Below are 112,323 nucleotides of genomic sequence, written 5' to 3'. Positions count from 1 at the left end.
ATGGAAATAAATCTGGCGAAAAGTACTACAATAATGGCCAGTAAGCCTGGAATCATAAAATGCTTCAGGTCTTTAATCATCAAAAGCTCAAATCCGATGAACAGGAACAGTACGGCATTCAGAATTTCGTCAATCAGTTCCCAGAATTTAATCAGATAATCCTGAGTAATGGATTTCATTTTAAATCTCACATTAAAATTCCCCATAAACAGCCCTGCAGCTACCATAGTCAAAGGTCCTGAAATATGCATCTGTCTTGCAATAAGATAGCCTCCCATCACTACAGAAAGGGTTACCAGTACGGAAATAATATAATCATCCACTTCACGCATCAATCTGGAAGTCACCCATCCCAGCAATCCTCCCAGCAGGATTCCTCCTCCTGCTTCTCTCATGAGGAGCAAACCTATATTTTCAACTCCCAGATCTACTTCTTTTCCAATGGCAAGCTGCAGCACAACGGTGAAAACCACTACTGCCATACCATCATTGAAAAGAGATTCTCCGGCAACTTTTGTCTCCAGTGATTTGGAGACATTGGCCTGCTTCAGAACACTCAGAACCGCAACGGGATCTGTAGGTGAAATAAGGGCTCCAAAAACAAGACAGTAGATAAAAGGAAGATTAATCCCTACATACGGCAGTAAATAAAACATCCCAAAACCTACTACAAAAGTGGAAATAACAACCCCTACCGTAGAAAATATCAATACCGGCCGGAACTGCTCCTTCAGATCGTTAATATTAATGTGAATTCCTCCTGCAAAAAGAAGAAAATTAAGCATAGCTCCCATCAAAACCTCTGTAAAGTCGATGCCGTTCATCAGGTTATGAAGGTGTCCGAAAGTTCTGGGAAGCACTGTTTCTCCGAACATTACCAGAAAAATAGATACAACAATGGCAATCACCATAATTCCAATGGTACTCGGAAGTTTCAGAAACCTGTAGTTAAGATATGCAAATATTGATGCTAATACGATTAATGCTGAAAATGAATAATATAATTCCACTAAGTGTTTTTTATTTTTAGATTAATTGGTTAGTTCCAGATAAAGTATTTTGATATAAATCTGATTCCCTTCTTTTTCCCAAATATCAAACATCCCATCCTTAGCAGGTTTTGAATGCCTAATGTAATCCTGTCCGATATTCAGAATATTCAGAAGGATATATTCATCTCCTACTGAATTGACGGTATAAGCTGTTTTTTCGGCTTTTCCGTCTCCCGAACTTTTTATTCCTTCAGTAAGTGCACGGAACTGATTCAGATGATGTATAAAGTTGTTTCCATCTTTTACAGAATCATATGCTCTCAGCAGGATCAAAAGAACATCCAGATTCGTAGGATCTTTGTCATACAAAGCTTTTCCCTGTTTGATACAGTCTGCAAAATTATTCTGTTTGAAGGCATCAGCAAGATTTTTAAAAAGTTCATCTGATGTACTTATTTTATCATTTCTGAAATTTCGTCCATAATACAGGTACTGTGATTCTATGCTGTCCAAAGATTTTGGATACCCCTTATATTTAAAAATAAGCTTCTCATAATTGTAGGGAGAGTCAGAATTTTTGAGACTTTTTTCAATTGCTTTTAAATCAATTTTTGACTTCTGGCTGAAACCAAAAACCGAAAACAGGATGAATAAAAGGAAAAAGTGATATTTCATTAATTGTTGTTTTCTTCTTCCTCATTATCGAAATATTCGAAAAGGAAATCGTTGTACGGAAATCTGGAAATATGAATTTTCATGACCTCATCATAGATCATTTTCTTCATTTCCGGGAAGTTTTCCTTCGTCAAGGCAGAAATGAACACCGTCGGATATTTTGATTTTGCCATCCATGTCTTTTTCCATTCCTCCAGAGAAATATTTTTACGGGTTGAAGGCGTCAGATCATCTTCATCTTTTTTCTCATAACTGAAATCATCAATTTTATTGAAAACCATAATCATTGGCTTTTGATGTGCATTGATTTCCATCAGGATATGATTTACAGATTCAATATGATCTTCAAAACTTTCATGAGAAATATCTACCACATGAATCAGAAGATCAGCTTCACGAACCTCATCCAAAGTAGATTTAAAGGATTCAACCAGCTGGGTCGGTAATTTTCTGATGAACCCTACCGTATCTGTCAGCAGAAACGGCAGATTTCCAATCACAACCTTTCTTACCGTGGTATCGAGCGTTGCGAATAGTTTATTTTCTGCAAAAACCTCAGATTTTGAAATGGAATTCATCAGCGTAGATTTTCCTACGTTGGTATATCCTACCAAAGCTGCACGAACCACTTTTCCACGGTTGTTACGCTGAGTCGCCATCTGCTTGTCAATGGTCTTCAGTTTATCTTTCAGCAATGTAATCCTGTCACGGATAATACGACGGTCGGTCTCAATTTCCGTTTCACCGGGACCTCTCATCCCAATCCCTCCTTTCTGACGCTCAAGGTGAGTCCACATCCTTGTCAATCGTGGTAAAAGATATTGATATTGGGCTAATTCCACCTGGGTTCTCGCATAAGAAGTCTGTGCTCTCTGGGCAAAAATATCAAGAATAAGGTTGGTACGGTCCAGGATTTTAACTTCCATTTCTCTTTCCAGATTTTTAAGCTGTGAAGGAGAGAGCTCATCATCGAAAATTACGGTTCCGATCTCATTTTCTTTTACATATTCTTTTATCTCAATAGCTTTTCCGCTTCCTATAAACGTTTTGGAATCGGGCTGAGTCAATTTTTGGGTAAATCGCTTTTGTACGGTTGCTCCTGCTGTGAAAGCTAAAAACTCAAGTTCATCTAAATACTCTGTCAGTTTTTCTTCGTCCTGATTCTGAGTAATAACACCCACCAGGACCGCTTTCTCATAGTTATGTTCTTTCTTTTCTAACATTAAGTTCTGTCTATGTTTATGATTTTTACAAGTTAATATTTTTCAGAAAAAAAACAAAATCAATTTTTATTTAATAACATATTTTAATATAAATTTAAGTTTGCTGATGAAAGATGTATAAAAAATCAATAACTTTATCTAATAAATTTCTGATTTTTAATTATTTAAATCAAAAACTAATCTCCGGAATATCATGATTACCCGTATCAGATGTATGATTATTGATGATGATGAACTGGACAGGCTGGTTCTTCAGCATTATATCAAACAGTATCAAAATATTGAAATTGTTGCTTCTTTTGACTCTGCAGAAAAAGCCGTTCCTTATCTTGACCTTCCTGCTGATCTTTTAATTACCGAAACCAATTTACAGGGAATGAGTGGCATTGATTTCCGTAAGCTTGCCCAAAAGATACCCGCCTGTATTTTTGTAAGCTCGCATCCTGAGCTGGCTGCCGGAGCTTTTGAGATCAACACTTTGGATTTCATTACCAAGCCCCTTACCGCAGAACGATTTCATTATTCCATGGAAAAGCTTTTTGATTTTTTTGAAACAAAAGAAAAATGCGAATGCTATGATGCCATGATAGGTGAAAACTGCCTGAAAATAAAAGAAGGAGGACATATTTTTCAGATTAAAATGAAAGATATTCTGTACCTGGAAGCTCTGAAAGATTATACCAGAATTATCACTCTCGAAAAAAATCACTGTATTTTAAATTCTCTGGGAAACCTTCTGCAAAAAAACTTTTTTGATTCTTTTGTCAGAATCCACAGAAGCTATGCCGTTCCTCGACATCTTATCCGTGGAAAAAGCTGCCATGAGATAGAGCTTGCCCATCACATCAAACTTCCTATTGGCAGGACTTACAAAGAAAATCTTTCTTTTTTCAATCCATAAAAATCTAACAATAATTCACAAATAGCCATTGGTCGATTATTTCTGCCGTTGGTCTATTTTCCTGTCAATGGGTTGAAATAGGTGCTAATTTAGTCTTCCCAATTTCCCCTCAGAAAAACACACCTATTAATCACCAAAACTGTTATCCATGGAAAGAATATCTATTTACTGTATTATTCTGTCTGTCTTTTCCATCCCCATACTGCACGCACAATCTGCAGTTTTGGCAACCGGACTGGATGCTTCAGCAGCTAATGGTTTTGTTTCTTACAGCGTAGGCCAGATGACCTATCTGGAAAAAGGAACAGGGCAGATTCTGGAAGGCGTTCAACAGCCTTATGAAATCACCACACTTGCCACTCTTGAAAATTCATCTGAACAGGCCGGCATCTTACTATATCCCAATCCTTTCAGAGATTATTTATACTTAGACTTTACCTCAAATAATTTTAAAGGATCAGAATATCAGTTATTTGATTCCCAGGGCAGGCTGGTAAAAAAAGATAAGATTTCACAATCAAAATCTGAGCTTAATTTCTCCTCACTTCCCTCCGCAATGTACATCATCAGGATTACCCAAAATGGAGAAAATATTAAAACTTTCAAAATCATAAAAAAATAAAACGCCATGAAAAAAATATTATCACTGTTTTGGATCCTGATTGGTTTCTTTATGGGACTTTCTCAGGCTCCGGAAAAAATGAGCTACCAGGCTGTCATGAGAAATGGTTCCGGACAACTTTTAGCCAATCAAGGAATTGCCATAAAGGTAAGTATATTGCAGGGATCTCCTGCCGGAGCCACGGTCTACTCTGAAAGACTCACCGGGAATACCAATGCCAACGGACTTGTCAGTCTTGAAATAGGAACAGGGACCATACTCACCGGAACTTTTGCCACTATCGACTGGTCTTCTGGAAGCTATTATTTAAAAACAGAAACGGATCCTGCAGGAGGAACAAACTATACCATAGCGGGAACAAGCCAGCTGTTAAGTGTTCCTTATGCCATGTATGCAAAAACAGCAGGTGGCGGCGGCGGAAGTTTTGCAATCCCCTATACAAATACAGTCAATAATGCTTCCACCTTATTTTCATTAACGAATGATGGTGATGGAACATCTTTGGAAGGCAACAACAGTACTACAACTTCAAACATTGCGGCAGTAAGAGGTATTGTCACCAATACTGCACCTGGAGGATTCTCCTCAGCCGTTCGTGGGATCAATAATGGTACCGGCGGATTGGGTATTGGTGTATACGGAAGCCAGGCCGGAAGCGGATGGGGCGTATATGGAGTTACCCCCAATGGATTAGGAGTATATGGTAACGCAAGTGCTAATGGTACCGGAGTTTATGCCAACAGCAATACAGGTACGGGGCTTACAGCTACCAGTAATAACGGAATTCCTGCAAGTATTTCAATCTTCAATAACGCCAATAACAATGTTGCTCTCAGTGCATCCAGTGTAGGGAATGGTACAGTTGTAAATGTTACCACTTCAGGAAACGGAGCCGGAGTAAGAAGCTCCACAGCAGCAGGATTTGGACTGCACGGAATAACTTCCGCACAGACTTCTGCCGGTGTTGTAGGCGATAACAACGGAGGCGGCGAAGCAGTAGTAGGCAGAACGACCAGTGATATTGCTGGGGCCGTGGTAGGCCGAAATGACGGAGGCGGATATGGAGTGAGAGGTTTTGTAGCCACCAATACATCCGGAACCGGTATCGGTGTTTACGGACAGGTTGGTATAAACAACAGTACCGGACGTGCTGGAAGATTTGAAAATTTCAACAATACAAATACTGATGCTAATACTTTTGAAGTGACATCTAACGGAAATGGAAACATTCCTGATAATACCAAAGGTAATGCAGCTTCTTTTTTACTCAATAATACCAATAGTGTGGGAGCCGCTGTAAGGGGTGAAGTCAATACTATTTTCGGGAATTTCGGCGCGGCCGCTATTTTCGGGGTTTCTTCCGGTACAGGGGGACGTGCAGGCTTATTTTATGCATCAAATCCTGCCGGAAACGGAGCTTCATTAATTGCCCTTACAGACGGTAACGGAAATGCAATCACCGCCAATGCCGGTAAAGACGGAAACGGTGTTGAAACGAATATTGATGGAGCCGGAAACGCGCTCTATGCATGGGTCCCTTCTTTTTCCACCGGACGTGCAGGAAGGTTTAATATTTTCAATGAGTCCAATACCAGCGATGTTATAACCGTAACTACCGTGGGAAATGGTATTGCAGGAAATTTTAAAGTAGATAAAGTTACCGGAACCTCCCCCGCTGTGAGAGGAGAAGTCAATTCACAGTTTGCCAACTTCGGTACGGCAGGGATTTATGGAGTATCTTCCGGTACAGGAGGATATGCCGGGTTATTTTACGCCAGTAATCCGGCTGGGAATGGCCCTGCACTGATTGCCATTGCAGAAGGAAACGGTAATGGGATCACAGCTAATGCATCCAACACAGGAGATGGGGTAGAAACCACTGCTGATGGAACCGGAAACGCTATCTATGCCTGGGTTCCTAATTTTGGACAAGGACGTGCCGCAAGATTTGTAAACTACAATACGGGCAATACCAATCCGCCCCTTACAGTAGAAACCCATAGCAACGGATCTATCGCCGTGTTTAAGTCTGGAAACCCAGGCACAGTGAATGTGGCGAGGATCAACTCTGCCGGACAAGGATTTTTTAACGGCGGTACCCAAAACAGTGGTGCTGACGTTGCGGAAGCTTTTGATGTCAATGGAAAAATTTCTGAATATGAGCCCGGTGATATTCTTGTCATCTCAACCAAAGCTGACAGAACTGTTGAAAAATCTTCAACTCCCTATTCTAATCTTGTTGCAGGAGTATATGCCACAAAACCCGGCGTACTCCTTACAGAAGAGCATATTGATACTGATATTTCCAATAAAGCTCCCATGGGAGTCATTGGGGTAATTCCTACCAAAGTCTGCCTTGAGAATGGAAAAATAAAAAGAGGAGATCTATTGGTAACTTCATCTAAGGCAGGTGTTGCTATGAAAGCCAATATCAAAAAGGTAAAAATAGGACAGGTCATTGGAAAAGCACTTCAGGACTATGATCAAAAAGAGACTGGAAAAATTCAAGTATTAGTCAACATAAAATAACCCGTCATGAAAATAGCATATATTATCCCGTTATTATTTTTAAGCACTATTAACTATGCTCAGGAAAATAAAAAGGCTGCTCCTATAGAAGAAGATCAAACACTGGCTGTAAAACAGGCACAGGAACAACAGGCAAAACTAATGCAGGAAGCAAAGGAAAGAGAAGGAAAGACAACCGTAAATTCTGGTCTTGTTTCTGATCATAGTCTGGAAGTTAAAAAACAGGATTCCAAACCTAAAGCTGCGGCAGACAATTCAGAAAATCTTCTTCCCAATACGGCAAGTCTTGAAGACATTAAAAAAACCATTCCCAACAGACAGGCACATCAAAATATAAATTCTAGGAACACAAAAATGACAGTTACCGGGCTACCTAACACAGCAACTCTGGAAGAAATAAAAAAAACGATTCCCAAAAACTGATAACTCTCAAAGCTAATAACCACAAAAAAAGCTGATAACCAAACTAGATTTTTCAAACAAAGAAGTCCGCCAAAGAGCGGACTTTTATATTAATGCCTGGGCTATTAATCCCAGTCAGCAGCTACAAATCTCATTGTATGGCCATGATCATCAGACAGGGTAAGAAAATGTCCCTCGACAGAATATCTGATCATGGCTTCAATTTTCTTCTGAAAAGAGGTTTCAAGATTCATATCCTGACAGGCTTTCGTTGTACTGATCCCTTTTGAAATCTTTACTTTTCCTCCTTTTTTAAACTTAGCTATAAAAGACATTTGGTTGCATCCCATATAGACATTCCCCTTAATTTTCCCATCAATCATAGCACCTGTCAGATTCATTTCTGCTTTATTCGCAATTAGCTGATCTTTTGAAAATCCATCAAATGAAACCAGCATCCACTGTCTTTGGAGAGAAGGATTTTTATCTGGTACTGAAGAGCAATTTAAAGCAACACCTAAAAATAAAACTGCAAAAAGTGGTAAGAGTATCTTTTTCATGCGGAGCATCCTCCCATTTTCATACCAATCCAAGACAGAATCTCGTAAAAATTAGTAAATTAGCGACACAAAAATTATTTTATAAAATGAAAAGACTATTTCTACTATTCACTTTCTTACTGGGCTTTGCTCAGATGAGGGCGGATGAGGGGATGTGGCTGCTAATGCTCATCAAAAGACTTAACGGTGTTGATATGCAAAAAGAAGGCCTGCATCTTACGCCTGAAGAAATTTATTCTGTGAACAATTCAAGCTTAAAGGATGCTATCGTAAGTTTCGGTGGGTTCTGTACAGGTGAGATTGTTTCTGATAAAGGACTTATATTCACCAACCACCACTGTGGTTACGGTGCTGTAGCTGCTGCTTCTACACCGGAAAAAGATTATTTGAAGAACGGATTCTGGGCAATGAAGCAAAAAGACGAATTCAATGCAAAGGATCTTTATGTAAGATTTTTAGTGAGAATGGATGATGCTACGCAGAGAATCAATTCTAAACTAAACAACAATATGACTGGGGCAGAGAGAAAAGCTGTGATTGATGCTGAAACTAAAGCTATCCAGACAGAAAACTCTGAAAATGGAAAATATACAGTAGTGGTAAAAGATTTCTTCAATGGAAATGAATTCTACTATTTCGTTTATCAGGATTACAAAGACATCAGATTAGTAGGTGCCCCACCTTCATCTTTAGGAAAATTCGGCGGAGATACTGATAACTGGGAATGGCCAAGACATACTGCAGACTTCACGGTTTTCAGAGTATATGCTGATGCTGCAGGAAACCCTGCAGAATATTCTCCGGCTAACGTTCCTTTGAAACCTAAGCATTTCCTTCCTGTTTCCCTTAAAGGGATTAAACCTGGTGATTTCTCAATGATCTTAGGGTATCCTGGAAGAACAAACCGTTACCTGACTTCTTACGGAATTCAGCAAATGGTCACTAAAGATTACCCGGCATGGGTTGAAGCTTCTAAAACAGCCATGGATGTTATGAAAAAATACATGGACAAAGATAAAGCGACTCAACTTAATTATGCGTCTCAATATGCCTCAGTAGCCAACTACTGGAAAAACAGACAGGGCACAATTGACGCAGTAGAGAAAAACGGGACTATTTCTGACAAGCAAAAGATTGAAGAAACTTACAAAAAATGGGCTTCAATGCCAGGAAACGAACAATATAATGGTGTTTTAGAAGATATAGGTGCATATTACAAACAAGTATCTGACAGAAATGTTGAAAGAAACTATGCTTCACAGTTTTCAAGAAATGCAAAATATATTACCCTTGCATTACAGGTAGGATCTGTTCTTAAAGCTTATGCGGCTCAGGATATGCAGGGAAGGCTTGCAATGAAAGCTAAAACTGAAGCGGCTATCAAAGCAGCGTATGAAAACTTTAATCCGTCTTTAGAAGGAGAAATGCTTGCGGCTATGGCCAGCCTTTATCAGGCCAGAGTGAAAAATCCAGAAGTTGCTTCTTCTACTATCTTAGGTTTAGATGCTAAAACAGTTTCCAATTTAGCTTATTCTTCAATCTTTGCCAATAAAACTTCTGCAACCAACTTTTTATTAAATCCAGATGCATTGAAGCTTGACGCTGACCCACTTTGGAAAGCAGCTAATGGCATTATGGCAGATCAAAAGATCAGCACTGAAAGATTTGTTAAAATAGATGACTTTTTTGCAAAAAACAATCGTCTTTTCTTAGCAGGTCTGATGAAGGCAATGCCTGAGAAAAAATTCTACCCGGATGCCAACTCTACCATGAGATTAACTTACGGTACTGTAGATAAATTACCAATCAGAAATGACAGAAATTATTTCGGAATTACGGATAATTATTATACAGACATGACCGGTCTTGTTGGAAAATACAAGAAAGGTGATGAAGAGTTTGATCTTCCTCAAAGAGTGATCGACCTTTACAACCTTAAAGATTTCGGACAATATGCTGATGCAAAAGGTTATATGCCTGTAAATTTCCTTTCCAATAATGATATCACAGGTGGTAACTCTGGTTCCCCGGTAATTGATGGTGACGGAAACCTAATCGGTATTGCATTTGACGGAAACAGCGAAGCATTAAGTGGTGATATTGTATTCGAGCCTGAATGGCAAAAAACAATCAACGTAGATGTTCGTTTTGTTCTTTGGACAATTGATAAGTTTGCAGGTGCAAGAAGATTAGTAGATGAGTTGAAGCTTGTGAGAGATGAAAATACTCCTGCTGATACAAAGACTAAAAACTCCGGCACAACAACAATGCCTAAGAAAACAAAGAAAAAATAATATTAACTGATATATTATTGTAGAACCGTGAAAGTAATTTTCACGGTTTTTTTATTTTTGAATATTAAAAATATATTGATCATGAATTCCCAACCTATATTATTCAAGGCAATGATTCAGCAAAACGGAGAAATGAATGCTGCGTTTGTAGAATTTCCTTTTTCAACAGAAGAGCTATTCAGCAAAAAAGGGCAGATAAAAATTAAAGCAGTTTTTGATGAGAAAGTTGAATACCGTGGAAGCCTCACCAAGATGAAATCGGATTGTCATATTTTGGGTCTTACACAGGAGGTCAGAAAGCAGCTTGGTAAAACTTTCGGAGATGAGATCTCTGTGTCACTTATAGAAGACAAAGAAGAAAGAATGGTTAAAATTGCCGATGACATTGCCTCTGTTTTTGATGAAAATCCTGAAGCAAAGACTTTATTTGACAAGATGAGTTACACCCATAAAAAAGAATATATCCGCTGGATAGAAGAAGCCAAGAAGCCGGAAACAAGAGAAAACAGAAAGACTAAAATGATTCTGATGATTCTGGATGGGAAAAAGGGGATATAATCCTTTCTGCTTTCTCTCTTGAAAGCTGTACATTAAAAAAATTGAATAAAGAAAATATTTTTTGTCAGGATCTCAAAAAGTAACCGACTATAGTTACAGATATCATTTATAACTATAAAAATTTACTTTTATGAACAAGTTTATTTTCAGAACATCAGTTTTAGCGGCAGCTACTCTAGCTGCATTTACTCTTTCTTCATGCAGTGATTCGGATAATGACATGATGACGGATATGTCTTTTCAGAGAACTATCACTTTTGAAAATGTGGTAACTCCTAAAGATTTTGTAGAAAGCGGAAGTTTTCAGGGAACTGGAACACCAGCTATTATTTTACCAGGGCAATCTGTTTCTGTGAAGTTTAGTGCAGGAAAAACACAGGCCTTAATGTTCGCCACAATGTATGGAGCTTCAAAAGATTGGTTTTTTGCTTCCCAACAGCCTGGTATCAAACTATTTGATGCGAATGGAAATGCCATTACCGGAGATGTTTCTTCAAGTGTACGACTGTGGGATAATGGAACCAAAGAGGACATAACCGGACAAGCAGAAAGCAAACCTATCATGCAGGTTCCTAACGTCAATGCTTCACAGCTTATGAAGCTCAATCTGGCTTATAATGATGTAACCTCAGAATTTACACTCACCATTACCAATACATCTGGCGGAACAGCCAATGAAACTCCCTTTTCTCCAGGAGTATGGGCTGTATCCAATTACAATGGCTCCCAGCTGCTGAACAGCGCTCCGTTTTTTACTCCTAATGCTTTATCAAACCCGGAAATCACAGATATTGCTCAGATGGGGAATATCAGTAAAATGATAACGAAACTGAATGCTAACACAGGAGTTATGACCGGCCTTTCTCCTGCTTTGGTCGTTGTTTACCGTGGTGACAAAAATCCTGTTTATGAATTAGGGCAAACAGACAGCGGAATGGGACTGAAAGATATTGCACAGTTTGGAAATGTAACCAAGCTTCAAAACAGTCTGAAATCTCTCCCTGCTGTAAGAGGGGTATATGTTGCCGGGACCACTCCTGTAGCACCGGGAAGTAAGGTAACAACAAACTTTAATGCTGAGCCGGGAGATAAAATCGCTTATGTAACCATGTTTGGATTTTCCAATGACTGGTTCTATGCCAATGAACAGAGCATTGATGCCAATAGCAGAGGAGATATTAGTACAAAAACTTCATTATTTGACTCAGGAACAGGCATAGACCAATATCCGGGAGCCGGCAATCATCAGGCATTATTCGGCGGTACTCCGCAGAGTGAAAATAAGGTTATTTCAAAAGTAGGAAGCCAATATCCCATTCCTGCTGTTCAGAACGTGATTAAAGTAACCGTGAATTAATTTTCAGATTTAAAAGATCTTACAATTAAAAATTCCAGGCAGGTGTGCCTGGAATTTTAATATCAGTAATATTATTCAACCGGAACCCCGAGATATTTCAAATACGAGTCCAGCATTTTCTTATCAAATACAGGTTCCTCTATACCGGAGCCTTCCAAAAACTGAATAACATTGGAACAATCCCATATATAAGTATTCTGATAAAGCTCTACTGTTGATAAGCCTTCATGCATATTATCCCTGAAAAGGCTTGTCAGTGGATATAAACGATTTTTACTGTCATCTTCCCATTGTTTTCGCCATTCTTTGTATGGAATATCCTTCAGCGTAAACGGATAATACTTTTTCATCAATCCGAAAAAATCTTCCAGCGTAAGATTCGTTTCCGGACGGGCTATTAGATTGAACTTCTTCCCTATTGCTTCTTTATTTTTTGTGATATGAGCTATTGCTCTTGTCATATAGTCTACCGTGATAAGCCCTTCTCTAAGCTCTGTTAAGACAGGATAAGATTTGAATTCTATGCAGTTTTTCACTAATCCCGACCACCATTGATAGGAAGCACTTGCTCCTGTTTCGCTATGGCACATGGCATATCCCAAACGGTAAGTGATTAATGGCAGTCCTTCTTTAGCAGCTAAATCCGCTACTGCTTCCATTACCCATTTGCTTCTAACATACCCTATATCTTTACTCACAGACATTAAGTTCTGTTCAATATCATCAGATTCAAGCATCACGGTTTTTCCTGTAAATACATGTCCCCAGCTATATACTGATATAGTGGACAACAAAGCGAGACACGTTGTTCTCTCTGCCCCTGCCAGCTTTATGATTTCTCTTAATCCTTCTACATTCGGAGCCTTCATATAAGAATAAGGTTCAATGAAGTTTACTGAGCTCCCTGAATGGTAAATCACATCGACTTGCTTTGCCAGCTCTGTGAATACTTCTTTGGATAAACCCAATGACGGTAATGCCAGATCTCCGATGACAGGAATAATTCTTGATCTTTGCTCTTTTTTCTGAGGAATGCGGTATTGTTTAGAATATCTGTCAACCTTTTCCATTGCAGCATACTCATCCTGAGCTCTCACAAGGCAATAAATATCTGCATCTGTAGTATCCAGAAGTTCCTGCAAAAGATGAATTCCTACAAATCCTGTAACTCCCGTTAAAAATATTGTTCCGGGATTTTCTACCTGTCTGGGATCAAACCCTCCCGCAAAAACAGTTCCCGGAGCCAGGTAAACATCTTTCTGTAACTCAACATAAGGTTCCACATCTTCTGCCGGAATAGCGTCTCTCATTTCTCTGGACCGGGTAATAAGAATCTCCGAAAGCTGCTGCAATACCGGATACTGATAGATATCTCTCAGATAAACCTTTACATCAAGCTTTCTTTGTAATGTAACAGCAACAGTTGCCACCAGCAGGGAGTTTCCTCCGATGTCAAAAAAGTTATCGGTAATATTAATAACAGGACGTTCCAACGCAGAAGACCAGACGTCTACAATGATCCTTTCGGTATCATTGGTTGGCGGCTCAAATGAAATCAATTCTTTTGCTTCCTTGTCAGCAAGGTCCTTTAATGTCTGCGTATCTGTTTTTCCATTTGCCGTCAACGGAATGGTATCTATAAAAATAATCTGAGCAGGAATCATATAGCCAGGAAGTTCTTCCTTTAATGCGTTTCGCACTATTGAAACATCCTTTGCTGCTTCAGTCTTTAATACCACAAAAGCAATAAGATATCCTGTACTTCCATCTGTTTCTTTTCCAATAACTACTGCTTCTTTTATTGTTTCCTGTTGCATCAATGAGCGCTCTATTTCTCCCAATTCAACTCTGAATCCACGAATTTTCACTTGATTATCAATTCTTCCCAGGAACTCAATCTCACCTTCCTGGCTCCATCTGGCCAGATCTCCCGTACGGTATATTTTTTCTGTCTCCCGGAAAGGATTGGTCATAAATTTAGAATCAGTAAGTTCTTTATTATTAAGGTATCCTTCTGCTAAAAGATTTCCCCCAATGTATAATTCTCCTACCGCACCTACGGGCAGCAATTCCATATTTTCACCCAAAATATATGCTTTTGCATTGGCAATCGGCCTGCCTATGGATGAAACATATTTTCCGTTAACCTCTTTCACTTTTTTAAAGGTGGCAAATACAGTGCATTCTGTCGGACCGTAATAATCTATTAGCTCATAGCTTAGCTCTGCAGTCAATACAGGTTTCAGCTTTTCACCTGCAGTAAAGAGATATTTTAATTTCAGGTTGCTATAACTCCGGGTATGCTCTACCACAGAAGGTGCCAGAACCGTAGGGACAAAGCCATGTGTAATATGATTTTTTCTATAGTAATCTACCAATGCCTGAGCATCTGTCCGCTCTTCATTATTTGCAATAAAAACAGTTGCTCCTGAGGTAAGAGCCGACCAGGTTTCCCATACAGAGATATCAAATGCCAATCCAGCAACAAGGGTCAGTCTTGAACTGTGGTCCACATGAAAATGATGATTATGCCATGTTACCAGATGCTGTATGGCCTGATGGCTTACCATTACTCCTTTTGGCTTTCCGGTAGAGCCTGAAGTATAAATTGTATAGGCAAGACTGCTCTGATGAGTTTTAATTTTCGGATACTCTGATGGTAAATGATTAAGATTTTCCATCTTACCGAGATCAAATACTTTAGCCTGTTCTGTTTCTGATAAAAGATCTTTAAGGCTTTGATTGGTAATAATAACATCAGAAGAAGTATCTGCGAGAATGTACTCCACTCTTTTCGCAGGATAAGCAGGATCTATGGGAACATATGCTGCTCCCGTTTTAATAACTCCAAGAACTGCAACAATCCATTCTAAGGAACGATCGAGCCAGATAGGAACATAATGCCCTTCCTTGATACCGCGGCTTAATAAAAAGTTGGCTACCTGGTTACTTCTCTGATCCATTTCTCTGTAAGTAATTTCTTCATCCTGATAAACAGCGGATGTCTTATCCGGATGAAGGATCGCCTGTTTTCGGAAAAGAGATTCCAATGTCTCTTCCTGACGATAATCCCAGCCAGTCTTATTAAATCCGGTTAAAAGTTTTTCTCTGTCTTCTGATGACAGCAATACTGCCGAACCTATTGATAAGGTTTCTAATGAGGGAATTGTGTTTGACATAATAATAATTTGATTTGGTTTAAAAATTTGCAATTAATAGCTTTAATTCTACATCAAATTGATTTTAGGCCTCTATGAAATAAGAAAATAAAGGCATAAGGCATAACCACAGCTTATTTACTAAATGTGTTTTCATAAAAGGTTTAAAAACTGAATGATGCAGCGTATTAAGCGATCCGCTCAATGAGCAGAACGGTAAACAGCGTTTAAACGTTATTTATTTCAGTCGGAAAGGATAAAGAATATATCCAGATATTCTTTGGGAATCAGATGTAAATCTTTATTCAGAATTTAAAAATTTGATTTTCATAATGTAATAATTTTAATAATTTGGTAATCAAACTTAACATAATATTTTAAGGTATGCGTTACATAATTACTATCCTCTACCACATTCAGGAATTGATATTCTGGAAGAAAATAAAAAGCTGAATTACAATTTATTGCATACCAAAAAAACAAAATTCTTTTTTATACACCTTTTAGAGGATCAATGTATGGGAATAATCTCTAAATTTGTGAAAAACAAAACACAATTCATTTTAATATGAATCAAAAACTGAAGAGCGACCATGGATTCATACATATTCCATGCAATGAACTTGATATTTTTATACTTTCTGACGGATATTTTGGTATTGGATATCACCAGCCCATCTTAGCACCCGATATTCCTCAAAATCTTGTAAAAACCGAACTCCGCAATCTTTATTTATCGGAATCTTATTATGAGGCACCCATTAATGTGATGCTTATCAAGAAGGGCGACCGCAACATTTTAGTGGATACGGGAGAAGGGTTTTATGATGATGAAAATGCAGGGAAATTATTATACAGTCTTACGGCAGCGGGCTTTGCGCCAGAGTCTGTCACTGATATTCTGATTACACATGCTCACCGAGACCATATCGGAGGAATTCTTTCTAAAGACGGTGATTTTGTATTTCCTAATGCCCATTACTATATTTCCAGCCAGGAATTTGAATTTTGGACCAGCGACGACCCGGATTTTAAAAAAAGTAAAAACCCGGAAGGAGGAAAGCCAAGCATCCCCTTAGTTAGAAAAGTACTTTCTGCCATAGACAGCCGGCTTACAAAATTTGAAATGGGAGATCAGCTATTCTCATGTATTCAGACAGAGGCAGCTCCCGGACATACTCCTGGTCATATTATATATACATTGAATGATGGGGATTTATCAATGACCAATGTAGTAGATCTTTTTCATTCTCCACTGCTTATTGCAAAACCTGATTGGGGTACACAGTGGGATATCGACTTTGAAACAGGTGTTGAAACCCGTAAGCAAGTTCTTGAAAACTGCTATCAAAACAGAACACTTATCTGCTCTGCCCACCTTCCATGGCCAGGAATAGGATACATTAATAAAGTAAACGGTCAGTTTCAATGGATTCCCAAAGTATACAACAACCCTTTTTCGATCAATCTTAAAATTGATCTGGAAGCAGGTACAGTATAATTTTTTTAACAAAAAAAGAGGTCCGGACCGTTTATCCATTCCAGAATTCACGGTCCAGACTTCTGTATTGTATGGCTTCGGAAATATGATGAGACAGAATATTCTCGGATTCTTCAAGGTCGGCAATTGTTCTTGCGACTTTCAGGATTCTGTCATACGCTCTTGCCGAAAGATTTAGTTTTTCCATTGCTAATTTGATAAGGCTGAACGAGGCTTCATCCAGCTCACAGAATGCTTCAATTTCCTTTGGTCCTATCTGGGCATTACTGCTGATACTAAGATTCTGATACCGTTTATTCTGAATCTCCCGGGCTTTCAGTACACGTTCCCTGATGTCTTTGCTTTTCTCACCTTTTCTTTTTTCAGAAAGCTGCTCAAATTCTACTTTCTGAACTTCAATATGAATATCGATTCTATCCAGAAGCGGACCTGAAAGCTTATTCATGTAGCGCTGCATTTCATAAACGGATGAGGTATTATTAGGATCGTCAGGAAAGAACCCGCTTGGGCTGGGATTCATAGACGCTACCAACATAAAACTTGCAGGATAATTTACTGTAAACCGGGCTCTTGAAATGGTTACTTCACGGTCTTCCAGAGGCTGTCTCATCACTTCCAGCACCGTTCTCTTAAATTCGGGCATTTCATCCAGAAATAATACCCCGTTATGAGCAAGGGAGATTTCACCAGGCTGAGGATAACTTCCCCCTCCTACAAGAGCAACATCAGAAATAGTATGGTGTGGAGATCTGAAAGGACGAACAGTCATTAGCGACGCTTCTGTTCCTATCTTTCCGGCTACAGAATGAATTTTTGTTGTTTCCAGAGCTTCTTTCAATGTCAAAGGAGGTAAAATACTGGGAACTCTTTTGGCCAGCATTGTTTTCCCACTTCCGGGAGGACCGATCAGAATGATATTGTGTCCGCCCGCTGCGGCAACTTCCATCGCTCTTTTGGCTGTTTCCTGTCCTTTAACCTCAGAGAAATCGAAAGGAAAGTCGTTGATCTTCTCGTGAAATTCCTTTCTGGTATCCAAAGTCATTTTTTCAAGGGGCCTGCCCTCATTAAAAAAATCAATGACTTCTCGTATGTTTTCGACTCCATAAACTTCCAGATCATTGACAATAGCTGCCTCTCTGGCATTTTGCTTGGGAAGAATAATCCCTTTAAACCCTTCTTCCCTGGCTTGAATTGCAATAGGTAAAACTCCTTTAATCGGCTGCAGACCTCCATCCAGAGAAAGTTCTCCCATAATAACATAGTCTTTAACGTCCTCTGCCAGTATCTGATCTGAAGCCGTTAAGATACCAACAGCAATACTGAGATCATAAGCAGAGCCTTCTTTTCTGAGGTCTGCAGGAGCCATATTAATGGTGATTTTCTTCCCCGGAATTTTATATCCTACATTTTTTAGTGCAGCTGAGATTCTGTAGCTGCTTTCTTTGATCGCATTATCGGGAAGTCCCACCAGGTGATATCCCACTCCTCCGGTATCTACATTCACTTCAATCGTAATAGTCTGAGCAGCCACTCCATGAATGGCACTTCCATAAATTTTGATCAGCATGGTGTGTTTTTGAGGTAAAAATAAACAATATATTATTTTGATAATCCGACACTTAAATGAATAATATCCTGACCAAATTGAGATATTTAAAAAGATTTTAAGAAAAATTCAGAATAAAAAAATCGGTACAAATTTCTTTGTACCGACCCAACCATTATTAAAACTAACGAAAAAGATTATTTCGTCTGAGTTGCAGAAAAATTAAGCGTGAGTCAGGAAGCCGATGCCAGAAAGAGAGAATTCCTTTTGGGGTAATTATGACGTCATTAGATTAACAAGGATGAAATTTTATCTATTGAGCGTAAAGTATTAAAATAAATTACTCTAGTTCTTCTTCAATACAAGGAACATCTCTACTCTGACATCCATTCTTCCTTCCCACAATCAATATTTTGGCATATTCAGATTACATAATCCTATTTTTTTATAAATCTATTTTTATATTCGCTTCCATCCGTACTTTTAGATACGATGATGTAATTTCCCGGCACCAGCTGGCTCACATCAATGGGCTGATTATACCTGTGATCTGTTTTCTTCAGAACCAGCTTTCCGGACATGTCTATAATGGTAACTTCTTTATAGACCTTATCTGATTCTTTCCCAATATAAAGATGCTGTGCAGTAGGGTTGGGATAAATTTTCAGATTGTTATCCTTAACTTTTGTCTCTCCTGTTGCCAAATTGCTGCAGAATTCCCAGTTTCCGAAATTCACTTCCACAAACGCAAACGGATCCAACATCTGGCATTGATCCGGACAATATTCCGTGCAGGCATAAAATCCATATTTACCGGAAGTTGTTGCCACATAGGTAGCCCCTATGACGCCAGGAATGATACAAGGGTCTCCTGCCAACGGAGGATTACTGCTTGGTACACATCTGAACCAGGTATGTTTACCATACACCAATGGGAATATATTATCAAACTGTACAGAAGCACCGTTGCATACTTTTACTGTTCCCATATCTTCTTCATACGTTCCGGGAGTATATGTTGTCATCATTGCCGGAAGACCATATACAAAACCGTCGGCAAATACTGTCGGGCTCTCTGCTGTACAATCTCCATCGGTAACAACTACTTTGAAATAGTTCAGCTGATCGTTACCACTAATGGTTAATTGCTGTGATGTAGCTCCCGGAATCGCTACCCATGGATTGTTATTGGGAGTCTGCCAGGTCCATTCCTGCTTATACCACTGGTATGTGGTATACGTCTGTGTGGTAGAAAGTACTTCATCTTCCGTATCACAGAACAGGACGGTTCCGGGATATTTCTGCCCAAGCCTTGGGCTGGTAATTGTAGGAGTACACTGTGCTTTTATATTCAAAATACTGAATAATAAAAACACCAAAAAAATTAGTTTTGTTTTCATATATGATAATTAAGTTTGGTTTTATTTTAAATCCCCAACATTAATCCAACAGCACTCTTACACCGAATTTCATATTAAAATGAAGCGGTTTTTCTTTATAAATTGTATTGGGAGCATCTTCCTGTTTAAAATGATATCCTATTCCCGGCTCTGCATACACCCCGACTTTATCAATGATCTTCAGCTGAAAACCTGCCGCTGCGTTGACGGAGAACTGTAAAGGCTTGGGCTCCAGGCGTTCTTTCGACGATTCTTTTATTTCATCGTTCACCACATAGGTTGTTGTTATATTTCCTGCTATAGGCTTTTCCACAAGCGCCCCACCTGTAACATACCCCGTGAATCTTCCTTTCTGAATGACGTTATAATTGACCTGCACTGGAATTCCTATATAATGAACCGTCTGATCTCCCTTAATATAGTTGTTGTCACTTCCGGAATGCAGTTCAGAAGAAAGTTTGGTATAATTCAGCCCCGTTCCTATACCCCATCTTTTTCCAAGATTATAGTAAACAGAAAGTCCGAATGTAACGGGTACCTTATGTCTGATTCTCGCTTCTACCGGCTGGCTTTGATTCGCCAGTAATATGGCAGTCAGAGGATCATCATGATACTCGGAAGTAGTCCATACCTGTTCAACATTCATGGCTTTTCCTGTGATTGAAGCATAGCCGGGAAACTGCTGTTCGGCAGAGCTGGAAGCCATATTTCCTGTAAGCATACCCAGCATCCAGGACTTTTTATTTCTGGATTTCGCAGTAGTATGTTTTGTGTTTTCAGCATATACTTCCTTCAGCTTTTCCTGTTTAAAAAGAACCTCATCAGTTTCTTCTTTAGCCGGCTCTCTCACAGTATCGTCAACGGGAGATACTTTATGGGCGATTTTACTCTCCTGCGGAAAAGATTCTGAATCTGTAGGAAGTTTGATCATATCCTGAATATTTCCCAGCTTATTTTTTACTCTGTTATCAGAATCTCTCTGTACCCATGTTTTCTCTGAAGCACCTGTCCTCAATATTTTTTCAGTTAAAGAGGTATTTGTTACTGATGGTATTCCACTGTTTAAAACATACCCGGTTTCATCAATCTTTAAAGAACCTTTTTTCTTTTCTTTTTTCCCATCTTCCGGTTTCTGAGATAAGGTTTTTCCAGGATCATGATGAGGCAGTATTTTTGTCAGCAAAAACAATAATGCAATAGCAGCAGCAATACCTCCGACACGATAGAATAAAGATTTCCGTCCTGTACCTGCAATTCTTTCCTTCTTTTCCACTTCACTCTCATGAATTTCAGGAATAAATCCCGGAATGCTGTTGTCTTCTGTTCCCGAGAATAATTCATCTTTGATGTCATCCCACAACCCTTCCGGAACGTCCTCTTGATGGTCATCCATTCTGCTTCGCAGGTTATTTAGCCATTCATTATTCATATTGTGCTTTTTTTGACATTTTAAATTCTTTTATTTTCTGAACAAGCAATGCTTTTGCACGGTGAAACTGAGAGGCAGAAGAGTTTTCTGCAATTCCCAACAGCCCTGCAATCTCTTTATGGCTTTTTGTCTCAAATACAAACAGGTTAAAAACAGTTCTGTACCCTTCAGGAAGAGACCTGATCATCTTCATAATATCATCACGGGGAATCTCTTCAAAATCAGGTTCTTCTTCGCTAGGAATATCCGGAAGATCATCTACTTCAATGGCTGATCTGAAATCTCCTTTCTGTTTTATATGTTTCAGAGATTCATTAACTGTGATACGGGTCATCCAGGCTTTTAAAGAACCAATGCCTCTGTACTCAAAAGATTCTATCGAACGGAACATTTTGATAAAACTGTTTTGAAGCACATCATGAACATCTTCTTTTTCTGTCACATAACGGGAACATACATAGCTCAGATTTCCGGAATAAGCTCCAAAAAGCTCTTTCCAGGCAGCCTCCTCCTTCTTCAGAAGGTGCTTTACCAAAATCTGTTCTTTACTTTCTTCCATATATGCCAATGCTGCCGTACCCGTTAGGATGTTATAAACTGTCAAGCAAAAATAGATTGCATCTTATTAAAGTGCAATCCATTTATGATAATATCTATTAATTAATTTTTTATACAGAAAGGAAAATTATAATCAATAACCTCATAAGGAGCAACCAATGTACCATCTACAGTAATTTTCTCTGCTGTTACGGAGTATCTAAGCGTCTGATCCAGTCCTACATAATATCCTTTTTGCTTTGCAGTAAATTCCACAACGGTTTTTTTATTAACGCCGTCTACAGGAATCTGAAGTTCCATACTCTTAGGAGCAAAAGTAAGTTCTATCACATTGTTTGATGTATTGATCACTGCTGCATATTTAAGGTCATACTTTACTTTTCCAAGTGCTTTTATGGCTGTTTCTGCTTTTGCTGGGTCTTTTACTACTGTTTTTACAATTTCGGTTATTGGAAATTCGGCAAATGAGATCGTATCTTTCTTTACTTTGAATTCTTTTATTCCTTCTCTTTTACTATTTCCCTGTACAATAATCAGCTTACCTTTATAGTTTCCTTTTAAGTCTTCCATTTTAACAGGAGGTATATCCGGACCGTCATTATCATTACATGAGAATAGGATAAAACCTGTTAAAACCATTAAAACTGTTATAAAAAATCGGGGTACTGTCAATTTTTTCATTGCATTACTTTTTCGTTGAACATTAATTATTTTCGAGTACTCATCTATATAAATCCAGCTTTTCAAAAATCTTGCATATTTTTTTAAAAAAAAGACAAAAATATCTATAACTAATTGATTTAGTGATTATAAAATTTCGACAGCTTTCATATATGTTTATAAAATTCATATTCAAAATCAGGATTTCTACTTAGAAAATGGTTATAACCTGTCTTCTACCTAATTTCTGGTAGAAAAAAAACATGGTTTTTATGTATTGCCGGTACCCTAAGTCTCAGACTACATTTGTTCCAACAATAAAAGGCAAAATATTAACTGTTATGAAAAGACCAAAGACAAAAAAAATTATTTCGACTTTTTTAATGATCGCAATGGCAGGCGCTGTTTTTTCGGCATGCAGCAAGGATGATGATCCTGTTGATGCAAAAGCGAACATGAAATTTACCATTACGGTAAACGGGGCTGATTCTAACGATCAGATTGACTTTCTCGTAAGTGCCGGAAATCATGATGCCAGCCAGTATGGAAGTCCTGTCTGGAAAAAGAACGGAACTTCTGAAGGTAATTCCAATACAAGTTCATTGGGGGTAAATGATTTTACCGGAAATACAAAAACATATGTGTTTGAAACCGTAAAGCCGTTTAATTTTTCAAGCCTGCACGTTGCAGTATCCAACTTTGACGGTGCCCCTATTTCTGTAAGTTACAAAGCTGAAGTGGGCGGAACTATCGAGACCGATGAAAACAAAACCTATGCAGCCGGACAGACTTTCATTAAAGATTACTCATACGTAGCAAAATAAATTTTTATTATATCAAATATTGTTTTGATTGTGGGAATAAATAGCCGGAATGGCTATTTATTTTTTTAAAAACAACAAATTATTTTTGGACAAAAAAGGAAGCCATCTGTATAGCTTCCTTTTGTTATTGCCTGTTTATATGATTATTCCACTCCACCTCCAAGTGCTCTGTACAGATCCACCTCAGCATTTAATCTTTCCAGCGTAACATTGATCGCTTCCAGATCATTCTGCAGTTTATTATTTTGTGCCGTGATCACTTCCAGATAGGTCGCCATGCCACTTTTATACAGTTTCAGAGCATCATTGATTCCTTTGTCCAGAATAGCTGTTCTCTGCTCCAAAAGCTCCAGTCTTTCTGAAGACCCTTTGGATTTAGCCATGGCATCAGATACTTCCCCAACCGCAGTCATGACAGACTGTTTAAAATTAATGGCTGCTTTCTCCTGCTCAATCAATGCTGTTTCATAAGCCGTTTTCAGTTGCTTTTTCTGAAAAACCGGAGCTGCCAGATTAGCAGCAATCGCTTTGGTAATAGATCCCGGAATATCAAACCATGAGTTGAATTTATTCGAATTCAATCCTATCTGTGGGCTAAGGCTGATACTTGGATACATTGCGGCTTTTGCCAGTCCTGTTTTAGAATTTAAACTGATGACATTGAATTCTGCCATTTTCAAATCCGGCCTGCGGCTCAGCAGTTGTGCAGGTAATCCTTCGGACAGTTTATTTTCAGGAATCATTGTTTTAAGATTTCCTTCTCTTTCTATCTTGGCTGGATATTCCCCACAAAGGATACTCAATGCATTTTCCTGAACAGCAATATTCTGCTTTGCCAAAGGGATCAGCAGTTCAGCTGTTTTCTTTTGTGCCTCTGACTGCTGTACAGCCAGCGAATTGATCTGCCCAGCTTTAAACTGAAGGTTCATCATTTTAAGGGTATTGTCACTCAGTTCGATATTCTGTTCAGCTATTTTCAGTTGTTCATCAAGGCTTATGAGATTGTAATAAGCCTGAGCTACCTGCACAACAATCCTGCTTTTGATGGCATTTAAGTTTTCTTTCTGTCCAAAATACTCTGCTGCTGCGGATTCTTTCTGCATTTTGGCTTTTCCCCAAATATCTATTTCCCATGAAAGGCGCAAGGCAGCACTGAAATCATCCATGTATTTTGTTCCTACAAACTGTTCATTCAAAGAACCGTTAAGGGTATTGGTAGAAGCCCAGCTCCTGTTAGCTCCGGCAGTAAGATCCAGTGTCGGCATGAGACTCAGCTTGGCCTGTTTATAAGCAAGATCCAGCTGTTCTATATTTTTCAGGGCAACGTTTACTTCATTGTTTCTTGAAAGGGCCTTATCTATCAAACCGATCAATTTCGGATCTTTAAAGAAAGTCTTCCATGGTAACACTACAGTATCGCCTGTTACCTGTACAGATTCTTTGTACGTTTCAGGAATCTGAAGGTCTGTTCTTGTATATTTTTTCCCTACGGCACAAGACACTAGAAGAGATGCCATTGTGCCTGAAATAAGGAAATTCTTTATATTAAATACTCTCATTTGTCAATTGATTTTCTATCGTATTGTACTTCTTTTTGGCAGAAAACTTCTCATCCAGATACTGAAAGAACATGTAGAGTACAGGAATTACAAAAACTCCTAAAACGACTCCACTCAGCATTCCCATTGCTGCACTGGTACTGATTGATTTGTTTCCTGAAGCCATACCTCCTGTAGAGATCATCAGCGGAACCATTCCGACAATAAAGGCCAGTGATGTCATGATAATCGGGCGTAATCTCGCCTTGGCTCCTTCCAGTGCAGAATCCAGAATCGAAAGACCTGATTTTCTTCTTTGTATGGCAAATTCCACAATAAGGATCGCATTTTTGGCCAGGAGACCGATAAGCATAATCAGTCCTACCTGTACATAAATATTGTTATCCAATCCAATCGCTTTTATACCTAAGAATGCCCCTACAATTCCCGTTGGGATAGAAAGCATAACTGCCAGAGGAAGAATATAACTTTCATATTGAGCCGCCAGCAGCAGGTATACAAAAAGCAAACACAGTCCAAAGATGGCAATCGTCTGATTTCCTGCCGATTTTTCTTCCAAACTCAGCCCTGTCCATTCGTAACTGTAATCAGATGGCAGTTTGCTTAAGGTTTGTTCCAGCTTACCCATCAATTCTCCGTTACTTACTCCGGGTTTTGGAGACACGTTGATGTTTAATGAATTATAAAGGTTATAACGCTGAACGGATTCCGGACCATAAACTTTTTTCAAAGTGATCAGTGTGTTTACCGGTACCATATCTCCTTTTTCATTCTTTACGAAAATATCATTGAAGGCTTGTTCATCCATCCTGAAAACGCCGTCTGCCTTAATATTCACTCTGTAAAATTTCCCGAATCTTGAGAAATTCTGAGACTGGTCTCCGGAGAAATACGTCTGAACGGTCCCCAACAGATTTGAAATGCTTACTCCCAACTGTTTTGCTTTATCTTCATTCACTTCAAGCTCCATTTGGGGATAATCTGCCCTGAACATGGTGTAGGCAAATGCCACTTCCGGGACCTGCATCAGCTGACCTATCAGTTCATCTGCCTTAGCTTTAAGAACCTGAGGGTCTCTTCCCATACGGTCCTGAAGAACAATCTCCGCATCATTGGTCATCCCATAACCTTCTACCGGAGGCATTCTGAACGTCATTACACTCCCTTCTTTGATCACTCCTAATTTGGCAGTAGCCATATCTACAACAGCCTGAATATCCTGAACTTCTCCTCTTTCTTTTTTAGGTTTCAGCTTAACAAATCCCATTGCGTAGGCCGGACCCGCACTGTTGCTGAGAAGATTGTAACCTGTAATGGAAGTATTTTCCTGTACTGCTTCTACCCCTTTTAAGATATTGTTGATCCTGTTGGAAACTTCTGTTGTTTTCGTCAATGCCGTTCCCGGAGGCATGCTTAACGTGTACATAAAGAATCCGTCATCTTCCATCGGTACAAAACTTTTAGGCGTGCTTGACATCAGCCATCCTGCAACACCGATAACGGCTACTATTAATCCTCCTGCAATCCATTTTCTTCCTATTAAAAAACGGACTCCTTTTGCGTAACGGTTGGTCATATTATTAAATCCTGCATTGAATGCTACTGCAAATCTTTGCCCGAATCCTTTTGGTTTTTCACCTTCTCCTGCGTGGTTATTTTTCAAAAACACAGCACATAAAGCTGGAGTTAAAGTCAATGCGTTAACCGCTGAAATGATAATGGCTATCGCCAATGTATAGGCAAACTGCTTATAAAACAATCCTGCTGAACCGGACATAAACCCGATTGGAATAAATACTGCAGACATCACCAGCGTAATGGAAATAACCGCTCCCGTGATCTCACTCATCGCTTTATGGGTTGCCTCTCTTCCCGAAAGGTCTGTTCCTTCCATATTACTGTGAACGGCTTCTACTACTACGATAGCATCATCTACTACAATACCAATGGCCAGTACAAGGGCGAAAAGAGTCAGAACATTAATGGTAAATCCTAAGACCAGAAGGAAGAAAAATGTACCAATAATCGCTACCGGAACTGCCACTGCCGGAATAATCGTAGATCTGAAATCCTGTAAGAAGATAAATACAACAATAAATACAAGGATAAATGCTTCTATAAGTGTTGATTTCACCTGTCCTGTTGCCTCATCCAGTCTTTCTTTGGTGCTCATTACCTTCGTATATTTAATACCCGGAGGAAATGATTTTGATAACTGATCAAGGGCTTTGTTGACGCCTATTTCAATCTGGTTGGCATTAGATCCTGTAGTCTGCATGATCGCTACAGTAACCGCATTTTTCCCATTAGACAGGTTATCTCCCGTATTTGAAATAGCTCCGAATTCCACACGGGCAACATCTTTAAGTCTGATAACCTGGCTTCCTGTGTTTTTAACAATGATATTTTCATATTGCTCCGGCTTGTTCTTCTTTCCTTTATATCTGATCACATACTCTAAAGCAGCATCTGATTCTTCCCCAAGTTTACCCGGAGCTGATTCTAAACTGTGATCAGCAATAGCTCTGGAAACATCAGCCGGTTCAAGTCCGTAGGATGACATTTTCTGAGGATTAAGCCATATTCTCATGGAATAATCTTTAATCCCGAATACCATAGCCTGTCCTACTCCTTTTACTCTTTTGACCTGTGGAATAAGGTTGATATTCGCATAATTCTGAAGGAAGGTTTCATCATATTGCTTATTGTCTTCCGTATAAATATTGAAGATCAATACCATACTGTTCTGCTGCTTGGAGGTGGTCAATCCCATTCTCACTACCTCCTGTGGAAGAATTGGTGTAGCCTGCTGTACTCTGTTTTGTACATTCACCGCAGCCTGATCCGCATTGACTCCCTGCTTGAATATAATGGAAATGGAGAATGTTCCGTCATTACTTGCTGTGGATTTCATATATTCCATATCCTCTACCCCATTGATCTGTTCTTCCAGTGGAGTTACCACGGAACGGATCACAGTCTCACTGTTTCCTCCGGGATATGACCCTGAAACGGTAATTGTAGGTGGGGAGATATCCGGAAATCTGGTCACCGCCAACTGGTTTAATCCTATGATCCCTAAAATGACAATGATAAGGGATATTACCGTCGCCAGTACCGGACGGTCTATTATCTTTTTTAACATTTTTGAATTTTCTAAGAATGGTTATACAACTATTTCGAAAGAACAGTTTGGGCAACTACCTGTGCTCCGTCTGTAAGGGCATCAATTCTGTTGATGGCGATCTTATCTCCCGCATTCACTCCTTCTTTGATAAAATAATCCTGAGATGTACTTCCTGAAACAGTAATCTGAGTCATTTTAACTTTGTCTTTACCATTCAGTTTATAGACAAAAAATCTGTCCTGTATATCTTTCACTGATGTTTTCGGAAGCTTAACCACTCCATTCAGCGCATTGTGAATCATTACTCTGGCCGTTCCTCCGGCTCTTAATAATTTATCCGGATTTTGAAAAACAGCTTTCATCTGAATACTCCCCGTATTTCTGTCGAAGTTTCCGCTGGCATTTTCAAGTCTTCCTTTGAGAGAATAGGTAGAGCCGTCTGCGAGGATAAGTTCTACATCTTCCACAGTATTCCCTGATGCTGCTGCTCTGCTGTGTGCAATGAAATCAGCCTCGTTCATGGAAAAGTACACATTCACACTGTTTATACTTGAAAGAGTCGTCAACGGAGAAGCATCCGAGGGGCTGATAAGATTTCCAACCCGATTCGGAATTCTTCCTATGTATCCGCTCACAGGAGCTTTGATATAAGTAAAATTGGCATTGATCTTTGATGAACCTAAAGAAGACCGTGCCTGGGCAACCTGGGCCGAGGCTGCCTTATAACTCGCCTGAGCTGTTTTCAGCTGCATATCTGAAACTACTTTTCCTTCTACAAGAGGTTTTAGTTTTTCTACTTCCAATCTTGCGGTTTCCTGTGCTGCAAGAGCAGATTTCAAAGCGGCTTCATTGGTATTAACCTGCTCATTGTATACCGATGGATTTATCCTGAAAAGGGTCTGACCTTTACTGACATACTGTCCTTCTTTGACATATACCGCTTCCAGATAGCCTGTCACCTGTGCTTTAATATCCACATTATCCTGTCCTTCTATGCTTCCCGGGTATCCTGTAGACACATCTGCATCTCCGGATTTCACCTGGATAAAATCTGTAGGCAATGCCTGCTGCATATGCTGAGCACTTTCCTGACCATTCCCGGAACCGCACGAATACAGTATTACTGCTGCCATAAGTGAAAGTGCCAGATATCCTTTTCTGTAATTCATAACATGAGTTTTTAAATTTTACAGGAGCAAAATAACTTCATCTTATAGTGATATTCATTCAGAAGTTGGGTGAAGTGTCATTAATTGCACATGAAACGTATGATAGGAAAAATGAAAGGAAAACAGTTGTTTTTCTTATAAATATGACAAAAAAGAAAGCTTATCGGGTCAAAACAAGAGTGAAATCATCTGGAAAAAATTAATAGATTCACAAATGAAATGAAAAAAATTGCTTTATGTAAAAGCAATCTCGGTTATGTTTTTATAAAGTTAATAATCCATCCAGGATTTAAAAATAGAAGCCTTTTCACGGCTTACGATCACCTCCATTTCAGGATGCTTTCTCAGTTCCAGCTTTAGTTTTCCATTAAAATGATTAAAAATATGTTTTACAGAATCAATGTGAATGATAAACTGCCTGTTGGCCCGGAAAAAGAATTTCGGATCCAATTGCTTTTCAAGTTCTTCCAGAGTTTGTGGTACATTTTCGACAACTCCTGTGTTCAACATCGCTTTACTGATTCCCAATTCAGTATAAAAGTATAGAATATCTTCCGCCAGAACGGTTTTATATCCGTCTCTGTGGGTGATAAGAAAACGTTTTCTGTAGTCTTTCGGCTGGATATAATTCAGTAGGCCTTCAATGGCAGTTCCTACCACTGGAACGGCTTCCATAAAGGTTTCGTAGCGTTTTAAAGCAGCATCCAGCTCTTCTTCCTCGATAGGTTTCAGAAGGTAATCTATGCTGTTGTATTTGAATGCCTGTACTGCATATTCGTCATAGGCTGTGGTGAATATAACCGCACTTTTAATTTCATGCTTATTAAATATTTCAAAGCTGAGCCCATCAGCAAGACGGACATCCATCATAATGACATCAGGAACAACATTATTTTCCAGCCAGTGTACTGTTGAAGTTATCGAATCTTCCACAGACAGGATTTCGATATGAGGTCTTAACTTCAGCAACAGTCTTTTCAATCTGTCAGCATTGGGCCTTTCGTCTTCAACTATTAAAATCTTATTAATCTTCATATCAATGGAAGTTTTACAGTAAATTTATCTTCGGTCTTTTCAATCACAGGCTTTGGGTATCCTAATATTTCATACCGGGCAATGATGTTGGTAAGCCCCACTCCTGAGGAGTCCGGCTTGTTGATCAAAGGCAGAAATGTATTTGAAACCACCAATTCTCCCTCGGCACTGGTATAAACATGAATCTCCAGAGGGTTTATTTTAGAGGTCTGATTATGTTTAATGGCATTTTCAACCAGCAGCTGTAAAGACAGTGGAAGCGTGTACATAGACCTGTATTCCTCTTTAATATCTATTTTAAATATAACACCTTCCCCAATCCTCTTTTCAATCAGAAAAATGTAGGATTCTAAAAATTTCAGTTCCTCTTCTACTGCGATGATATCTTTTTTGGAGTTAACCAACAGATACCGGTAGACTCTTGCAAATTTCTCTGAATATTCATAGCCTAACTGCTGATCTTCCAGGATGAGTTCTGACAGTACACTTAAGTTATTGAAAATAAAATGAGGATCTATCTGCAGCTTCAGTGCCTGAAGTTCCGCCGCCATGGCAGCCTGCTTATGTTTTGATGCCCGGAGTTTATGCTGGGCAGCTTCTACAGCCGTTTTCTTCCAGTTTTCCAATAAATAATCCACAGTATTAAAAGCACTGATAATCAAAGATATTACAATATTGGTTGCGATCCATTGTCCCAGGAGCGTATATTCTTTACGGGAATCCATTTCAGGCAATGTTACTGAGGTGCAGTCTACGATTGCATTAATGATAATCACAATCATGACACTTCCCACGATCTGCAGCAGACACTGAATAAACAACCGCTTTACGGTTCTGTTTCTCCAGGGAAGCAGCCTATTGAGCGTTCTGTCAATAAATATACTGACCTCTGAAATAATGATAGAAAAAAAGATGATCCATGAGGCGTCTTCCAGGATCATTTGCAGCGGGGTATTCAGATATCCTTTCCAAACAGGATCAAAAGGATCTATCAGATAGGAGAAAACACAGAAAGTAACCACTGCTAGAGCCCAGATCACGAGCCTTCTTTTCATAGTGGAAAGAATCTTTTTATTTCGTACTATATTTTTCCTGATGGCAGAAATCCTATTCATATCCGGAACTTTGTGAATGTAAATATAGAAATAGATTTTATATGAGTCTTTCCTGTTTCACACGAGACCGCCAAAACGGGAGCTGAAACGTAAAATAACAGTGTTCAAATGAAGATGACGGTTCATCACCTAAAAAAGACATTTCATCAGGATTTTATGTAAGATCACCCTATTTTTATCATAAGCTAATGACTGGCTGTCATAGTTTTGCTGTATTAAATCCAGTACAATGAAAACAATAATTGTCTGCACAGATTTTTCTGAGGAAGCTGAAAATGCTGTTCATTATGCGGCCTCTATGGCTAAAGAAAATACCTATAAGATTATACTGTTTAATCTTCAAACCATTTCCATTCATGCTTTGAATGCACAGGCTTCGGCAGATTTTTTCTATACCCAGACGGTTAAAAATCAAAAAAAACTGGAGGATAAAGCAATGGAGCTTAAAAGATTGTACAGTATTGAAGTCGGATACCATCTGGCATCCGGCAATTTTATTGAAGAACTTGAAAACTGTATACAGGTAAAAGGCTGTGGTTTCCTGGTCATGGGAATGGCAGAGAAAACTTTGGAACAAAAGCTTTTGGGCAATCATGTCACAAGGGCAATTCACAGAATAAAAAAGCCGATATTAATTGTTCCTTCCCATATAGAATATACAGGAATCAGGAAAATACTTTTTGCTTATGACACGCACAGGAGTATGACCTGGTCTGCAATGAACGATATTTATTATTTTATTAATGAGTTTAATGCTGAGATTGAAGTCTTTAACGTAAGCGAAAGTCTGGAAGATTTTACTCAGGTTATTCATGATGTTGGCCTGAATTCCGGATATGATCTGGATGATATTAAATACAGCTTTAAAATGATTCAATCCATCGAAGTCATTAAGGCTATAGAAGAGGAAATAAAACTTACCAGCCCTGATCTTCTGACTATGGTTCCTTACAAATACAACCTTATAGAATCTCTTTTCCACCGCAGTAAAACAGCTATTATGGTTTACAGGAATAAAGTACCATTACTGTCAATTCCCTTAAACATAGATTAAGATCAATAAAAATCTGTTCACATTTGAATTATCCTTTTTGCCTTTAAAGGCTAAATTTTACACTTAATCTTGTTTAACAGGCCCGGGAAAATTTCCCGGGCCTGTTTTTATTTTTAGAGATTTACAATCACTTTTCCTGTAACGCGGTTGGTTTCAACCTCCAGATGTGCCATAGCTATGTCTTCCAGCGGAAATGTTTTATAAACAAAGGGTTTCAGCACTTCTTCCTTCAATAAACCAGCAATTGCCTCCGTGGTTTCTTTTTTAGACGCTACCATCATAAACTCAATATTCACATTTCTCTGCGTGGCTTTGCCTGCAATATCCTCAGGAATCTCAGGGGACGGAAGTGTTACGATCACCCCGTTCTCTTTTACAATATCTACTGAATCAGATAAAGTTTTTCCCTGAAGGGTATCAATGACTATATCTGCTTCCTGTACTTTTTCATGAAAGTTTTCCGTTGTATAATCAATATGTTCATCAGCCCCAAGCGATAGAACAAAATCCCTGTTTTTACCGGATGACACCCCGATAACATACGCTCCGAAATGCTTCGCCATCTGAACAGCAAAATGACCAACACCGCCTGACGCCGCATGGACCAGAACCCTGCTTCCTTTTTTAACTCTAGCAAAGTCTACCAACGCCTGATAAGCCGTCGAAGCTGCCATTGATGCTGCAGCCGCCTGCTGATGAGTAATATTCCGGGGCTTTAATGCCAGATGAGCTGCTGGAGCTGCAACATATTCTGCATAAGCGTTTCCTTTTCCAAAAAAGTTAACCATTCCAAAGACTTCATCTCCTGTTTTAAAATCAGTTACGTTTTTCCCTGTTTCCACTACCTCTCCCGAGATATCCCATCCCAAAACAACAGGTCTTTTTTCTTCAAAAATCCAGTTCAGAACTCCTTCATAGGCTCTGGACTTTACATCTACAGGATTAATACTTACCGATACCACTTTTACCAACACCTCATCATTTCCTATTACAGGTTTGTCTATTTCTGTCAATTGAAGATTTCCGACACTTCCTGCTTCGTTTAAAATAACAGCTTTCATCTTTTTTAATTTTAATTGTTGGACAAATGTAGTCTCATCATATCTTTGCAGCAAGTATGCACTTTTTTGTATTCTACATACCTAAAATATACTAATACTGATTATCAAATATTTGAAAAAATGTTAAAAATAAAAAAAGTCACCAATGAGCCATCCTGTCCTGTGGATTATGCCTTTAAAAGGATTGGAGGAAAGTATAAAGGCCGTATTTTATGGTATCTTCATCTGAAAACGGTCATGCGTTATGGTGAACTTCGCAAAGCCCTTTCTGATATTACTCCTAAAATGCTTACCCAAACTGTGCGGGAGCTGGAAGATGACGGACTTATCCATAGAGAAGTCTATCATGAAGTACCTCCAAAGGTAGAATATTCTTTAACGGAAACCGGCGCCGAACTCATTCCTTTCATTGATTATCTGAGACTCTGGGGTGAAAATCAGATTGAAAAAGAGAGAATAAAAAGCTAAAACAATGACCTGATTTAGCCAGATAACAGGTACTGTTGTTTTTATGCGTTATTCGTCTTACTGCAACATGATATTGCCGTATTAAGGATTTGCTGTTTTAATTTCCATCAAAACCATGAATGTTCATCATGGTTTTTATTCTATGTAGAGTCCTGCCATTAAATATTTTTAACTAAAAAAATAAACACCGAATTCATATCCATCTGAATATCAAAAAGTCGTAAATTTAATAAAGGATAAAAACAGTGTTTTCCCCCTTTTCTATAGTTGTGCCGTTCGCTAATTTTGTTCCATAAAATTAAAAACCATAAAAAATGAAAACTTCCTTTTTTACTAAGATTTTAAGTCCGCTCTGCACAGCATTTATTTTTATTTTCTGTTTGCTAAGCTGCAATGAACCCCCTAAAGAACCCGTAAGTAACAGTTACAAAAAGAAACTGATCAGTTACCGTGAAGGCAGGGTCCTTTTTGATGAATACACCAGAACCAATCATGAAATTCTCACCAAATACCGAAACGGAGAACCCGATTCCCGATGGTACTGGTTTTCACTGGAAGACATGGAAGGATATATTCAATACGTAAAAGAAAACGCAAAAAAACAAAAATTAAAAAATGTAGGAATCAGGATTTATATGGGAAAATATCCCTTAAATCATCCTAAAAACAGAATGGCAAAACCTGAATATGCAGGCTACCAAACCATATTTTTAGTTCCTACTTCACAAAAAAGAAAAAAAGACAATGCAATGTCCAGAGGCGAGGCAACTGATGAAAATACAGATGTGCCATCTATAGAATCCATGAATATGACCAACCTTGCCCCTCCTCCAAAAACCTTATCCGGAACAATGCCTTAAAAAAACAGAAATTATGAACTGGAATATTGAAACAGGGAAACAGATATCTATGATCTTATCCATTGCAGTGATGATTTTAATGATCATAAAATACAGAAAAACCGGAAAAGAAAATTTCTTTTTTATCATCGGATACCTGCTGTCTTCCCTGATCGATATTTTCTGTTATTTCTATTACGACCTGACGAAACTGCCCACAGATATATTTTATGTAATCGGGTTTTTAATGGTTGTATTCTTTCTGTATTTGTTTTATTATTATCAGTTATTGTATGTCCCATTGCTCAAAAAAATACAGGTTGGCATTCTTGTACTTTTTGTTCTCAATATCTTTGTAATGTTTTATACCGAAGATCATCTGCTTCATCATTTTTCTTTCAATATGCTTTATGCAGATATTCTTCTGTTGCTATTTTCAATTATCTTGTTTCTGTACCAAACCTTTAATTCTGATAAGATCTTAGAAATCAAAAATTATTTACCGTTCTGGATTTCAGTGTCTTTACTGATCTTTTTTATTGGAAGTATCCCGATACTTTTTTTCAGAAATACCGTTTCGGAGAGTATTTATTTCTTTATATTATTTATGCTGAATCTGATCAGTAACAGCATACTTATATTGGGATTAATTTGGAATAAACAGGAAAAAAACAGATAAAAACCCTCAAAATGGAAGAGAATAATCTGGTCATCATCTTTACGATTACTTTATTCATCATTGTTCTGACAATGATCTTCATTTATGCGGTTTTCATCAAGAAAAAAACAACAATGCTGATAGAGCAAAAGGAAAAAGACCTGCGGTTTGAAAAGGAGCTGGCCACTTCACAGGTAGAAATGAAGGAGCAGACACTCAATTATATAGGGCAGGAATTACATGATGATCTGGGACAGAAACTTTCCGTTGTCCGCCTGCGACAAAACCAGCTGATTACCAAATTGAAAGATTCTGAGAAAGAAGACCTGATCGAGCTCAATGAATTATTGGGAGAATGTATACAGGATATAAGAAACCTTTCTAAAACATTAATCACTGAGCAAATCATTCATTTCGGGCTGGCAGAATCCATAGAAAGAGAAGTCCAAAGGATCAGAAAACTCAAATTATTAAAAATAGAATTCATCACTCAAAAACAGGACATTGATATCACTCCAAAACATGGTCTTATTCTTTTCAGAATTATCCAGGAAAGTATCAATAATATTCTGAAACATTCCAAAGCCAAAAACGTTTCCATACAGCTGGAAGATGACTGTGAAAAATTACACATCAGTATTTCTGATAACGGAAAAGGCTTTGATACAAACATTATTCAGGATGGCTCAGGATTAAAAAACATGGAGCTGAGAGCCAGGCTGATCCATGCAGAATTCACAATACAATCACAACTGAATAAAGGAACACAAACTTTGATAACCTATCACAAAAATTTATTATGAAAACTATTCCCATAGCGATCGTTGATGATCATACTCTGATTTCCAAAGCCTTGGAGAATATGATCACAGAGAATACTCAGTACAGGGTCATTATGAATTATCCCAACGGAGAAGAATTTATTGCAGGAGTGGAAAAAGCTTCTGAATTACCCGCTGTAGTACTGATGGATGTCAATATGCCTTATAAAAACGGTATAGAAACTACAGAATGGCTTACAGAACATTATCCTGATATCAAAGTGATCGCCCTGACCATGGATGACGATGAAAGAATATTGATTAAAATGCTGAAAGCAGGAGCTAAAGGCTATCTGCTGAAAGATATGCAGCCCTCCATCCTTTTTCAGGCTATTGAAACCGTATTTGAAAAAGGAAGCTTTTATACTGATTTTGTAGCACAGAAGTTATTGAAAGTAAAAACAGAAGAAGCTAAAAATGCCTCTTTGCTTTCGGAGCTTAAAGACCGGGAAAAAGAGTTTATTAAATGGGCCTGCAGCGAACTTACCTACAAAGAAATTGCTGACAAAATGTGCCTCAGCCCCAAAACAATTGATGGCTACAGAGATTCTGTTTTTGTAAAACTGGATATAAAAAACAGAGCCGGGCTCGTACTTTTTGCCTTAAAACATGATCTCTGCTAAATTAATTCGTAGTTTTTAACCAACATCTTCACATTCTGATATCACTTCGGCGGCTTTTCAAGCCGCCGAAGTGATATTTCGTAACTCATTCATAAACAGACAAAAAGGTGTTTTTCCTTTTTCAAAACACGGTTTTCTCCTCTGTTTTCGTCCTGCAGAATGACGGAATTTTGTCATAGAAAAAACACAGAAAGGCAGCCCCCGAAAAGCCGGAACAGAGTAGGGAATATTTTTTAAAACTAATACAATGAAAAAAGCACTTATCGTAGGTATTAATGATTACGCACCTATCGGATACGGAGGTCCGGACCTTAATGGCTGTGTAAATGATGCAAGGGATATGGCCAACACATTGGTCATCTGCGGTTTTAGTCCGGCAAAGATTAAAATCCTGACCAATCAAAATGCTACAAGAGCGAATATCCTGAATTATCTGAAATCCATGATCAGCACAAGTGTAAAAGGTGATTCTCTTGTTTTTTATTATTCAGGGCACGGAACCAGAGTAGCTAATATTGGGTCAGATCTTGAGCTTGATGGTTTGGATGAAGCCATCTGTCCGCACGATTATGCCAATGCCGGTGTCATTCGTGATGACGACTTTAAAGCGGTTCTTGACAAACTGAAAGCAGGAGTCAATATGGAAGTGATCTTTGACTGCTGTTATTCCGGAACAGGAACCAGAAAAATGGATCTGGGCCTGGAAGCTGACCTTCTCAACGAAACGGCCCGTTATATTCCCCCCATGCTTGAGGACGAATTCTATCTGACCTATGCCAGTGAAATCGGGGCTGCTAAAAATGTAAAAAAATCAACTGTTCTTACGAAAGCTCTCGTCCCCGTTTCCGGAATGAACCATACGCTATGGGCTGCAGCAAAAGATAATCAGGTTTCAATGGAAGGTAATATCAGCGGACAGATACGGGGCTATTTCACCTATCACTTCTGTAAAATCCTGCGGGCGACCAATGGGAATATCGTCCGAAAAACACTTGATAAACAGGTAGCTGTTGCACTGGCCGCTATGGGAGCTGCCCAGATCAACCAGACTGAAAGCATGACCACAGAATTTTCTCAGAAAATATTTACTTAACTGATAATCATGACCGGCGGAATCCGAAAAGCCATTAAAAGAGTAGGAATATACCAGATTAAAAATAATAATCATGTCAAAAATCGAAAACAACAACCCAATGACCGCTGAAGAAGTGTTAAGACTCAGAACGGTTAAAGCAAAATCGGCTGAAAAACCGGAAACAATTGAAAAGCTATTTAAACAGGCTCCTGCCATGGAAACTATTAACGGAAGAACTTTCCCTAAGGGAATGAAAACCATAGGAATGCCTATGGACGAGAAAACAGCAGAAAACCGGACTCTGGAAACCGATCATTTTTACCCTACCCATGCTGATTTTGAATACAGTCCAAAACTGGAACCGAAAAGAGACCGTAAACCAAAATTCATTGACAGAGACTCTTTCCTGACTCCGGAAAATGCAAGAACCATTTTTGGAGCCGATCAGAGAAAGGTATACAATTCTACAGCCTATCCATGGAGATGTGTCGGCAGAGTGGAAAGTTCTTTAGGTTCAGGAAGCGGTGTGATGATCGGGCCAAGACACCTTCTTACCTGCTCCCATATTGTAGACTGGCAGCCTAATAATACTACAGGATGGCTGAAATTCACTCCTATGTATTACAACGGAAGCGCACCTTACGGAACTGCCTGGGGCACCTTAACCTATTACAAGTATAAAGTGGCTGGCCCTACTATTGATTCAACAGAAATACAATATGATTATGTAGTAATTGTATTGGACAGGCCTATCGGAAACAGCACAGGCTGGTTAGGCTCAAAATCCTATTCTGATTCCTGGGATGGAGGAGCTTACTGGACCCATGCAGGATATCCGGGAGACCTTACAGGAACCCAAAGACCTACCTACCAAACCGGCATTGCCCTGGATGGAGATTTCTGGAGTGCTGATGACAACGAAAGCATGAGCCATAAAGCAGATATATGGCCTGGACAAAGCGGAGGTCCTTTTTGGGGATATTGGGACGGCTCTCCGTATGCTGTGGCGACTCAAAGCGCGCATAATCCAAGCGATAATTTTGCAAGTGGCGGCTCAGATTTAGTCAATCTGGTCATCAGAGCGAGAAATGAGCATCCTTAATTTATTTTTTTTGTTTAAATCTTTAGCCTGCCTTTCGGGGTGGGCTTTTTGATATAAACTAAAATATATGACCAATTGAGTCAGTATTCTCAATATTTTAATACATTTGTTAATAAACATATTTCAGATGAATTTCGAGCAGATCAACTTACACCTTGAGGCTTATAAGGAACATAACCAGATTCTGGATGCAGCAAAATACCTGATCCATTCTTTTAATCTGGAACATGAAAACTTTGCAGGATTTGGTTTCAGGGAAGAGCTTTCTCCTACCTCTATGCTTCTTACAGCAGAGGGTGATCTGGGAGGGCCACAAACCGTAATGATCCCAAGAAATTTATTTGATTTTGATCTGAACCTTGTCTTAAATATGGTTGCCCACGAAATGCTCCACGTAAGACAGAAAGCTCCCGGGCAGGTCATTGAAGACAAAAATGAAAGAGAATTTCAGGCGTATTATGAAATGCTTTTTCACAAAGTTTTCCCTCAGATTCCCGAGGTTTCGGATTTTCATAAAAAATTCTTCGGAGGAAAAGCCCTGGAATATTACAGGAGAATGGGCGAAGGTTCGGTACTACAGCAAAAATATGCAGAACAGAAAACAGAAGTTGAACATTTAATTAACGAATTGCCATGACAGTAAAACCAGATATCACCTGGGCAGATTTTGAAAAAATAGACATCAGATGCGGAACCATCATTTCAGTGAATGATTTTGAAAAAGCAAGAAACCCATCCTACCAGCTGGAAATAGATTTCGGAGATCTTGGAATCAGAAAATCATCTGCACAGATTACTTCTCTTTATACAAAAGATGAACTGATAGGAAAACAGATTTTAGCAGTGGTGAATTTTCCTAAAAAACAGATTGCCAATTTCTTCAGCGAATGTCTTGTATTGGGATTATATGGTGAAGACAAAAAAGATGTTACCCTTTTAACCCCTTCATTACCTACAAAAAACGGAATGCAGGTAGGATAAATACAGCACAGCACATATGATACAGACCATACCCTTAGAAAGAGTTTTATTCCTTGATATTGAGACCGTTCCACAGGCCGGGTCGTGGGATGACTTATCCGAAACCGATCAGTATCTCTGGGATAAAAAAACAAAATTCCAGAGAAAAGAAGATGTCACGGCAGAAGAATTTTATGAAAGGGCCGGTATTATGGCCGAATTTGGAAAGATCATCTGCATCAGTATCGGAATGCTGGAAAAAAATGAAACATTAAAAATAAAAAGCTTTTCAGGACACGATGAAAAGAAAATACTCCAGGAATTTGGAGAAATTTTCAACAGTACAAGGCTTTACAACGTCATTCTCTGTGCCCATAACGGAAAAGAGTTTGATTTTCCATGGATCGCCCGAAGATACCTCATCAATGGAATGCAGCCCCCGGCTCCCTTTCAGATGTTTGGAAAAAAGCCCTGGGAAATTCCTCATATAGATACGATGGAACTTTGGAAATTCGGGGATTACAAGAGCTTTGTATCGCTTGAATTACTGGCCCATGTCTTTGGAATTCCTACCCCTAAAGATGATATAGACGGCTCAATGGTTTCATCAATTTACTACATAGAAAAAGACTTGCAGAGAATTGTTGACTATTGTGAAAAAGATGTCTTAACTTTGGCAAATATTTTCCGGCGCATGCGTCAGGAAGATTTGTTGAAAAGGAATATCAATCTAGATTAAAAAATGAAATTTACAGACGATCAAATTGCTGACATTGGTGAGGAAATCATTGGTGTGCTGAAAACCGTATATGACCCCGAAATTCCGGTAGATATTTACGAATTAGGACTGATTTATGATGTCCAGATCTCCGATGATGCTGATGTAAAAATTATCATGACACTTACTACTCCTAACTGTCCTGTTGCGGAAACACTTCCACAGGAGGTAAAAGACAAAGTATCTGAGGTAGAGCATGTAAAAAGTGTAGATTTAGAGCTTACTTTCGAACCGAGCTGGAATAAGGATATGATGAGTGAAGAGGCGAAGTTTGAATTAGGAATGCTTTAATGATTCACTTAACAATATAAAACCCCGAAAAGTAATTTATTTCTTCGGGGTTTTTATTTTTAAATATCTTTTGCAATTTCTTTGCCTTCTCTCCTGCTCCATTCACTCCATGAGCCTACATACAGATCCGGAACCGGAAATCCTGCATAGTCCAGAGCTAAAATCGTATGACAGGCGGTAACTCCTGACCCACAGTGAATGATCAGATGCCCAGGTTTATTTTTTAATAATCTGCTATATTTTTCTTTTAAAGCTTCCGGACTCAGAAAGTTTCCGTTTTCATCAAGATTTTCAGAAAAAGGAATATTAACAGCCCCCGGAATGTGCCCGGCAACCAGATCTATCGGTTCAGATTCTCCTTTATAGCGATAAGCATCTCTTACATCAACAACTGTAGAAGAATCGTTTTCCAATTCATTTTCAACAATTTCCAGACTTGAAACCGGAAGAAGCCATTGCTCTTTTTGAATTAAAGACGCTTTATCAAATTTCTCTTCTCCTGAAGAGAATTCTATGCCCGCTTTTTCCGCCGCCTGCATTCCACCATCCATGACCTGAACTTTTTCAAATCCGAAAGACCTTAACATCCACCATGCTCTCGCAGCTGCATTTGAAGCGTTTTTATCATCATATACAACAAGATGAGCTTCTTCTGATATTCCCAGATCTGAAAGTGTTTCTGCAAACTTTTCTACAGAAGGAAGAGGATGTCTGCCTCCAAAAGCTGCATTTTCTCCAATCTCTGCCAGATCTTTGTCCAGATCTATGAATCGGGCTCCTTTAATATGTTTATCAAGATAATTCTGCTTTACATCTTTTCCGGTTCTTGCATCAAGAATAATAAGATTTTCTGCTGGAATATTTTTGAGTTCGGATGGTGAAATTATTGGTGCCATTTTGGAGATTTTGATTTAATTAATATGTTTTGGCTAAAGCCTATTGTATTTTTAATATAGTAAAGCGGGCTAAAGCCCGCTCTTATTAATATTTTTTTTCTCGCATATTTTGAAATATAAACAGATTTCTTTTTCTGTGAGATGTACTATTCTTAAAAATGAAAAATATCCTTTGCTTTGTTATATGAGCTTTCAAAGTTCAGCAGATTCAGCTTATGTTCTGCTTTTTCCACGCTCATAAAGTTGATCACCTGTTCTGTAGGCATATTTCCTACAAGATCATCTTTCGCCATAGGACATCCTCCGATACCTTTGATGGCGCTGTCAAATCTTCTGCAGCCTTGGTCGTAAGCTGCTTTTAATTTCGAATAGGAATCTTCATAACGGTTATGAAAATGGCCTCCGAAATTAATTTCAGGGTATTTTACAGGTATCTTTTCAAATAAAAGCGCAATGGTTTCCGGCGTTGCCACGCCTGTTGTATCCGACAGTAAAATATCTTTCACCCCAATGTCTGAAAATCGCTGAGCCCATTGGTCAACGTCTTCCCATTTCCACATTTCACCGTATGGATTTCCAAAAGCCATCGAAAAATAAATATTAAGCTGTTTCCCTTCACTCTTCACCAGATCAAGCATTTTAATGATTTCATCAAAAGCTTCTTCCTGACTTTTATTGGTATTTCTATGCTGAAAAGTTTCAGAAATAGAAAACGGAAAACCCAGAATATCTACCGACTGGTGTTTTAATGCTTTTTCGGCACCTCTGTAATTACCAATGATTGCAGAAACTTTCGTTTTGGAACGTGATTTATCAATATTCTCCGCCACCTCATTAGAATCCGCCATCTGCGGAATCGCTTTCGGGGAAACAAAGCTCAGACAATCCAATACATCAAATCCAACATCCATCAAGGAGTTGATATAATCGATTTTTTTATTGGTAGGGATAAATTCTCCCCATCCCTGCATAGCATCTCTAGGACATTCGGTAAGAAACATTGTTACTTTTTGATTTTCTCAAATATAATAAAACTAAACTATTTAGTATACTGCACATACAAAGCTAACACTATTTTGATTTTCAAACTTTTATATCTGATTTATAATTTCGATAACTGATATTAAATCGCAAATAACGTATTCTCAGCATCAAATTTGCTAACTTTGTTAAAATTTATGATATCTGATGAGTACAATAGAATTCAACCCATTGTGGAAAGAAAAATTACTGAACCGTTTTCTTAGCTATGTAAAAATATATTCAACCAGCGACGCAGAAAGTGAAACAACACCTTCTACTGAACGCCAGTGGGATATTGCCAACTACATTACTGAAGAACTGAAGACTATTGGTCTTGAAAACGTTTCTATAGACAGTAACGGTTATATCATGGGCTATGTTCCTTCTAATCTGGAAAATGATGACAGGCCTACCATCGGATTTATTTCACATTATGATACTTCACCGGACTTCAGCGGAGAAAATGTAAGACCTCAGGTTTGGGAAAATTATGACGGGAACGATCTTCTGCTGAATCAGACGACAGGATTCACCTTATCTCCTTCAAGATTTGAAAGTTTAAAAAAATATGTCGGTCAGACTTTAATTACTACTGACGGAAATACACTTCTTGGTGCTGATGATAAAGCTGGCTGCGCAGAAATTGTAACAGCTGCTGAATATCTTATTGCCCACCCTGAAATTAAACATGGAAGAATCGCTATAGGATTTACCCCGGATGAGGAGATTGGAAGAGGTGCACATAAATTTAATGTTGCTAAATTTGGTGCAGAATGGGCTTATACTATGGATGGTGGAGAAGTTGGAGAATTGGAATATGAGAACTTTAATGCTGCCGGAGCGGTGGTAAAAATCCATGGATTAAGTGTTCACCCGGGTTATGCTTACGGAAAAATGATTAATGCCGCTCTTTTAGCTGCAGAGTTTGCCCAGATGCTTCCTGCTAATGAAACTCCTGCAACCACAAAAGGTTTTGACGGATTCTATCATTTGATGGATATTACAGCTGATATCTCTGAAGCTAAACTTCAATACATCATCCGTGATCACGATGCAGATAAATTTGAAGCCAGAAAGAAATTCATGGAAGAAAAAGTAGCTGAATTCAATCAAAAGCATGGTGAAGGAACTGCTGAAGTGGAGATCAAAGAACAGTACAGAAACATGAAGCAGCAGTTTGAAGGCAAAATGCATATTGTAGATCTTGCAGCAAAGGCAATGACCGAAGCGGGTATTGAGCCTAAGATCAAGGCGATCAGAGGAGGTACAGACGGAGCACAGCTTTCTTATATGGGACTTCCATGCCCTAATATCTTTGCGGGAGGAATCAACTTCCATGGGCCATATGAGTATGTTGCTCTGGAAAGTATGGAAAAAGCGACGGAAGTTATTATTAATATTGTAAAAGCTTAATCATCATGAAAAAGGTCTTAGCATCAGTATTCATTTTCGCTTTTATTTTCGGCGGTGCCCAGGTTTCTGAATTTCAGAGGGCAGATTCACGCTATGAAAGAAAGAAAACGGCTCTGTATAATAAATATCCTAAGCCTAATGATTTAAGAACCAAGAAAGAATGGCTTTTGACAGAGGATAAGATAACGGCTTATAAGACTGCTTTAGACAAAGCTTCTCTTGATGATCAGAAAATGATCGCCGCAGATCCTCCTGTAAAAACGAAACTTACGAAGGAAGCTGAATATGATAAAGGGAAGGCTGCTTTTCAAAAGCTTATATATGAGGCTGTAGACCTTGATTTTCTGAACTTTTCTTCAGATACTTATAAAGCAACAATGACCTTTGTTGTGGACTCTAAAGGGAATGCCCTTTATCCTCAGGTAAAAGGGAATAATGAAGATGTCAATGCATTCATTGAAGCTGCCTTTTACCGTATTAAAGATAAAGGCAAGTGGAAACCGGCAGAAGACAAAGGAAAACCTGTCTCTTCCAGCGTTTCAATTTCTTTGGCATTGAATTTTAAAAAATAGTAGAGAAAGCCCGCTGCGAAAACAGCGGGTTTCCTTTTACCTTTTTTTCCAAATATTGCTGAAAATCATTATGTTAGTAACAGTAATTTAATATGATTCTTTTGTAAGCCTTAAATAATTCGTCTAAATTAGGAAGAAACATAAAATCAACGCTTATGAAAATGAAATCTAATTACTTCAAGATTAACAGGAAATTTTATTTCTCTTTTCTTTTATCTATTTTCTGTTTGTTTATTTTAGCCTCTTGTTCTCAGGATGATCCGACGGATCCACCTGTTGAAAATCCGACGGAGTCTGCTCCAATGAAGACTTTGGGAAATCTGACCTTACAGAAGAATGTTATTATTCTGAATGACGAATCGGTTAATGCAATTTCCACTCATAATAACGGAGAAATTACGTTCAGCCGTATGACACCACAAACAGACAGTATTTCAATAGGAACTGTTCTTGTAGGAACCAAGATAGAAGGCGATCAGGTGAATACCATCCTTTCAAAAGTAAATGCTGTTTCCAAAACAAACAATCGTTTTACCGTGCAAACTTCCAGTGCAAAGCTTGAAGAATTCATCTATAGCGGAACGCTGAGCGGGGTTTATAATCCTTCTGATAAGACACCTGTAAGTATCAACGGAAAAATGGCCAACTACGTTCCTGTAGATGGCTTTGTTTCTCAGGAGTTAACAGAACGTATCAATTCCATAGAAAACAGGAATGCAGCCAATCAGAAATTGGTATCTCTGCCCCGGTTCAATTTTGACAGAACCTTTTCTTTAAGCCAGCAGGTGGGACCTGTAGGGGTTACTCCGGGAGTTAATGTAAAAGGAGGATTTACGCCAAAGATAGATTACCATATTTCTTTCTCATGGGGACATTTGTCAGATTTTTCTGTGAATTTCATTATGGATGATATTCAGTTAGAATCTACTGCCAGTATTCAGGGAAATTTAGGGTATACTGTAAGCTCTACCGATTTTATAAGCATCCCTATTATTCCAATTGTTTTAGGGCCAACCGGTCTTATCATCGGTCCCTCACTATCTGCCGGTCCATATGTAGGAATAGGGACAGCAGGTACCGCTCATTTAAAACTGTTTGACGTTAGTGGACACGCTAATTTTCTGGTAGGAAAAAATTCACAGATCAATATAGACATTAATAAAAATGCAGGGTTTGGAATCACGGATTTAAGTGGAAATGTAAACGCAGAGATCGGTATAGAAGCAAAAGGATCTGTAGGACTGCAGTTTCTGACAGTGAATCTTGCCAACTCAGGGCTAAGAGGCAGAGCAGGTATTTCTCCTTCTTTAGGGCTGCAGCTTATTCCACAAAGAAAAGGGATTCTTGATTTAAAAGCTAAAATTCAGGCTGATATGTTCTACGGTTTTGGAATTGCTCCTTTAAGATATGAAGGTACTATTCCACTTTTCAAAAAAGAATATATGCTGTATCAAAAAGATTTCATCTTCTAAGACAGAACGCTTTACTGAATATGAATATCGGAAACCGCTTTAAAAGCGGTTTCCGATTGTTTACAACAGCCAACACATATAATTCATTTACAATTCATTAAGCCAATTTTACTATATTTACAAAGATGTACAATTTTAAACGATAACATTAATACCAAATTATCATGAAAACAATGAAAAAACTTTTGAGAAAAGATTTATCTACAATTCTGGGCAGTGGAGGAAATGAGTGCCATATGGGTGGAGATTCCTATAACTGCCAGAGTGACTGTGAATGTGCCTGGGGGAAAGCCTGTGAAATGTATGAGGACGGAACTCCCGGACAGTGCATCGCTGTTGGTGGGGGTGGAAATCCCGGTGGCGGAGGCACTGGCGGATGCATTCCTCCTTCCATTTGTGAAGAACAGCCTTATTAATGATAGAGTCGGAAGCAGCACTTCCGATTTTTATTTTCATCAGGAAACAGGTCCTTGTCAAAACATCTCTGCCGTTCATCAAATAAAATTTAATTCCTGGCTTCATAGCTGTTGTTTTGCAACAGATTTTTAACAACAATTATTATGAAGCAGCAATTTTTAGCGCTGAGCACACTCGTATTATGCATCTACTGCACTACAGAAATTAAAGCACAGCAGACTCCGGCTTTTCACATTGGAGTAAAGGGAGGGGCAAATTTTACAAAAACCTCAACGGAATCTTCTTCCCTGGAAGGGAAATACGGATTCGGTTATCAGGCAGGAGTAATGACAAGGCTGGATATCGGAAAACTTTATGTACAGGGAGAAGCAATGTTCAACAAAAGAAAAACATCATACCAATCCCAAGACGGAAGCTCTTCAAAGCTTTTCTGGAACGCTATTGATATCCCGGTCGTGGCAGGATATAAATTGATCAAAACAGATGATTTTAATGTAAGGGTATTTGCCGGTGGCGTTTACAGCTATGCCTTTAATAATAATTTATCTGCTTCTCAGGCGCTTCAGGAAGGTTTTAAAAAATTTGATAAATCCAATATCGGAATTACAGGAGGTGTTGGGATAGATTATAAGAATTTTACAGCAGACCTGAGATATGAGGCAGGTCTTTCAAGCATCAGTAAAGAATTTAAGTCCAAACCCAACAGCTTTTCCCTCGGAATAGGGTATTTTCTGTTCTGAAAAACTTAAATTATCTTTACCATTAGAAACTGTTTTCCCTGCAGTTTCTAATTTTTTTATCAATCTATTTCCTATTCCATGACAAAATCTTTTGTTTTAAAAGAATATATATTTACTTTTATTTTCTGGCTTGTACTGACCATTGTATTGTGGTTTAACTTCCAGAGTACAACAGAAAAATATCTTGCGATGACCCAGGCAGCGATTATTGCAGGATTCTCTTTTATACTGACTCATTTTTTAACGAATAAATTTCTGCCGAAAGCCCTTCTGGAAAAGAAAATGAAACGGTTCCTGGTACAGGCGGTACTTGTTATTTTCATGCTCAGTCTGGTATTTTCTTTTATCTTCACCTATCTTGAATTTGCTCCCAAAGAGCAGCTTCCCAAGAACTTCAGAGATCAGCTACCCATTTTGTGGCAGGGCTTTTATATGTCCCTGCCTGCCTCGTTTCTGATTAATGGGGCAGCGTGCGGAATAAAATTTTATAAAGAACATGGAAGAATAGAGCGGGATCATATACTCCTGCAGCAGGCCCATCTGGAAAACCAGCTCAAGCTTTTACAGGATCAGATCAATCCGCATGTAGTGTTCAATATTCTGAATCATATCCATATTCTAATGAAAACGGATACCCAGCTTGCCGATTTTTTGCTGATGAAATTTTCAGATATTCTCCGGTATCAGCTGTATCATTGTAATCAGCCTATGGTTCCTCTGGATAAAGAAATTGAATATCTTCAAAATCTTGTTGAGGTAGAAAAGCTGAGATGGGGAAATGAGTTAGATGTAAAGGCCATCTGGGAGATTGATAACAGAAAGGCATTCATTGCTCCTTTACTGCTGGTGCCCTTTATCGAAAATGCGTTTAAATATGTGTGCAGACTTCCTGGGCATAAAGGGTACGTGAAAATCTCATGCAAAGAAAAAGACAGTCAGCTCTATTTTTATGTGGAAAATTCCTACTCAGATAGGGCAACCTATAAAAAGAAGGACGGAACGGGCGGAATTGGTCTTCAAAATGTAAAAAAACGGCTGAAATTACAATATCCGGACTGCCATGATCTGGATATTGAAACAGGTGATCAAATATTTAAAATTACTTTAACGCTAACACTATCTGACAGTCATGAACAATAATATTCCTAAAATGAAATGCCTGATTATTGATGATGAGCCTCTGGCAAGGTTCCATCTTAAAGAACTGGCCGGTCAGATTGACTTCTTATCCGTTGAAGGTACATGCGCAACAGCATTAGAAGCCGACGCGAAGGTAAAGGAGAGTGAAATAGACCTTCTTTTCCTTGATATCAATATGCCTTATCTTTCCGGCCTGGAGTTTCTGGAACAGCTTGAAAACCCTCCTTTATGTATCATTACCACAGCTTACTCAGAATATGCGCTGGAAGGGTTCCGCCTGCAGGTTGCAGATTATCTTTTAAAGCCCATAGCGTTCAACCGTTTTTACCAGGCTGTGAATAAAGCTCAGCAGCAGTTTATCATCAGTGAAAAATCAAAAAAGAATACACCTCTGGACGATCCTTTTCTGTATGTAAGACAGTCTGATACTTTCATTAAAGTTTCATGGGTTGACATTCTGTATATTGAAAGCATGCAGAATTACACCAAGCTTCATTTTAAAGATAAATCGCTGATCATTCACCAGACGATGAAAGCTATTGAAGAATCACTTCCTTCAGAGCATTTTTTCAGGATTCATAAATCTTACCTTATCAATATTACCCATATCGATATGATCTCCGGAGGACGCCTTTTTATTAATAAAATTGAGCTCCCCATTTCCCGGACCCGCAAAGAAGAATTGCTTAATCAGGTGGTATATAAGAAATTAATCAGTAAGTAACTGAAAGAAGCCGGAAACGGGGAATGTAATAACTCCCTGTTTCCGGCTGTTTTTTATGGCAGGTTCCAGCGTAATGACACTGCTGCGTAAAATGTACTCGAAAATCTTGGATCAGCTATTTTCTTGTCTCTGAAAATACTGCTGATTTTCCGGTCATTTTCGCTGAAACTTCTCAATATAGCAGTTCCTCCGGTAAGACGCACTGTAAGCCTCTCATTGATTTTTAATTCCGGTCTGAGCCCTGCGGTGATCTGCTGATAACCTAACAGCATCGATTTTCCGTTCATATTTCTCTCTGCCGTCATTCCGTTCAGTTCTACAACAGCCTTTAAAGCAAATTTGTCTGAAAACAGATAACCTGCTTCCATACCTTGCGGGAAATTGATATTGAATTTAATTTTTCCGTTTGTTTTCCAGTCGAAATAAATCCACGGTAAAATCATAGGAACGCCAAAAGCGGTTGTAAGGACAGGCCCTCCTCCTAATGAAAGATTAGGATTAAAATGTCTTATAAATAAAAGACCTCCCTGCCCCAGTACATCATCGAAATTTACGTTTTCAAGATCTGTATATACTCCCACAGACGCTGTCATCATCATGCTCCACTTTTTGCCCAAAGGTCTCATATGCTGTATTCCGACCTGTGCATTCAGCATCTGATCCGGAAAAAGCTGGGTTTCGTAATTTTTGTGTGTCATCCTTGCGTAAGATCCGCTCAGCAGCATAGACCATGACCTTACTTTCCCATCGTTATCTTTTTTTACAGATAACGGAATACTGAGATTCAGATCCACTCTTTTAAAATCACTTTTGGAATTGGTCTTTGTACTGTCTTCCGGGCGGATATAATTGGAAGCCGGGATATATTCAGTTTTAAGTTCTGCGGAGAGCCCGGACTGTGCATTCACCCAGTATCCTAATGGCAATATACAGCATAGAGCTGCCGAAAGGGTTCTTTTCATATTTTAAATTTTATGCAAAGAGAACCCTTTGACTATTTTTTACAAAAATTACTTGATTAAGTGCCCGAATTGTATGACAACAGGATCAAATAGCAGGATTAGTTTCTGTGGAAGATTGTGTATGTAAGCTTTCCTTTTTCTGGGTCTTAAAAATACGATATCCGAACCACACCGCGATCAATGCCATTGCAGAACGGGTTACCACCATCGGGATTATAGAATCTGCTTCTAAAAAGCCCAGCAATGCTGACATTAAAAATGTAACCATCAGCTGCATAAAACCCAGTAACGCAGCTGCCGTCCCTCTTCCTTCTTTAAATGGGGAAAGCGCATGGGCTGACGTAATCGGAAACAAGATACCGATAGCCAGTAATGACAGATAAAGCATTGCAATTTCCAGTGCTACAGAAAGGTTTTCAGCCGCAATCAGTATGTGAAGTGTACATACCCCCAGTAAAATGACTGTAGCAGCAAATAAAAGTGTTGAATTGCTTATTCTTTTAATCAGTTTAGGTGTAATATAAGCAGCTGTTATCAATGCCAATGAATTGAAAGCAAAAATAAAACTGAACACGCTGCTCGAAAAACCGTGAATTTCCATAAATAAAAACGGAGCATTCGAGATATAAATAATCAAGGAGGCAAAAGCAATGCTTCCTACCATTGTACTGTTAATAAAATCTCTGTTGGAAATGATCATTTTCAGCTGGTCTTTTAATCCTTTTTCATCCAATATCTCATCATCAGGAAGACTGACTCTGGTATTGGTTTCCGGAATATACTTATAGACCATAAAAAATGTAATCAGCCCCATGATGCATAAGAAGGCAAAAGAACTGTTCCAGCCCCAGAGTTTAAGGAATACACTTCCCAGTAAGGGAGCAACAATAGGAGCAATCCCACTGATCTGTGACTGCTGTGAAAAGATAGTGACCGCTTTGTGTTTATCATACAGGTCAATAATAATAGCTCTTCCGATGACAATTCCTGCACTTCCTCCGAACGCCTGGAGAAAACGCATTGCCCATAATACATAAATATCTGAAGTGAAATAGATCGCCGTTGCCCCAATCATAAAAAGCAAAAGCCCGCAATACAACATGGGTTTTCTTCCTTTTTTATCAGATAAAGGCCCCCATAATAACTGCCCGAATGCAAACCCGGCAAAAAACACAGAAATAGATACCTGAATATGTCCTATATCGGTATTAAAAATCTTCGCCATACTTGGGAAAGCAGGAAGATAAAGATCTATACTTAGCGACTCCAGCGTGTTGAGCAGTGCAAGAATAAACACTACAATACTTAAATTCTTCTTCATAAATAACGATAAGCCTTCGCAGGCGGTTTTTCAGCTGCAAAATTGCTGTAAAAAGTATCGTCTTTCAATAAAAGAACTGAAGGAAGTATAGGACAAACTGAAGATTTAAATATAATAACAAATGAAAAACATTAATTTAAGCCTAATATCAGAGTAAATATTGAAGATTATTTTTTTTCATTATTCTTAAAACAGTCGGGAGTTTGGCCTGTATGTTTCTTGAAAAACCTTGAAAAATATGAAGCATCGTTAAAACCGAGTCTGAAAGCAATTTCCTTCACCGTGAGGGCTCCGAAACTAAGCTCTCTTTTGGCCTCCAGGATAAGACGCTGGGAAATCATTTTTTTTACGGTCGTTCCTCTCAAAAGACGCACAATATCATTAAGGTGATGGGTACTTATCTTTAACTGATCAGCATAAAAACCCGTTTCCTTATGCATTATATAGTGCTTATCAATAAGTCCCACCAGCTCCTGAATGCGCTGACGGTCATTCTGTAAAGGCTCCTGAGGAATAATCTGCTCCCCGATGATGATACAGAATGCTTTCAGATAGGCCTTTAAGAGTTCCGTTCTTGCTTTGGTTTTGTATTCATTCTCCATCAGAGATATAATGGTCATACAGGTCTTTTCTTTTTCCGGATCTAAAAGAAAGGGAAGCTCTCCCCCTGTGAGTACTGATTCTATATCACATGTTTCGTTGAAAATTTCTCTGCTGATAGCCATGGCATATCCTTCTTCTCCTTCCAGCTTCATATTAAAAGCCTGTCCTGGTGTAATGATACAGATCTGATTATTTTCCAGTTTATAGCTTTCAAAATCCAGTTCTAACCGGCTGCTTTCATACACTTCCCTGAACCAGATAATTTCAAAAAAATTATGACGGTGAACATCATGAAAGTTTTCAGGACCTGCAGCACTCAGCGTACTCATCTGAAACTCTTCAGAAGTCAGATGGTGAACCGGGATCTCTTTTTCTGGTGTAATCATCACTGTATTGTAAAATAATTAGCTATAAATAAAAACCACAGCAAAAAAAGTGCTGCGGTTTTCTTACAATATTTAAAATTAAATATAATTTTTCGGTTTTACTGATTTAGAAAAGCATCCCATCCCTGAGCCGTAAGAGCTACCAATTGATTGGATCCTCTTGCCACCATAAAGTTTCCTTCTTCTTTTTCTACAGCATGTCCTATAATAGTAAAGTCAGGGTGATTTTTAATTTTATCAAAATCATTAGGAGAAATTGTGAACAGGAGTTCATAATCCTCACCACCGCTTAATGCAGTCATTACCGGATTCAAATTCATTTCATCCGCAGTAGAAATCGTAAGGCTGTCCAATGGAACTTTTTCCTCATACAATCTGAAACCTACATTGGAACGATCAGACAGATGAAGGATTTCAGAAGCCAGACCGTCCGAAATATCAATCATAGAAGTTGGTTTAATATCCAGTTCTTCAAGAATTTTTTTAACGTCTGTTCTTGCTTCGGGTTTCAGCTGTCTTTCCAGGATATAGTCGTAACCTTCCATTTCCGGCTGCATATTCGGATTGGCAAGATAAACAGCATGCTCTCTTTCCAGAATCTGCAAGCCCATGTAGGCTCCCCCCAGATCTCCGGTTACTACAAGAAGGTCATTGGGTTTTGCTCCGCTTCTTTTTACAATATTTTCTTCATTTTCAATTCCTACAGCAGTAATACTCATCACCAGCCCTGAATTGGAGCTTGTAGTGTCTCCCCCTATCAGATCTACTTTATATCTTGTACATGCCGCCTGAATTCCGGAATAAATCTCTTCCAAAGCTTCCACCGGAAAACGGTTGGATACCGCAAGAGAAATAAGAATCTGTGTAGGCGTTGCGTTCATTGCCGCAATATCGCTAAGGTTGACTACCACAGCTTTATACCCCAGATGCTTTAAAGGAACATAACCAAGATTAAAATGTACTCCTTCTGCCAGCACGTCTGTTGTAAGAACTACTTTTTTATTGTCAGGGTTGATCACTGCCGCATCATCACCTACCCCAAGCTCCGAAGATTCATTGGATAGCGGAAAATGCTCCGTCAAATGTTTAATAAGACCGAATTCTCCTAATTTTGAGATGGGCGTCAGCTCCTGTGATTTATCTTCAAACATGATTTTTTGTATTAATGTCCAATGTAAAAAGTATGAATGATTTTAAAATAGCTTCTCCAACATTGAACCTTGAATTTTAAACTTTGAGTTATTGAGTAAGTTCTGCCGGGTCAATATTATGAGGGTGGAAAGGAAGCTTTTTAAAATCTTCTTTCGACAGCACCACTGTTTCCGGGCTTTTGTATTTACTCATTGCCTCCACTACATCATCCGGCGGAGTGGTCATTTTTCTAAGCATCATATCAATCCATACCCCTGTAGCTTCTGATGTAGCACAGTGTACTCCATCCGGAGTATAGAACTTATGCAGGAAACGGTAGATGGAAGAATCTTCTGAACATCCGTCTATTTCCACACTTACGATTACGGTCTGATCAGCATAAATCTCTTTAAAGAAAGAATATCTTTCGTGAAGGATCACCGGTCCTATTCCCCATCTGCTCAGCTGGGTAACTCCCATTTTCTCTTTGGTCATAAAAGCCATTCTGGCTTGCGCACAATACTGTACATAGGATGAGTTGGCTAGGTGCTTGTTGGCATCGAGGTCGCTCCATCGCACTTCAAATTTATGGTAGAAAATCATTTGAAAATCGTTTTTGGTCTCATTAAATTATAATCTTCAAAAATACTCAAATAAGATGGTTTATAAAAATTGTACTTTTGAAAAAATAATCTTCCGCATAGGATTACATATACATGAAACAGATCATTATTATCGGAGGCGGTGCTGCAGGCTTTTTCTGTGCATCCAATCTTGACGAAAAGAAATATACAATTACGATTTTAGAACAGAACTCAGATGTCCTTCAGAAGGTTAAAATTTCCGGAGGCGGACGCTGTAATGTGACCCATGCCTGTTTTGACCCAAGAGAATTGGTTCAGTTTTATCCCCGTGGAAACAAAGAGCTGCTGAGTGTTTTTACTAAATTCCAGCCCGGCGACACGATGGAATGGTTTGATCAGCGCAATGTTCCGTTGAAAATTGAAAATGATAACAGAACTTTCCCGGAAAGCAATTCTTCTCAGACCATCATCAATACTTTTCTGAATGAAACCCAAAAGAAAAATGTAACCGTAAAGACAAAATGTACGGTAAAAGAGATTGAAAAGCATGATGAAAAATATCTCGTAAAAACCAATTCCGGAAATTTTGAGGCAGATTATATTGTATATACCACCGGAAGCTCTCCGAAATCATTGAAAATTGTTGAAAATCTTGGCCATAAGATTGTAAATCTTGTTCCTTCACTTTTTACATTTAATATTAAAGATGAACTGCTGAAAGAACTTCCGGGAACCAGCTTTGAAAATGCCGGAATTTCAATTCCGAAACTGAAAACAGAAGAAAGCGGACCACTGCTTATTACCCATTGGGGTCTTTCAGGACCTGCTGTTCTGAAAATTTCCGCATGGGAAGCCATAAGTCTGGCAAAACTGAAATATAATTTTGAAATTGAGGTGAACTTTATTTCGATAGAAATGGATGAGGCGGAAAACATCTTCCAGAATTTCAAACAAACCCATCCTAAAAAAACGATCGGACAGGCTAAGATTTTTGATATTACCAACAGATTCTGGCAGAAGATTTTAGAGATTTCAAAGGTTGATTTTAACAAACAGGTAGCCAATATTTCCGGAAAGGAAATGCAGAAAATATTGGAAAATCTATGCAGAAAAAAGTTCCAGGTGACAGGAAAATCAACATTTAAAGATGAGTTTGTGACTGCCGGAGGAGTTGATTTAAAGGAAATTAACTTCAAAAACATGTCCTCAAAACGGCTCCCTAATTTCTATATTGCCGGAGAGGTTTTGAATATAGATGCTGTGACAGGCGGGTTCAATTTTCAGGCATGCTGGAGTGAAGGATGGCTTATCGCACAGGATCTCAACAGTTTATAAAAAAATTATTTTTACGAAAAAACGATACACATGAAAAAAAATTTCGGTTTCTTCCTTTTACTCTGGTTCTTTTCAGGATACAGCCAGGAAAAAACAATTGTTTCAGACTGGACTTCACTCACACAGGCAGTCAATATAGAGAATAAGCAAAACTGGAACTTCCGCGTCACGGCAAAAATCAGGAAAGAAGATCAGAACAATGATTCCAATTGCGGGCTATGGTGCAGAATAGACAATAAAGATAAGTCTACAGGTTTTTTTGAAAACCAGTATTACGGAATCAAAGTAACCCATGAGTGGAAAACGTACGAAATAAAAGGAAGCATCAGCCCTTCAGCACAAACGATGTATATCGGTGCTTTTGCACAGAACAATGGGGATTTTTATTTTGATGATTTTAAGCTGGAAGTCAATGACGGTAAATCAAAAAAATGGATTGAAATCGCTTTGGAAAACTCAGATTTTGAAAAAGATATCACAGCGTCCAATGGCTGGTTTGAAGGAATACATTCTCAGAAAATAACGCACATAAAACATTTTACGATTGGAACCTCTGACTACAAACCGTTCAAGGGGAATAAGTCACTGCTGATCAAAGGCCATGATATTATAGGTTCTATGCCGGATGGGAAATTTATGGATGTTAACGGCATCAAATTATATTATGAAGTCTATGGAGAAGGTGAACCTGTCCTTATGCTTCATGGTAACGGGCAATCTATCAGTGCTTTTATGAACCAGAAGGATACATTTGCTAAAAAATATAAAGTCATTATTGTAGACTGCCGTGAACGCGGAAAGTCTACTTATGACAAAACGAAGGAGCTTACTTTTGACATTCAGACAGAGGATCTTAAACAGTTCCTGGACAAGCTGAATATCAAAAAGATAAAGATCCTGGGTTGGAGTGACGGAGGAATTCTTGCACTGTCCATGGCGATGAAATACCCTGAAGTGGTAGATAAAATTGCCTGCTCAGGAGCAAATATTTTTCCGGAGGGAGTAAAGGATGATGAGCTGAAATCCATGAAAGAAATGTTCGTCAACCTCATTAAAGAGAACAAAGATCATAAAAATGATATCCTTATTGATCTTTTGAACCTGGACCTGAAGTATCCGAACTGGAAGTATGAGGACCTGAATAAAATACAGTGTCCATCATTGATTATTGCGGGGGATAAAGACATTATAAAAACAGAACATACCGTAAAAATAGCAGAATCAATCCTGCGTGGGCAATTGGCTATTATTCCTAATTCAAGCCATTTTGTTCCGGAAGAAAAACCGGAACTATTCAATGAGTTAGTCATTGATTTCTTTGAAAATAAATAACTAAAAACCAAACATGAAAAAAACAATAACATTCTTTGTATTTCTAGGATTTGGACTCACATTTTCTCAGGTAAAGGAAACTGAAACTCTATCAGCTAAAGATCAGTCTGAAGAGTCTGTTTTGTCGAAAGACGAAAAATCTGCAGAATATCCCAGAGGATGGATGGCACTTCGAAAAGATATTGCTGACAGAATAAGGACGAAAAAAATAAATGTGAGAGGAATTGAGGGAACAATCACGGCGAGGGCAAAGTTTATAGTTAATATCAAAGGTAAAATAGAAGACATCACAGTAACTGGTGATAATGCCGACTTCAATAAAGAAATAGAAAGAGCTATAAAATCTCTGAAAGCCCAATGGAAACCAGCAGAATCCAAGGGTCGTATTGTCCGCAGCTATTATACTTTTCCTCTTACGATAAAACTTGATTAACAGCCAATGCTTTCTGTCAAAAGAAATATCTCTTCTTTCTTTAAAATCCTTCTTATTGCAGGGTTTGGGTATTTCTTTTGGCTGATGCTGAAGATCACACTGGAATATATCCCTTTTAATCGAGAGATCAGTTTTCTGATGATTAAACAGACAGAAGTATCGGCAAGGCCAGAATATCTTACGCTTTTCTATACTCATGTTTATACAAGTATTTTTGTCCTTCTCTCAGGTTTTCTGGCTATTCTGAGAAAAGATTTCGGAATAAGAAACTTTCACCGGAATATCGGAAAAGCCTATATTTTTCTTATCCTGCTCTTTGCTGCCCCTTCTGGGATTTATATGGGAATATTCGCCAATGGAGGTATTTTATCAAAAATTTCCTTTGTAATATTGGGTTTTTTATGGTGGTTTTCAACATGTAAAGCATATCAGCTGGCAAGACAGATGAGATTTAAAGAACACAAACAATGGATGTGGCGAAGTTTTGCTTTTACATTATCTGCTGTTACCTTGAGAATGTGGAAAGTAATTATTGTATATTTATTTCATCCCAACCCAATGGATGTTTATCAGATCATCGCATGGCTGGGCTGGATTCCCAACATCCTGATTATTGAATATTTAATCACAAAAAAACATATATGAAAATTGTAAAGTACACTTTTATTTCTTTACTGGCAGTTTCTCTGGTAAGCTGCAAAAAAGAAGCAAAAACCAATGAGTCCGGAAAGGATTCCCTGACTGCAAAAAAAGATTCTGTTATTGCTCCTGAAGTTCACAAAGAATATTACGGAATTTATACCGGAGAATTTGCCGGAATGGAAAAGGTAGTTGACGAAACTGATGGCTCGGAATATGATGTTGACAACTACAAAAGAATTTCATTAAAGATCAACAGAATTACAAAAGACAGTGTTTACGGACAGAGTATTGTCAATGGTAATCAACGTCCCTTCAGAGGCGTTTTCAATGAAGCTACCGCATCTTTTGTACTGGATGAACCGGGGAATGATAAAACAGATGGCAGATTTGAGGTAAAATTGAAAGGCGACAGCTTAACTGGAAAGTGGAATGCTTTTGATAAAACAGCTGTTAAAGCAACTTCAAAAACCCTCAGACTGACTAAAAAAGAGTTTGTTTACAATCCCAATTTTATGCTTGATAAAGATTCTGATCTGGTAGACTGGTCAAATTCCAAAGAATTTACGGAGAAATACACGGATGAAGAAACCGGGAAAACAGAAAGTTATAAAACAACTAAAAACCGTTTCGCTTCTGAGGCGATCTTCAAACTGAATGCATCCAAGCAGAAACTCACAGAAAAAGATCTTAAAAATTTAAGAAAACTGGATCTTGAGATCATTAAAAATTCTGTGTTTGCAAGACATGGTTACTCTTTCAAAAAAGAAACCTATAGAAATTTTTTTGAACAGACAGACTGGTATATTCCTGTTTCTAATAATGTAGACAATGATCTTACTCCTTTGGAAAAGGAAAATGTAGCTTTACTGAACCGCTTTACCAAATATGCTGAAGATAAATATGACAGTTTTGGGAGATAGGGGTTAGGGGATCGGGGTTACACCATCATTGTTGGTCGTCCTTACGAAAATATAGAGAATCAGACATCCTGTGGCATAGCACAGATTGTCAATCCATGAGAAAGAATTTCCAATAACAATATACATCAGGCTTCCAGGACGGAAGCCTAATTTTTCTGCCACATGGAAATACTGTGCAAATTCTACCATAAAAGAAAAGATAAGAATTCCCAGAATCAGCTTGTTATCATTTATTTTTACAAAACTCTTTACAAAAGTATAAAGAAGCATCACTACGATGACATCTCCAAGATAAGCTCTCACAAAAAAAATATTATTTAATTTGGTGGCAATCAATACTTCTGTCAGAAAAATAAAGACCGTCAGTATAAAATATTTCAGGCTGAATTGTAATTTCATTTTCAAATTGGGTTTAGGGCACAAAAAATCGGCATTCCAGGAACACCGATCTTATTTTTATGTAAGCAAATATATTATTTCTTTACTTTGATTGTGCATCCAATGGCAACCGTTTTTGTGGTTTTTACCGGTTCTCCTTTTATCAGAGCATTTACAGCATCCTGTGCATAATACTCAGACACATCATTCGGATTATCATAATTATTGTCTATAGCCCCAATGTATTTTACAATGTTCTTTCCGTTTTCTTTTTTCAGTACAAAAACATGGGGTGTCTTTGTAGCTCCATACTGAGGATAAATTTTCTGCCCTTCATCTACCAGATAGGGGAAAGTAAAGCCTTTTTGCTTTGCTCTTTCTATCATCTGCTGATAACCGTCTTCAGGCTGTACATTGGGATCATTTGGATTGATCGCGATCACCGGATACCCCTGAGATTTGTACTTTTTATCCAGCTCAACGATTCTGTCCTCGTATTTCTTTGCATAGGGGCAGTGATTGCACGTAAATATAACAATGAATCCTTTTGCACTCTTAAAATCACTCAGAGAAACCATTTTTCCATCAATATTTTTAAGCTTAAAATCAGCAGCCTCATCTCCTACTTCATATCCTTTTAACGATGAAACATTCTCTTTCTGGTTGTTGTCTTTATCATGATCAGCCGTTGTAAAGCTCAGTAAGCCCAGCCCAACGATACATGCAGTCATTAAAATTTTCAGATTGTTCATAATCAATTATTTATTGCAGGTTTTCTTTAATTGTTTTTTCAAGGTCTTCTTTGTTCATTTCGCCGTCGTTGAAATAGAATTTTATTCCGTTTTTATAAAACAGTGTTACCGGAATATTTCCATCCCAGTCTTTTTCAAATTTTGGAATCCAGGTATTCATTCTTTTGATATCATCCAGAAGGAGCACTTCAGCAGTAAGGTTTTTATTTTTGATAAATTTCAATACCCTTTCCTTATCCGCAAGTCTATCCAGTGAAACCAGGATCATCTTAAATTTTTGATTGGCAGCATACTGAGCATTCATTTCCATAAAATGAGGAAGTTCTTTTACACATGGCCCACAGGTTGTTGACCAGAAATTGACAACCAGCAGTTTATCTTTCTCCTGCTGTAAACGTTTCTCCAGATCTTCATATTTAATTATAGAAACCTCTGTCTTTTGGGCTTTAAAAACTGCACAAAACAGGAATATGGCTGTTATTTTTATTAGTTTCTCCATATTTCAAAAACATAAGCTGTTACATTTCAACAATATACAAAAAACAAAAATTTAATGCTAAAAATAATTTGCAAATGAAGAATTTATTTTCATTATCAATGTATTTTTTAATATTTTTATGCCTTTAAATAAAAACCATGAAAAAAGCTTATTTACTGCTGCCAATTTTCTTTTTGGCATCCTGCTCAAGCAGCAATGATGATACAGATTCATCTAACAACAACGGCAATAACAATAATAATGAGAACAGTCCGGTTTTAGTAACAAAAATGGTATCTGACGGAGATACATCAACGTTTACCTACAATGGTTCTAAAATTTCCCAGATTAAAAACATCAGCACTGGTGAAGTTACCCTTTTCAGCTATTCGGGAGATCTGATTGCTCAACAGGTTACAACCGGCTCAAGCAAAACTTATAAAACCACATATAGCTATGATGGAAGCAGCAGACTGAGTAAGAAAACCTATGTGGAGACTTCTCTTTCATCCGGAAGCGTTTCCACAGTAGAAACCAATTATGCCTACCTTGCCAGTAATAGTGTTAAAATCACCTATACTGCGAGCTTTACAGGATCTCCTGTAAGAACGGGAACTAAAAATGCGACATTAAATGCGGATGGTTCCCTAAGCAGCTGGACAGAAACTGCATCAGTGCCCAATAATACAGGAGGATTTCACAGTGCAACAGGTACTTTACAGCCTATTGTATATGATACTAAGAACGTTCCTTTTAAAAATATTACAGGATTTTTAAAAATCATTGATACTGAAGACGAAAACGGATCTGCACACAATGTCCTAAGTTATAACAACGTCCTTAATTATAATAATGGAGCCGGAAGTGCCGAATGGGGAATCTTTAAATGTGTTTATGAATATAATAACAGCGGATATCCGACGAAAAATGTCAAAACATATTATAATAAGACAGGAACGGGGGTAACGAATAGCGAACTGCTTACTTACGAATACAACCATTTATAATACAGAGAGCGCCTAGGCGCTCTTTTTATTTTATAAACTCTAATTGTTAATTTTTTCACAACCTATAGAATTATACAGATCATTTTGTATATTTGAGTTGAATCAAAACTAAATTATCATGAAAAAATTAAACAATCAGAAAAAACTGACCAAAAAGGCTTTAAAAAATATTACAGGAGGAAATGGGCCTGGAATATGCTGGGAAGGTCTTTGCAGGGTAAGAGGAACGGATGATGAATATACCGTAGGGCCTTTAGACAGCACCGGATTCTGCTGTTAATTTATTACTTTCAAAAAAAATCAAATCAAACTAAATTATCATGAAAAAATCAAACATTCAGAAAAGAAAACTGACAAAAAGCGAGTTAAAAAAAATTAATGGAGGCAGCGGCCCTCTCTGTCCCGGAACCTGTTTTTGTAACATTGATGGTGAGATGACAATAGGTTCATGTACTCCTAAAGGACAATGCTGTTAATAAATTCCAATACTCCATTAAATCATGAAAAAATCAAATATTCAAAAAAGAAAACTGACAAAAAGTGAGTTAAAAGAGATTACAGGAAGTGGCAGAGTATGCTGGGATGGATTCTGCCGTATGGGCGAATTTGATGAATGGCAGCTCGGAGCAGGTGACAAAAATGGCTACTGCTGTTAATATACTGCAACTTGTTAGATAAATAAGGATTGAGGTCCCCCTCAATCTTTTTTTATGAAATATAATTCACCATTAAAAAAGTTAACAATTTGACTCACAATATTTTGAACATATCAAAATAACTTGTAAATTAGCTTTTACCAAATTAAAATTATTATGAAAAATTCAAAAAAACCAAAAAGAAGGCTTAGTAAAAATGAGCTGAAAGAGATCAGTGGTGGTGCCAACAGGCCGATCTGTCCAAGAGTAATAAGCTGTACAGATCCGAATACCGGTGAAGAACGGTACGGAGTTCCCGGTATGCAGGACGGATTCTGCTGCTAATAAAGAATAAAAAAATGATTGGATTACCCTCCAATCATTTTTTTTATGCTATTGAGCTTCATTAAAGCTTCAATGGGTGTCAAAGTATTGATATCTATTTTCGTAAGCTCCTCGCGGATATTCTCCAGAACAGGATCATCAAGCTGGAAGAATGAAAGCTGCATATTTTCCTCAGTTACCCTCTTGATACTTTCAGAAGTACCTCCACTTCCCTGGGTTCTGCTGGCTTCAAGGGTTTTAAGGATTTCATTTGCTCTGTTAACCACCTTCGCAGGCATTCCTGCCAGTTTTGCCACATGGATACCGAAACTGTGCTCACTTCCACCCGGAACAAGCTTTCTCAGGAAAATAATATTTCCTTTGTTTTCCTGAATAGAAACGTGGAAATTTTTCACCCTTTCAAAATTGACGGTCATTTCATTCAGCTCATGATAATGCGTTGCAAATAAGGTCTTCGCCTGGGTTGGGTGCTGATGAAGATATTCCGCAATCGCCCATGCAATAGAAACCCCATCATAAGTAGATGTTCCACGGCCGATCTCATCCAGTAAGATCAGACTTCGCTCTGAAATATTATTCAGAATATTGGCTGCTTCATTCATTTCTACCATGAAAGTAGATTCTCCCGCAGAAATATTATCGGTAGCTCCTACCCTTGTAAAGATCTTATCCAGCATCCCGATTTCAGCATGCTTTGCCGGTACAAAACTTCCGATCTGAGCCAGAAGACACACAATGGCTGTCTGACGCAGAATTGCCGATTTACCGGCCATGTTAGGCCCTGTTACCATGATAATCTGCTGGGAATCTTTATCCAGGAAGATATCATTCGGGATGTACTTTTCTCCTAAAGGAAGTGCATTCTCAATAATTGGGTGTCTGGCTTCTTTTAAGTCGATTGCATAACCGTCATTCAAAACAGGTTTTGTATAGCTCTCGGAAACAGCCAGTTCGGATAATCCGGCAGCAACATCAAGCTGGGCAATGATATTAGAATTCCCCTGAATCTGATCAATATACACCATCGTTTCTCCACATACATTTCTGTACAGTGACGTTTCCAGAACCCCTATTTTTTCTTCTGCACCAAGGATCTGGTTTTCGTATTCCTTCAGCTCTTCAGTAATATATCTTTCGGCATTCACTAAGGTCTGTTTTCTTACCCAGTCATCAGGAACTTTATCTTTGTGTGTATTCCGAACTTCAATATAGTATCCGAAAACATTATTAAAATCAATTTTCAGGCTGGTGATTCCAGTTCTTTCAATTTCCCTCTGACACATTTCATCCAGAAAACCGCGTCCTTTACTCTGAAGATTTCTCAGTCTGTCCAGCTCTTCAGAAACGCCTTCTCTGATGATATTTCCCTTGGCAATACTTACCGGAAGTTCTTCATTAAGATGATTCTGAAGAAATTTAATCAATTCTTCCTGGTCAAATAAAGGTTCAAGCCATGCCAGCACATCTGCATGAGGATGCAGTAAAGCTTTGATTTTATGAATATTAATTAAACTTTGACGCAGATATCCCAGTTCTTTTGGAGAGATTTTCTCTGCAGCCAGTTTTCCCATCAACCGGTCTAGGTCGGAAATGGATTTCAGAAGCTGGCAGATCTCATATTTCAGATGATCATTTTCATTTAAGAAATCAATCAGGGAAAGTCTTCTCATGATCTCATCCACTGATTTTAAAGGAAGAATGATTCTCCTTCTCAACAATCTGCCTCCCATCGGAGTAGAAGTTTTGTCGATAATATCCAACAGAGATTTTCCTTGTGGATTACTTGGATAAATAATTTCCAGATTTCTCAGGGTAAAATTATCCATCATCAGATAATCTTCCTGGGGAATGATCTGAAGCTTTGTGATATGGGAAAGAAGGTTGTGATGGGTATCCTCTACCAGATAAGCAAAAATAGCCCCTGCAGCAGTGATCGCCAAGGGAAGATTCTCTACGCCAAAACCTTTTAATGAATTGGTTTTAAAATGGTTTGTTAATTTTTCGTAGGCAAAATTATATTGGAAAGCCCAGTCTTCAAGCTTAAAGGCATTTTTATTTTTTATCTGCTCCGGAATCTGTGTACTTCTCTGAAAAATAATCTCACTCGGATCAAAAGTATTGACAATATGTAACAGTTTTTCCAGGTTTCCTTCACTTACCAGAAATTCTCCTGTAGAGATATCTACTAAAGCGATTCCATATTTCTCTTTTTCTTTGTGTAATGAAAGAAGGAAATTATTCTTTTTGGAATTCAATACCTGGTCATTGAACGTAACTCCGGGAGTAACAAGCTCAGTAACCCCTCTTTTTACAATTCCTTTCACCATTTTAGGATCTTCCAGCTGATCACAGATCGCGACTCTCATTCCCGCCCTCACCAGTTTCGGAAGATAGGAATCGATGGAATGGTGTGGGAAACCTGCCAGCTCCACACTTCCTTCTCCGTTGTTTCTTTTGGTAAGAACAATTCCCAGAATCTGAGATGTTTTCACGGCATCCTGCCCAAAAGTTTCATAAAAGTCCCCTACCCTGAAAAGTAAAAGCGCATCCGGGTATTTACCCTTGATGGTATTGTACTGTGTCATTAACGGGGTTTCCTTCTTTGATTTTGCCATAGTAAAAAATGAGCCCCAAATTTAAAAAAATAAATTCAGGGTAAGGGAATTGTTTGTCGGTTAATCTTCTTCACTTTTCTTTATCAGTAATTAATCGTATTTTCACCATCAAATCACATTATTTATGGAATTTCCTGTTTTAGAGACAGAAAGGCTTATTTTGCGCCAGCTTACTTTTAATGATACCGGGGACCTGTTCGAGTATTTTTCTCTGGATGAAGTCATGCAATATTATGACTTGGAAACCTTTAAAACAGAAGATGATTCCCGGCACATTATCCGGCATTTCAACAGTGAATTTGAAAAAGGAAAGGGATTCAGATGGGCCCTGGAACTGAAATCCAACGGAAAAGTTATAGGTACATGTGGCTATCATAACTGGTATAGAGAACATTTCAGAGCTGAGATTGGCTATGAACTCAATCCAAAATTCTGGCAGCAGTCTTACATGAAAGAAGCCATTCTTCCTATCCTGACCTATGGATTTGAAACCCTGAGACTGCATCGTGTAGATGCTTTCATAGATCCGTCCAATATTTCTTCCGAAAGGCTCCTTACTTCTTTAAACTTCAGCAAAGAAGGAACGTTAAAAGATTATTTTTTTGAAAAAGGAAAATTCGTTGATGCAACAATCTTTGGACTTATCAATAAATAAATTGATTTAAATCTAACGCTAAGAAGCAAAGAAAATTGATATTGATTCTTCTTATTTTCGTTTGCAAAGGCATTTCATTTAGCAATTGAAGTGCTTTCCTCGCTGAGTGAAACGCCTTTGCGAACCTTTATAAATAGATTAGCTTTAAACTTGCGTTCAATGCGTTAAAATTATCTAAACTCTAATTCTTATCATTAAGAAAGATGCTTTTCCAAAGCCTCAGAACTTTTTTTATAGGCCCATTTCTGCTTGTAATTGACCCATTTGGCTTTGAAAAGTTTCCGCATCAGCTTATCTGTATATCGCATAATGAAAACATGATACAGCATATTGGCAAAAACGTTTGGTTTATTCGGAAGTGCTCTTAAAGAAAGGGAAAAACCAGGCTCAAGATATCTGTTGAAATGCCAGAACGCCCCAGGAATAAAGAGGGCATCGCCATGCTCCATGAAAATCTCATATCCTCTGGCATATTTCAAGGCGGGAAACTTCTCATAATCCGGATTTTCATAATCCAGTTCGTAAATGGTATGGACGGATAAAGGAACTTTATATAAAAAAGGAGACTGTTTCTGATCAAACAGCAGAATTCTTTTCTTTCCTTCAAAATGAATATGCATAAAATCACCCAGATCTACATCATAATGCATTAAAACATGTGCTTCGCTTCCTCCGAAAAATAATGTTGGAAGCCTTTTAAAAAACTTCATCCCAAGGTCCGGATACGTGAAATTTTTCAGCAGCTCAGGAAGTCTGTCTGTGATGATATAGAAAAAGATACGAAGATCCGAAGGTTTATTTTTTATAGTATCAATATATTCCTTCATTTTCATCCGGGTTACCGGAGCGTCAGAACTTTTCGCTGCATCAGCAGGTTTATTATCATACAGGGGAACTTCCTGATCTCCCGCCTTTTCACGGATATAAGCAAGATTCCATTTGTCAAAAGCATCCCAACGGCTGGCGAAATTCTTGATTAACAAGGGCTTCTGCTTTTTAAAATAATTTTTCTGAAAATCTTCTTTACTGATATCATTAACAATATCTACGTTTTCGAGGATCATGTATTTTGAATTTAATGCGAAATAAAAATAGTCTTTTTTTGAAACTTGCAAAAATTTTAAAAGAAGAGAAGTAAGCTAAAGAAAAAAATTAATGCAATTCCGCAGTACAAAACACCCCGCCTTCTTACCGTTTGAAGCTCATCCCAGCAGATACATTATGACAGAGATGATTCCTCCCAAAATAATAACCGCGCATCCCTGCGGGCTCTTAGATCTTCTGCTGCCATATTTATTCACATAATGGCCGCTTACCCAGGTCCCGTTTTTTTTAAAGTGCCCTTTTCTGTAATATCCCATATTTTAGTTTTAAGACAAAATAAGGGGGTCTGTCAAAATAAATATTACGGTTTTCCGTAAATCAGCACTAAATGAAAAAAAATTATATTTGTGGTAATAAGCGAATTTATGAGAGTCTACAATACCAAACATTTCCTTAAAATCCTTTTCAGTTTGCACAAAAGTGATACCCTGAAAATTCTTTTTCCAAGTATGCTTCTTGTAGGGTTGTACTCCTGGGGAATTCAGTTTCTGGAGGTGGAATATCTGCATCTTACCTCAAAATCAGGGATCAGCAATGTGGGAATGATTCACTCTCTGCTGGGTTTTGTGCTTTCACTTTTATTGGTATTCAGAACGAATACCGCTTATGACAGATGGTGGGAAGGCCGAAAACTTTGGGGAAAACTGGTGAATGACACCAGAAACTTTGCGATAAAAATCAATACCATTCTTGGTGATAACCGTCAGGATGCTGAACAGATTGCAAGATATCTGAAATTCTTTCCTCATTTTTTAGCGAAACATCTCTCTAAGGAATCTACAAGACTTGCTTTGGATGAAGATTATTCTGAAATTGAAAGCTCTTTAAAAAATCATGGTCCAAGCGAAATGATTATCCTGTTAAGTCATAAACTGAACCAATTAAAAAAAGAAGGAAAAATCTCAGAAGTTGAAATGCTGTATTTAGACACTCAGCTTTCGGGATTTCTTGATGTCTGCGGAGGCTGTGAGAGAATCAAAAACACCCCGATTCCTTATTCTTACTCTTCTTTCATTAAGAAATTTATTATTCTATACGTTTTTGCCCTGCCTATTGCTTACGTGATCACCATTGGACTATTCATGATCCCTCTTACCGTTTTTGTATACTATGTACTGATGAGCCTTGAGCTTATTGCAGAAGAAATTGAAGATCCTTTCAACAATGATGAAAATGATATTCCTATGGAAACCTTAGCCCAGAATATTGAGAAGAACGTACATCAGATCATGAACAGAAAATAAAAAATCAAGCTATTAAAGCTTGATTTCTTTCAGTTCGCCGTCCTGTTTTATTTCTACAAATTTACTTTCCCTGTTAGCTGCAGAATATCCATAGAAAAATGTACTGTATATCGGAGTAGAGTACAAATAGGCTCCATAACCGTTATAGGCATCTGAAGTTCCGGTTTGCTTCTGATAACTTGCTGTGGCTGTAAAATTGACGATGGTTTCAAGGTAATATTTCCCCGGCTTCAGCTTTTCGAATTTAAACCTTCCATGATCATCTGTTAAGGCTTCTACTCTATATTTGAAAGCTTCTTCAGACATATACACTGTAGTCTTTTTATTTTCATATTTCCTTCTCATATCGTAAAATTCCTGAAAATAAGGTGTTACAGGAAATAGCATGACAACAGTTCCTTTGGGTGCATAATGCTTTTCTCCAAGCAATGGCTTGATACCCCAATTGTTTTTTTGTTTCGTGGAAGCGACTCCTTCAATCGTAGAATTTCCAAAGCCCAGCATATCTCTTGCAAGTTTTTTATCGAAAAAAGCCTGAGGATAATAGGTATTCTGTGCTTCCAGATACATAAATCCAAACATCAATATGAATAATGTGAATAATTTTTTCATAGTATATTTTTGAGTCAAATATAAGTATTTTACTATTTTTGAAATAAAAATAGCTATGAAGTATATTTTCCTATTATTTTTTTCTGTTTCTGCCGTTGTCACGGCACAGAAACCTTGTGGATACAAGGACGGATTACAGGAGGGATCCTGCAGAGAATTTTATGACAACGGGCAGGTAAAAAATGTGGTAGAGTGGAAAAAAGGAAAACTAGACGGTGATGCTGTTTTTTATTATGATACCGGAAAAATACAGTCAAAAGGAGAATACAAAAAGGGATTCAAGGTAAAAGAATGGTCCTATTTTGATAAAAATGGGGTACTCACTTCCAAAGAAGCTTTCAGGAACGGAGAAAAAAATATTTATGATAACAGCCTTACAGCTACTTTTTACTCTCCGGCCGGTAAAATAACTGAAATTTCGAATTATAAATTCAATAAATTACAGGGAGAAAGCAAAACCTTCTATGAAGACGGAAAATCAATAAAGGACGTGGGCCAGTATGATAATGGTCTTGCTGTAGGAAAATGGAAAGTGTTTTATCCGTCAGGAAAGTTACAGCGCGAAACTGAATTTGCCAACGACAAAAGAAACGGCAACAGAGTTCATTACCGTGAAGACGGAAGCATAGAAAAGACAGAGGTCTATAAAGACGGAAAATTAATCTCAACAAAATAATACAATTGGTACAGAAACTAAAACTGGAAGAGCTTAACAGAATAGATGTAGAAACATTTAAGAAGGTTGAAAAAATTCCGTTGGTCATCATTTTAGATAATATCAGAAGTATGCACAATGTGGGTGCAGCCTTCAGAACGGCAGACGCCTTTTTAATTGAAAAAATAATCCTTTGTGGAATTACACCTCAGCCACCTCACCGCGAGATCCATAAGGCGGCTTTGGGAGCTACGGAAAGTGTAGACTGGTCCCATGAAACAGATACCAATACGGCGATTGCTGATCTGAAAAGCAAAGGTTATGAAATCATCGGAATTGAGCAGACGACTGACAGTCAGCTGATCACTGATTTTACGATTGATCAATCAAAAAAATATGCTTTGATTTTAGGAAATGAAGTAGAAGGAATCAGCGATGAAGTTCTTCCTGAAGTGGACGTTTTTTTAGAAATTCCACAGCTTGGAACCAAGCATTCTCTTAATGTAAGCGTATGCGCCGGAATTGTGATGTGGGAATTTGCAAAAGCGTTAAAATAAAAAAACTGCATATGTCCTTAGTAGACAGTGCAGTTTGAAATAAATCTAATAAAAAGTAAAAATGAAAGGCGACAAAGGTACTTTATTTTTCTTTACGAACAAATTTTGACGGCACTTTTTTTGTTTCACCTTAAAAAAAGTCGGGTTTTCAGAAAAAGTTTCATTTAATTTTTTATAAATTAGCACAATGTTTATCAAGGACTATATCTCAAAAGACTTTCCATGTTTTAGCCTGTCTGACTCCATAGAGTCGGCCAGAAACACCTTGGAAGATTTTGGATATTCCCACGTTTTCATCAAAAAATCCCATCACTTCTACGGAGCCCTTGCCATGGACTTTTTATATGAAGAAGATGGTGGTACCCTGAAAGATCTGGAACATCAGATTGAACGGTTTGCCATTCTGGAAGACAACAATGTTATGGACAGCATCCGTCTGTTTTATACCTTCAGTTCCAATGTGATTCCGGTGATCAATAAAAGTGAAAAGTATCTGGGATATATTACCTGTGAAGATATTTTCCAGGACCTTTCCCGTTATCCGCTGTTTTCAGAAACCGGAGCTATTCTTACGATAGAAACTCCTGCCAGAAAATATTCGATGACGGAAATTGCTAATATCGTAGAAAGTAACAATTCGAAGTTTTACGGAGGATTTATAAGCTTTATGTCGGATGAAGTGATTCATGTTACTATAAAAATCAGCAATGAAAATCTGGCCTCGATAGACTCAACTTTTGACCGGTATGACTACAGAATTGTTGAGAAATACTATTCTGATGAAAAATCCGATCTGTTTAAAGACCGATTTGGTTTTTTACAAAAATTCATAGAAATATAACATGAAGGCAGCCATATATTCTCAGAAAAAAGATCTTGATACTTTTTTATATTTAAGCAAGTTTATCTCTGAACTTGAAGCAAGAGGTGTAAAATCTGTTCTGTATGATGAAATGGCTGAGGCATTGCAGTTTTCAAAAATATTTGAAACCTTCAATTCCAAACAGGATCTTCTGGATAAAGAAGTGGACCTTTTCTTCACTTTCGGTGGCGATGGAACGATTGTCAACTCTTTAACTTTTATTGAAGATCTCGAAATTCCAGTAGTGGGAGTGAATACGGGAAGATTGGGGTTTTTAGCCTTTTTCACGAAAGAAGAAGCCTTTAAAGAACTGGATTCTATCTTAAAAGGGGATGTGAAAACCAGCCGCCGTTCGGTGATTGAAGTTGTTTCTCCAAAGCTTGAAGGAGCTTTTCCTTACGCATTAAATGATGTTACCGTTTCCAGAAAAGAAACCACATCCATGATCACCGTAGATTCTTATATCAATGATGAGTTTTTGAATGTATTCTGGGGCGACGGTGTAATTATTTCAACCCCCACCGGTTCTACTGCCTACTCTCTGAGCTGTGGAGGACCGATCATCTCTCCCAACAATGAAAATTTTGTCATCACTCCTATTGCCCCTCACAATCTGAATGTGAGACCTTTAGTCGTAAATGATAAAGTAGAAATAAAATTCAGGGTGGAAAGCCGGGTACCTCAATACTCTCTTTCCTTAGACTCCCGGTTGATACATATAGAAACGGATAAAGAAATCATTATCAAAAAAGCAAAATTCCAGCTTCTTCTGGTACAGCCCAACAGTTTAAGTTTCTACGAAACCATCCGCCAGAAGCTACTTTGGGGCAGAGATAAAAGAAATTAGCAATTTCTTAAAAATGATTACCTTTACACGAAATTAAAACACCTAATAAATTTATAACAAAAAGCAAAACATGAGCAGAATTTTTCCGGCAGGAGTTGCCACAGGTCAGTTAGTTACTGATATCTTTCAGTATGCTAAAGAAAACAAATTTGCATTACCTGCAGTAAACGTAATTGGATCAAGCAACATCAACGCTACGATGGAAACTGCAGCGAAATTAAACGCTCCTGTAATTATTCAGTTTTCAAATGGAGGAGCTTCTTTCAATGCAGGAAAAGGATTAAGCAATGACGGGCAAAAGTCTGCAATCTTAGGAGCAATCGCTGGAGCAAAACATATTCACACTCTTGCAGAAGCTTACGGAGCAACTGTAATTTTGCACACAGACCACTGTGCAAAGAAATTACTTCCTTGGATCGACGGATTAATGGATGCGAATGAAGAATTCTTCAAGCAGACAGGAAAATCCCTTTACTCTTCTCACATGTTGGACCTTTCTGAAGAACCTTTAGAAGAAAACCTTGAAATTTCTGCTAAATATTTCGAAAGAATGGCTAAGCTTCAGATGACTCTTGAGGTTGAAATCGGGGTTACCGGAGGTGAAGAAGATGGTGTTGACAACTCAGACGTTGATAACTCTAAATTATATACTCAGCCTGAAGACGTAGCTTATACTTATGAAAAACTAAAAGCTATTTCTGACAACTTTACTATTGCAGCTGCATTTGGTAACGTACACGGAGTTTATAAGCCTGGAAACGTAGTTCTTACTCCAAAAATTCTTGACAATTCTCAGAAGTATGTTCAGGAGAAATTCGGAACGGCTGCCAAACCGATCAACTTTGTATTCCATGGAGGTTCAGGATCTACTTTAGAAGAAATTAGAGAAGCTATTGACTACGGAGTTATCAAAATGAATATCGATACTGACCTTCAGTTTGCCTATACAGAAGGAATCAGAGATTATATGGTAAATAATATTGAATATTTAAGAGCTCAGATCGGAAACCCTGAAGGAGAAGAGAAGCCTAACAAAAAATTCTATGATCCAAGAGTTTGGGTAAGAAAAGGTGAGGATACATTCTCTGCAAGATTGGTGAAAGCATTTGAAGATTTAAATAACGTAAATACTTTAAAATAAGAACTGTACAACTGTATCAATGTAAAAAATATTCATAAGAAATAGATTTACATTGGTACAGTTTACATTTATACATTAATACAAACAAAAATGGCATTCGACTGGTTTAAAAGAAAAGCAAAAAACATTACCACTTCTACTGATGAGAAAAAGGACGTTCCCAAAGGCCTGTGGCATCAGACTCCATCCGGAAAAGTTGTGGAACATGATGAACTAAAGAGAAATAACTACGTTTCTCCTGAAGACGGATTTCATGTGAGAATAGGAAGTGCAGAATTTTTTGACATCCTTTTTGATGGGGGTAAATTTACCGAACTGGATGCCAATGTTGAAAGTATTGATATCTTAAACTTCAAAGATACAAAGCCTTACAAAGACCGTCTGAAAGAAGTGAAAGCTAAAACAAAGCTTACCGATTCTATCAGAAATGCTGTAGGAACTGTAAAAGGAACTGAAATGGTCGTTTCATGTATGGATTTTGCTTTCATCGGAGGATCTTTAGGTTCTGTAATGGGAGAAAAGATCAGAAGAGCCATAGATTACTGTATCGCACACAAGCTTCCGTATATGATTATCTGTCAGTCCGGAGGAGCGAGAATGCAGGAAGCAACTTACTCTTTGATGCAGCTGGCAAAAGTTCAGGCTAAATTAGCTCAGCTTTCTGAAGCAGGACTTTTATATATCGCTTACCTTTGCGACCCTACATTTGGGGGAATCACAGCTTCTTTTGCAATGACTGCTGATATTATTATGGCAGAGCCGGGAGCACTGATCGGTTTTGCAGGACCAAGAGTTATCCGTGAAACGATCGGTAGAGACTTACCGGAAGGGTTCCAGACATCCGAATTCTTGCAGGAAAAAGGATTTGTAGATTTCATCGTAAAAAGAACTGAAATTCAGGATACAGTTGCTAAAACAGTTAATTTATTAGCTGTAAAAGCATAGTATCTGTAACAAAAACAATACAGTCTCTCTCTAATTAGGGAGAGATTTTTATTTATGAGGACTTTTAAGATATTTTTCAATACCATCAGAAGTATGAGTTTTAAAAAGATTATGCGTCTTTTATCACTTGTCCTTCCCCATCCTCTTTTCTCCCTATTAAGTTTCTATGCTACGGTGAAAGCTTTTACCATAGCACAAAAAAGATTCCCTAAAACAGCCTCTACTAACGGAATTGGAAATGCTTTCAGACATGCCCTCTGGTGCTGCTTCATCATGATGTACTGCTGTAAAATTTCGTCTCCCAAAAAAGCGCTGGATTTCTGCAAAAGAATCACAGACATGCATGAAGAGCTTTTCCCCAACGAGCCCTTGGAAACCAAAATGGATCTTCATAACAATAAATTCGGCATGGATTATTTTATGGAACTCCTACCTGGAATTCACCGCCAGTTTTTTGAGAAAAGTTTCTTTGTAGACGGATTAATCAAAAAAATGGATGATGCCAAAGTTCTGAAAAACCTGGATGATGATTTTGAAGGACATCTTGTTTACCTGGAAGAGTAATTTTATTCTTTGACGCAACGAATACGCAAAGGAAATATAAAGCTTTATGCATATTTTCGTTCGCAAAGGCATTGCATTCAGCTATGTTCTCTAACTTAAATTCTCTTTGCTTAGTGATAACGCCTTTACGAACAAAAAAATCAAACTGCATCATTAAAAACCTTTGCGGACATTGCGTTAAAATATATTTAAAACCAGCAACCATCATTATTTCTTTTTCCCAGCAGAATTACAAAAGACTTTAGTTATTTTTGTGGTTTAAAGTATTTTTGATAAGTTTAAACAATTAAATCAATCAGATGGTTCTCAGCAGAATTTGGTCGGCTTTCATTATCATTGCCATTGCCATTGCCAGTATAAAATACGTCTCGTCAGGTCACTACAAAACCATTTTCAATGACATGGTGGTAGGAAAAGGAGGTGATACAGTGAAGATTGCCTCACAGCCTATGAACAGCCTCTCTCCTGTTATCAGAGACAGTCTGATGAAAAAAAATGATTTTGCCGACAGCAGAATTCACTACAAAACAGATTCTTTAAAGCAAAATGTAAATATTTACCGAGTTCAGGAAGCAGACGGAGTGATCGGAACTTCAGAAACCGCAGTAAAGATCTGCCTCGGCCTTATTGGGATCATGACCTTATTTATGGGATTCATGAGCATTGCTGAAAAGGCAGGCGGAATCAACCTTTTAAGCCGTCTGATTCAGCCGTTTTTCTCAAAGCTGTTCCCTGACATTCCTAAGAATCACCCTGCATTCGGGCATATGCTGATGAATTTCAGCGCCAACCTTCTAGGATTGGATAATGCTGCTACTCCTTTTGGGTTAAAGGCTATGGAAAGTCTCCAGACTTTAAATCCCAATAAAGATACAGCCAGCAATTCACAGATTATGTTCCTGTGTCTCCATGCCGGTGGCATGACATTGATTCCAGTTTCCATTATTGCAATCAGGGCCTCTATGGGTTCCAAAACGCCTACAGATATTTTCCTGCCCTGTATGATTGCTACTTTCGCAGCAACCCTGGCAGCAATGATCATTGTTTCTTTTTACCAGAAAATTAACCTGCTCCGCCCGATAGTAATAGCTTATGTAGGGGGAATTTCAGCAGTGATTGCGTTATTGGTTTTGTATTTGGTTCAATTGAGTAAAGATGAACTGGATGACTTCAGCAAAGTATTGAGCAATGGATTGATTCTCTTCATTTTCCTGGCGATTGTATTGGGTGCCGTTTATAAAAAGATCAACGTTTTTGATGCTTTTATTGAAGGGGCAAAAGAAGGTTTTACAACCTGTGTTAAGATTATCCCTTACCTTGTCGGGATGCTGATCGCCATTTCATTATTAAGAACCTCCGGTGTTTTCGATGTGATTATCGACGGAATGAAGTGGGTGGCCAACGTTGCCAATATGGATCCTAGATTTGTGGATGGCCTTCCAACTGCTTTAATCAAACCTTTATCCGGTTCCGGAGCCAGAGGAATGATGGTAGACACAATGACAACATTTGGAGCTGATAGTTTCCAGGGGAAATTGGCAGCAGTTCTTCAGGGAAGCTCAGATACGACGTTTTACGTGATCGCAGTATATTTCGGGGCTGTAGCTGTTAAAAATACAAGATATACGGTAATTGCCATGCTTCTGGCCGATCTGGTAGGTATTATCACTTCTATCGCCTTGGCTTATTTATTCTTTGCTTAATAAAACAGTTGCTGGTTGCTGGTTTTTTAACCATGAAAAAAGATATTAATGAGCTACGAAAAACTTGACATTTACAATATTGCTTTTGAATTGTTTATTGAAACACATAAATTATCGCTCAAACTACCCAAATATGAATTATATGAATTAGGAAGTCAATTGAGACGTTCTGCAGATTCTGTTGTGACGAACATTGCAGAAGGTTATGGAAGAAACAATTACAAAGGTGACTTTATCAGATTTCTTACTTACTCTCAGGCAAGTTGTGACGAAACAGTTTGTCACTTGTCAAAAATCAATCGTCTCTATCCGGATTTAAGCTCAGACTTTAAAGAAAAATCAGAACAATACAAACTCTTAGGAGGAAAAATCAATAACTTTATAAAATACGTCCAATTAAGCTGGCGAACCTAATCCAAACCAACAACTAGCAACAAAATACCTATTATGATTACAGATAAAGAATTTACACTAAGACTCATCCGCCAATTAACCCAGGCCCTGGAAAAACTGATTCTGGACAAACCTGAGGAAAGCTTAATGCAGAAAGAGCTGGATTTTGATACCTTGATGAGAGATATTTTCAAGATGAGCTTTACAGAAGTAGCCTCAATGACTAAAGAAGAAATGATTGCCCTGGTCAATGAGAGACAGGAAAGGGATCACAAAGACTATTATGAAATGCTTGGAAATCTTTTCTACTTTAACAGCAGACATGATCATAACAAAGATTTTCAGGATAAAGCTAAAACATTCTACGAGCGGTACCTTCAGACCAGCGGTATTTTTGCCCTTCCGGTGATTAACAGAATAAACGAATTAAAAAAAGCACTTGAATAAAGTGCTTTTGTATTTTTAGAAAGTAATTTTATAAGTACCGGTCGAAGAAGTGTTGGCCTTCTCGGCCTTTACATACTTCTTAACCCAGGCTACGGATGTAGATGACACACAAGGATCTGAAATACCTCCCGCCCTTCTTGCAGATACCACATTTCCCGCTTTATCTACAGTGTAAGAAATCGTAATCGATCCGCTTGCCGTACAGCTGTGAGACGGCTGCGCTCCTCCTCTTCCCATAGTTCCCGGGATATAACCAACGAGCTTTCTGTCAATTCCTACTTTACTGTCTCCGTTTCCATCACCACCTAAAGGATCTCCGGCATTTCCAATGCCATCTCCTGTTCCCTGGCTGCCTGCTTTTGTTCCCCTTCCCTTGATCAGATTTCCTATGGCCGCCGTTCCTTTTCCGTCACCATTCCCTGTTTTTGAATTGGCCGTAGCAGCGCCCGATTTTTTAGTATTTTTAGAAGCACTTGTACTGGTTGCTTCTTTTTTCTCAGCTTTTTTTGATTCTTCTTTTTTAGGAACAGTTGTTTTTGAGTTATTTCCAGTGATCACCTTCTCCTTCACTTCCGTTTTCTTAGGTTCCGGCGTAGGTACAGGCTCTGGCTTCACAACAGTTTTCGTCTCCGGAACAGGCGTTTCCGCAGGTTCAGGTGTCACTTCTTCTGTAGCCGCAGCAAGGCTTCCCGGCTGTTCAGCAGGCTCTTCGATTCCTTTTCCGTTTCTGTTGTCCCCGAAATTCACAAGCATTGTGGTAACCACTTCAGGGTCTTTATCCAGTTCAGGTTTTAATTTATATAAAAAAACAAAAAGCAGAATAGCAGCCCAGATCAGAATAGAAAGCAGTGCACTCTTTATCCTATCTTTATTCTCTTCATTTCTGTTTGCTGTATAGCTTCTCATCTTACAAAGTAGTTCTATCCGGAAAACCGGGTATATTATTTATCTTTAACCGTTGCAATGGCTATGTTAAATTTGTGCTTTTCAGCAATTTCCATTACGAAAACAACATCTTTGTGCAGGGTGTTTTCATCAGCTCTGATTGTAAACGATTTGTTGGTCTGACCTGCTAACTTATCTACAATAATCTTCTCCAGCTCTCCTTTATTAGCAGGGTTATCATCTACAAAGAATGAACCATCCGGTTTAATACTTACCGTTAAAGGATTGGGAATATTATCATCAACTGCTCCGGCTTTAGGAAGATTCACATCAATAGCGCTCTGGTTGGCCGCTGAAGAAGTGATCATAAAGAAAATCAGCATCAACAGGATAACATCTGTCATCGCTGCTAAACTGAATTCCGGATTCGCTTTATTTCTTCTTTGAATTTTCATCGTAAGAAAACTTATAAAGGTTTATTGATAAGGTCTAAAAATTCTCCCGACATATTCTGGGCCTTCAGCACAAATTTATCAATCCTTGTCAAAAGGATATTGTAACAGAAGTTGGCAGGAATTGCCACCGCCAAACCTACAGCAGTTTGTCCCAAAGCAGTATAAATACCTTCTGAAAGCGTTTTCGGCGAGAAAGATCCTGTAGCATGAGATAAATTAAAGAAAGCAATGATCATCCCGATTACTGTTCCTAAAAGCCCCAGCATGGGAGCAATACTCGGTACTACAGCCAAAAGGTTCAGGTTTTTCTCCATATTAGCCACTTCTACCTGTGCCTGTGCTTCCATAGCACTTACAATATCTGAAACGGGACGTCCCAATCTTGAAATTCCTTTTTCTAAAATTCTTCCTTCCGGAGAGTTCTGGGTTTTGCAGTAATCTGCTGCAGCCTCTATTTTTCCAGCCTTGATAAAATCTTCGATATTATTCATGAAGTTGGAATCTGTTTTTGAAGCCAGCCGTTTAATGAAGAAAAATCTTTCAAAAAACAGATACAAAGAAAACACTCCCAACAGCAATACAGTGACCATCACTATTTTAGCGAAAGCCCCACCGTGGAACATAATCTTCCAGAATGAGAACTCTAAATTGTCCGTAGCAACTGCGGGTGTGGTGATTTGTGCAAATAAAATCTGAGAAAGTTCCGTTAACAGCATTAAATGTGAATTTTATTAAAGTTTCAACGACAAATGTAGCAGAATATTATGAATTGAACTCTTAAAAATTGCTTAAAAACAACTTAAAATTTGTTACAATGCTACAAACAGCAAATTTCTTTCCAAAAATGATTCTGAAAAGAAATTTGATATTAAAAAGAATGAAGATTTCGGTTAGTCCTCGTCTACCTCAATGTCATCCTGCTTAAACTCGCATTTTAATCTAAAAGGAATCGGAGTATCTGATCCGGTATAGAAATCATCAATGGTCCCTTTCCAGATTACCTGAAGCTCCCCTTCTTCATTTCTTTCAAAAAGAAGCTCATTGTCATAGATATAGGCTTCTTCGTCATCGAAAAGGTCAACTTCTGTATAGGTTTCCTCGTCAGAATCATTGATTTTGATAGTCTTTCCTTCTATTTCCGTCGATTCGATAGGGAAATCGAAAACTTCAAGTGAAAGCTGTGGAAAGTTGTACTGTAATGAATCATCATCTACGTGATCCAAACTGTCATCCGTAATCACTTCAACCTCTAAAAAATGTTGCTGGTTGCTGTAAACGGCCTTACAATAAGTATTTCTGATATTGTATTTTAGCGTTTCCTCCGGATGGTAAATTTTTAAAATCCCTTTCATTTTTTCTTAAAAAAGAACTGTAATAATATGATTGTTAAACGTTTTAGACAAAGATAAAAAATTGATTTAAAGTTAAAAGGATTTTGAAAATTATTTTTTTAAAATCAGGCCTTTCCATAAGCCGGAGTATTCCAATAATACTTACTTTTGCTTTATAAAGATTCTGAAAATGAAAAATATTGTATCAAAAGGTATTCTTGGATTAGGATTGATGATCAGTCTTGCTTCCTGCAAAAAAACGGATTCACCCCTGACAAAAGTGACCCCCAGCAACCTGGATTCTATTGCTTCCAACTACTATGAGCAATATCTCAAGCTATACCCTTTAGATGCTACAGCACAGGGAGATACAAGGTATAATGACCAGCTGTCTATCAATATTGATAAAGATTTTATTTCAGGAGAAATAGCATTCTATACCTCTGTACAGAAACAACTGGAGCATGTAGATTATAAAACTCTTTCAGATGATGATAAAGTAGTATATGATGTACTGGATTATACTTTAAAAGATAAAATTGAGGCCTATGCCTATCATCCGGAATATATTCCTTTTACACAGTTTGGAGGACTTCCGCTTACTTTTCCTTTGTATGGAAGCGGACAGGGCAACCAGCCTTTTAAAACGGAAAAAGATTACAGCGACTGGCTGAAGAGAATGGAAAAATTTCCGGAATGGATGAATGCAGCAGCAGATAACTTCCGTGAAGGGATCAACAATAAATTTGTCCTTCCTAAAAAGCTGGTCATCAAAATGATTCCTCAAATGAAAGCCGAGGAGATTACCACTTCTGATATGGAAAAGAATATTTTCTATGGACCCATTAAAAATTTTCCGAAAAGCTTCACCCAGAATCAAAAAGACAAATTTTCCGGATTATATAAGGATGTCATTACTAAAAAAATAATCCCTGCCTATATTAAAATGGCAACATTTTTAGAGAAAGAATACCTGCCAAAAGCAAGAGATACAGATGGATATAACAGCCTTCCCAACGGTAATGAAATTTATGGCTATTATGTAAAAAGCTGGACAACCACCAAAAAATCTCCTGATGAGATTAATAAAATCGGGCAGCAGCAGGTGGCTATGCTTCGTGCAGAAATGGAAAAGGTAAAACAGCAGGTAGGTTTCTCCGGAACCCTGGAGGAGTTTATTACTTTTGTAAAAACAGACCCAAAGGCAATGCCTTACAAAACATCTAAGGAAGTCCTGAATGCATTCAATGGTATTTTAACAAAAATTACTCCGAAGCTGAAAACAATGTTTAATGTAACGCCAAAAACAAAGTTTGAAATCAGACAGACAGAAAAATTCAGGGAGGCAAGTGCAAGTGCAGAATACCTCCCGGGGACACCGGATGGAAAAAGACCGGGAATCTTTTATGTTCCGCTTCCCGATCCTGCCAAATTCAATGTTACTTCGGGAATGGAGTCACTTTTCCTTCATGAAGCCATTCCTGGACATCACTATCAGATGTCCCTTCAACAGGAAAATACAAAGCTTCCTAAGTTTATGAGATTCGGGTGGTTTGGAGCTTATGGTGAAGGATGGGCACATTATTGTGAAACATTGGGCCCTGAATTCGGTTTGTATACAGATCCTTACCAGAAAATGGGATATTTAAGCGATCAGATGTTGAGAGCGGTAAGACTTGTCGTAGACACAGGTCTTCATACCGGAAAAATGTCAAGAGAACAAGCCATTAAATATTTCTTGAGTAATATTTCTTATGATGAAGGAGCCGCTGTAGCAGAAGTTGAACGATATATGGCAATGCCGGGGCAGGCTTTAGGTTATAAAATAGGCTCTCTGAGAATCCGCGAGCTGAGAGAAAAATATCAGAAGGAACTGGGGAACAAATTCAATCTGGCAAGCTTCCACGATGAAGTACTGAGCCAGGGATGCCTTCCTCTGGATGTTCTGAACAGAAAGATGGAGCTTTGGGCTCAAAAACAAAAATAGTTTCAATGAAACTATTTTTGTTTTTTTTAAGTATTTTCTTGATGGCTTTGAGTTGTCAAAAGGAACAGGGTTTCGAAAATTTTAATGTTGACATTAATTTACCTGATAATGATACTATCCTACTTCTCTCTAAATATCCGGAACTGAAGCTTTACAATAGTGAAATTATTGAAAGCAAGACAAGAACAGCCCATATTGTTCAGGCTGCAAGTTATTCAGATGGCTTTCGTAAAGGAATATTTCTATTCGACGATTACAAGTGTAAAGCCATCTATCAGCGTGATACGCTTAATATAAAATTGAATAATTACAATGGATATTTTGGAAACGGAGTTTTGATTAAAGTATTTAACAATCAGTTTTATATAAAAGATATTGATCCTGGAACATTAAAAGGTGAAGAAAAATTCAAAAAGGCTAGAGTTTTTAGTCAGAAACTGATTATAAACAGCAATAAATTCAATAAAAATGATAGCATTTATGGATTCTTAGATTATAAATGTAATATTGACAGTTCAATTGATAAACACTTTAAAGGATATTTTAAAACCATAATACAATAATAATTGATATGATCACAGAAAGTCTCAGATCTCTTTACAGCAGAGATTTAAATAAACTAAAAGCAGAAATAGAAGCTTATCAAACCGAAGAAAATCTTTGGAAAACTGATAAAAACATTGCCAACTCTGCGGGTAATCTAACTCTTCATCTTGTTGGAAATCTCAATCATTTTCTGGGGACACACCTTGGAAATACAGGATATGTCAGGCAGCGTGACCTGGAATTTTCCTTAAAAAATATCCCAAAGGCGGAGCTTATTGAAAAGGTTACAGCCACTGCAGCAATGATAGATTCAGTGCTTTCCCAATTATCTGACGAAGATCTGAAAAAAGAATATCCTCTGGTTGTTTTTGAAAACACTATGACTACTGATTATTTCCTTATCCATCTGCTTGCCCATCTGGATTATCATCTGGGACAGATCAATTACCACAGAAGGTTATTGGACAATTAATCATTCTTTTGCAAAACCATGTCAAGGTTTTGAACCTTGACATGGTTGAAATTACGAAGATATCTAGAATATTACTTCTCAAACAACATTTTCGTAATAAAATCCTTCTCTCCTTTTCCTCTCGCCGGAGAATATTCTCTTCCATAGAAAATGATCTGAAGATGAAGCTTATTCCACACTTCTTCCGGGAATAACTTCTTGGCATCACGTTCTGTCTCAACAACATTTTTTCCTGATGTAAGTTTCCACTGTGTCATCAGGCGATGAATGTGTGTGTCCACTGGAAAAGCCGGAAATCCAAATCCCTGACTCATCACTACTGAAGCCGTTTTGTGTCCTACTCCCGGAAGTGCCTCCAATTCTTCATAAGTCTGAGGAACGATACCATTATGACGTTCTAACAGAAGTTCGGCCATTTTTTTAAGGTTTTTAGCTTTGGTATTGGATAGCCCTATTTCTTTAATTAATTCCTTGATCTCAAATTCTTCTAATTTGGCCATTCTTTGTGGAGTTCCTGCTACTGCAAAAAGGTCAGGTGTTACCTGATTTACCTTTTTATCTGTTGTCTGTGCAGAAAGTGCTACGGCAACCATTAATGTATACGGATCCGTATGATCCAACGGAATAGGTGTTGTAGGATATAACTTATCCAGTTCTCTCTGAACGAGTTCAGCTCTTTGCTTTTTTGTCATGTAACCCTTAAATTTGAACAAAATTAAATCATTATGCTGAAAGTTGGAGATAAATTACCTGAATTTGAAGGACTCAATCAAGACGGAGAACCCGTAACCTCATCACAATTAATTGGAAAAAAACTGGTGGTTTTCTTCTATCCTCAAGCGAATACGCCAACCTGTACGGTAGAAGCCTGCAATCTGAGCGATAATTATTCCAGGCTTAAAAAATCAGGATTCCAGTTATTGGGAGTAAGTGGTGATTCTATAAAAAAACAGAAAAATTTCCATAGCAAATTTGCTTTCCCTTACGATCTTATTGCGGATGAAAACCGCAATATTATTGAGAAATTCGGAGTATGGCAGGAGAAAAAGACGTTTGGAAAAACATATATGGGAATTGTAAGAACCACTTTTATTTTTGATGAAAATGGAGTATGTACAAGAGTGATTGAAAAAGTGACATCAAAAACTGCCGCAGAGCAAATTCTGGAAGAATAACAATTTTTGAAACACAAAGATCACAAATCCTTTCACAAATAGTATGATTTAAAATCTATGTTATTTGTGAAAGGAATTTTTTTATAGCTGTTTTTACTCTGTTTCGTAGTAATTGAGTTCCTCAGTCTCTCCAGGAAGTATGACGTGTTTCTTGAACTTTAATCCTAGTTTTTCGATCAGTTTTTGAGAAGAGAGATTATCTTTGGAAATAATAGCAGATATTTTTGTCAATCCAAAATCATCCATCCCGATAGATTTAACCTTCTGAGCAGCTTCAAAAGCATAGCCTTTTCCTTCAAACTCTTCCAATAGGGAATATCCTATGTCTACAATATCCAGCCCGTCTCTTTCAAAGATTCCTACTGCTCCTACTTTTTCATTTCCTTCTTTAGTTATTAAAAGATAGTTTCCAAATCCCAGTCTTTCAATTTGTGGGGCAAATCTGTTCAGGATATAATTTTCAGCATCTTCAATGGAATTTACATTACGGTTGCCGATATGCTGAATAAATTTTGGCCTGTTATAAAGCTCAAAGATAAAATCTTTGTCTTGACGGGACATGGGACGGAGAATTAATCGCTCAGTCTCATATATATTATCTGCGCTTGGATGTTTTTTGGGGCTCATCTTTCTTTGGTTCTTCTTTTTTTTCGATTTTTAAAAGTCTCGGATTATTAGCACATTTTTTATTGTAAAGCTCAATATAGGTTCCATTGTCTTTTACATTAGTTACAGCACCTGTAGATTTGTTTACTGTTACTGTATAATGTGTTTTCTGATAAGGACATTCCTTTGAAGTAACTTTCCCGAGGTCCAGATAATAATTCGATTTATCTTCATGATAATTACCTGCAAGATCCTTGAATTCTTCATCAACCATGTATCCGTCAGCAGCTGATACTACGGCCGCTTCCTGGGCATTGTCGATTCTTCCTACGAATTTTTTAAGCCCGTCAACATCAGTAATATAATTCACCTTTCCTCCTTCGGAATATGCGATATAATAAAAACTGTCTTCACTGGGGAACAAATTGAATCCCGAGAATTGAGGAATATAGTTTACCTTTCCCGAAATCCTTATTTCTTCGCCTTTTCCATAATTATTGAATACCAGCACCCACGAGTCAACCTTATTATCGGGATTAATTTGCTGTAAAATACTGTGAATACTTGAAAATTTTTTCTTCTCCTGGGAATATCCTAAGATTCCCAAAAGTAAAAATATAAGAATTGTAAATCGGGTCGCAGTTTTAATCATAGTTTAAAAATCAGCAGAAAATATACCAAATTTTACATAAACTTTTCGCCTTTCTTAAAGTTTTTAAGGTCAAGAATATAATCCTTGATAAGCTGGTCATTATCCCGGGGACAGATAAGAAGCGCTTTATCAGTATCTACCACAATATAGTTTTCGAGTCCGTCAATGATTACGGCCTTATTATTATTTTTGAGACGGATGATATTTCCTTTTGAATTATAAGTAAGCAAGTGCTTTAATTTTACAGCATTTCCGTCTTTGTCTTTTTCTGTATTTTCATACACGGAAGTCCATGTTCCAAGGTCACTCCATCCCAGGTCCGACGGAATCACATATACATTTTTGGCTTTTTCTAAAATACCATTATCTATAGAGATCTTCTGAACTTTCGGATATATAGTTTCAATGCAGCTGTTTTCTTTTTCCGAATTATATTCACAAGCCATAAAATGCTGCATCATCTCAGGGAGATAAAGACCGAAAGCATGGTGAATGCTTTTCACATTCCATACAAAAATTCCGGCATTCCAAAGGAAATCTCCACTTTCCAGGAAGCTTTGTGCAATTTCAAGGATAGGTTTTTCTGTGAATGTTTTCACTTTAAAATATTCGGACCCCTTTTTTTCCACAAACTGAATATAGCCATACCCCGTATCAGGTCTTGTTGGAGTAATTCCTAATGTAACCAGGTAGTCATGCTTTGAAGCAACCTCAAATGCAAGTTCCACTTTTTCCAAAAAAACATCCTCTTTAAGAATCAGGTGATCTGCCGGCAAAACGATCATAGTTGCATCCGGATTGATCTCGGCAATTTTGTTCGCCATATACAGATTACAGGCTGCTGTATTCTTCATAAGCGGCTCACCCACAATATTCTCTTCAGGAATTTCCGGAAGCTGCTGATGGGAAAGAGGAACGTACTCTTTATTGGTAATCACGAATATCTTTTCTTTAGGAATTACCTTACTGATTCTGTCGTACGTCTGCTGAATCATTGTACGGCCTGTTCCTAAAATATCCTGAAACTGTTTTGGAAATTTCTGCGTGCTTATAGGCCAGAATCGACTCCCAATTCCTCCCGCCATTATAACGCAGTATCTATCTGATTTTAGCATTCTTAGACACATTTTTCTACCCTCGCCAATGGTTTGAAAGAATACTTCCTGCCAGTAGCCAGATTCTTACAAAGATAGTTTTTTTTAACCAGACCTTCCAATAAATACTTTTCGTTGCGGTATATAAAGAATTCGCCTTTCTTAAGTTCTTCAATAAAACAAAGACTATCATCCTGCTTTTCAGTATGAAAATATCTTACTAAATCCGGACTGGCCATAAAATTTGCTTTTGGTGATTTCGAAAATTTTATGATGATAGGTTTTAGTTCATCATCATAAATTTCGAGGCTTTCAAGGAGCATATTTCTGAACGTTTCTTTCCATTCGTTACCGTGAGGAGAGATTCTGCGTCCGTATTTTTCGAATGCAATCAGATGTGCCAGTTCATGGGTCAGCACAAAGAAAAAAAGCTGTGGGGTAAGGGTAGAGTTTACCGTGATTTCATGAGAATGATCCGGAAGTTTTCTGTAATCTCCCAGTTTTGAATTTCTGTTTCTTGTAACTTTTATATGTATATAGTAATCTGAAAACCAGATTCTTAAATATTTAAGTGTATTTTGAGGTAAATATTTTTCTAGAGATTGGATAGACATTTTACAAACTTAATGGAATTCCCGCATAGAAATTCAATAGTTTAAGACTAAAAAGATAATTATATTTTGCCTGCGCTACTGATCCCTGTGCATTTGCATAATTGTTTCTGGCCACATTGACATCATAGATAGTTGTTCTTCCTGCAGCATAACTTTTGTCAGCAAAATCAAGAGCCAGCTTGGAGCTTTTCTCTGCTTCTACAGCGGCCAGATAATTTTCATAATTGGCATCTGCATCAAACTGAGCTTTCTGAACATTCTGCCTTACCGACTGTTTCTGCTGTTCTAATGTATTTTTGGCTAGACTTTCGTTTATTTTAGATTGTTCTACCTGAAGCTTTGTGATTCCTTTATTGAAAATAGGAATATTTACAGAGATACCGGCCTGCTGGCCAAAGTTATCTTTATACTGTTGAAAAAAACCTTTTTCTTTCACATATACAAACTCATTCCCTATATTATCCGTATTCAAAAGGTTGTTATAGAAGGTTCCGATTCCTGCACTTGCCGTTACAGTAGGCCAAAAAGCGGTCTTGGAAACCTCTGTCTGAGCTTCTGCTGAATTGATTCTGCTTACTGCTGCTTTTATCTGAGGCTGACCTTCATAAGCGATCGATAAAACCTCATCTACCGATCTGAGCTCAGGAGCCAGCTGATCCGGAACAGTAACATCTTCAACATCAAAATCCTTATAATCAGGTAACTGTAAAAGTTGCACTAATGCAAAAAGGCTTCGCCCTACATTGACTTCTGCTGTTTTCAGATTCTGTTTTTCTCTGGCTAAAGCGGCTTCTGCTTCTGCTAAAACAGTTTGTGCTGTTGTTCCAACACTTGTTGTTATTTTTGCTCTGTCAAATTGTTTTTGAGCATTGCTTACAGCACTTTCAGAAATTTTTACGATTTCTTTATTCAACAATGTCGTTAAATACTGTTGAGCTATTTGTAACGAGATATCATTTTTAATGGTTTCAATATCATACAGGCTTGCCTCAACATCAAACTGGCTTTTTCTAACCGTTTTTTCAAGTCTGCCATTGTTGTACACCAAAATATCCGCTCCAAGACTGGCATTATTACTAAATCTGTCGTTTCTCAAACTTCCCGTACCAAAAGATGTCTGTCCAAAACTTACTGTATTTCCAAAACTTCCGGAAACAGATGGCAGATATCCTTTTTTTGCAATTTTAAGATTGGCGTCCTGTGACTGTTTGTTATACTGATTTTGGATAACCTGAAGATTATGCTCCACTGCATAGCTTACACATTCTTTTAAGGACCATTTTTTCTGAGCGCTCAACCCCAGATAACCTAATCCAAAAACGATGATCCAAATTTTTTTCATATTGTATATGTTTATTTGTTTTTTAATGGTCATATGCAATCGTGTCAGCTTCATTGGTATTCTAACTTATAAACCACAACGATTTCATATTAAGATTTTTCAATATTAGACGAATTAAATATAAAAAAGTTACAGATTGAAAAATTATATTTTATTTTAAAAAAACTTTTGAGAATTTTGCATCATGACAAACGAACAATACCAGGAAGCTATCGACTGGCTTTTTGTACAGATGCCCAACTATCAAATTGATGGACAGAAGGCTTATAAACCCGGATTAGACAATATTACAAAGCTCTGTGCTTTCTTTGGAAATCCTCAGGATAAGATCAGATGTATCCATATTGGGGGCACCAACGGAAAAGGATCTTCCAGCAATATGCTGGCTTCCGTTCTTCAGGAAGCCGGTTATAAAACAGGACTATACAACTCTCCGCACCTTATAGACTTCACTGAGCGTATTAAAGTGAACGGGAAAAACTGTGATAAGAAATTTGTCTTTGATTTTATTCAAAAACTAAAAACAATTCCGGAAGATATCCGGCCTTCTTTTTTTGAATTCACCACCATTATGGCTTTTGAATACTTTTATCAGCAGAGGATAGATTTTGCCATTATTGAAGTAGGATTAGGAGGAAGACTGGATTCAACCAATATTATTAAACCATTGATTTCTGCTATTACTAACGTCCAGCTGGATCATCAGAATATACTTGGCGATACCATCGAAGAAATCGCGATAGAGAAAGCAGGGATTATTAAAAACAATATCCCTGTTATTTCCGGTGACGAAAATGAATCAGTAAAAAAAATCATCAGAGATAAAGCAATCAAAGAAAACGCTCCATTTACAGATGCTACTCTGATCAATACAAGTCTGGAATCTGATTTGAAAGGAAATTATCAGAAAAAGAATATCCGGGTCGTAGTGGCGGCAGTGGAAGAATTAAGAAAAGTGGGTATTTCTATTTCTGCCCAGGCTCTTGAAAAAGGACTTCTCCATGTTCATCAGAATACAGGATTCATTGGCCGCTGGTTTGAGTTTTCTAAAGATCCGCTTACCATTTGCGATACGGGACACAATCAGGCAGGTTTGGAGTATGTTTTTTCACAGTTAAATTCAATTGACCGTCACAAGCATGTCATTTTGGGGTTTGTGAATGACAAAAAAATAGATGATGTGATGAAATTACTTCCTGAAAATTCTGAGTTCTATTTCGCAAAACCATCGGTCAACAGAGGAAGGCATCCGGAAGATTATGAAAATCTGCTTCAGGAGGCGAAAATTTTTTATAAAATTTTTGATTCTGTACAGGAAGCGTATCTGTCTGCAAAAGAACGATGTACAAACGAAGAAATGATTTTTATTGGCGGAAGCAACTTTGTAGTGGGAGATTTTTTAGAAAAAAATTTGGAGATTAAGGAATAAGTCGTATATTTGCACCACTCTAAACAAGAGAACAAGTCTAGAGGGTTCTTAGCTCAGTTGGTTCAGAGCATCTGGTTTACACCCAGAGGGTCGGGGGTTCGAATCCCTCAGGACCCACAGAAAAGGAAACGAAACCTTTCAAAAAAATTCGGGTTCTTAGCTCAGTTGGTTCAGAGCATCTGGTTTACACCCAGAGGGTCGGGGGTTCGAATCCCTCAGGACCCACAAAAAAATCTCTCAGATTTCTGGGAGATTTTTTATTTATCCCTAAGCAATTTGGAAGTCCCCTCTCTACTTTCCTTATATTTATTTACCTTTGTCTGCATCGAATTGGCCAGACGTGCAGGAACTTCATATTATATCATTCAATTATCCCTACCCTCCTTCTTATGGCGGAATCATTGATGTATATTATAAGATCAAGGCATTATCTGACTTGGGAATCAAAATCCATCTTCACTGTTTTATTGATCAGATTCCCGAAACAGTTGATCCGGAAGTTAAAGAGATTACGGAAACTATATTTTTTTACAAAAAGAAAAAGAATCCTCTTCTCTATTTTTCAGGAATCCCATTCGCGGCAGCCATAAGAGATTCTGACCTTCTTCTTAAAAATCTGGAAAAAATCAAAGCTCCTATATTATTTGAAGGATTGCAGACCACTTATATTGCAAAATTCCTGAAGGATAAAGAGTATCAGCTCTATCTTCGCTACCATAACAACGAATCTGAGTATTATAAAGGTCTTTCATTGTCTGAAAAAAACATCTTTAAAAAGATCATTTATAAAATTGAGTCGTTAAAGTATTCCGGATATCAGAAAAAACTTTTAAAGAAATTTGAAGCCGTATTCTGCCTGTCTGAAAAAGAATATCATGAAGTTGAATCCTATTCGGCAAATGCCCATCTGATTCACATCTTTCATGGTAATGAATCGGTAAAGATATTGGATACAAAAGGAAAGTATTTTCTTTTTCATGGAGACCTTACCACCGCTGATAATAAAAGAGCGTTGAATGAAACTATTGATTTATTTAAAACACTTCCGCAATATCACCTGGTTGTCGCCTCAGATCGCGCCAGTGAAGACATTAAAAGAAAGATTTCGACAGTTGAAAACATCAGCCTTGCTCCCATTCAAACCAACGAAAACCTACACTGCCTTCTGAAAGATGCGCAGGCTAATATTCTGATCTCTTACCAGAACTCAGGAACTAAGGTAAAGCTTTTTAATACGCTTTATAACAGCCGTTTTGTGATTATCAATGGAAATATTACAGATGATTCTGTTTTGATGAATCTGTGCCTGTATGGAGCTGACATGAACGAAATCCGCCAGCAGATTATCACCTCAGCTGAAAAAGAGTATCATGATACCGAAAAGAGAAAGGAAATCTTAGAAAAAACCCACTCCGATAAAGCGAAAGCCAAAGAAATGGTAAAGATTATTTTTAAAAATTAACCCGATTCACCACCTTCTGGATATTAAACTCTTCAAGACAGGCCCAATCTCCTCTGTAACATTCTTTATCCCCAAAAACAGAACAAGGTCTGCAGGTAAGATCTTCGACCTGAACAACATCATCTTCACTTTGCCCGAATCCTAAAAATCCCGCATAAGGATGAGTGGCTCCCCATATAGAAACGCATCTTGTTCCTACAAGACTTGCAAGGTGCATGTTCGCTGAATCCATGGAAATCATGAGCTCCAACTGAGAGATCTGATTGAGTTCTTCGGTAAGATTCAATTTTCCGGAAAGATTTTTTGTATTGGGAATTTCGCTTTCCCATTTTTCAAGCGTTTCTGTTTCTTTTTTACCTCCCCCAAAGAAATACACCTTATGTTTTCTGGCCAGAATTCTTGCCAGCTCGTATGATTTTTCCAAAGGAAGCATCTTTCCTGTATGCTGGGCAAAAGGAGCAAGACCAATTCCTGATTTATGATCTGAGACCGGCCTCAGTTGATGTGAAAGTTCTACTTTAAACCCCATATTACGAAAAACATCCGCATAGCGTTCCACTGTTTTTTTCAGCTGTACTTTTTCCAGGTTCCAGACATCGGTAAGACGCTCTTTCTCTTCTTTGCCTTTATCAATTTTGAAAACCTTAAATCCTTTCCTTCTGTATATTCTATCTAAAATTTTGGTGCGGATTACATCATGGAGATTGGCAATACAGTCCGGGTGAAACTCACGGATCAGTTCATTGCTCAGTTTTCTCAGTCCAAACAAACCTTTATAATCATCCAGATCAATCCCTTTAAAGGTTACATTGGGAATTCCTGCAAACAGTGCCTCAAAATTTTTTCTGGAAACCATAATTATTTCCACGCCGGGATTCTGCTCCAGAAACTCTCTGAAAACAGGTACAGTCATCGCAACATCTCCAAATGCGGAAAAACGATATGCTAAAATTCTGGTCACCGTTATGATTTCAGTTGGTAAGCAACTGCATAAAACTTAATCTGCTTCGTCATCGCCATCAATCCGTTGGCTCTGGAAGGAGAAAGAAATTCCTGTAGTCCTATTTCTGAAATAAACTCAAAATCAGAATCCAGGATTTCCTGAGTGGAATGGCCACTGTAAATACTTACTAAAAGAGAAACGATACCTTTTGGTAAAATACCATCAGAATCTGCATTAAAGAACAGCTTCCCATCTTTGAATTCAGCATCAATCCAAACTTTACTCTGACAGCCTTTAATCAGATTTTCTTCCGTTTTTCTGTCTTCCGGCAAGCCTTTCAGTTCTTTTCCAAGATCAATGATGTACTCATACTTTTGCTCCCAGTCTTCAAGAAAAGCGAATTCGTCGATTATTTCCTGCTGTTTTTCTTTAATGGTCATTTTAAATCAATTTCTTTTGCAAAGATAACCAATTTTGTAAAATTTATTGACGGGATGCTTTTTCAAAAAGCTGCAGGATTTTCGTTTCTTCATTTTCCCAGCAAAATACATCTGCAGCCTTATTCAATTCGTCCTGATAATACAGTCTCCCTTTTTCGAGCACCCTATTGATTGCCTTCTCGATTGTTTCCGGCTGATGATCAGAGACAATTTCTCCTACATCAAACTGATTCTTTATCCTTTGCATCTCCGGGAAATTAATCATGACAAGAGGTACTCTTGACTGGATATAATCACAAACCTTATTAGGAAGTGAGTAATAGTAACTCACGCCGTTATTTTCCTCAAGGCTAAATCCCACATCAGCGGTTTTGGTTATCTCCCTGAGATTTTCCGGTTTCAGTTTACCCAGAAAAAATACTTTATCCTGCAGCCCCTCCTGAGCGACAAGCGTTTCATATTCTTTCTTTTTAGGACCATCACCGACAATTTTCAATACAGCATCTTTAATGTGATGCATCGCCACAATCATTTTTTCTATTCCTCTGGATTGATTAATCGCTCCCTGATATAAAATAATTTTAGGATGATTTTCCTGAATTTCGGGTGCCGAAAGGATTTTTCTCGGAATATTTCTTACCACTACAGGGTTGACACCATATTGTTTATGAAACCATTCAGCATAGCTTTCACTTTCTGTCATCATCAGTTCCATATGAGGAACCAGTCTTCTTTCAAGGACTCTCCAGAATTTCTGTGAAAACCTGTTCTGGACCGATGGCATTTCCGTGAAAATTTCATGACTGTCGAAGACCAAAGGAATGTTCAGTTTTCTGGAAATGAGATAATTTGGCAGAAGAGCATCAATGTCATTGGCATGAAGAATAGTATCTTTGTCCGCTTTTTTCTGCAGCTCTTTATATAATTTCCAGTTGAACTCAAAATAAGCAGTCTTCAGGCTTTTAGATTTCAATGGTATTCTCGAAAAAGGGTAAGGACGCTCCATTTTTTCATTCCCCTGCCAGTTATTCCCGATCAGATTGATGGAATATCCGTTATCAAAAAGGGTTTTGCAAACCTTTTCGATCCTCTGGTCAGTATACAGATTACTAAAAGCTGAAGTAATTATTTTTTTCCTCATTAACTCTTTTTACCTAGTATTAAATGATAGATCTGAATGAAGCAGATTAACCCATTTGGAATGATAACCGGCCAAAGCGGACCGCTGAAGAAGCCATAAATGACAAAACAAAAGCAGCCAATCATATTGACAATTCTGATTTTTCTTACATCTTTCAGTATGAAACTCAATACAATAAAAAGAGAAGCAGAATAGCCGATGTAGGTGGTTATTTCAGGATTCATGGGAAAAAATTAAGGATAACAAACTTAATCATTTTCAATAAGATAATAAAATTTTTTCTGCCATAAAGTCATTAATTGATTTTTGGTAAAATATTTGTAATTTAGATAATGAATAAAAGGTAATGTTGCCTTTGTTCTAATGAGATATATTATGGATTATAAGTTTTCACAAGGTTTGAGCCAGGTGTTCAAACAAAGCAAAAGCGAAGCTAAAAGGCTGAAAAGTGAATTTCTTAATACAGAACATCTACTTTTAGGTATTATAAAAACGGAAAACTCTGCAAAAGAAATCCTTCAAAACCTTAATGCGGATTTAACACAAATCAGAAGAAAAATTGAAACTTTAAATACAGCAAGTCTTAATCCTATTTCTGAAGAGGTTACCAATATTTCTTTCACCAAGATGGCAGATCATGCCATTAAGCGTGCAGAGTTAGAATGCCGACAATATAAAAGCAATGAAATTAATACCGTTCACCTGCTTTTAGGTATTCTTTATAAATATGAGGATCCTACTTCAAATATTCTGGGAGCTTATGACATCGATTATGAGGGAGTTTCAAGAGAGTATCAGACTATGCTTAAAAATTCAGGACAGACACCGCAGATGAGTGCTTATGATGATGATGATGAGAGAGAAGAATTTGAGCAAATGAGAAAGCCTACAGGAAATTTAGGCTCTGCAAAAAGTAAAACGCCTACACTGGATAACTTTGGTAGAGACCTTACTTCTTTGGCAAGAGACGGAAAGCTGGACCCAGTGATCGGGCGTGAAAAAGAAATTGAGCGAGTTTCTCAGATCTTATCACGAAGAAAGAAAAACAACCCTCTTCTTATCGGAGAGCCGGGAGTTGGTAAATCTGCCATCGCTGAAGGTTTAGCGTTAAGAATTCAACAGAAAAAAGTGTCAAGAGTTCTTTACGGAAAACGGGTGATCACCCTGGATCTGGCCAGTTTGGTTGCCGGAACTAAGTACCGTGGCCAGTTTGAGGAAAGAATGAAGGCCATCATGACGGAACTGGAAAAAAACAGAGATGTCATCTTGTTTATTGACGAGCTTCATACGATTGTAGGAGCGGGAAGTTCTACCGGAAGTTTAGATGCTTCCAATATGTTCAAGCCGGCTTTGGCAAGAGGTGAAATCCAATGCATCGGAGCAACGACTCTTGATGAATACCGTCAGTATATTGAAAAAGACGGGGCTTTAGAAAGAAGATTCCAGAAAGTAATGGTGGAACCTACTTCTATTGATGAAACGATTCAGATTCTGAACCAGATCAAAGATAAGTATGAAGAACACCACAATGTAATTTATACTCCTGAAGCTATTGCGGCATGTGTCAATCTGACATCAAGATATATTACAGACCGTTTCTTACCGGACAAAGCTATCGATGCAATGGACGAGGCAGGTTCAAGGGTGTATATCAAAAATATGAAAGTTCCTACTGAAATCATTGATTTTGAAAAGAAAATCGAAGATATCAAAGAATTGAAACAGAAAGCAGTAAAAGCTCAGGATTATCTTGAAGCAAGAAAGCTTAAAGATGAAGAGGAACGCCTTCAGATGGAACTGAATGCAGCCCAGGAAAAATGGGATAAGGATGTAAAAGAGAAAAAAGAAACCGTAACGGAAGAGAATGTAGCAGAAGTGGTTTCGATGATGAGTGGAGTTCCTGTAACGAAAGTGGGCAAGAACGAGCTTGATAAACTTGCCGGAATGGATGGAAATCTAAATGGAAAGGTAATCGGCCAGGAAGATGCTGTGAAAAAGGTTGTTAAGGCAATTCAAAGAAACAGAGCCGGTCTTAAAGACCCGAACCGTCCAATCGGTACATTCATTTTCTTAGGAACAACAGGGGTTGGGAAAACCGAGTTGGCAAAAGTAATGGCAAGAGAGCTTTTCGAATCTGATGAATCTTTGATCAGAATCGATATGAGTGAATACATGGAAAAATTCGCAGTTTCAAGATTAGTTGGTGCGCCTCCGGGATACGTTGGATACGAAGAAGGAGGTCAATTAACAGAAGCCGTAAGAAGAAAACCTTATGCTGTGGTTCTTTTGGATGAGATTGAAAAAGCGCATCCTGATGTATTCAATATCTTGCTACAGATTTTGGATGAAGGCCATGTTACGGACAGTTTGGGAAGAAAAATAGACTTTAGAAATACCATTATTATCCTTACGTCAAACATTGGTACAAGAGATCTTAAAGATTTCGGAGACGGTGTAGGATTCGGAACTTCTGCGAAGAAAACATCTTCGGATTCAAGAGCAAGAAGTACCATTGAAAATGCACTTAAAAAAGCATTCTCTCCTGAATTCCTGAATAGAATTGATGATATTGTGATCTTCAACTCTCTTGAAAAAGATGACATCAAGAAAATCATTGATCTTGAACTGAACAAACTGTACAGCAGACTTGAAAAATTAGGATATAAAGTTGAATTGACTGAAGAAGCAAAAGACTTTATCTCTGAGAAAGGCTGGGATAAGGATTTTGGAGCAAGACCATTAAAACGAGCTATTCAGAAATATATTGAAGATTTATTGGCAGAAATGCTGGTAAACAAACAGTTATCTGAAGGCGAGACCGTAGTTCTTGATCTGAATGAAGCAAAAGACGGATTGATCGGAAAAACGCAGAAAGCGAAAAAATCGACAGAAAAGTCTTCTCAGTCTTAATTAAGTAAATAATTTAATTTTCAAATAGAAAAGCACTGGCAAAAATCCCGGTGCTTTTGTTTTTTCAGATTGATTGATGGCGTTATTCAATCATTTCAGAGAGTTTTTTATCTTTCATTTTTAAAAGGCGGCTTAAAGAAATAAAATGAGTAAACCCTGAAAGAGGAACGCCAAATAAGGGTATCAAAATCAGAGGCAACTGAATAATCGGAGCCATTTCATTATTTCCTGTGATGGTAAGAAAAACGCCTGTTCCTACAGCAATAATAAAATCAAGCAAACCAATGATATTAAAAATATAATAATTTAGCTTGGTACGCCCGAAAACAAAGACCGATGCGGCAAGACTTCCTGAAATAATATCACCATAAGCAGCATTATGGATAAATGTTTCAGATAATTTTCCGGTATAAGAAATAAAAATCCAGCCGGCAAAAATCCTCCAAACATGGAAAAGGGTAATCCCTTTTAAAGGAATTGAATCGGAAAAAGCCTTAAAAGACGGTTTTGTCTGATAAATAAAAATCAATCCCAAAAGAATCAGGGCGATCAAAACTCCAAAAAGTGGACGCGGAATAAGACTAAAAATATTAAAAAAACCTAATAAAAAACTCCCCGCTCCCCAAAAGATCATTATAATCGCAATACGCTTTTCCAAGCCAATCTGTTGAATATTTTCTGTTTGCATAATGTATAAATTTATATGCAAAATTCAGCTTCATAAATTGTAAAAACTTTGCCAATTGGCAATTTTTCAGTTTGTTTTTCTCAATCTGCTTAAAGAAGTATTTGTGATTCCAAGATAAGATGCAATAAATTTTAGCGGAACATGCCTGAAGATATCCGGAGATTCTGACAGTAAGTCTTCATATCTTTTTTCTGACTTTTCTTTAATCATAGAAATTGTCCGTTTCTTCAACTCTGTAAATCCTCTTACCAAAATAGCCCTACCAAACTCTCTGAACTCCGGCAATGTATGAAAGAGTCGTTGGCACTTTTCGTATTTTCCGATCCAGACCACACAGCTTGTAATGGCTTCTATACTTTCCTTTGATGGTTTCCGTTGAAAATATGATTCCACTTCAAAAACCATTTCATCAGGCTTGAAAATATTTGTAGTTACCTCATTGCCATCAATATCCAGCACATAAGAACGCATATATCCCTTTTCGAGAAAAATATAATCAGAATTAATACTCCCTTCTCTTAAAGTAAGCTGATACTTTGATAAAATTACAGGTTCGAAATTGTCAGCGATAAAATTTGCGGTAAAATCAGATACAGGATACGTTTTTTTGATGAAGCTTACTAAACCATTATTTGAAAGATTTTTGACATCCATATTGCTCATAGTATTTTAGCAAATTTACTCCATGATACGATCAAAACATCTCAATAAAATTATAATCCCACCACGAAACCAATATTCGGCACCAAACCACTGGAAAAAATACTCGAATTTTCTTTCCAAAGCACATTATACATAACCCCTATCTGCATAAAGGAATGATTTCCGATCCGCTGCATATATCCTCCTCCAAGATACAATGCATTTTCCTCCGTATTGTATTTATAATCGTAGTATTTATCCCTGTAATCGATAAAATAATGTTGATAATTGGCTCCTAAATAAAATGACCGGGCAAAATAATAATTGACAAAAGGTCCTACTCCGAACATTGTGGATTTATAAGAATTGGAGGTCTGCCAGGATACAGTTCCTACTACCCCGCCTTCAAGATCATCAGTAAGCCTGTAACCCACTCTGGGCGAAGCAGACAGATTGAAAGAGCTGTTACTCCCGAATCCTAATCCGATACCTCCTCCGAAAGTCCACCTGTTGTTTTCCTGTGCCTGGGTACTCACCGAAACCTGGGAAAAAGCTGATCCTGAGCAGATCAGCATCATAGAAATAATAAACTTTTTCATATCTAGAGCTATTTTGTTTTGATGATATTTATCCATTCCCCCACTTGTTTATCCATGCAGGAAAATGGTGACAACGATTACCATCGTTTTTATCAATGTTTAAAATTATGGTTTTTTTGCGAATTTTTTAGTTGTATTTTTGCCGCATCAAACTAAGAACTCCCGTTAAGAGTTTCGTAAAATTGAAATACAATGAAAATAGTAGTAGGCCTCTCCGGAGGTGTAGATTCTAGTGTTACAGCATATCTGCTGCAGCAGCAAGGTCATGAGGTCGTGGCTTTATTCATGAGAAACTGGAACGATGCTTCCGTAACATTAGAAGATGAATGTCCCTGGATTGAGGACAGTAATGATGCCCTTATGGTGGCACAAAAGCTTGGAATTCCTTTCCAGGTGATAGACATGAGTGAACTTTACAAAGAACGTATCGTTGATTACATGTTTTCCGAATACGAAAAAGGCAGAACTCCCAACCCCGATGTACTGTGTAACAGAGAAGTAAAATTCGATGTATTTATGAAGACCGCAATGTCTTTAGGTGCAGATAAGGTCGCCACCGGACATTATGCAAGGGTAACCTCCACTTTTGATGAAAACGGTAAAGAAATTTTCCATCTTCTGGCTGGAAAAGACAACAATAAGGATCAGTCTTATTTCCTTTGTCAGCTAAGTCAGGATCAGCTTTCTAAAGCATTATTCCCTATCGGAGAACTTACAAAACCTCAGGTAAGAGAAATTGCAAAAGAAATCGGGCTGGTAACAGCTGATAAAAAAGATTCCCAGGGGCTGTGTTTTATCGGAAAAGTGAGCCTGCCCCAGTTTTTACAGCAGCAATTAAAACCTAATGAGGGGGAAATCGTGGAAATTTTCAAAGATTCACCTCTGTTTTTGGAAGAAAAACCTGAGTTTTCGTCTAAAGAAGAAGAGCTTGAGTATCTATCCAGAAAAATCCATTATAAAAAATCTGACGGAAAAGCAATCGGGAAACATCAGGGAGCCCAGTTTTTCACGATCGGACAAAGCAAAGGCCTTGGAATAGGCGGACACAAAGAAAGCTGTTTTATCATCTCCAGAGACATGGAAAACAACATCCTTTTTGTAGGAGAAGGAAGTCATTTCCCGGGACTTCACAAAAAGGCCCTGAAAATTGATAATTCTGAACTGCACTGGGTACGTGAGGATATGAGACTTCAGAATGGAGGATCTATGGAAGTAATGGCCAGATTCAGATACAGACAGCCTTTGCAGAAAGCAACACTGTACCAGTTTGAAAATGCATTTTATATTGAATTTGATGAACTGCAGTCTGCTATTGCTGAAGGTCAGTTTGCTTCATGGTATATTGATGAAGAGCTTATCGGCAGTGGCGTGATTTCATAGGAATTTTTGAGTTTCGGGATCCGGGAGTCAGATTGAGACCGTTTTTTAAGAAATAAATTTTTACAATTTTTCTGTAACGTTTTTTAAGTTGTCTTACTTACTGAGTAAACAATAAAAATACGACTATGAAAACATTTTCAAAAAACCAGTATGCGTATGCAAACAATATTCTGATTACCACTGTATCTGCTATTTTTGGCTATAATCTTTATCAGTTCATTGTACATCCGGAAAATTCGAATATCGCGATCAGCCTCATATTAGTGGTACTGACTTCGGTTATGGTCCGAAGGTATGGCTACAAACCTGCGAATGAAAAGAAGAAAGATATTTGAGATCAACAGCTTATTATAAAGCCCGGAACATTTTTGTTTCGGGTTTATTTTTTAATAATATCTCTATTTCATGTTTTTGTTGACCTGAGCAGGCATAAGAGCCACTGCAACAATACATTCTGCAATTAAAATCATAACCAGAAATCCAATGGGTTTCCCCAATATAATTCCCCAGACCAGCTTTATCATTCCCAGCAGAAAAATAAATCCAGCGAAATAAAATGTTTCTTTCGAAATTTTTTCTCTCAAGGAATTGATTATAAAAACCGAAGCATAGAAACCAAGAACCAGAATAATATAGAACGTAAGAAAATCAGGTCCTTTAAGTGTAACGGGGTTCAATGTATGACAGGTTACCCAAAGCCACACAAGGCTTATCATAACTGAAGCTGAATGAATGACAATCTTTTTCATTATAATTAGTCTTTTATCCGCCGCAACCCCCACATCCACCGCAACCGCCTCCACATCCGCCTCCTCCGCTGCAGCCTGATCCGCCACAACTGCTTCCGTCATTGCTTTGCTTATCTTTTCTGTTAGGATCAGAGACTTCCTGATCTCCGGTTATGGATACAATCGCTCCCAGAATAAAAATTACCACAAATACCCCACCTGTGATGAATAATCCGGCGAAACCGTTTCCTTCCGTACATGAGAACAGCATCAGCAAAAGAAAAATCCAGACAAAAGAAGCCATTTTTCTTATCCACGACCGTCCTTCAGATTTTTTTCCAAGATCTTTCCAGATTTCTTCAGGAGCTTCCTGTTGAAATACAGTCTGATAGCCTGTAAGGGTTTCTTCAAACCAGTTCTGATGTTTTTCTTTTTCTGCGATCCCTCCTTTCGATGGATGATGATGAAGCGGTTTTTTCAGAATATTCGGGCAGAATTCTTCCCAATAGTTCTGGGTATAGATCAGGTGCATGTGCCATACTTTATCCACTATTTTGCTTGGAGAAGCACCGTTGGGAAGGACACAGCAGAGATAAACAAACTTTTTATATTCTTCTATTGCCTTTCTTGCAAAATCAAGGCTCCAGCTTTCTTCTTTTGCCAGTTTTTTTGAGAAAGGAAATTCAGCACCGGGAGCATCCAGAGAAAACTCCTGTATTCTGGTCCAAAGGGATGCATCTTTTAATACCATTTTTGTTTCCATTGTTTTACATTTTATTTTCCATTCAAATATCAATGGATCCTATAATATAAAAGTCTTTAAAAAATCTTTTCAGGTTTGATAAAAGCCTTAAATTAGTCTTATAAAATCAATCCATGAAAAAAGAAGATATTCTGCACCTTGAAAAACTTATGAATTTCTTAAGCCGCCACTTTTTAAAGAAAAACCACTGGGAGGATGTTACTAAAACCGAATGGTCCTATATAAGTGCCGAGCTGAATGAAATGATTATCAATGACCAGTCAGAGAAAGCAATGAGAAAGGAACCGGATCTACTGGGAACGAATTATCTGTATGAGCATCTGATTATCAATAAGCTGAAGAAATACAGGCAGAATGAAAATGCTGTACTGAGCAGGCCTAATCTTGCCAAGCTAAGTCTAATTGTCAGAGTTCTGGGGTATTCGAATTACATAGACTTCATTAATTCCAATACGGAAACCTTCAATTTTAATGATCTGAGGATTGATATGAATAATGTTAATCTGAATACGGCTCTTCTGGACCGTTTGGTGGGCTGTTGGTATTCTTATAACAGAAATCTGCCTGACAATCCTTTAATGGCAAAAGAAGACCGTATATGGCGTTCTGCTATGGAGATTTATAAATCTGAAACAACCGGAGAATATTTTATTGAAAGGAGCGGTGGTGACCACCATAAATATTTTGGAAAAGTAACAGCCTATTCAGATTATGTATTCATCATCATGAACAGCAACACTTTTATCCGGCAGAGACATTTTATTTCAAGGATAAAAGATATTAAAGAAAAACTTAAGAACCCAGACTATAAGCTCCACGAAATCCATTTTATAAGTACCTGTATCAGTTTTAACCAGGAGCCGATTGCCTTGTTTGAAATCTTTAGAAAAGCAGACCGAAAAAATTTCATTTCGGATTCTATCAGTTTTCCGATTGACAGTGATGAAATCCCGGAATCTATTGTGAAACAACTTGAAGACACAGAGTCCAACAGAATTGATTACAGATAGTTAAGATATAAAAAAAGCCGTCAGAAACGTGGACACCAAAGGATGTATTCTATTTCTCTTATGCCTGGAATACATTTAATCATTCAAAACCAATAGATTACAGCAATAATTCTTTAACTTAATAGTTTTAATTATGAACCCATCAATGACCTCGTTATGGAATATTGTGAACTGCATGAAGTTTTGAAGAGTCATTTTGATTCCGGAAAAGACAGGATTGAAATAAAAGAGCTGAATGTAACCATTGAGGCAATTCCTTTTGAGTCCAAAGTTTCTGACCTGCTCTATGGTTCGGAGCACCAGCATTGCAGTAAACATCAGCAAGCTCTGGAAATCAACGAAAAAGGATACCTTTTTTATAATCACCCTACAATAGACCTCAAAGATTTTGATATTGAATGCAATAAAAAGTTTGAATATTATATTCTGAAGAGAGCCGATATTGAAACGGCAGATGGATGCATATTCTTTTTTCACGGGCTGAACGAGAAGAAATGGGACAAATACCTGCCATGGGCTTATGAACTGGCCCAAAGGACCAAAAAAGCCATTATATTGTTCCCGATCGCTTTTCATATGAACCGTGCAGAGCCTATCTGGAGTGACCGTCATCACATGATGGAAGTCGTTAGTTTCAGGAAGAAAAAGTATCCTGAAAACATGAATTATTCCTATGTAAATGCTGCTATTAGCTCCCGGCTGGAAGCCCATCCTCAAAGGATGTTCTGGTCCGGGCTTCAAACCTATTCTGACGTTACTGAAGTTGTGAAAAACATTAAATCCGGTACAATTAAAAGCATTGCCGCAGAGGCAAGCCTGAATCTGTTCGGATATTCTATAGGGTCCTTTCTTTCCATGATCATTAAAATGGCTGATCCGAATGATTATTTTACGCAGGCAAAAGTATTCTGCTTTTGCGGAGGAATGACCATCGACAGGATGTTTCCGATATCAAAATACATTATGGATACTCAGGCAACGGTCAAGATGCAGTCTGTCTTTACAGAACTTCTGAGTTCAGATTTTAAATCAGATTCCCGCTTGAAACACTATCAGACCGATGCATTACATTCACAGGAAAGCTGGTTCAAAAAGATGCTGCGGTATAATTTCTTTCAAAAAGAACGGGAGGAAAGAATTCGGGAGATCCAAACTCAGATCAAAGCTTATGTCTTGGAGAAGGACAGTGTTGCTCCTCCTATGGAAGCTTTAAATACACTGCAGGGAGGCTACAGGAATATCGATGTTGATATTGAAATCAAGGATTTTCCGTACGAATATTCTCATATGGTTCCTTTTCCTCTTACCCATAAGCATAAGAAAGACGTCACGGAAGCCTTTCACCATTTTATAAAATCTGCCAGCGATTTTTATGGCAGTTGATCATTCTCCTTTTTTAGGGATAAAAGATGGAAAGGAATAGTTTGAAAAAAAATAATATAAGATCCATGGTTTTTGTTTTTAGCTTTTATTTATCAACTGACTAGCCAGTCTTTGAAATCTTTCACCCGGTCTCTGCTTACCGTAATTTCCTCTTCAGGCTGAAAATCCAGATCCACTTTGTAATACGGTGAAGTATGAATGTTTCTGATATAATCTGAACTGATAATAAACTGCCTGTTGACCCTGAAAAACTTTTTGCCATCGAGAACATCTTCGAGCTCATCAAGCGTAAAATCTGATGGGTAAGTGCGGTCTTCCGTCTGAAGATAGACGATTTTATTTTCACTGAAAAAACAGCTTATTTCATGAGTCTGTATAATTTTAAGGTTATATCCTATTTTAACAAGAACTCTGGAAAGGGTAGATTTTTCTTTTCTGATCAGCTGTTTGATATCCTGAGAAGCATTGGTATCATTTGCCGGAATGAACGATTTGAACTTTTCTATTGCCCCTTCGAGATCTTCATCAAGGATGGGTTTTAAGAGATAATCAATACTGTTCAGTTTGAATGCTTTCAGTGTATATTGGTCAAAAGCTGTTGTATAGATAATGAAACCTTTGGTAGGTACTTTTTCAAAAATATCGAAAGAGAGACCATCACCCAAAACAATATCGGAGAAGATCAACTGAGGATGTTCGTTTTCAGAAAACCAGGCAACCCCCTCTTCTACTGATTCTATTTTAGCAACGACATCTATTTCAGGAAAACTACCCAGCATTCTTTCCAATTTCCTTGAAGCAGGTTTTTCATCTTCTATAATGACAGTTTTGATCATTGAGCTTTAATTTTGGTTTTCAGATTTTAGGAAATAAAGGTAGAGAAAAGCAGACAACTTTTAATAATCTATTGGCTTTTTCTCTTTTCTCATTTCTTTTTCAATCATATCTCTTTCCCACTCAGAATCAAAAAGAAACAGTTTTATCGCTTTTACAAGAAGGATAAGTCCCCATATTCCAAGTATGGCATATCTGTCAAATAATTGGATTCTGATTATCTTTTCATCAAATATATCATCAGGAGCAATAAGCACAGCAACGACTGCAAATATGAAAATACTTCTGTAGAATTTTTTGATGTTTTGAGTTCTTGTGTAAGCAGTTTGGTAATCCATGATTGTATAATTTTTTAAGTTATTAGGGTTAAAATGTTTTTATTTTTGGTTTTTCTTCTTTATCCATCAGTTCCTTTATTTTTCTTTCCTCCCATTCTTTACCGATTCCATAGACATTAACAGCATGAAATGCAAGTCCGATCCCCCAGCCCAGTGCAGGCCATAAGAACCATAAATAACCCGGTGCAGTAAGAATATTCAATATGGCTAAAAAAGGAATTACAAGACAGTAAGAAGTAAGATTTCCATAAAACTCTTTCAGTTCTTTTACTCTTCTTGAGGCTTTTCTGTAAGCTATCGTTTCTTTGTTGGGTAAAATTTCCATAATGTTTTGTTTTAAAGGTTAATTTGTTTTTCTTGACTCAAAGGTACTTCAAGGAAGAGCTCAAATCAATTTTATATTACCGAAGGGTAGAAAATGATATCCGAATGGTAAAAACTTGTGATTAATGGAATATTCGTGTGAAATCTCTAAATTTCCTTGTTTTAAAAAGCCTGGAATCAGTAGATAAAAGGGATCAGTTTCTTTGTACTTTTCCTGTACTCAATGTATTCATCCCCGAACTGTTCTACTAAAGCCTGTTCTTCAATTTTAATTCTATAGCTAAAAGCTAAAAAAGGAGGTATAAAAGCGAAGATTAATGACAGCCAGTTGTTTAAATACAGTCCAAGTCCAAGTGAAGTCAGCAGCGAAAAAGCGTAGGAAGGATGCCTCAGGTATTTATAAAATCCTTCTTTTTTGATTTTATGGTCCTGTCTGATGGTAACATCCACCGTAAAGTATTTTCCCAGAGACCTGATAATAATGTACCTGAAAATAATCCCAGACAGAATGAAAAGCTCTCCAAGATAAAGAATCCAGTGATCTTTAATGATTGGGAAACGGGTATTATAGGATATGATTACTGAACTCATGATGGAAAAAGGGATGGCCAGCCATAATATATTAAGGGTAGATCTGTCCTTGTCTTTTTTATCCTCTTTGCCGGATTTCAGCATGTTTTTATACAATATCTCTGTAAGAAACCAGACAACCATTGAGATATAAAACAGGATGGATAAAGTATTCATTTTTAATGGTTTAATGTTATATTTAGATGAAATGACAGATCACTAAGCTGCAGAATATCACAATGCAATTTTGATGTTTTATTTTCTAATGATCTTTCTTCTTGTCTATGATTTCACGGATTTTATCTTCCTCCCATTTTTTTACAGCTCCTATTTTGGGTAAGAAAACGGCTGCCGCATGAGCCAGAAGCCCAATTCCCCAAAAAGTGGCAGTAAAGAAATTTTTAAACTGAAAATAGCTTTCTCCGGGTTCCAGATGTGAAATATTATAAAAAACAATAATGATGTTTACTGCCACATAAACGAATACATGTCCATAAAACCCGGTCAGTTGCTCTACCTGTTTTTTAGCCTGCTGATATTGAATATCATCTTCATCGAATTTTTCCATTGTTTTTGTTCTTTTGTTGATTCATAATTTCCCTTATCTTCTTTTCCTGCCATGATTCCCCGATTCCAAAAATCTTGAAAGCCCTGAAAGCCAAAACCATTCCCCATGCTAATGCCGGATACCAAAACCAATATTCTCCCTTACTGGTAAAAAGATTGACAAAGAATAAAAAGGGAATAATAATACTGAACGTAATCAGGCTGGAATAAAACTTTTTCATTTCCCTTACCCTCCTTTGAGCCTTTTTGTAAGCAGCAGCTTCATCTTCAGACTCTTCGCTGGAAACTTGAGGTTTAACTAAAAGCATCGGAAGTTTTACTTTAAAATGGTCTTCAGACTTTTCTATAAAAACATTTCGTTCTGTAAGCAGAGAATAACGCTGTACAATATTGGCAAGACCAATCCCGGAACTTTCTTTGATCTGCTCTCTTACCTGCAGATTGTTTTCAATGCAGAGGGTATTTCCATCTGAAAAAATTCTGATAGTAAGTGGTTTTGATGATGTCGCAAAATTATGTTTGATACAGTTTTCCAACAGCAGCTGTAGAGAAAGCGGAACCACATATTTCTGATAATCTTCCCTGGGAACATCAAAACTAAAATCCACACTGTCTTCAAATCTGGTTTTTAAAAGTTCACAATAGGTTTTTGCAAATTCTATTTCATCTTCCACCGTCACCATCTCTTTATCTTTCTGTTCAAGTACATACCGGTAAATCTTTGACATTGAAGCGGTAAACTTCTGGGCCTGCCGGGGATTTTCATCAATCAGAGAGCTTAACACATTCAATGAATTAAAAAGGAAATGAGGGTCCAGCTGGTTTTTTAAACTTTCAAACTGAGCATTGGCAGATTTGGCAATAAGCTTCTGTTCCACCACCTCTTTTCTGGAAGTCTTCTTCAGTTCCTCCATAAAGCTTTTCGCATGGAGAAAAGCAGATATGAGCAGGGCAATATTGATCATAAACCAATTGGTAACTCCATATTTTGATGAAAAAAACTCTTCTGCAGTAGCTGTTTTCTGAATAACAACATAGTTCATATAATTGCAGAAATAAACCAGAATGAAATTCCCAATAACAATCGAAATAATGCTTAAAACGGCCCTTGTACGGGTAGCTTCTGACCAGGGAAATTTTTTATTCAGAAATTCATTGATAAACCCGTTCCCAAATCCCAATACAAATGAGTACATCGTAGAAAGAAGCAGTGTGATCATAAAAGTCCGGAAAGTCTTTTCATCATTGAAAAACAAAAAGAAAAACAATGTGGTTCCCAATGATGTCCAAAGTAATGTTGTAAGGTATTTACGCTTCATGATCTGTTTTCTTGACTCAAAATTAGCTTTTATTAAAGGTATCAAAAATTAATTCTTACCGAAGGGCTTATTTTCCTCTCTGAATGGTATAAAAAAACCTTCACGGATGAAGGTTATATGAAAAGGAAAAACTATTTTACTTTTTCTGCCGGAAGACTCAGAAAATAATCAGCTTCTGCTTTTCCCCAGCTTGGATCCAATGCAGTTTTTGGCTTGTAGGCTTTAAATTTTGCCTGAGCATCTTTAAACATTTCCAAGCCTTTGGTTTTACTCCCTCCGTATTGTTCAGGGGTAAAATAAGTGTCTTCTGCTTTGATAAGAGCAATCCTTGGATTTGAAGGATCCAGCTTTTCTGCAGTACTAAGTTCCTCAGAAGCTCTTGCTCCGTCTGTCATGTAACGTTGCGGAGGATTCACCATCATTCTCAAAGAATAAGACATTTTTCTCAACAGGTGAATTTCTGCATTATCTGCCCCTGCCAGGTTCTGAGCCATTGAAAGATGCTTTTCAGCCTGATCTGCGATAACATCCAATTCCTGCATTTTTCCTTCTCTCATCAGGGTTCTCCCTTTCTGAATTAAAGAAAATGCAGCATAGTATGCCGGAAGCCACTTTGTACTTTCTTTACTTCCTATTCTCTGGAAATCGTTGGACAGCGTCTGGAAATCTTCCGGTGTTTTACAGGTTTCTATCTTTGCTATTTTGTCAGACATTATTTTGTCATAATCTGCCTGTGCAAAAGCCGTCAGGCTCATACAAACTAAAGCAAAGCTTAAAAGGTATTTTTTCATGAGATCTAATTTTAAAAGTTAGTGATGTTTGTTGGTCCTAAGTTATGTTTTTATAAATTATTATTGATGGCATCATCTGATTTATCCACACCAAAGCTTATAAATGCACCTATAAATATAAAGGTATTGACTGGCGGAACAGTGGCAGAACTTCTGGATCCGTCTGCAGAGAAATTATATCCATATACATTCTTTGATCCTAAAATATTAGTAATACTCAATACAAATACAGGAAAAGCCTTCGCATCTTTTTTACCGATGTTGGGAAGATAATTGAGACTGAAATTCAAGGCATTATAATCTTTCAATCTGCCTTCTGTTCTGGTATAATTAACCGCTTTGCCATTCTCAAATGCAGAAGCAATATCATAATAAGGGCGTCCCTTTGCATAAGTGTATGACAAGTTTACTCCAAGTTTCCATTCCGGAATAAATCTTTTGGCTACTGCCGAAAGTGTATGTTCTGCCGCAAAGCTTGGCTGCAGGCTCACAGGATAATTAAGGAAGTCTCTTTTTGAATCCAGGTACGAGTAACTGATCCAGTAATCAATATTTTTAAATGTTTTTTTATTATCTCTCCAGAAGAACTCCAATCCTTTTGCATATCCATATCCATTATTGTTTAAAGCAGTCTGGATCTGCTGGTTCTGTTCTTTATCAGGGGTAACATTAAATGTTTTGATCAGCTGGTCATACTTCTTATAAAATGCCTCGAAACGTAATGTTCTGCCTTCTGAAGCCCTCTGAATCTGAAAAATATAATGCTGCGATTTCTGAAATCCAAGATCTGCAGGAGCATTGATGTATTTACTTTCAGGATTCTGATAAAAGATTCCATAGGCTAGAGAAGTGGTCCAGTCTTTTGCCAGACGATAAGCAATAGCAAAACGAGGAGCAATATTATTCTTTCCTAAAAACGAAGAATGTTCTGCCCTTACCCCTACTTTCGCTGATAAGGCATTACTGAAACCCAGATCTGTTTCTACAAAAGCTGATGAGATCAAATCTTTGTAATGTTTTTCTACAGATTCAAAATTCAGATTTTCATCGGTATTATTCAGTTCAAAGCCTCCTCTTACCGCACTGATTCTATTGATTTTCCTTTCAAGAACAGCTTTGAAATTAAGATAATTTCCATCTGTCAGAAGCTGGCTCCTGTTGGCTTCCATATTATTTGTTTCAGTAGAGAAATGAAGGTCAGATCTGTTATAAGAATAAGAACCTCCAACATTCAACAGGTATTTCCTGAATTTCTGTCTGAAAGAAAGATTATGATAGGTATTTTTCCCATTAAGCTTTACCAGGCTGAAGTCATATCCGGGCTCAAGACTTTCTGACCTTACTCCCATTTTGTTTGAGTTGTACATGCCATAATATTTGAAAAACCCTCCTGCTTTTGTTTTAAATCTGAAATTCAGATCTCCGTTCAGTCCTTGGGGAGCCTCAAAAAAATCTGTATTAAAATTGAAGACTTTCTGCATCAGGCTTAAAAGAGAATAGCCGGCAGTAGCCCCGTATGAATAAGTTTTATCATCTGATAATTTCTGAAATCCGGCATTCAGGAAAATAGGTGAAATCCCGAAATTATAGGACGTCTCATCCGGAAGATCTACACTTTCCAACATCAATGCTCCTGAAAGCGCCTGACCGTACAATGCAGAATAACCACCACTTGAAAAAATATTTCCTTTAAAAAGAGAGGTATTGAACTGGTCTCTTCCCGCAATTCCCGGAACAGAATTGGAAAAGTAGTTGTTAATAAGACTTCCATCCATAAAAATTTTCGACTCAGTACCTGTTCCGCCCCTTACAAACAGTCCTTCAGTTCCTCCCACCTTCTGTACTCCCGGAAGATAAGTCAGCGCTGAAGAAATCTGTCCGTCTGCCCCTGCTGTTGTATAAATATCAATCGGGCTGAGCAGTGCTGTAGCTCTTTTTTTATCACTTGCTTCAATAGAACCCGCGGAAACGACCACAGCATCAATTTCACTGATCTGTTCTTTAAGGTCAACATTCAAAGAAATATCCTGGTTTTCAATAGCAACCGTTTTTTCTACATTTTCATATTTCGGGTGGGTAAAAGTTATGATGTGCGTGCCTTTTTCTGATGTTTCAAATGTAAAGTTACCCTGAGCATCGGTGGTAGTTCCGTCATATGTATCTTTCAGAGTCACATTAACCTCGCCCATCCCCTTGTTTTTAAAAGATACTTTCCCCGAGATTTTAATCTGAGAATATCCCATTGCAGAAATGATCAGTAAAATCAGAACCAAAATGTTTTGTCCTTGTGTTTTCATTTTTATTGTTTTCTGAGATCAAAAATAGCGTCAGAAATACCATCCTTGAAAAAAATTGTTACCGAAAGGCATTCTTTTCCTTCCGAATGGTAATTAATAAACCGGAATACAAAAATCCACAATCATTTTTCCTTCCGGATGTTCTTTAAAGTTAGTATAATAAATCTCGTAAGGAAAGGTCCTCCTGAACTTGTAATTATGCTCATTCATCCATAAAAACAAAGAGACCCAGCATTTCTCAAAATCGTCAAGGGTAACTTCGCCGCTTCCTACAATATATTTTCCGGCTTCTAATGTTTCAGCAAATACCTCACCTTCCTGCGTATTAAGCTGTTTATCCAAAAGCATACAGGCATGTATTCTGACCTTGTCCAGAGGTGTTATCCTGCAGCTGTCATGATATACAGAGATCATTTTCACCTTATCTTTTGGAAAAAGCCCCTTCTTTGTTGCCCAATCTATTAATACCTTGAAAGAAGATTCTACGTTGGCAATTCCAAGGCTCATTACGGATGCCAGATTCATTTCCGGCATTTTTTTTACTTCGATTTTTAAATTCATTTTCGTCCAGTTTAACAGGTTTTCGATGCTGCAAATGTATTGGCTGAAAACGGTATTAACTTGTCCGTTCTTGCTCTGTTGCTGCAAAATTCTGTGAAATTTTTCCGGAGCCGATCTGCGGAACTCCGTAGGTGCCAGACCATAATGCTTTTTAAATGTTTTACAGAAAACAGAGTGGCTGGAGAATCCGAGATCCCAATAGATATCTTTGATGTCCATATTTTTATGCAAAGCCAGATGAAGAGCACTCTTTTCTATTTTCTTCCTGATAATATAGTTCTGAAGGGTTTCTCCTGTCACCAGCTTAAATATCCTATGGAAATGAAACGGAGAATAGGCACTTACCTCTGAAACTTTCTCCAGAGATAAATCCGCATCAAAATGACGATCAATATATTGTATTGTTTTTACAATCCTTTTTTTATATTCTTCCAATTCAAGGGTATGAGTTAACAAAGATATTTTCTCTGGACGGAATTTATTTGTTCAATATTGCTATGATCAGAAAGTCTTTTCATTTTATATCCAATCATCCTTTTCAAAAGATTTAATAAAAGGCACCGCTGATTTAATTTTCTGATCTGAAGAGGCCATATAGCCCTGATAATCCTCGTGAATAAAAATCTTTTTGGTAAAGAATTTTTTATCTTCAATATAACATTCGCCATTGATCACCTCAAAAGAATCCAGTGGAAGCATCATACCTGCACCATGAGCTTTTATGACAGCCTCTTTTCTGGTCCAGTAAGTAAAAAAAGCTTTCATCTTATCTTCAGATCCCCGGATTTCCAATAGCTCCCCTTCTGTCATCTGAAAGGTAAAATCCTGATAATGCACCTTAGGATCATTAAATTCTACATCTATTCCCAAAGGATATTCTGCAATAGCACACGTCACGAGGTCTTTAGAATGCGATATATTAAAATGAAGGGAATTCCCTTTCAGATAAGGTTTTTTATTGGAGAGAATACCTGTTTCTGCATCATGGATATTATAATAGGTCCTTAATCCATACCGCAGCAAAACTTTCCCAAGTAAAGAAAGCTGTGCATCCTGCCATCTCCTGTATTTTAGAATATCCCTTTTGGTGTCATCAGGAAATACGTTGAGATATCTGTCTAAAAGAGGCTGGTGTT

120 protein-coding genes and 2 tRNA genes (2 of these 122 running past the window's edge) are annotated in these 112,323 nt (G+C 37.8%); 63 read left to right on the top strand and 59 right to left on the bottom strand.

The features are described 5' to 3' along the window. The 3 genes in view from AC3FI7_RS16950 to hflX are tightly spaced (at most 21 nt apart) and all read right to left on the bottom strand, a layout consistent with a single transcriptional unit that may run on beyond the window. Positions 1-1,010, bottom strand: the 5' portion of a protein-coding gene (locus AC3FI7_RS16950; RefSeq protein WP_142723460.1) for a cation:proton antiporter. Its footprint begins 277 nt before the window's first position; only the first 1,010 of its 1,287 coding nucleotides appear in the window; it begins with the start codon at positions 1,008-1,010; the stop codon falls past the left edge of the window. Between the two features lie 21 nt (positions 1,011-1,031). Next, a complete protein-coding gene (locus tag AC3FI7_RS16945) occupies positions 1,032-1,667 on the bottom strand; it encodes a DUF4919 domain-containing protein (RefSeq protein ID WP_142723461.1) in 636 nt (211 codons plus the stop codon). Then, positions 1,667-2,890: a GTPase HflX gene (hflX, locus tag AC3FI7_RS16940; protein ID WP_142723462.1), complete on the bottom strand. Its 1,224-nt coding sequence runs from the start codon at positions 2,888-2,890 to the stop codon at positions 1,667-1,669. Before hflX ends, AC3FI7_RS16945 begins: the two co-directional genes overlap by 1 nt. A 193-nt stretch (positions 2,891-3,083) precedes the next feature. Here hflX and AC3FI7_RS16935 point away from each other — a divergent pair, with 193 nt between their 5' ends. From AC3FI7_RS16935 to AC3FI7_RS16920, 4 genes are all read left to right on the top strand, one after another. Next, on the top strand, positions 3,084-3,791 hold the full coding sequence (locus AC3FI7_RS16935) for a LytR/AlgR family response regulator transcription factor (RefSeq protein ID WP_491460565.1): 708 nt from the start codon (positions 3,084-3,086) through the stop codon (positions 3,789-3,791). A 148-nt stretch (positions 3,792-3,939) separates the two neighbouring features. Next, positions 3,940-4,413: a T9SS type A sorting domain-containing protein gene (locus tag AC3FI7_RS16930; RefSeq protein WP_142723463.1), complete on the top strand. Its 474-nt coding sequence runs from the start codon at positions 3,940-3,942 to the stop codon at positions 4,411-4,413. A gap of 6 nt (positions 4,414-4,419) precedes the next feature. After that, a complete protein-coding gene (locus AC3FI7_RS16925; RefSeq protein ID WP_491460564.1) occupies positions 4,420-6,942 on the top strand; it encodes a beta strand repeat-containing protein in 2,523 nt (840 codons plus the stop codon). 6 nt (positions 6,943-6,948) lie between these two features. Next, positions 6,949-7,365, top strand: coding sequence for a hypothetical protein (locus tag AC3FI7_RS16920; protein ID WP_491460563.1), 417 nt, complete (start codon positions 6,949-6,951; stop codon positions 7,363-7,365). Positions 7,366-7,469: 104 nt separating this feature from the next. Here the strand turns inward: AC3FI7_RS16920 and AC3FI7_RS16915 are convergent, their stop codons facing one another. Continuing rightward, a complete protein-coding gene (locus AC3FI7_RS16915) occupies positions 7,470-7,904 on the bottom strand; it encodes an META domain-containing protein (protein WP_491460562.1) in 435 nt (144 codons plus the stop codon). Positions 7,905-7,990: 86 nt separating this feature from the next. Here AC3FI7_RS16915 and AC3FI7_RS16910 point away from each other — a divergent pair, with 86 nt between their 5' ends. From AC3FI7_RS16910 to AC3FI7_RS16900, 3 genes are all read left to right on the top strand, one after another. Continuing rightward, positions 7,991-10,198 (top strand): S46 family peptidase, encoded by a 2,208-nt coding sequence (locus AC3FI7_RS16910; RefSeq protein WP_142723466.1) that lies wholly within the window; start codon positions 7,991-7,993, stop codon positions 10,196-10,198. An 81-nt stretch (positions 10,199-10,279) separates the two neighbouring features. After that, complete coding sequence (locus tag AC3FI7_RS16905; protein WP_491460561.1) at positions 10,280-10,756, top strand: YdeI/OmpD-associated family protein; 477 nt, start codon at positions 10,280-10,282, stop codon at positions 10,754-10,756. Positions 10,757-10,886: 130 nt separating this feature from the next. Beyond that, entirely contained in the window at positions 10,887-12,113 is a 1,227-nt protein-coding gene (locus AC3FI7_RS16900; RefSeq protein WP_491460560.1) for a spondin domain-containing protein, read from the top strand. Positions 12,114-12,184: 71 nt separating this feature from the next. Here AC3FI7_RS16900 and AC3FI7_RS16895 read toward each other — a convergent pair whose 3' ends face one another. Continuing rightward, positions 12,185-15,292, bottom strand: coding sequence for a non-ribosomal peptide synthetase family protein (locus tag AC3FI7_RS16895; protein ID WP_491460559.1), 3,108 nt, complete (start codon positions 15,290-15,292; stop codon positions 12,185-12,187). A 547-nt stretch (positions 15,293-15,839) separates the two neighbouring features. Here AC3FI7_RS16895 and AC3FI7_RS16890 point away from each other — a divergent pair. Continuing rightward, positions 15,840-16,772 carry an MBL fold metallo-hydrolase gene (locus AC3FI7_RS16890; RefSeq protein WP_343660457.1) on the top strand — a complete coding sequence of 311 codons (933 nt, stop codon included), beginning with the start codon at positions 15,840-15,842 and terminating at the stop codon, positions 16,770-16,772. 31 nt (positions 16,773-16,803) lie between these two features. Here the strand turns inward: AC3FI7_RS16890 and AC3FI7_RS16885 are convergent, their stop codons facing one another. The 5 genes from AC3FI7_RS16885 to AC3FI7_RS16865 form a co-directional block, all read right to left on the bottom strand. Continuing rightward, on the bottom strand, positions 16,804-18,339 hold the full coding sequence (locus AC3FI7_RS16885) for a YifB family Mg chelatase-like AAA ATPase (protein ID WP_343660459.1): 1,536 nt from the start codon (positions 18,337-18,339) through the stop codon (positions 16,804-16,806). Positions 18,340-18,755: 416 nt separating this feature from the next. Further along, positions 18,756-19,718 carry a T9SS type A sorting domain-containing protein gene (locus AC3FI7_RS16880; RefSeq protein WP_491460558.1) on the bottom strand — a complete coding sequence of 321 codons (963 nt, stop codon included), beginning with the start codon at positions 19,716-19,718 and terminating at the stop codon, positions 18,756-18,758. Positions 19,719-19,758: 40 nt separating this feature from the next. Beyond that, on the bottom strand, positions 19,759-21,147 hold the full coding sequence (locus AC3FI7_RS16875) for a porin family protein (RefSeq protein WP_491460557.1): 1,389 nt from the start codon (positions 21,145-21,147) through the stop codon (positions 19,759-19,761). Further along, positions 21,140-21,751 (bottom strand): RNA polymerase sigma factor, encoded by a 612-nt coding sequence (locus AC3FI7_RS16870; RefSeq protein WP_228451204.1) that lies wholly within the window; start codon positions 21,749-21,751, stop codon positions 21,140-21,142. The genes AC3FI7_RS16875 and AC3FI7_RS16870 overlap by 8 nt, the downstream gene beginning before the upstream one ends. Before the next feature lie 56 nt (positions 21,752-21,807). Next, positions 21,808-22,386, bottom strand: a complete 579-nt coding sequence (locus AC3FI7_RS16865) for a DUF4840 domain-containing protein (RefSeq protein ID WP_142723474.1) — start codon at positions 22,384-22,386, stop codon at positions 21,808-21,810. Positions 22,387-22,706: 320 nt separating this feature from the next. Between AC3FI7_RS16865 and AC3FI7_RS16860 the strand changes: the two genes are divergently transcribed. Further along, the gene (locus AC3FI7_RS16860) at positions 22,707-23,189 is read left to right on the top strand and encodes a hypothetical protein (protein ID WP_142723475.1); all 483 of its coding nucleotides are present in this window, start codon (positions 22,707-22,709) and stop codon (positions 23,187-23,189) included. A 143-nt stretch (positions 23,190-23,332) separates the two neighbouring features. Here AC3FI7_RS16860 and AC3FI7_RS16855 read toward each other — a convergent pair whose 3' ends face one another. The 5 genes from AC3FI7_RS16855 to AC3FI7_RS16835 form a co-directional block, all read right to left on the bottom strand. After that, entirely contained in the window at positions 23,333-24,706 is a 1,374-nt protein-coding gene (locus AC3FI7_RS16855) for an efflux transporter outer membrane subunit (RefSeq protein WP_228451205.1), read from the bottom strand. Positions 24,707-24,734: 28 nt separating this feature from the next. After that, positions 24,735-27,893 carry an efflux RND transporter permease subunit gene (locus AC3FI7_RS16850; RefSeq protein WP_142723477.1) on the bottom strand — a complete coding sequence of 1,053 codons (3,159 nt, stop codon included), beginning with the start codon at positions 27,891-27,893 and terminating at the stop codon, positions 24,735-24,737. 29 nt (positions 27,894-27,922) lie between these two features. Next, complete coding sequence (locus AC3FI7_RS16845) at positions 27,923-29,044, bottom strand: efflux RND transporter periplasmic adaptor subunit (protein ID WP_343660468.1); 1,122 nt, start codon at positions 29,042-29,044, stop codon at positions 27,923-27,925. A 270-nt stretch (positions 29,045-29,314) separates the two neighbouring features. Further along, positions 29,315-30,079, bottom strand: coding sequence for a LytR/AlgR family response regulator transcription factor (locus AC3FI7_RS16840; RefSeq protein WP_343660469.1), 765 nt, complete (start codon positions 30,077-30,079; stop codon positions 29,315-29,317). Next, on the bottom strand, positions 30,076-31,194 hold the full coding sequence (locus tag AC3FI7_RS16835; RefSeq protein ID WP_142723480.1) for a sensor histidine kinase: 1,119 nt from the start codon (positions 31,192-31,194) through the stop codon (positions 30,076-30,078). Before AC3FI7_RS16835 ends, AC3FI7_RS16840 begins: the two co-directional genes overlap by 4 nt. Before the next feature lie 229 nt (positions 31,195-31,423). On the opposite strand from AC3FI7_RS16835, the gene AC3FI7_RS16830 reads away from it, so the two are divergent. Beyond that, positions 31,424-32,248, top strand: coding sequence for a universal stress protein (locus AC3FI7_RS16830; RefSeq protein WP_491460556.1), 825 nt, complete (start codon positions 31,424-31,426; stop codon positions 32,246-32,248). A 113-nt stretch (positions 32,249-32,361) separates the two neighbouring features. Here the strand turns inward: AC3FI7_RS16830 and AC3FI7_RS16825 are convergent, their stop codons facing one another. After that, positions 32,362-33,309, bottom strand: a complete 948-nt coding sequence (locus tag AC3FI7_RS16825) for an NADP-dependent oxidoreductase (RefSeq protein ID WP_491460555.1) — start codon at positions 33,307-33,309, stop codon at positions 32,362-32,364. Positions 33,310-33,429: 120 nt separating this feature from the next. On the opposite strand from AC3FI7_RS16825, the gene AC3FI7_RS16820 reads away from it, so the two are divergent. The 11 genes from AC3FI7_RS16820 to AC3FI7_RS16770 all read left to right on the top strand — a co-directional run bounded on the left by AC3FI7_RS16820 (position 33,430) and on the right by AC3FI7_RS16770 (position 40,924). After that, on the top strand, positions 33,430-33,777 hold the full coding sequence (locus AC3FI7_RS16820; protein ID WP_142723483.1) for a winged helix-turn-helix transcriptional regulator: 348 nt from the start codon (positions 33,430-33,432) through the stop codon (positions 33,775-33,777). Between the two features lie 314 nt (positions 33,778-34,091). Beyond that, positions 34,092-34,637, top strand: a complete 546-nt coding sequence (locus tag AC3FI7_RS16815; protein WP_491460554.1) for a hypothetical protein — start codon at positions 34,092-34,094, stop codon at positions 34,635-34,637. Between the two features lie 13 nt (positions 34,638-34,650). Further along, entirely contained in the window at positions 34,651-35,295 is a 645-nt protein-coding gene (locus AC3FI7_RS16810) for a hypothetical protein (RefSeq protein ID WP_491460553.1), read from the top strand. An 11-nt stretch (positions 35,296-35,306) separates the two neighbouring features. Next, positions 35,307-36,077, top strand: coding sequence for a sensor histidine kinase (locus AC3FI7_RS16805; protein ID WP_142723486.1), 771 nt, complete (start codon positions 35,307-35,309; stop codon positions 36,075-36,077). Next, positions 36,074-36,718: a response regulator transcription factor gene (locus AC3FI7_RS16800; RefSeq protein WP_142723487.1), complete on the top strand. Its 645-nt coding sequence runs from the start codon at positions 36,074-36,076 to the stop codon at positions 36,716-36,718. The genes AC3FI7_RS16805 and AC3FI7_RS16800 overlap by 4 nt, the downstream gene beginning before the upstream one ends. Positions 36,719-36,965: 247 nt before the next feature. After that, the gene (locus AC3FI7_RS16795) at positions 36,966-37,811 is read left to right on the top strand and encodes a caspase family protein (RefSeq protein WP_343660476.1); all 846 of its coding nucleotides are present in this window, start codon (positions 36,966-36,968) and stop codon (positions 37,809-37,811) included. Between the two features lie 73 nt (positions 37,812-37,884). Beyond that, positions 37,885-38,895, top strand: a complete 1,011-nt coding sequence (locus tag AC3FI7_RS16790; protein ID WP_343660477.1) for a trypsin-like serine peptidase — start codon at positions 37,885-37,887, stop codon at positions 38,893-38,895. Between the two features lie 127 nt (positions 38,896-39,022). After that, positions 39,023-39,532, top strand: coding sequence for a hypothetical protein (locus AC3FI7_RS16785; protein ID WP_142723490.1), 510 nt, complete (start codon positions 39,023-39,025; stop codon positions 39,530-39,532). After that, entirely contained in the window at positions 39,529-39,876 is a 348-nt protein-coding gene (locus AC3FI7_RS16780) for a tRNA-binding protein (protein WP_002982221.1), read from the top strand. Before AC3FI7_RS16785 ends, AC3FI7_RS16780 begins: the two co-directional genes overlap by 4 nt. 16 nt (positions 39,877-39,892) lie before the next feature. Next, positions 39,893-40,594 carry a 3'-5' exonuclease gene (locus tag AC3FI7_RS16775; RefSeq protein WP_491460552.1) on the top strand — a complete coding sequence of 234 codons (702 nt, stop codon included), beginning with the start codon at positions 39,893-39,895 and terminating at the stop codon, positions 40,592-40,594. Between the two features lie 3 nt (positions 40,595-40,597). Continuing rightward, positions 40,598-40,924, top strand: a complete 327-nt coding sequence (locus AC3FI7_RS16770) for an SUF system Fe-S cluster assembly protein (RefSeq protein ID WP_002982214.1) — start codon at positions 40,598-40,600, stop codon at positions 40,922-40,924. Positions 40,925-40,983: 59 nt separating this feature from the next. On the opposite strand, the gene AC3FI7_RS16765 is transcribed toward AC3FI7_RS16770, so the two are convergent. Continuing rightward, a complete protein-coding gene (locus AC3FI7_RS16765; RefSeq protein ID WP_491460551.1) occupies positions 40,984-41,820 on the bottom strand; it encodes a sulfurtransferase in 837 nt (278 codons plus the stop codon). Between the two features lie 152 nt (positions 41,821-41,972). Then, on the bottom strand, positions 41,973-42,821 hold the full coding sequence (locus AC3FI7_RS16760) for a hydroxymethylglutaryl-CoA lyase (protein WP_491460550.1): 849 nt from the start codon (positions 42,819-42,821) through the stop codon (positions 41,973-41,975). A gap of 187 nt (positions 42,822-43,008) precedes the next feature. Between AC3FI7_RS16760 and pepT the strand changes: the two genes are divergently transcribed. From pepT to AC3FI7_RS16725, 7 genes are all read left to right on the top strand, one after another. After that, positions 43,009-44,256 carry a peptidase T gene (gene pepT, locus AC3FI7_RS16755; RefSeq protein WP_491460549.1) on the top strand — a complete coding sequence of 416 codons (1,248 nt, stop codon included), beginning with the start codon at positions 43,009-43,011 and terminating at the stop codon, positions 44,254-44,256. Between the two features lie 5 nt (positions 44,257-44,261). Further along, on the top strand, positions 44,262-44,828 hold the full coding sequence (locus AC3FI7_RS16750; RefSeq protein WP_343660485.1) for a hypothetical protein: 567 nt from the start codon (positions 44,262-44,264) through the stop codon (positions 44,826-44,828). Positions 44,829-44,983: 155 nt separating this feature from the next. Beyond that, the gene (locus AC3FI7_RS16745) at positions 44,984-46,300 is read left to right on the top strand and encodes a hypothetical protein (protein ID WP_491460548.1); all 1,317 of its coding nucleotides are present in this window, start codon (positions 44,984-44,986) and stop codon (positions 46,298-46,300) included. 173 nt (positions 46,301-46,473) lie between these two features. After that, positions 46,474-46,716 (top strand): hypothetical protein, encoded by a 243-nt coding sequence (locus AC3FI7_RS16740; protein ID WP_142723498.1) that lies wholly within the window; start codon positions 46,474-46,476, stop codon positions 46,714-46,716. Positions 46,717-46,860: 144 nt separating this feature from the next. Continuing rightward, complete coding sequence (locus AC3FI7_RS16735) at positions 46,861-47,457, top strand: porin family protein (RefSeq protein WP_491460547.1); 597 nt, start codon at positions 46,861-46,863, stop codon at positions 47,455-47,457. A gap of 78 nt (positions 47,458-47,535) precedes the next feature. Then, complete coding sequence (locus tag AC3FI7_RS16730) at positions 47,536-48,597, top strand: sensor histidine kinase (RefSeq protein WP_491460546.1); 1,062 nt, start codon at positions 47,536-47,538, stop codon at positions 48,595-48,597. Beyond that, entirely contained in the window at positions 48,587-49,321 is a 735-nt protein-coding gene (locus AC3FI7_RS16725; RefSeq protein WP_491460545.1) for a LytR/AlgR family response regulator transcription factor, read from the top strand. The genes AC3FI7_RS16730 and AC3FI7_RS16725 overlap by 11 nt, the downstream gene beginning before the upstream one ends. A gap of 53 nt (positions 49,322-49,374) precedes the next feature. Here the strand turns inward: AC3FI7_RS16725 and AC3FI7_RS16720 are convergent, their stop codons facing one another. The 5 genes from AC3FI7_RS16720 to AC3FI7_RS16700 all read right to left on the bottom strand — a co-directional run bounded on the left by AC3FI7_RS16720 (position 49,375) and on the right by AC3FI7_RS16700 (position 54,327). Then, entirely contained in the window at positions 49,375-50,283 is a 909-nt protein-coding gene (locus AC3FI7_RS16720) for a DUF6268 family outer membrane beta-barrel protein (protein WP_491460544.1), read from the bottom strand. Positions 50,284-50,368: 85 nt separating this feature from the next. Further along, complete coding sequence (locus tag AC3FI7_RS16715; RefSeq protein WP_142723503.1) at positions 50,369-51,604, bottom strand: multidrug effflux MFS transporter; 1,236 nt, start codon at positions 51,602-51,604, stop codon at positions 50,369-50,371. A gap of 167 nt (positions 51,605-51,771) precedes the next feature. Beyond that, positions 51,772-52,593 (bottom strand): helix-turn-helix domain-containing protein, encoded by an 822-nt coding sequence (locus AC3FI7_RS16710; RefSeq protein WP_491460543.1) that lies wholly within the window; start codon positions 52,591-52,593, stop codon positions 51,772-51,774. Between the two features lie 98 nt (positions 52,594-52,691). After that, the gene (gene thiL, locus AC3FI7_RS16705) at positions 52,692-53,744 is read right to left on the bottom strand and encodes a thiamine-phosphate kinase (RefSeq protein ID WP_491460542.1); all 1,053 of its coding nucleotides are present in this window, start codon (positions 53,742-53,744) and stop codon (positions 52,692-52,694) included. Between the two features lie 88 nt (positions 53,745-53,832). Further along, positions 53,833-54,327 (bottom strand): acyl-CoA thioesterase, encoded by a 495-nt coding sequence (locus AC3FI7_RS16700; RefSeq protein ID WP_491460541.1) that lies wholly within the window; start codon positions 54,325-54,327, stop codon positions 53,833-53,835. Positions 54,328-54,440: 113 nt separating this feature from the next. On the opposite strand from AC3FI7_RS16700, the gene AC3FI7_RS16695 reads away from it, so the two are divergent. Genes AC3FI7_RS16695 through AC3FI7_RS16675 form a run of 5 tightly spaced genes read left to right on the top strand, consistent with a single transcriptional unit; the run spans position 54,441 to position 58,970 of the window. Beyond that, the gene (locus tag AC3FI7_RS16695; RefSeq protein ID WP_491460540.1) at positions 54,441-55,643 is read left to right on the top strand and encodes a BaiN/RdsA family NAD(P)/FAD-dependent oxidoreductase; all 1,203 of its coding nucleotides are present in this window, start codon (positions 54,441-54,443) and stop codon (positions 55,641-55,643) included. Positions 55,644-55,673: 30 nt separating this feature from the next. Continuing rightward, positions 55,674-56,975 (top strand): alpha/beta fold hydrolase, encoded by a 1,302-nt coding sequence (locus AC3FI7_RS16690; RefSeq protein ID WP_491460539.1) that lies wholly within the window; start codon positions 55,674-55,676, stop codon positions 56,973-56,975. A 13-nt stretch (positions 56,976-56,988) separates the two neighbouring features. Then, the gene (locus AC3FI7_RS16685; RefSeq protein WP_142723508.1) at positions 56,989-57,408 is read left to right on the top strand and encodes an energy transducer TonB; all 420 of its coding nucleotides are present in this window, start codon (positions 56,989-56,991) and stop codon (positions 57,406-57,408) included. A 6-nt stretch (positions 57,409-57,414) separates the two neighbouring features. Further along, a complete protein-coding gene (locus tag AC3FI7_RS16680) occupies positions 57,415-58,053 on the top strand; it encodes a DUF2306 domain-containing protein (RefSeq protein WP_142723509.1) in 639 nt (212 codons plus the stop codon). After that, the gene (locus AC3FI7_RS16675; protein WP_142723510.1) at positions 58,050-58,970 is read left to right on the top strand and encodes a YARHG domain-containing protein; all 921 of its coding nucleotides are present in this window, start codon (positions 58,050-58,052) and stop codon (positions 58,968-58,970) included. The genes AC3FI7_RS16680 and AC3FI7_RS16675 overlap by 4 nt, the downstream gene beginning before the upstream one ends. A gap of 3 nt (positions 58,971-58,973) precedes the next feature. On the opposite strand, the gene AC3FI7_RS16670 is transcribed toward AC3FI7_RS16675, so the two are convergent. The 3 genes from AC3FI7_RS16670 to AC3FI7_RS16660 form a co-directional block, all read right to left on the bottom strand. Next, positions 58,974-59,369 (bottom strand): ribosomal maturation YjgA family protein, encoded by a 396-nt coding sequence (locus AC3FI7_RS16670; RefSeq protein ID WP_172617021.1) that lies wholly within the window; start codon positions 59,367-59,369, stop codon positions 58,974-58,976. A 74-nt stretch (positions 59,370-59,443) separates the two neighbouring features. Continuing rightward, entirely contained in the window at positions 59,444-60,100 is a 657-nt protein-coding gene (locus AC3FI7_RS16665; RefSeq protein WP_343660503.1) for a thioredoxin family protein, read from the bottom strand. 10 nt (positions 60,101-60,110) lie between these two features. Beyond that, on the bottom strand, positions 60,111-60,599 hold the full coding sequence (locus AC3FI7_RS16660; protein ID WP_491460538.1) for a TlpA family protein disulfide reductase: 489 nt from the start codon (positions 60,597-60,599) through the stop codon (positions 60,111-60,113). Positions 60,600-60,736: 137 nt separating this feature from the next. On the opposite strand from AC3FI7_RS16660, the gene AC3FI7_RS16655 reads away from it, so the two are divergent. From AC3FI7_RS16655 to AC3FI7_RS16635, 5 genes are all read left to right on the top strand, one after another. Beyond that, positions 60,737-61,585 carry a hypothetical protein gene (locus AC3FI7_RS16655; protein WP_343660506.1) on the top strand — a complete coding sequence of 283 codons (849 nt, stop codon included), beginning with the start codon at positions 60,737-60,739 and terminating at the stop codon, positions 61,583-61,585. Between the two features lie 118 nt (positions 61,586-61,703). Continuing rightward, entirely contained in the window at positions 61,704-61,865 is a 162-nt protein-coding gene (locus AC3FI7_RS16650) for a bacteriocin (RefSeq protein ID WP_142723515.1), read from the top strand. Between the two features lie 40 nt (positions 61,866-61,905). Next, complete coding sequence (locus AC3FI7_RS16645; RefSeq protein ID WP_172617022.1) at positions 61,906-62,061, top strand: hypothetical protein; 156 nt, start codon at positions 61,906-61,908, stop codon at positions 62,059-62,061. A 24-nt stretch (positions 62,062-62,085) separates the two neighbouring features. Beyond that, complete coding sequence (locus tag AC3FI7_RS16640; protein ID WP_172617023.1) at positions 62,086-62,241, top strand: hypothetical protein; 156 nt, start codon at positions 62,086-62,088, stop codon at positions 62,239-62,241. 156 nt (positions 62,242-62,397) lie between these two features. Beyond that, positions 62,398-62,565: a bacteriocin gene (locus AC3FI7_RS16635; RefSeq protein ID WP_142723516.1), complete on the top strand. Its 168-nt coding sequence runs from the start codon at positions 62,398-62,400 to the stop codon at positions 62,563-62,565. 23 nt (positions 62,566-62,588) lie between these two features. Here the strand turns inward: AC3FI7_RS16635 and mutS are convergent, their stop codons facing one another. Further along, a complete protein-coding gene (gene mutS / locus AC3FI7_RS16630; RefSeq protein ID WP_343660509.1) occupies positions 62,589-65,180 on the bottom strand; it encodes a DNA mismatch repair protein MutS in 2,592 nt (863 codons plus the stop codon). 124 nt (positions 65,181-65,304) lie between these two features. On the opposite strand from mutS, the gene AC3FI7_RS16625 reads away from it, so the two are divergent. Beyond that, complete coding sequence (locus AC3FI7_RS16625) at positions 65,305-65,835, top strand: GNAT family N-acetyltransferase (RefSeq protein WP_491460537.1); 531 nt, start codon at positions 65,305-65,307, stop codon at positions 65,833-65,835. 194 nt (positions 65,836-66,029) lie between these two features. Here AC3FI7_RS16625 and AC3FI7_RS16620 read toward each other — a convergent pair whose 3' ends face one another. Together AC3FI7_RS16620 and AC3FI7_RS16615 are read right to left on the bottom strand one after the other, a co-directional pair. After that, on the bottom strand, positions 66,030-66,899 hold the full coding sequence (locus tag AC3FI7_RS16620; protein ID WP_491460536.1) for a cupin-like domain-containing protein: 870 nt from the start codon (positions 66,897-66,899) through the stop codon (positions 66,030-66,032). Positions 66,900-67,037: 138 nt separating this feature from the next. Next, positions 67,038-67,196 (bottom strand): hypothetical protein, encoded by a 159-nt coding sequence (locus AC3FI7_RS16615; RefSeq protein ID WP_172617024.1) that lies wholly within the window; start codon positions 67,194-67,196, stop codon positions 67,038-67,040. A gap of 108 nt (positions 67,197-67,304) precedes the next feature. On the opposite strand from AC3FI7_RS16615, the gene AC3FI7_RS16610 reads away from it, so the two are divergent. After that, positions 67,305-68,183, top strand: coding sequence for a bestrophin family protein (locus AC3FI7_RS16610; RefSeq protein ID WP_343660514.1), 879 nt, complete (start codon positions 67,305-67,307; stop codon positions 68,181-68,183). Positions 68,184-68,195: 12 nt separating this feature from the next. Here AC3FI7_RS16610 and AC3FI7_RS16605 read toward each other — a convergent pair whose 3' ends face one another. After that, complete coding sequence (locus tag AC3FI7_RS16605; RefSeq protein WP_228451207.1) at positions 68,196-68,795, bottom strand: hypothetical protein; 600 nt, start codon at positions 68,793-68,795, stop codon at positions 68,196-68,198. 55 nt (positions 68,796-68,850) lie between these two features. Here AC3FI7_RS16605 and AC3FI7_RS16600 point away from each other — a divergent pair, with 55 nt between their 5' ends. From AC3FI7_RS16600 to AC3FI7_RS16555, 10 genes are all read left to right on the top strand, one after another. Further along, positions 68,851-69,471, top strand: a complete 621-nt coding sequence (locus AC3FI7_RS16600) for a toxin-antitoxin system YwqK family antitoxin (protein ID WP_142723521.1) — start codon at positions 68,851-68,853, stop codon at positions 69,469-69,471. A 5-nt stretch (positions 69,472-69,476) separates the two neighbouring features. Beyond that, on the top strand, positions 69,477-70,007 hold the full coding sequence (locus AC3FI7_RS16595; RefSeq protein WP_491460535.1) for an RNA methyltransferase: 531 nt from the start codon (positions 69,477-69,479) through the stop codon (positions 70,005-70,007). A gap of 187 nt (positions 70,008-70,194) precedes the next feature. Further along, complete coding sequence (locus tag AC3FI7_RS16590; protein WP_491460534.1) at positions 70,195-70,848, top strand: CBS domain-containing protein; 654 nt, start codon at positions 70,195-70,197, stop codon at positions 70,846-70,848. Position 70,849: 1 nt separating this feature from the next. Next, positions 70,850-71,716: an NAD kinase gene (locus AC3FI7_RS16585; protein WP_142723524.1), complete on the top strand. Its 867-nt coding sequence runs from the start codon at positions 70,850-70,852 to the stop codon at positions 71,714-71,716. A 70-nt stretch (positions 71,717-71,786) separates the two neighbouring features. Next, positions 71,787-72,857, top strand: coding sequence for a class II fructose-bisphosphate aldolase (fbaA, locus tag AC3FI7_RS16580; RefSeq protein WP_142723525.1), 1,071 nt, complete (start codon positions 71,787-71,789; stop codon positions 72,855-72,857). A gap of 90 nt (positions 72,858-72,947) precedes the next feature. Further along, positions 72,948-73,802, top strand: coding sequence for an acetyl-CoA carboxylase, carboxyltransferase subunit beta (gene accD, locus AC3FI7_RS16575; RefSeq protein WP_047426596.1), 855 nt, complete (start codon positions 72,948-72,950; stop codon positions 73,800-73,802). 54 nt (positions 73,803-73,856) lie between these two features. Further along, positions 73,857-74,366 (top strand): DUF6973 domain-containing protein, encoded by a 510-nt coding sequence (locus AC3FI7_RS16570; RefSeq protein ID WP_142723526.1) that lies wholly within the window; start codon positions 73,857-73,859, stop codon positions 74,364-74,366. A gap of 299 nt (positions 74,367-74,665) precedes the next feature. Further along, positions 74,666-76,069: a nucleoside recognition domain-containing protein gene (locus tag AC3FI7_RS16565; RefSeq protein WP_491460533.1), complete on the top strand. Its 1,404-nt coding sequence runs from the start codon at positions 74,666-74,668 to the stop codon at positions 76,067-76,069. 48 nt (positions 76,070-76,117) lie between these two features. Then, positions 76,118-76,483, top strand: coding sequence for a four helix bundle protein (locus AC3FI7_RS16560; protein ID WP_142723528.1), 366 nt, complete (start codon positions 76,118-76,120; stop codon positions 76,481-76,483). A gap of 33 nt (positions 76,484-76,516) precedes the next feature. Beyond that, a complete protein-coding gene (locus AC3FI7_RS16555) occupies positions 76,517-76,909 on the top strand; it encodes a hypothetical protein (protein WP_343660525.1) in 393 nt (130 codons plus the stop codon). A 15-nt stretch (positions 76,910-76,924) separates the two neighbouring features. Here the strand turns inward: AC3FI7_RS16555 and AC3FI7_RS16550 are convergent, their stop codons facing one another. The 4 genes from AC3FI7_RS16550 to AC3FI7_RS16535 all read right to left on the bottom strand — a co-directional run bounded on the left by AC3FI7_RS16550 (position 76,925) and on the right by AC3FI7_RS16535 (position 79,601). Beyond that, positions 76,925-77,815, bottom strand: a complete 891-nt coding sequence (locus tag AC3FI7_RS16550; RefSeq protein ID WP_343660526.1) for a ferric siderophore ABC transporter substrate-binding protein — start codon at positions 77,813-77,815, stop codon at positions 76,925-76,927. A gap of 35 nt (positions 77,816-77,850) precedes the next feature. Then, on the bottom strand, positions 77,851-78,249 hold the full coding sequence (locus AC3FI7_RS16545; protein WP_002982137.1) for an ExbD/TolR family protein: 399 nt from the start codon (positions 78,247-78,249) through the stop codon (positions 77,851-77,853). Between the two features lie 11 nt (positions 78,250-78,260). Further along, entirely contained in the window at positions 78,261-78,965 is a 705-nt protein-coding gene (locus AC3FI7_RS16540) for a MotA/TolQ/ExbB proton channel family protein (RefSeq protein ID WP_142723531.1), read from the bottom strand. 174 nt (positions 78,966-79,139) lie between these two features. Next, positions 79,140-79,601 carry a hypothetical protein gene (locus AC3FI7_RS16535; RefSeq protein WP_142723532.1) on the bottom strand — a complete coding sequence of 154 codons (462 nt, stop codon included), beginning with the start codon at positions 79,599-79,601 and terminating at the stop codon, positions 79,140-79,142. A gap of 169 nt (positions 79,602-79,770) precedes the next feature. Here AC3FI7_RS16535 and AC3FI7_RS16530 point away from each other — a divergent pair, with 169 nt between their 5' ends. The 3 genes from AC3FI7_RS16530 to AC3FI7_RS16520 are packed head-to-tail and all read left to right on the top strand — an operon-like array spanning position 79,771 to position 82,585. Then, positions 79,771-81,567: a DUF885 domain-containing protein gene (locus tag AC3FI7_RS16530; RefSeq protein WP_491460532.1), complete on the top strand. Its 1,797-nt coding sequence runs from the start codon at positions 79,771-79,773 to the stop codon at positions 81,565-81,567. 5 nt (positions 81,568-81,572) lie between these two features. Continuing rightward, entirely contained in the window at positions 81,573-82,130 is a 558-nt protein-coding gene (locus AC3FI7_RS16525; protein ID WP_491460531.1) for a hypothetical protein, read from the top strand. Positions 82,131-82,138: 8 nt separating this feature from the next. Then, entirely contained in the window at positions 82,139-82,585 is a 447-nt protein-coding gene (locus AC3FI7_RS16520) for a DinB family protein (protein ID WP_491460530.1), read from the top strand. A gap of 71 nt (positions 82,586-82,656) precedes the next feature. Here AC3FI7_RS16520 and nth read toward each other — a convergent pair whose 3' ends face one another. After that, entirely contained in the window at positions 82,657-83,277 is a 621-nt protein-coding gene (nth, locus tag AC3FI7_RS16515; RefSeq protein WP_142723536.1) for an endonuclease III, read from the bottom strand. Positions 83,278-83,310: 33 nt separating this feature from the next. Between nth and bcp the strand changes: the two genes are divergently transcribed. Next, entirely contained in the window at positions 83,311-83,760 is a 450-nt protein-coding gene (gene bcp / locus AC3FI7_RS16510; protein ID WP_491460529.1) for a thioredoxin-dependent thiol peroxidase, read from the top strand. 93 nt (positions 83,761-83,853) lie between these two features. Here the strand turns inward: bcp and AC3FI7_RS16505 are convergent, their stop codons facing one another. The 5 genes from AC3FI7_RS16505 to AC3FI7_RS16485 are packed head-to-tail and all read right to left on the bottom strand — an operon-like array spanning position 83,854 to position 88,068. After that, on the bottom strand, positions 83,854-84,321 hold the full coding sequence (locus AC3FI7_RS16505) for a GNAT family N-acetyltransferase (RefSeq protein WP_491460528.1): 468 nt from the start codon (positions 84,319-84,321) through the stop codon (positions 83,854-83,856). A gap of 34 nt (positions 84,322-84,355) precedes the next feature. Next, positions 84,356-85,018: a hypothetical protein gene (locus tag AC3FI7_RS16500; protein WP_142723539.1), complete on the bottom strand. Its 663-nt coding sequence runs from the start codon at positions 85,016-85,018 to the stop codon at positions 84,356-84,358. A 32-nt stretch (positions 85,019-85,050) separates the two neighbouring features. Then, positions 85,051-86,133: a mannose-1-phosphate guanylyltransferase gene (locus AC3FI7_RS16495; protein WP_228451208.1), complete on the bottom strand. Its 1,083-nt coding sequence runs from the start codon at positions 86,131-86,133 to the stop codon at positions 85,051-85,053. Between the two features lie 2 nt (positions 86,134-86,135). Further along, entirely contained in the window at positions 86,136-86,726 is a 591-nt protein-coding gene (locus AC3FI7_RS16490) for a SprT-like domain-containing protein (RefSeq protein WP_142723540.1), read from the bottom strand. A gap of 1 nt (position 86,727) precedes the next feature. Beyond that, entirely contained in the window at positions 86,728-88,068 is a 1,341-nt protein-coding gene (locus AC3FI7_RS16485; protein WP_142723541.1) for a TolC family protein, read from the bottom strand. Between the two features lie 184 nt (positions 88,069-88,252). On the opposite strand from AC3FI7_RS16485, the gene AC3FI7_RS16480 reads away from it, so the two are divergent. The 4 genes from AC3FI7_RS16480 to AC3FI7_RS16465 all read left to right on the top strand — a co-directional run bounded on the left by AC3FI7_RS16480 (position 88,253) and on the right by AC3FI7_RS16465 (position 90,959). Beyond that, positions 88,253-89,497 carry a bifunctional folylpolyglutamate synthase/dihydrofolate synthase gene (locus tag AC3FI7_RS16480; protein ID WP_491460527.1) on the top strand — a complete coding sequence of 415 codons (1,245 nt, stop codon included), beginning with the start codon at positions 88,253-88,255 and terminating at the stop codon, positions 89,495-89,497. Between the two features lie 42 nt (positions 89,498-89,539). Beyond that, positions 89,540-89,614, top strand: a tRNA-Val gene (locus AC3FI7_RS16475). A 33-nt stretch (positions 89,615-89,647) separates the two neighbouring features. Next, positions 89,648-89,722: transfer RNA gene (locus AC3FI7_RS16470), tRNA-Val, on the top strand. Positions 89,723-89,813: 91 nt separating this feature from the next. Beyond that, the gene (locus tag AC3FI7_RS16465) at positions 89,814-90,959 is read left to right on the top strand and encodes a hypothetical protein (RefSeq protein WP_343660539.1); all 1,146 of its coding nucleotides are present in this window, start codon (positions 89,814-89,816) and stop codon (positions 90,957-90,959) included. Here AC3FI7_RS16465 and AC3FI7_RS16460 read toward each other — a convergent pair. The 4 genes from AC3FI7_RS16460 to AC3FI7_RS16445 are packed head-to-tail and all read right to left on the bottom strand — an operon-like array spanning position 90,949 to position 93,707. After that, positions 90,949-91,872 carry a glycosyltransferase family 9 protein gene (locus tag AC3FI7_RS16460; RefSeq protein ID WP_491462101.1) on the bottom strand — a complete coding sequence of 308 codons (924 nt, stop codon included), beginning with the start codon at positions 91,870-91,872 and terminating at the stop codon, positions 90,949-90,951. The two genes, AC3FI7_RS16465 and AC3FI7_RS16460, sit on opposite strands and share 11 nt — an antisense overlap. 50 nt (positions 91,873-91,922) lie before the next feature. Next, the gene (locus AC3FI7_RS16455; RefSeq protein ID WP_142723544.1) at positions 91,923-92,342 is read right to left on the bottom strand and encodes a SufE family protein; all 420 of its coding nucleotides are present in this window, start codon (positions 92,340-92,342) and stop codon (positions 91,923-91,925) included. A 43-nt stretch (positions 92,343-92,385) separates the two neighbouring features. Beyond that, on the bottom strand, positions 92,386-93,483 hold the full coding sequence (locus AC3FI7_RS16450; protein ID WP_491460526.1) for a glycosyltransferase: 1,098 nt from the start codon (positions 93,481-93,483) through the stop codon (positions 92,386-92,388). Continuing rightward, positions 93,483-93,707, bottom strand: coding sequence for a uroporphyrinogen decarboxylase (locus AC3FI7_RS16445; RefSeq protein ID WP_142723546.1), 225 nt, complete (start codon positions 93,705-93,707; stop codon positions 93,483-93,485). Before AC3FI7_RS16445 ends, AC3FI7_RS16450 begins: the two co-directional genes overlap by 1 nt. 151 nt (positions 93,708-93,858) lie before the next feature. Here AC3FI7_RS16445 and AC3FI7_RS16440 point away from each other — a divergent pair, with 151 nt between their 5' ends. After that, on the top strand, positions 93,859-96,393 hold the full coding sequence (locus tag AC3FI7_RS16440) for an ATP-dependent Clp protease ATP-binding subunit (protein ID WP_142723547.1): 2,535 nt from the start codon (positions 93,859-93,861) through the stop codon (positions 96,391-96,393). A gap of 82 nt (positions 96,394-96,475) precedes the next feature. Here the strand turns inward: AC3FI7_RS16440 and AC3FI7_RS16435 are convergent, their stop codons facing one another. From AC3FI7_RS16435 to AC3FI7_RS16425, 3 genes are all read right to left on the bottom strand, one after another. After that, positions 96,476-97,081 (bottom strand): DUF8737 domain-containing protein, encoded by a 606-nt coding sequence (locus AC3FI7_RS16435; RefSeq protein ID WP_343660544.1) that lies wholly within the window; start codon positions 97,079-97,081, stop codon positions 96,476-96,478. A gap of 66 nt (positions 97,082-97,147) precedes the next feature. Further along, a complete protein-coding gene (locus tag AC3FI7_RS16430) occupies positions 97,148-97,735 on the bottom strand; it encodes a Crp/Fnr family transcriptional regulator (RefSeq protein ID WP_491460525.1) in 588 nt (195 codons plus the stop codon). A 59-nt stretch (positions 97,736-97,794) separates the two neighbouring features. Beyond that, positions 97,795-98,322 carry a hypothetical protein gene (locus AC3FI7_RS16425; RefSeq protein ID WP_142723550.1) on the bottom strand — a complete coding sequence of 176 codons (528 nt, stop codon included), beginning with the start codon at positions 98,320-98,322 and terminating at the stop codon, positions 97,795-97,797. A 192-nt stretch (positions 98,323-98,514) separates the two neighbouring features. Here AC3FI7_RS16425 and mnmA point away from each other — a divergent pair, with 192 nt between their 5' ends. Together mnmA and AC3FI7_RS16415 are read left to right on the top strand one after the other, a co-directional pair. Next, positions 98,515-99,702, top strand: coding sequence for a tRNA 2-thiouridine(34) synthase MnmA (gene mnmA, locus AC3FI7_RS16420; RefSeq protein ID WP_491460524.1), 1,188 nt, complete (start codon positions 98,515-98,517; stop codon positions 99,700-99,702). Positions 99,703-99,827: 125 nt separating this feature from the next. Next, positions 99,828-100,037: a hypothetical protein gene (locus AC3FI7_RS16415; RefSeq protein WP_343660548.1), complete on the top strand. Its 210-nt coding sequence runs from the start codon at positions 99,828-99,830 to the stop codon at positions 100,035-100,037. A gap of 63 nt (positions 100,038-100,100) precedes the next feature. On the opposite strand, the gene AC3FI7_RS16410 is transcribed toward AC3FI7_RS16415, so the two are convergent. Together AC3FI7_RS16410 and AC3FI7_RS16405 are read right to left on the bottom strand one after the other, a co-directional pair. Beyond that, positions 100,101-100,451 carry a hypothetical protein gene (locus tag AC3FI7_RS16410; protein WP_491460523.1) on the bottom strand — a complete coding sequence of 117 codons (351 nt, stop codon included), beginning with the start codon at positions 100,449-100,451 and terminating at the stop codon, positions 100,101-100,103. Between the two features lie 13 nt (positions 100,452-100,464). Next, on the bottom strand, positions 100,465-101,193 hold the full coding sequence (locus AC3FI7_RS16405) for a glycine-rich domain-containing protein (protein WP_491460522.1): 729 nt from the start codon (positions 101,191-101,193) through the stop codon (positions 100,465-100,467). A gap of 113 nt (positions 101,194-101,306) precedes the next feature. Between AC3FI7_RS16405 and AC3FI7_RS16400 the strand changes: the two genes are divergently transcribed. After that, positions 101,307-102,203 (top strand): hypothetical protein, encoded by an 897-nt coding sequence (locus AC3FI7_RS16400; RefSeq protein WP_491460521.1) that lies wholly within the window; start codon positions 101,307-101,309, stop codon positions 102,201-102,203. 156 nt (positions 102,204-102,359) lie between these two features. After that, a complete protein-coding gene (locus tag AC3FI7_RS16395) occupies positions 102,360-103,586 on the top strand; it encodes a DUF6051 family protein (RefSeq protein ID WP_491460520.1) in 1,227 nt (408 codons plus the stop codon). 92 nt (positions 103,587-103,678) lie between these two features. Here AC3FI7_RS16395 and AC3FI7_RS16390 read toward each other — a convergent pair whose 3' ends face one another. The 10 genes from AC3FI7_RS16390 to AC3FI7_RS16345 form a co-directional block, all read right to left on the bottom strand. Continuing rightward, the gene (locus AC3FI7_RS16390; RefSeq protein ID WP_343660555.1) at positions 103,679-104,422 is read right to left on the bottom strand and encodes a LytR/AlgR family response regulator transcription factor; all 744 of its coding nucleotides are present in this window, start codon (positions 104,420-104,422) and stop codon (positions 103,679-103,681) included. A gap of 60 nt (positions 104,423-104,482) precedes the next feature. Beyond that, on the bottom strand, positions 104,483-104,758 hold the full coding sequence (locus AC3FI7_RS16385; RefSeq protein ID WP_291900741.1) for a 2TM domain-containing protein: 276 nt from the start codon (positions 104,756-104,758) through the stop codon (positions 104,483-104,485). 28 nt (positions 104,759-104,786) lie between these two features. Further along, complete coding sequence (locus tag AC3FI7_RS16380) at positions 104,787-105,083, bottom strand: 2TM domain-containing protein (RefSeq protein WP_142723558.1); 297 nt, start codon at positions 105,081-105,083, stop codon at positions 104,787-104,789. Between the two features lie 176 nt (positions 105,084-105,259). Next, complete coding sequence (locus tag AC3FI7_RS16375; protein WP_343660557.1) at positions 105,260-105,829, bottom strand: methyltransferase family protein; 570 nt, start codon at positions 105,827-105,829, stop codon at positions 105,260-105,262. 85 nt (positions 105,830-105,914) lie between these two features. Further along, positions 105,915-106,220, bottom strand: a complete 306-nt coding sequence (locus AC3FI7_RS16370; RefSeq protein ID WP_142723560.1) for a 2TM domain-containing protein — start codon at positions 106,218-106,220, stop codon at positions 105,915-105,917. Next, positions 106,204-107,538, bottom strand: coding sequence for a histidine kinase (locus AC3FI7_RS16365; RefSeq protein ID WP_491460519.1), 1,335 nt, complete (start codon positions 107,536-107,538; stop codon positions 106,204-106,206). The genes AC3FI7_RS16370 and AC3FI7_RS16365 overlap by 17 nt, the downstream gene beginning before the upstream one ends. Before the next feature lie 131 nt (positions 107,539-107,669). Beyond that, a complete protein-coding gene (locus tag AC3FI7_RS16360) occupies positions 107,670-108,329 on the bottom strand; it encodes a hypothetical protein (RefSeq protein WP_491460518.1) in 660 nt (219 codons plus the stop codon). A 50-nt stretch (positions 108,330-108,379) separates the two neighbouring features. Beyond that, entirely contained in the window at positions 108,380-110,626 is a 2,247-nt protein-coding gene (locus AC3FI7_RS16355; protein ID WP_491460517.1) for a TonB-dependent receptor, read from the bottom strand. Positions 110,627-110,719: 93 nt separating this feature from the next. Continuing rightward, entirely contained in the window at positions 110,720-111,643 is a 924-nt protein-coding gene (locus tag AC3FI7_RS16350) for an AraC family transcriptional regulator (RefSeq protein WP_491460516.1), read from the bottom strand. Positions 111,644-111,706: 63 nt separating this feature from the next. After that, positions 111,707-112,323 carry the 3' portion of a 4'-phosphopantetheinyl transferase family protein gene (locus AC3FI7_RS16345; protein ID WP_491460515.1) on the bottom strand. The gene runs 34 nt beyond the window's last position, so the window shows 617 of its 651 coding nt (coding positions 35-651); its start codon lies off the right edge, out of view; its stop codon occupies positions 111,707-111,709.

It is taken from the genome of Chryseobacterium sp. TQ-BC-N36 (assembly GCF_058382295.1).
The sequence above is the reverse complement of the archived record's forward strand: the minus strand, read 5'-3'. Positions and strand labels throughout refer to the sequence as shown.

What these genes read in the sequence shown, in the direction of transcription:
- AC3FI7_RS16385 (WP_291900741.1), bottom strand. Translation starts at nt 104,758, where the DNA reads ATGGATTACCAAACTGCTTACACAAGAACTCAAAACATCAAAAAATTC.
- AC3FI7_RS16610 (WP_343660514.1), top strand. Translation starts at nt 67,305, where the DNA reads ATGAGAGTCTACAATACCAAACATTTCCTTAAAATCCTTTTCAGTTTG.
- AC3FI7_RS16620 (WP_491460536.1), bottom strand. Translation starts at nt 66,899, where the DNA reads ATGATCCTCGAAAACGTAGATATTGTTAATGATATCAGTAAAGAAGAT.
- AC3FI7_RS16680 (WP_142723509.1), top strand. Translation starts at nt 57,415, where the DNA reads ATGCTTTCTGTCAAAAGAAATATCTCTTCTTTCTTTAAAATCCTTCTT.
- AC3FI7_RS16920 (WP_491460563.1), top strand. Translation starts at nt 6,949, where the DNA reads ATGAAAATAGCATATATTATCCCGTTATTATTTTTAAGCACTATTAAC.
- fbaA (WP_142723525.1), top strand. Translation starts at nt 71,787, where the DNA reads ATGAGCAGAATTTTTCCGGCAGGAGTTGCCACAGGTCAGTTAGTTACT.
- AC3FI7_RS16485 (WP_142723541.1), bottom strand. Translation starts at nt 88,068, where the DNA reads ATGAAAAAAATTTGGATCATCGTTTTTGGATTAGGTTATCTGGGGTTG.
- AC3FI7_RS16730 (WP_491460546.1), top strand. Translation starts at nt 47,536, where the DNA reads ATGACAAAATCTTTTGTTTTAAAAGAATATATATTTACTTTTATTTTC.
- AC3FI7_RS16535 (WP_142723532.1), bottom strand. Translation starts at nt 79,601, where the DNA reads ATGAAAGGGATTTTAAAAATTTACCATCCGGAGGAAACGCTAAAATAC.
- AC3FI7_RS16725 (WP_491460545.1), top strand. Translation starts at nt 48,587, where the DNA reads ATGAACAATAATATTCCTAAAATGAAATGCCTGATTATTGATGATGAG.
- AC3FI7_RS16935 (WP_491460565.1), top strand. Translation starts at nt 3,084, where the DNA reads ATGATTACCCGTATCAGATGTATGATTATTGATGATGATGAACTGGAC.
- accD (WP_047426596.1), top strand. Translation starts at nt 72,948, where the DNA reads ATGGCATTCGACTGGTTTAAAAGAAAAGCAAAAAACATTACCACTTCT.
- AC3FI7_RS16795 (WP_343660476.1), top strand. Translation starts at nt 36,966, where the DNA reads ATGAAAAAAGCACTTATCGTAGGTATTAATGATTACGCACCTATCGGA.
- AC3FI7_RS16520 (WP_491460530.1), top strand. Translation starts at nt 82,139, where the DNA reads ATGATCACAGAAAGTCTCAGATCTCTTTACAGCAGAGATTTAAATAAA.
- AC3FI7_RS16880 (WP_491460558.1), bottom strand. Translation starts at nt 19,718, where the DNA reads ATGAAAACAAAACTAATTTTTTTGGTGTTTTTATTATTCAGTATTTTG.
- AC3FI7_RS16560 (WP_142723528.1), top strand. Translation starts at nt 76,118, where the DNA reads ATGAGCTACGAAAAACTTGACATTTACAATATTGCTTTTGAATTGTTT.
- AC3FI7_RS16495 (WP_228451208.1), bottom strand. Translation starts at nt 86,133, where the DNA reads ATGCTAAAATCAGATAGATACTGCGTTATAATGGCGGGAGGAATTGGG.
- AC3FI7_RS16895 (WP_491460559.1), bottom strand. Translation starts at nt 15,292, where the DNA reads ATGTCAAACACAATTCCCTCATTAGAAACCTTATCAATAGGTTCGGCA.
- AC3FI7_RS16925 (WP_491460564.1), top strand. Translation starts at nt 4,420, where the DNA reads ATGAAAAAAATATTATCACTGTTTTGGATCCTGATTGGTTTCTTTATG.
- AC3FI7_RS16540 (WP_142723531.1), bottom strand. Translation starts at nt 78,965, where the DNA reads ATGCTGTTAACGGAACTTTCTCAGATTTTATTTGCACAAATCACCACA.
- AC3FI7_RS16435 (WP_343660544.1), bottom strand. Translation starts at nt 97,081, where the DNA reads ATGCAAACAGAAAATATTCAACAGATTGGCTTGGAAAAGCGTATTGCG.
- AC3FI7_RS16875 (WP_491460557.1), bottom strand. Translation starts at nt 21,147, where the DNA reads ATGAATAATGAATGGCTAAATAACCTGCGAAGCAGAATGGATGACCAT.
- AC3FI7_RS16735 (WP_491460547.1), top strand. Translation starts at nt 46,861, where the DNA reads ATGAAGCAGCAATTTTTAGCGCTGAGCACACTCGTATTATGCATCTAC.
- AC3FI7_RS16395 (WP_491460520.1), top strand. Translation starts at nt 102,360, where the DNA reads ATGGAATATTGTGAACTGCATGAAGTTTTGAAGAGTCATTTTGATTCC.
- AC3FI7_RS16660 (WP_491460538.1), bottom strand. Translation starts at nt 60,599, where the DNA reads ATGGAGAAACTAATAAAAATAACAGCCATATTCCTGTTTTGTGCAGTT.
- AC3FI7_RS16805 (WP_142723486.1), top strand. Translation starts at nt 35,307, where the DNA reads ATGGAAGAGAATAATCTGGTCATCATCTTTACGATTACTTTATTCATC.
- AC3FI7_RS16585 (WP_142723524.1), top strand. Translation starts at nt 70,850, where the DNA reads ATGAAGGCAGCCATATATTCTCAGAAAAAAGATCTTGATACTTTTTTA.
- AC3FI7_RS16430 (WP_491460525.1), bottom strand. Translation starts at nt 97,735, where the DNA reads ATGGATGTCAAAAATCTTTCAAATAATGGTTTAGTAAGCTTCATCAAA.
- AC3FI7_RS16600 (WP_142723521.1), top strand. Translation starts at nt 68,851, where the DNA reads ATGAAGTATATTTTCCTATTATTTTTTTCTGTTTCTGCCGTTGTCACG.
- AC3FI7_RS16505 (WP_491460528.1), bottom strand. Translation starts at nt 84,321, where the DNA reads ATGTCCCGTCAAGACAAAGATTTTATCTTTGAGCTTTATAACAGGCCA.
- AC3FI7_RS16675 (WP_142723510.1), top strand. Translation starts at nt 58,050, where the DNA reads ATGAAAATTGTAAAGTACACTTTTATTTCTTTACTGGCAGTTTCTCTG.
- AC3FI7_RS16900 (WP_491460560.1), top strand. Translation starts at nt 10,887, where the DNA reads ATGAACAAGTTTATTTTCAGAACATCAGTTTTAGCGGCAGCTACTCTA.
- AC3FI7_RS16565 (WP_491460533.1), top strand. Translation starts at nt 74,666, where the DNA reads ATGGTTCTCAGCAGAATTTGGTCGGCTTTCATTATCATTGCCATTGCC.
- AC3FI7_RS16490 (WP_142723540.1), bottom strand. Translation starts at nt 86,726, where the DNA reads ATGTCTATCCAATCTCTAGAAAAATATTTACCTCAAAATACACTTAAA.
- mutS (WP_343660509.1), bottom strand. Translation starts at nt 65,180, where the DNA reads ATGGCAAAATCAAAGAAGGAAACCCCGTTAATGACACAGTACAATACC.
- AC3FI7_RS16915 (WP_491460562.1), bottom strand. Translation starts at nt 7,904, where the DNA reads ATGAAAAAGATACTCTTACCACTTTTTGCAGTTTTATTTTTAGGTGTT.
- AC3FI7_RS16615 (WP_172617024.1), bottom strand. Translation starts at nt 67,196, where the DNA reads ATGGGATATTACAGAAAAGGGCACTTTAAAAAAAACGGGACCTGGGTA.
- AC3FI7_RS16500 (WP_142723539.1), bottom strand. Translation starts at nt 85,018, where the DNA reads ATGATTAAAACTGCGACCCGATTTACAATTCTTATATTTTTACTTTTG.
- AC3FI7_RS16605 (WP_228451207.1), bottom strand. Translation starts at nt 68,795, where the DNA reads ATGAAAAAATTATTCACATTATTCATATTGATGTTTGGATTTATGTAT.
- AC3FI7_RS16380 (WP_142723558.1), bottom strand. Translation starts at nt 105,083, where the DNA reads ATGGAAATTTTACCCAACAAAGAAACGATAGCTTACAGAAAAGCCTCA.
- AC3FI7_RS16785 (WP_142723490.1), top strand. Translation starts at nt 39,023, where the DNA reads ATGAATTTCGAGCAGATCAACTTACACCTTGAGGCTTATAAGGAACAT.
- AC3FI7_RS16930 (WP_142723463.1), top strand. Translation starts at nt 3,940, where the DNA reads ATGGAAAGAATATCTATTTACTGTATTATTCTGTCTGTCTTTTCCATC.
- AC3FI7_RS16425 (WP_142723550.1), bottom strand. Translation starts at nt 98,322, where the DNA reads ATGAAAAAGTTTATTATTTCTATGATGCTGATCTGCTCAGGATCAGCT.
- AC3FI7_RS16885 (WP_343660459.1), bottom strand. Translation starts at nt 18,339, where the DNA reads ATGCTGATCAAAATTTATGGAAGTGCCATTCATGGAGTGGCTGCTCAG.
- AC3FI7_RS16800 (WP_142723487.1), top strand. Translation starts at nt 36,074, where the DNA reads ATGAAAACTATTCCCATAGCGATCGTTGATGATCATACTCTGATTTCC.
- AC3FI7_RS16850 (WP_142723477.1), bottom strand. Translation starts at nt 27,893, where the DNA reads ATGTTAAAAAAGATAATAGACCGTCCGGTACTGGCGACGGTAATATCC.
- pepT (WP_491460549.1), top strand. Translation starts at nt 43,009, where the DNA reads ATGAGTACAATAGAATTCAACCCATTGTGGAAAGAAAAATTACTGAAC.
- AC3FI7_RS16765 (WP_491460551.1), bottom strand. Translation starts at nt 41,820, where the DNA reads ATGGCACCAATAATTTCACCATCCGAACTCAAAAATATTCCAGCAGAA.
- AC3FI7_RS16760 (WP_491460550.1), bottom strand. Translation starts at nt 42,821, where the DNA reads ATGTTTCTTACCGAATGTCCTAGAGATGCTATGCAGGGATGGGGAGAA.
- AC3FI7_RS16530 (WP_491460532.1), top strand. Translation starts at nt 79,771, where the DNA reads ATGAAAAATATTGTATCAAAAGGTATTCTTGGATTAGGATTGATGATC.
- AC3FI7_RS16440 (WP_142723547.1), top strand. Translation starts at nt 93,859, where the DNA reads ATGGATTATAAGTTTTCACAAGGTTTGAGCCAGGTGTTCAAACAAAGC.
- AC3FI7_RS16810 (WP_491460553.1), top strand. Translation starts at nt 34,651, where the DNA reads ATGAACTGGAATATTGAAACAGGGAAACAGATATCTATGATCTTATCC.
- AC3FI7_RS16640 (WP_172617023.1), top strand. Translation starts at nt 62,086, where the DNA reads ATGAAAAAATCAAATATTCAAAAAAGAAAACTGACAAAAAGTGAGTTA.
- AC3FI7_RS16720 (WP_491460544.1), bottom strand. Translation starts at nt 50,283, where the DNA reads ATGAAAAGAACCCTTTCGGCAGCTCTATGCTGTATATTGCCATTAGGA.
- AC3FI7_RS16865 (WP_142723474.1), bottom strand. Translation starts at nt 22,386, where the DNA reads ATGAAAAAATTGACAGTACCCCGATTTTTTATAACAGTTTTAATGGTT.
- AC3FI7_RS16815 (WP_491460554.1), top strand. Translation starts at nt 34,092, where the DNA reads ATGAAAACTTCCTTTTTTACTAAGATTTTAAGTCCGCTCTGCACAGCA.
- AC3FI7_RS16480 (WP_491460527.1), top strand. Translation starts at nt 88,253, where the DNA reads ATGACAAACGAACAATACCAGGAAGCTATCGACTGGCTTTTTGTACAG.
- AC3FI7_RS16570 (WP_142723526.1), top strand. Translation starts at nt 73,857, where the DNA reads ATGAGGACTTTTAAGATATTTTTCAATACCATCAGAAGTATGAGTTTT.
- AC3FI7_RS16460 (WP_491462101.1), bottom strand. Translation starts at nt 91,872, where the DNA reads ATGACTGTACCTGTTTTCAGAGAGTTTCTGGAGCAGAATCCCGGCGTG.
- AC3FI7_RS16685 (WP_142723508.1), top strand. Translation starts at nt 56,989, where the DNA reads ATGAAAAAAACAATAACATTCTTTGTATTTCTAGGATTTGGACTCACA.
- AC3FI7_RS16655 (WP_343660506.1), top strand. Translation starts at nt 60,737, where the DNA reads ATGAAAAAAGCTTATTTACTGCTGCCAATTTTCTTTTTGGCATCCTGC.
- AC3FI7_RS16905 (WP_491460561.1), top strand. Translation starts at nt 10,280, where the DNA reads ATGAATTCCCAACCTATATTATTCAAGGCAATGATTCAGCAAAACGGA.
- AC3FI7_RS16415 (WP_343660548.1), top strand. Translation starts at nt 99,828, where the DNA reads ATGAAAACATTTTCAAAAAACCAGTATGCGTATGCAAACAATATTCTG.
- AC3FI7_RS16700 (WP_491460541.1), bottom strand. Translation starts at nt 54,327, where the DNA reads ATGATTTTCTACCATAAATTTGAAGTGCGATGGAGCGACCTCGATGCC.
- AC3FI7_RS16455 (WP_142723544.1), bottom strand. Translation starts at nt 92,342, where the DNA reads ATGACCATTAAAGAAAAACAGCAGGAAATAATCGACGAATTCGCTTTT.
- AC3FI7_RS16450 (WP_491460526.1), bottom strand. Translation starts at nt 93,483, where the DNA reads ATGAGGAAAAAAATAATTACTTCAGCTTTTAGTAATCTGTATACTGAC.
- AC3FI7_RS16390 (WP_343660555.1), bottom strand. Translation starts at nt 104,422, where the DNA reads ATGATCAAAACTGTCATTATAGAAGATGAAAAACCTGCTTCAAGGAAA.
- AC3FI7_RS16820 (WP_142723483.1), top strand. Translation starts at nt 33,430, where the DNA reads ATGTTAAAAATAAAAAAAGTCACCAATGAGCCATCCTGTCCTGTGGAT.
- AC3FI7_RS16670 (WP_172617021.1), bottom strand. Translation starts at nt 59,369, where the DNA reads ATGAAATTACAATTCAGCCTGAAATATTTTATACTGACGGTCTTTATT.
- AC3FI7_RS16825 (WP_491460555.1), bottom strand. Translation starts at nt 33,309, where the DNA reads ATGAAAGCTGTTATTTTAAACGAAGCAGGAAGTGTCGGAAATCTTCAA.
- AC3FI7_RS16375 (WP_343660557.1), bottom strand. Translation starts at nt 105,829, where the DNA reads ATGAATACTTTATCCATCCTGTTTTATATCTCAATGGTTGTCTGGTTT.
- hflX (WP_142723462.1), bottom strand. Translation starts at nt 2,890, where the DNA reads ATGTTAGAAAAGAAAGAACATAACTATGAGAAAGCGGTCCTGGTGGGT.
- AC3FI7_RS16780 (WP_002982221.1), top strand. Translation starts at nt 39,529, where the DNA reads ATGACAGTAAAACCAGATATCACCTGGGCAGATTTTGAAAAAATAGAC.
- AC3FI7_RS16400 (WP_491460521.1), top strand. Translation starts at nt 101,307, where the DNA reads ATGAAAAAAGAAGATATTCTGCACCTTGAAAAACTTATGAATTTCTTA.
- AC3FI7_RS16445 (WP_142723546.1), bottom strand. Translation starts at nt 93,707, where the DNA reads ATGAATCCTGAAATAACCACCTACATCGGCTATTCTGCTTCTCTTTTT.
- AC3FI7_RS16625 (WP_491460537.1), top strand. Translation starts at nt 65,305, where the DNA reads ATGGAATTTCCTGTTTTAGAGACAGAAAGGCTTATTTTGCGCCAGCTT.
- AC3FI7_RS16690 (WP_491460539.1), top strand. Translation starts at nt 55,674, where the DNA reads ATGAAAAAAAATTTCGGTTTCTTCCTTTTACTCTGGTTCTTTTCAGGA.
- AC3FI7_RS16695 (WP_491460540.1), top strand. Translation starts at nt 54,441, where the DNA reads ATGAAACAGATCATTATTATCGGAGGCGGTGCTGCAGGCTTTTTCTGT.
- thiL (WP_491460542.1), bottom strand. Translation starts at nt 53,744, where the DNA reads ATGTTTGAAGATAAATCACAGGAGCTGACGCCCATCTCAAAATTAGGA.
- AC3FI7_RS16665 (WP_343660503.1), bottom strand. Translation starts at nt 60,100, where the DNA reads ATGAACAATCTGAAAATTTTAATGACTGCATGTATCGTTGGGCTGGGC.
- AC3FI7_RS16410 (WP_491460523.1), bottom strand. Translation starts at nt 100,451, where the DNA reads ATGAAAAAGATTGTCATTCATTCAGCTTCAGTTATGATAAGCCTTGTG.
- AC3FI7_RS16835 (WP_142723480.1), bottom strand. Translation starts at nt 31,194, where the DNA reads ATGAATAGGATTTCTGCCATCAGGAAAAATATAGTACGAAATAAAAAG.
- AC3FI7_RS16855 (WP_228451205.1), bottom strand. Translation starts at nt 24,706, where the DNA reads ATGGCATCTCTTCTAGTGTCTTGTGCCGTAGGGAAAAAATATACAAGA.
- AC3FI7_RS16840 (WP_343660469.1), bottom strand. Translation starts at nt 30,079, where the DNA reads ATGAAGATTAATAAGATTTTAATAGTTGAAGACGAAAGGCCCAATGCT.
- AC3FI7_RS16370 (WP_142723560.1), bottom strand. Translation starts at nt 106,220, where the DNA reads ATGGAAAAATTCGATGAAGATGATATTCAATATCAGCAGGCTAAAAAA.
- AC3FI7_RS16360 (WP_491460518.1), bottom strand. Translation starts at nt 108,329, where the DNA reads ATGAAAAAATACCTTTTAAGCTTTGCTTTAGTTTGTATGAGCCTGACG.
- AC3FI7_RS16715 (WP_142723503.1), bottom strand. Translation starts at nt 51,604, where the DNA reads ATGAAGAAGAATTTAAGTATTGTAGTGTTTATTCTTGCACTGCTCAAC.
- AC3FI7_RS16845 (WP_343660468.1), bottom strand. Translation starts at nt 29,044, where the DNA reads ATGAATTACAGAAAAGGATATCTGGCACTTTCACTTATGGCAGCAGTA.
- AC3FI7_RS16890 (WP_343660457.1), top strand. Translation starts at nt 15,840, where the DNA reads ATGAATCAAAAACTGAAGAGCGACCATGGATTCATACATATTCCATGC.
- AC3FI7_RS16790 (WP_343660477.1), top strand. Translation starts at nt 37,885, where the DNA reads ATGTCAAAAATCGAAAACAACAACCCAATGACCGCTGAAGAAGTGTTA.
- mnmA (WP_491460524.1), top strand. Translation starts at nt 98,515, where the DNA reads ATGAAAATAGTAGTAGGCCTCTCCGGAGGTGTAGATTCTAGTGTTACA.
- AC3FI7_RS16635 (WP_142723516.1), top strand. Translation starts at nt 62,398, where the DNA reads ATGAAAAATTCAAAAAAACCAAAAAGAAGGCTTAGTAAAAATGAGCTG.
- AC3FI7_RS16550 (WP_343660526.1), bottom strand. Translation starts at nt 77,815, where the DNA reads ATGAGAAGCTATACAGCAAACAGAAATGAAGAGAATAAAGATAGGATA.
- AC3FI7_RS16740 (WP_142723498.1), top strand. Translation starts at nt 46,474, where the DNA reads ATGAAAAAACTTTTGAGAAAAGATTTATCTACAATTCTGGGCAGTGGA.
- AC3FI7_RS16650 (WP_142723515.1), top strand. Translation starts at nt 61,704, where the DNA reads ATGAAAAAATTAAACAATCAGAAAAAACTGACCAAAAAGGCTTTAAAA.
- AC3FI7_RS16745 (WP_491460548.1), top strand. Translation starts at nt 44,984, where the DNA reads ATGAAAATGAAATCTAATTACTTCAAGATTAACAGGAAATTTTATTTC.
- AC3FI7_RS16910 (WP_142723466.1), top strand. Translation starts at nt 7,991, where the DNA reads ATGAAAAGACTATTTCTACTATTCACTTTCTTACTGGGCTTTGCTCAG.
- AC3FI7_RS16945 (WP_142723461.1), bottom strand. Translation starts at nt 1,667, where the DNA reads ATGAAATATCACTTTTTCCTTTTATTCATCCTGTTTTCGGTTTTTGGT.
- AC3FI7_RS16750 (WP_343660485.1), top strand. Translation starts at nt 44,262, where the DNA reads ATGAAAAAGGTCTTAGCATCAGTATTCATTTTCGCTTTTATTTTCGGC.
- AC3FI7_RS16405 (WP_491460522.1), bottom strand. Translation starts at nt 101,193, where the DNA reads ATGGAAACAAAAATGGTATTAAAAGATGCATCCCTTTGGACCAGAATA.
- AC3FI7_RS16590 (WP_491460534.1), top strand. Translation starts at nt 70,195, where the DNA reads ATGTTTATCAAGGACTATATCTCAAAAGACTTTCCATGTTTTAGCCTG.
- AC3FI7_RS16830 (WP_491460556.1), top strand. Translation starts at nt 31,424, where the DNA reads ATGAAAACAATAATTGTCTGCACAGATTTTTCTGAGGAAGCTGAAAAT.
- AC3FI7_RS16645 (WP_172617022.1), top strand. Translation starts at nt 61,906, where the DNA reads ATGAAAAAATCAAACATTCAGAAAAGAAAACTGACAAAAAGCGAGTTA.
- AC3FI7_RS16365 (WP_491460519.1), bottom strand. Translation starts at nt 107,538, where the DNA reads ATGAAGCGTAAATACCTTACAACATTACTTTGGACATCATTGGGAACC.
- bcp (WP_491460529.1), top strand. Translation starts at nt 83,311, where the DNA reads ATGCTGAAAGTTGGAGATAAATTACCTGAATTTGAAGGACTCAATCAA.
- AC3FI7_RS16770 (WP_002982214.1), top strand. Translation starts at nt 40,598, where the DNA reads ATGAAATTTACAGACGATCAAATTGCTGACATTGGTGAGGAAATCATT.
- nth (WP_142723536.1), bottom strand. Translation starts at nt 83,277, where the DNA reads ATGACAAAAAAGCAAAGAGCTGAACTCGTTCAGAGAGAACTGGATAAG.
- AC3FI7_RS16860 (WP_142723475.1), top strand. Translation starts at nt 22,707, where the DNA reads ATGAAAAGACCAAAGACAAAAAAAATTATTTCGACTTTTTTAATGATC.
- AC3FI7_RS16355 (WP_491460517.1), bottom strand. Translation starts at nt 110,626, where the DNA reads ATGAAAACACAAGGACAAAACATTTTGGTTCTGATTTTACTGATCATT.
- AC3FI7_RS16545 (WP_002982137.1), bottom strand. Translation starts at nt 78,249, where the DNA reads ATGAAAATTCAAAGAAGAAATAAAGCGAATCCGGAATTCAGTTTAGCA.
- AC3FI7_RS16775 (WP_491460552.1), top strand. Translation starts at nt 39,893, where the DNA reads ATGATACAGACCATACCCTTAGAAAGAGTTTTATTCCTTGATATTGAG.
- AC3FI7_RS16555 (WP_343660525.1), top strand. Translation starts at nt 76,517, where the DNA reads ATGATTACAGATAAAGAATTTACACTAAGACTCATCCGCCAATTAACC.
- AC3FI7_RS16525 (WP_491460531.1), top strand. Translation starts at nt 81,573, where the DNA reads ATGAAACTATTTTTGTTTTTTTTAAGTATTTTCTTGATGGCTTTGAGT.
- AC3FI7_RS16710 (WP_491460543.1), bottom strand. Translation starts at nt 52,593, where the DNA reads ATGATTACACCAGAAAAAGAGATCCCGGTTCACCATCTGACTTCTGAA.